Source organism: Phycisphaerae bacterium (assembly GCA_041652575.1).
Classification (GTDB): domain Bacteria; phylum Planctomycetota; class Phycisphaerae; order Sedimentisphaerales; family UBA12454; genus UBA12454.
Genome location: JBAZHC010000002.1, coordinates 1 through 115,343, shown reverse-complemented (window position 1 = coordinate 115,343; position 115,343 = coordinate 1). Strand labels below are relative to the sequence as shown.

At 43.5% G+C, this 115,343-nt stretch carries 97 protein-coding genes (1 of these 97 running past the window's edge); 45 read left to right on the top strand and 52 right to left on the bottom strand.

The features are described 5' to 3' along the window. The 5 genes from fabD to rpmF form a co-directional block, all read right to left on the bottom strand. Positions 1 to 41, bottom strand: partial view of an ACP S-malonyltransferase gene (fabD, locus tag WC496_02100; GenBank protein ID MFA5291810.1) — the 5' end (the start) only. The gene continues 901 nt to the left of window position 1, outside the view; the window shows 41 of its 942 coding nt (coding positions 1-41); the start codon lies at positions 39 to 41; the stop codon falls past the left edge of the window. A gap of 114 nt (positions 42 to 155) precedes the next feature. Next, positions 156 to 560 (bottom strand): four helix bundle protein, encoded by a 405-nt coding sequence (locus WC496_02095; protein ID MFA5291809.1) that lies wholly within the window; start codon positions 558 to 560, stop codon positions 156 to 158. A gap of 110 nt (positions 561 to 670) precedes the next feature. Continuing rightward, the gene (locus WC496_02090; protein ID MFA5291808.1) at positions 671 to 1,687 is read right to left on the bottom strand and encodes a beta-ketoacyl-ACP synthase III; all 1,017 of its coding nucleotides are present in this window, start codon (positions 1,685 to 1,687) and stop codon (positions 671 to 673) included. Next, positions 1,680 to 2,699, bottom strand: coding sequence for a phosphate acyltransferase PlsX (gene plsX, locus WC496_02085; protein MFA5291807.1), 1,020 nt, complete (start codon positions 2,697 to 2,699; stop codon positions 1,680 to 1,682). Before plsX ends, WC496_02090 begins: the two co-directional genes overlap by 8 nt. A gap of 6 nt (positions 2,700 to 2,705) precedes the next feature. Then, a complete protein-coding gene (rpmF, locus tag WC496_02080) occupies positions 2,706 to 2,894 on the bottom strand; it encodes a 50S ribosomal protein L32 (protein MFA5291806.1) in 189 nt (62 codons plus the stop codon). 355 nt (positions 2,895 to 3,249) lie between these two features. Between rpmF and WC496_02075 the strand changes: the two genes are divergently transcribed. From WC496_02075 to WC496_02045, 7 genes are read left to right on the top strand one after another with little or no spacing between them, the layout of a single operon-like run. Next, positions 3,250 to 4,062, top strand: coding sequence for a hypothetical protein (locus tag WC496_02075; GenBank protein MFA5291805.1), 813 nt, complete (start codon positions 3,250 to 3,252; stop codon positions 4,060 to 4,062). A gap of 19 nt (positions 4,063 to 4,081) precedes the next feature. Beyond that, positions 4,082 to 4,405: a small basic protein gene (locus WC496_02070; GenBank protein MFA5291804.1), complete on the top strand. Its 324-nt coding sequence runs from the start codon at positions 4,082 to 4,084 to the stop codon at positions 4,403 to 4,405. A gap of 6 nt (positions 4,406 to 4,411) precedes the next feature. After that, entirely contained in the window at positions 4,412 to 5,518 is a 1,107-nt protein-coding gene (locus WC496_02065; GenBank protein ID MFA5291803.1) for an aminotransferase class I/II-fold pyridoxal phosphate-dependent enzyme, read from the top strand. A gap of 45 nt (positions 5,519 to 5,563) precedes the next feature. Next, a complete protein-coding gene (locus WC496_02060; protein ID MFA5291802.1) occupies positions 5,564 to 7,123 on the top strand; it encodes an NfeD family protein in 1,560 nt (519 codons plus the stop codon). Positions 7,124 to 7,126: 3 nt separating this feature from the next. Continuing rightward, positions 7,127 to 7,621 (top strand): NfeD family protein, encoded by a 495-nt coding sequence (locus tag WC496_02055; GenBank protein MFA5291801.1) that lies wholly within the window; start codon positions 7,127 to 7,129, stop codon positions 7,619 to 7,621. Between the two features lie 15 nt (positions 7,622 to 7,636). After that, on the top strand, positions 7,637 to 8,668 hold the full coding sequence (gene floA / locus WC496_02050) for a flotillin-like protein FloA (protein MFA5291800.1): 1,032 nt from the start codon (positions 7,637 to 7,639) through the stop codon (positions 8,666 to 8,668). A gap of 19 nt (positions 8,669 to 8,687) precedes the next feature. Further along, entirely contained in the window at positions 8,688 to 9,341 is a 654-nt protein-coding gene (locus WC496_02045) for a hypothetical protein (protein ID MFA5291799.1), read from the top strand. A 51-nt stretch (positions 9,342 to 9,392) separates the two neighbouring features. Here WC496_02045 and WC496_02040 read toward each other — a convergent pair whose 3' ends face one another. After that, the gene (locus WC496_02040; GenBank protein MFA5291798.1) at positions 9,393 to 10,874 is read right to left on the bottom strand and encodes a Do family serine endopeptidase; all 1,482 of its coding nucleotides are present in this window, start codon (positions 10,872 to 10,874) and stop codon (positions 9,393 to 9,395) included. 162 nt (positions 10,875 to 11,036) lie between these two features. Between WC496_02040 and WC496_02035 the strand changes: the two genes are divergently transcribed. From WC496_02035 to WC496_02005, 7 genes are all read left to right on the top strand, one after another. Continuing rightward, on the top strand, positions 11,037 to 11,825 hold the full coding sequence (locus WC496_02035) for an RluA family pseudouridine synthase (protein ID MFA5291797.1): 789 nt from the start codon (positions 11,037 to 11,039) through the stop codon (positions 11,823 to 11,825). Positions 11,826 to 11,895: 70 nt separating this feature from the next. Next, complete coding sequence (locus WC496_02030) at positions 11,896 to 13,218, top strand: homoserine dehydrogenase (protein ID MFA5291796.1); 1,323 nt, start codon at positions 11,896 to 11,898, stop codon at positions 13,216 to 13,218. Then, complete coding sequence (locus WC496_02025; protein ID MFA5291795.1) at positions 13,215 to 14,402, top strand: cofactor-independent phosphoglycerate mutase; 1,188 nt, start codon at positions 13,215 to 13,217, stop codon at positions 14,400 to 14,402. The genes WC496_02030 and WC496_02025 overlap by 4 nt, the downstream gene beginning before the upstream one ends. 15 nt (positions 14,403 to 14,417) lie before the next feature. Further along, a complete protein-coding gene (locus WC496_02020; GenBank protein MFA5291794.1) occupies positions 14,418 to 15,671 on the top strand; it encodes an aspartate kinase in 1,254 nt (417 codons plus the stop codon). An 82-nt stretch (positions 15,672 to 15,753) separates the two neighbouring features. Beyond that, the gene (locus WC496_02015) at positions 15,754 to 16,407 is read left to right on the top strand and encodes a thermonuclease family protein (protein MFA5291793.1); all 654 of its coding nucleotides are present in this window, start codon (positions 15,754 to 15,756) and stop codon (positions 16,405 to 16,407) included. Between the two features lie 91 nt (positions 16,408 to 16,498). Further along, complete coding sequence (locus WC496_02010; protein ID MFA5291792.1) at positions 16,499 to 18,154, top strand: HEAT repeat domain-containing protein; 1,656 nt, start codon at positions 16,499 to 16,501, stop codon at positions 18,152 to 18,154. Between the two features lie 79 nt (positions 18,155 to 18,233). Continuing rightward, the gene (locus WC496_02005) at positions 18,234 to 18,932 is read left to right on the top strand and encodes a hypothetical protein (protein MFA5291791.1); all 699 of its coding nucleotides are present in this window, start codon (positions 18,234 to 18,236) and stop codon (positions 18,930 to 18,932) included. Positions 18,933 to 19,034: 102 nt separating this feature from the next. Here the strand turns inward: WC496_02005 and WC496_02000 are convergent, their stop codons facing one another. The 6 genes from WC496_02000 to queC all read right to left on the bottom strand — a co-directional run bounded on the left by WC496_02000 (position 19,035) and on the right by queC (position 24,748). Next, the gene (locus tag WC496_02000; GenBank protein ID MFA5291790.1) at positions 19,035 to 19,961 is read right to left on the bottom strand and encodes a hypothetical protein; all 927 of its coding nucleotides are present in this window, start codon (positions 19,959 to 19,961) and stop codon (positions 19,035 to 19,037) included. Next, positions 19,962 to 20,903, bottom strand: coding sequence for a D-alanine--D-alanine ligase (locus tag WC496_01995; protein ID MFA5291789.1), 942 nt, complete (start codon positions 20,901 to 20,903; stop codon positions 19,962 to 19,964). It lies immediately after the preceding gene. 21 nt (positions 20,904 to 20,924) lie between these two features. Next, positions 20,925 to 21,803, bottom strand: coding sequence for a UDP-N-acetylmuramate dehydrogenase (murB, locus tag WC496_01990; protein MFA5291788.1), 879 nt, complete (start codon positions 21,801 to 21,803; stop codon positions 20,925 to 20,927). Continuing rightward, positions 21,769 to 23,238 carry a UDP-N-acetylmuramate--L-alanine ligase gene (gene murC, locus WC496_01985; GenBank protein MFA5291787.1) on the bottom strand — a complete coding sequence of 490 codons (1,470 nt, stop codon included), beginning with the start codon at positions 23,236 to 23,238 and terminating at the stop codon, positions 21,769 to 21,771. The genes murB and murC overlap by 35 nt, the downstream gene beginning before the upstream one ends. 93 nt (positions 23,239 to 23,331) lie before the next feature. Next, complete coding sequence (locus WC496_01980) at positions 23,332 to 24,003, bottom strand: 7-carboxy-7-deazaguanine synthase QueE (protein MFA5291786.1); 672 nt, start codon at positions 24,001 to 24,003, stop codon at positions 23,332 to 23,334. A gap of 46 nt (positions 24,004 to 24,049) precedes the next feature. Beyond that, positions 24,050 to 24,748 carry a 7-cyano-7-deazaguanine synthase QueC gene (gene queC, locus WC496_01975; protein MFA5291785.1) on the bottom strand — a complete coding sequence of 233 codons (699 nt, stop codon included), beginning with the start codon at positions 24,746 to 24,748 and terminating at the stop codon, positions 24,050 to 24,052. 80 nt (positions 24,749 to 24,828) lie between these two features. On the opposite strand from queC, the gene queF reads away from it, so the two are divergent. From queF to WC496_01960, 3 genes are all read left to right on the top strand, one after another. Then, the gene (gene queF / locus WC496_01970; GenBank protein MFA5291784.1) at positions 24,829 to 25,173 is read left to right on the top strand and encodes a preQ(1) synthase; all 345 of its coding nucleotides are present in this window, start codon (positions 24,829 to 24,831) and stop codon (positions 25,171 to 25,173) included. Positions 25,174 to 25,188: 15 nt separating this feature from the next. Continuing rightward, a complete protein-coding gene (locus tag WC496_01965; protein ID MFA5291783.1) occupies positions 25,189 to 25,686 on the top strand; it encodes a hypothetical protein in 498 nt (165 codons plus the stop codon). Positions 25,687 to 25,836: 150 nt separating this feature from the next. Then, the gene (locus WC496_01960; protein ID MFA5291782.1) at positions 25,837 to 26,136 is read left to right on the top strand and encodes a carboxymuconolactone decarboxylase family protein; all 300 of its coding nucleotides are present in this window, start codon (positions 25,837 to 25,839) and stop codon (positions 26,134 to 26,136) included. Between the two features lies 1 nt (position 26,137). On the opposite strand, the gene queG is transcribed toward WC496_01960, so the two are convergent. From queG to WC496_01930, 6 genes are all read right to left on the bottom strand, one after another. Then, positions 26,138 to 27,079 (bottom strand): tRNA epoxyqueuosine(34) reductase QueG, encoded by a 942-nt coding sequence (queG, locus tag WC496_01955; GenBank protein MFA5291781.1) that lies wholly within the window; start codon positions 27,077 to 27,079, stop codon positions 26,138 to 26,140. Beyond that, positions 27,064 to 27,909: a diaminopimelate epimerase gene (gene dapF, locus WC496_01950; protein ID MFA5291780.1), complete on the bottom strand. Its 846-nt coding sequence runs from the start codon at positions 27,907 to 27,909 to the stop codon at positions 27,064 to 27,066. The genes queG and dapF overlap by 16 nt, the downstream gene beginning before the upstream one ends. Before the next feature lie 81 nt (positions 27,910 to 27,990). Then, on the bottom strand, positions 27,991 to 28,749 hold the full coding sequence (locus WC496_01945) for a FliA/WhiG family RNA polymerase sigma factor (GenBank protein ID MFA5291779.1): 759 nt from the start codon (positions 28,747 to 28,749) through the stop codon (positions 27,991 to 27,993). 185 nt (positions 28,750 to 28,934) lie between these two features. Then, complete coding sequence (locus WC496_01940; protein MFA5291778.1) at positions 28,935 to 29,783, bottom strand: MinD/ParA family protein; 849 nt, start codon at positions 29,781 to 29,783, stop codon at positions 28,935 to 28,937. 52 nt (positions 29,784 to 29,835) lie between these two features. Continuing rightward, positions 29,836 to 30,300, bottom strand: a complete 465-nt coding sequence (locus WC496_01935; GenBank protein MFA5291777.1) for a hypothetical protein — start codon at positions 30,298 to 30,300, stop codon at positions 29,836 to 29,838. Positions 30,301 to 30,333: 33 nt separating this feature from the next. Next, the gene (locus tag WC496_01930) at positions 30,334 to 30,618 is read right to left on the bottom strand and encodes a MerR family transcriptional regulator (protein ID MFA5291776.1); all 285 of its coding nucleotides are present in this window, start codon (positions 30,616 to 30,618) and stop codon (positions 30,334 to 30,336) included. Positions 30,619 to 30,979: 361 nt separating this feature from the next. Here WC496_01930 and WC496_01925 point away from each other — a divergent pair, with 361 nt between their 5' ends. The 10 genes from WC496_01925 to WC496_01880 all read left to right on the top strand — a co-directional run bounded on the left by WC496_01925 (position 30,980) and on the right by WC496_01880 (position 42,189). Further along, positions 30,980 to 32,050, top strand: a complete 1,071-nt coding sequence (locus WC496_01925) for a sensor domain-containing diguanylate cyclase (protein ID MFA5291775.1) — start codon at positions 30,980 to 30,982, stop codon at positions 32,048 to 32,050. An 84-nt stretch (positions 32,051 to 32,134) separates the two neighbouring features. After that, the gene (locus WC496_01920) at positions 32,135 to 33,493 is read left to right on the top strand and encodes a replication-associated recombination protein A (GenBank protein MFA5291774.1); all 1,359 of its coding nucleotides are present in this window, start codon (positions 32,135 to 32,137) and stop codon (positions 33,491 to 33,493) included. A 23-nt stretch (positions 33,494 to 33,516) separates the two neighbouring features. After that, complete coding sequence (locus tag WC496_01915; protein MFA5291773.1) at positions 33,517 to 34,089, top strand: 5-formyltetrahydrofolate cyclo-ligase; 573 nt, start codon at positions 33,517 to 33,519, stop codon at positions 34,087 to 34,089. A gap of 26 nt (positions 34,090 to 34,115) precedes the next feature. Then, positions 34,116 to 35,099, top strand: a complete 984-nt coding sequence (locus tag WC496_01910; protein MFA5291772.1) for a L,D-transpeptidase family protein — start codon at positions 34,116 to 34,118, stop codon at positions 35,097 to 35,099. Positions 35,100 to 35,539: 440 nt separating this feature from the next. Next, positions 35,540 to 36,778 carry a transcription termination factor NusA gene (gene nusA / locus WC496_01905; GenBank protein MFA5291771.1) on the top strand — a complete coding sequence of 413 codons (1,239 nt, stop codon included), beginning with the start codon at positions 35,540 to 35,542 and terminating at the stop codon, positions 36,776 to 36,778. 39 nt (positions 36,779 to 36,817) lie between these two features. After that, positions 36,818 to 39,469 (top strand): translation initiation factor IF-2, encoded by a 2,652-nt coding sequence (gene infB, locus WC496_01900; GenBank protein MFA5291770.1) that lies wholly within the window; start codon positions 36,818 to 36,820, stop codon positions 39,467 to 39,469. Between the two features lie 12 nt (positions 39,470 to 39,481). Then, entirely contained in the window at positions 39,482 to 39,850 is a 369-nt protein-coding gene (gene rbfA / locus WC496_01895; GenBank protein ID MFA5291769.1) for a 30S ribosome-binding factor RbfA, read from the top strand. Positions 39,851 to 39,852: 2 nt separating this feature from the next. Next, the gene (locus tag WC496_01890; protein ID MFA5291768.1) at positions 39,853 to 40,530 is read left to right on the top strand and encodes a hypothetical protein; all 678 of its coding nucleotides are present in this window, start codon (positions 39,853 to 39,855) and stop codon (positions 40,528 to 40,530) included. A gap of 9 nt (positions 40,531 to 40,539) precedes the next feature. Then, entirely contained in the window at positions 40,540 to 41,415 is an 876-nt protein-coding gene (hisG, locus tag WC496_01885; GenBank protein MFA5291767.1) for an ATP phosphoribosyltransferase, read from the top strand. Positions 41,416 to 41,439: 24 nt separating this feature from the next. After that, on the top strand, positions 41,440 to 42,189 hold the full coding sequence (locus WC496_01880) for a YebC/PmpR family DNA-binding transcriptional regulator (GenBank protein ID MFA5291766.1): 750 nt from the start codon (positions 41,440 to 41,442) through the stop codon (positions 42,187 to 42,189). 15 nt (positions 42,190 to 42,204) lie between these two features. Here WC496_01880 and ruvX read toward each other — a convergent pair whose 3' ends face one another. From ruvX to WC496_01825, 11 genes are read right to left on the bottom strand one after another with little or no spacing between them, the layout of a single operon-like run. Continuing rightward, entirely contained in the window at positions 42,205 to 42,612 is a 408-nt protein-coding gene (gene ruvX, locus WC496_01875) for a Holliday junction resolvase RuvX (protein MFA5291765.1), read from the bottom strand. Between the two features lies 1 nt (position 42,613). Beyond that, complete coding sequence (locus tag WC496_01870; protein ID MFA5291764.1) at positions 42,614 to 43,702, bottom strand: sugar phosphate nucleotidyltransferase; 1,089 nt, start codon at positions 43,700 to 43,702, stop codon at positions 42,614 to 42,616. Positions 43,703 to 43,720: 18 nt separating this feature from the next. Beyond that, complete coding sequence (locus WC496_01865; protein MFA5291763.1) at positions 43,721 to 45,127, bottom strand: glucose-6-phosphate isomerase; 1,407 nt, start codon at positions 45,125 to 45,127, stop codon at positions 43,721 to 43,723. Positions 45,128 to 45,129: 2 nt separating this feature from the next. Continuing rightward, positions 45,130 to 47,328, bottom strand: a complete 2,199-nt coding sequence (locus WC496_01860) for a UvrD-helicase domain-containing protein (GenBank protein ID MFA5291762.1) — start codon at positions 47,326 to 47,328, stop codon at positions 45,130 to 45,132. Next, on the bottom strand, positions 47,325 to 49,097 hold the full coding sequence (locus WC496_01855; protein MFA5291761.1) for a hypothetical protein: 1,773 nt from the start codon (positions 49,095 to 49,097) through the stop codon (positions 47,325 to 47,327). The genes WC496_01860 and WC496_01855 overlap by 4 nt, the downstream gene beginning before the upstream one ends. A 26-nt stretch (positions 49,098 to 49,123) precedes the next feature. After that, positions 49,124 to 50,497: a hypothetical protein gene (locus tag WC496_01850; GenBank protein MFA5291760.1), complete on the bottom strand. Its 1,374-nt coding sequence runs from the start codon at positions 50,495 to 50,497 to the stop codon at positions 49,124 to 49,126. Beyond that, a complete protein-coding gene (locus tag WC496_01845; protein MFA5291759.1) occupies positions 50,490 to 51,719 on the bottom strand; it encodes an ABC transporter ATP-binding protein in 1,230 nt (409 codons plus the stop codon). The genes WC496_01850 and WC496_01845 overlap by 8 nt, the downstream gene beginning before the upstream one ends. Positions 51,720 to 51,768: 49 nt before the next feature. Further along, complete coding sequence (locus tag WC496_01840; protein MFA5291758.1) at positions 51,769 to 53,718, bottom strand: cation-translocating P-type ATPase; 1,950 nt, start codon at positions 53,716 to 53,718, stop codon at positions 51,769 to 51,771. 17 nt (positions 53,719 to 53,735) lie between these two features. Continuing rightward, positions 53,736 to 54,989, bottom strand: coding sequence for a protease modulator HflK (locus WC496_01835; protein ID MFA5291757.1), 1,254 nt, complete (start codon positions 54,987 to 54,989; stop codon positions 53,736 to 53,738). 3 nt (positions 54,990 to 54,992) lie between these two features. After that, positions 54,993 to 55,898: a protease modulator HflC gene (locus tag WC496_01830; GenBank protein ID MFA5291756.1), complete on the bottom strand. Its 906-nt coding sequence runs from the start codon at positions 55,896 to 55,898 to the stop codon at positions 54,993 to 54,995. 41 nt (positions 55,899 to 55,939) lie between these two features. Then, entirely contained in the window at positions 55,940 to 57,982 is a 2,043-nt protein-coding gene (locus WC496_01825; GenBank protein ID MFA5291755.1) for an SPFH domain-containing protein, read from the bottom strand. Positions 57,983 to 58,128: 146 nt separating this feature from the next. On the opposite strand from WC496_01825, the gene WC496_01820 reads away from it, so the two are divergent. Continuing rightward, positions 58,129 to 59,097 (top strand): hypothetical protein, encoded by a 969-nt coding sequence (locus WC496_01820; protein MFA5291754.1) that lies wholly within the window; start codon positions 58,129 to 58,131, stop codon positions 59,095 to 59,097. Positions 59,098 to 59,197: 100 nt separating this feature from the next. Here WC496_01820 and WC496_01815 read toward each other — a convergent pair whose 3' ends face one another. Next, a complete protein-coding gene (locus tag WC496_01815; GenBank protein MFA5291753.1) occupies positions 59,198 to 59,656 on the bottom strand; it encodes an N-acetyltransferase in 459 nt (152 codons plus the stop codon). Positions 59,657 to 59,939: 283 nt separating this feature from the next. After that, positions 59,940 to 60,641 carry an endonuclease NucS domain-containing protein gene (locus WC496_01810; protein ID MFA5291752.1) on the bottom strand — a complete coding sequence of 234 codons (702 nt, stop codon included), beginning with the start codon at positions 60,639 to 60,641 and terminating at the stop codon, positions 59,940 to 59,942. Positions 60,642 to 61,113: 472 nt separating this feature from the next. Between WC496_01810 and WC496_01805 the strand changes: the two genes are divergently transcribed. The 9 genes from WC496_01805 (at position 61,114) to WC496_01765 (ending at position 70,737) form a co-directional block, all read left to right on the top strand. After that, entirely contained in the window at positions 61,114 to 61,584 is a 471-nt protein-coding gene (locus tag WC496_01805) for a beta-hydroxyacyl-ACP dehydratase (protein ID MFA5291751.1), read from the top strand. Positions 61,585 to 61,611: 27 nt separating this feature from the next. Then, positions 61,612 to 62,010: an acyl carrier protein gene (locus tag WC496_01800; GenBank protein MFA5291750.1), complete on the top strand. Its 399-nt coding sequence runs from the start codon at positions 61,612 to 61,614 to the stop codon at positions 62,008 to 62,010. Positions 62,011 to 62,063: 53 nt separating this feature from the next. Continuing rightward, positions 62,064 to 62,591, top strand: coding sequence for a 3-hydroxyacyl-ACP dehydratase FabZ family protein (locus tag WC496_01795; GenBank protein ID MFA5291749.1), 528 nt, complete (start codon positions 62,064 to 62,066; stop codon positions 62,589 to 62,591). Further along, complete coding sequence (locus WC496_01790; GenBank protein ID MFA5291748.1) at positions 62,588 to 63,901, top strand: beta-ketoacyl-[acyl-carrier-protein] synthase family protein; 1,314 nt, start codon at positions 62,588 to 62,590, stop codon at positions 63,899 to 63,901. Before WC496_01795 ends, WC496_01790 begins: the two co-directional genes overlap by 4 nt. Further along, the gene (locus WC496_01785) at positions 63,894 to 65,213 is read left to right on the top strand and encodes a beta-ketoacyl-[acyl-carrier-protein] synthase family protein (GenBank protein ID MFA5291747.1); all 1,320 of its coding nucleotides are present in this window, start codon (positions 63,894 to 63,896) and stop codon (positions 65,211 to 65,213) included. Before WC496_01790 ends, WC496_01785 begins: the two co-directional genes overlap by 8 nt. Continuing rightward, positions 65,210 to 66,481 carry a serine--tRNA ligase gene (serS, locus tag WC496_01780; protein ID MFA5291746.1) on the top strand — a complete coding sequence of 424 codons (1,272 nt, stop codon included), beginning with the start codon at positions 65,210 to 65,212 and terminating at the stop codon, positions 66,479 to 66,481. The genes WC496_01785 and serS overlap by 4 nt, the downstream gene beginning before the upstream one ends. Before the next feature lie 16 nt (positions 66,482 to 66,497). Beyond that, positions 66,498 to 68,987 (top strand): DNA internalization-related competence protein ComEC/Rec2, encoded by a 2,490-nt coding sequence (locus WC496_01775; protein ID MFA5291745.1) that lies wholly within the window; start codon positions 66,498 to 66,500, stop codon positions 68,985 to 68,987. A gap of 90 nt (positions 68,988 to 69,077) precedes the next feature. After that, on the top strand, positions 69,078 to 70,283 hold the full coding sequence (pelA, locus tag WC496_01770; GenBank protein MFA5291744.1) for a pectate lyase: 1,206 nt from the start codon (positions 69,078 to 69,080) through the stop codon (positions 70,281 to 70,283). Between the two features lie 127 nt (positions 70,284 to 70,410). Beyond that, positions 70,411 to 70,737, top strand: coding sequence for a hypothetical protein (locus WC496_01765; protein MFA5291743.1), 327 nt, complete (start codon positions 70,411 to 70,413; stop codon positions 70,735 to 70,737). 421 nt (positions 70,738 to 71,158) lie between these two features. On the opposite strand, the gene recJ is transcribed toward WC496_01765, so the two are convergent. Then, positions 71,159 to 72,907, bottom strand: a complete 1,749-nt coding sequence (gene recJ, locus WC496_01760; GenBank protein MFA5291742.1) for a single-stranded-DNA-specific exonuclease RecJ — start codon at positions 72,905 to 72,907, stop codon at positions 71,159 to 71,161. Positions 72,908 to 73,026: 119 nt separating this feature from the next. After that, complete coding sequence (locus tag WC496_01755; protein ID MFA5291741.1) at positions 73,027 to 74,220, bottom strand: DNA-binding transcriptional regulator; 1,194 nt, start codon at positions 74,218 to 74,220, stop codon at positions 73,027 to 73,029. A gap of 354 nt (positions 74,221 to 74,574) precedes the next feature. Between WC496_01755 and WC496_01750 the strand changes: the two genes are divergently transcribed. Next, a complete protein-coding gene (locus tag WC496_01750; protein MFA5291740.1) occupies positions 74,575 to 75,750 on the top strand; it encodes a LamG domain-containing protein in 1,176 nt (391 codons plus the stop codon). Continuing rightward, the gene (locus tag WC496_01745) at positions 75,732 to 78,962 is read left to right on the top strand and encodes a hypothetical protein (protein MFA5291739.1); all 3,231 of its coding nucleotides are present in this window, start codon (positions 75,732 to 75,734) and stop codon (positions 78,960 to 78,962) included. The genes WC496_01750 and WC496_01745 overlap by 19 nt, the downstream gene beginning before the upstream one ends. A gap of 559 nt (positions 78,963 to 79,521) precedes the next feature. Here the strand turns inward: WC496_01745 and WC496_01740 are convergent. The 19 genes from WC496_01740 to WC496_01650 all read right to left on the bottom strand — a co-directional run bounded on the left by WC496_01740 (position 79,522) and on the right by WC496_01650 (position 107,207). Continuing rightward, positions 79,522 to 80,427, bottom strand: a complete 906-nt coding sequence (locus WC496_01740) for an HAD hydrolase-like protein (GenBank protein ID MFA5291738.1) — start codon at positions 80,425 to 80,427, stop codon at positions 79,522 to 79,524. Between the two features lie 100 nt (positions 80,428 to 80,527). Further along, positions 80,528 to 81,748 carry a hypothetical protein gene (locus tag WC496_01735; protein ID MFA5291737.1) on the bottom strand — a complete coding sequence of 407 codons (1,221 nt, stop codon included), beginning with the start codon at positions 81,746 to 81,748 and terminating at the stop codon, positions 80,528 to 80,530. Positions 81,749 to 81,752: 4 nt separating this feature from the next. After that, entirely contained in the window at positions 81,753 to 81,983 is a 231-nt protein-coding gene (locus WC496_01730) for a hypothetical protein (GenBank protein MFA5291736.1), read from the bottom strand. A 530-nt stretch (positions 81,984 to 82,513) separates the two neighbouring features. Next, on the bottom strand, positions 82,514 to 83,395 hold the full coding sequence (locus tag WC496_01725; protein ID MFA5291735.1) for a sugar phosphate isomerase/epimerase family protein: 882 nt from the start codon (positions 83,393 to 83,395) through the stop codon (positions 82,514 to 82,516). 89 nt (positions 83,396 to 83,484) lie between these two features. Next, positions 83,485 to 84,750, bottom strand: coding sequence for a Glu/Leu/Phe/Val dehydrogenase (locus WC496_01720; GenBank protein MFA5291734.1), 1,266 nt, complete (start codon positions 84,748 to 84,750; stop codon positions 83,485 to 83,487). A 17-nt stretch (positions 84,751 to 84,767) separates the two neighbouring features. Beyond that, positions 84,768 to 85,979 carry a hypothetical protein gene (locus tag WC496_01715; GenBank protein ID MFA5291733.1) on the bottom strand — a complete coding sequence of 404 codons (1,212 nt, stop codon included), beginning with the start codon at positions 85,977 to 85,979 and terminating at the stop codon, positions 84,768 to 84,770. Between the two features lie 3 nt (positions 85,980 to 85,982). Then, complete coding sequence (locus WC496_01710) at positions 85,983 to 86,348, bottom strand: DUF4432 family protein (GenBank protein MFA5291732.1); 366 nt, start codon at positions 86,346 to 86,348, stop codon at positions 85,983 to 85,985. A gap of 71 nt (positions 86,349 to 86,419) precedes the next feature. Further along, on the bottom strand, positions 86,420 to 87,616 hold the full coding sequence (locus tag WC496_01705) for a Gfo/Idh/MocA family oxidoreductase (protein ID MFA5291731.1): 1,197 nt from the start codon (positions 87,614 to 87,616) through the stop codon (positions 86,420 to 86,422). Positions 87,617 to 87,898: 282 nt separating this feature from the next. After that, positions 87,899 to 88,723, bottom strand: coding sequence for a carbohydrate ABC transporter permease (locus WC496_01700; GenBank protein ID MFA5291730.1), 825 nt, complete (start codon positions 88,721 to 88,723; stop codon positions 87,899 to 87,901). A gap of 16 nt (positions 88,724 to 88,739) precedes the next feature. Next, the gene (locus WC496_01695) at positions 88,740 to 89,639 is read right to left on the bottom strand and encodes a sugar ABC transporter permease (GenBank protein MFA5291729.1); all 900 of its coding nucleotides are present in this window, start codon (positions 89,637 to 89,639) and stop codon (positions 88,740 to 88,742) included. A gap of 15 nt (positions 89,640 to 89,654) precedes the next feature. Next, a complete protein-coding gene (locus WC496_01690; protein ID MFA5291728.1) occupies positions 89,655 to 91,727 on the bottom strand; it encodes an extracellular solute-binding protein in 2,073 nt (690 codons plus the stop codon). Then, the gene (locus tag WC496_01685; protein ID MFA5291727.1) at positions 91,720 to 92,589 is read right to left on the bottom strand and encodes a hypothetical protein; all 870 of its coding nucleotides are present in this window, start codon (positions 92,587 to 92,589) and stop codon (positions 91,720 to 91,722) included. The genes WC496_01690 and WC496_01685 overlap by 8 nt, the downstream gene beginning before the upstream one ends. A gap of 239 nt (positions 92,590 to 92,828) precedes the next feature. Continuing rightward, positions 92,829 to 97,247 (bottom strand): beta-galactosidase, encoded by a 4,419-nt coding sequence (locus WC496_01680; protein ID MFA5291726.1) that lies wholly within the window; start codon positions 97,245 to 97,247, stop codon positions 92,829 to 92,831. Between the two features lie 107 nt (positions 97,248 to 97,354). Then, positions 97,355 to 99,733, bottom strand: coding sequence for a hypothetical protein (locus tag WC496_01675; protein MFA5291725.1), 2,379 nt, complete (start codon positions 99,731 to 99,733; stop codon positions 97,355 to 97,357). A gap of 56 nt (positions 99,734 to 99,789) precedes the next feature. Further along, positions 99,790 to 101,379, bottom strand: a complete 1,590-nt coding sequence (locus WC496_01670) for a hypothetical protein (GenBank protein ID MFA5291724.1) — start codon at positions 101,377 to 101,379, stop codon at positions 99,790 to 99,792. 133 nt (positions 101,380 to 101,512) lie between these two features. Next, entirely contained in the window at positions 101,513 to 102,544 is a 1,032-nt protein-coding gene (locus WC496_01665) for a hypothetical protein (protein MFA5291723.1), read from the bottom strand. Positions 102,545 to 103,025: 481 nt separating this feature from the next. Next, positions 103,026 to 104,672 carry a hypothetical protein gene (locus WC496_01660; protein ID MFA5291722.1) on the bottom strand — a complete coding sequence of 549 codons (1,647 nt, stop codon included), beginning with the start codon at positions 104,670 to 104,672 and terminating at the stop codon, positions 103,026 to 103,028. Positions 104,673 to 104,725: 53 nt separating this feature from the next. Further along, positions 104,726 to 106,336, bottom strand: coding sequence for a hypothetical protein (locus tag WC496_01655; protein MFA5291721.1), 1,611 nt, complete (start codon positions 106,334 to 106,336; stop codon positions 104,726 to 104,728). A gap of 187 nt (positions 106,337 to 106,523) precedes the next feature. Further along, positions 106,524 to 107,207, bottom strand: coding sequence for a PEP-CTERM sorting domain-containing protein (locus tag WC496_01650; protein ID MFA5291720.1), 684 nt, complete (start codon positions 107,205 to 107,207; stop codon positions 106,524 to 106,526). A 374-nt stretch (positions 107,208 to 107,581) separates the two neighbouring features. On the opposite strand from WC496_01650, the gene WC496_01645 reads away from it, so the two are divergent. The 6 genes from WC496_01645 to WC496_01620 form a co-directional block, all read left to right on the top strand. Continuing rightward, positions 107,582 to 108,667 carry a LacI family DNA-binding transcriptional regulator gene (locus WC496_01645; GenBank protein MFA5291719.1) on the top strand — a complete coding sequence of 362 codons (1,086 nt, stop codon included), beginning with the start codon at positions 107,582 to 107,584 and terminating at the stop codon, positions 108,665 to 108,667. A gap of 48 nt (positions 108,668 to 108,715) precedes the next feature. Next, complete coding sequence (locus tag WC496_01640) at positions 108,716 to 109,549, top strand: prepilin-type N-terminal cleavage/methylation domain-containing protein (protein MFA5291718.1); 834 nt, start codon at positions 108,716 to 108,718, stop codon at positions 109,547 to 109,549. Between the two features lie 126 nt (positions 109,550 to 109,675). After that, positions 109,676 to 110,470, top strand: a complete 795-nt coding sequence (locus tag WC496_01635) for a sugar isomerase domain-containing protein (protein ID MFA5291717.1) — start codon at positions 109,676 to 109,678, stop codon at positions 110,468 to 110,470. A gap of 329 nt (positions 110,471 to 110,799) precedes the next feature. Beyond that, complete coding sequence (locus tag WC496_01630) at positions 110,800 to 112,521, top strand: alginate lyase family protein (protein ID MFA5291716.1); 1,722 nt, start codon at positions 110,800 to 110,802, stop codon at positions 112,519 to 112,521. 8 nt (positions 112,522 to 112,529) lie between these two features. After that, positions 112,530 to 114,695, top strand: a complete 2,166-nt coding sequence (locus tag WC496_01625) for an alpha-amylase family protein (protein ID MFA5291715.1) — start codon at positions 112,530 to 112,532, stop codon at positions 114,693 to 114,695. 92 nt (positions 114,696 to 114,787) lie between these two features. Then, a partial coding sequence (locus WC496_01620; GenBank protein ID MFA5291714.1) for a Gfo/Idh/MocA family oxidoreductase occupies positions 114,788 to 115,343 on the top strand: 556 nt, incomplete at its 3' end.

Sequence of the window (115,343 nt, the reverse complement as noted above, 5' to 3'; positions counted from 1 at the left end):
GCGCCCTGACCGGGGAAGATATACGCTGTTTTATCTGTCATATTTTTTATTATCCATTAATTTTTCGTTATCGTTATAGGTCTCGGTATCGGTAATGTCGCGTTAATGGGTGTTGTTTTCGGTAATGTTACCAACACCTAAACCAAAATCGAAATTTAATTATCATCTTTAGTTTTTCTTGGCACAAACTTAGACCATGCTAAACCAAGCTTTTGTAACTGGCGAGAAGATTTATCGTAAAGGTCAATTAATTGACTATAAATATCTTTCTCGATACCATAAATATCTTTCACCTGACTTAGAGATACCATACTTTCGTTACTTTCTTCAGTAGCTGTATCTAACAAACTTTGATAACCCTTTTTTTGAAATCTTTTGGAATAGGCTTCTGCAATAAGCCGAGGAACAGCCTTTGCGGAACGTCGCAACTGGCTATCCAAATCAAATTTTTCTTCCTTTGGCAGTTTAGGAAGTATTTTTTGTATAACTGTAATAGCAACCTGAGAGGTGTTACGATAAACCTCCAAGTCATTAAAACTGCTATATTTTTTCTGTTCCACCGCCTGAACCTGCAAACTCCAAAAATTTGCGCCGGTTACCAACACCAATTACCGTTTCACGTGACGTTACCGATACCCATACCGACAACGAAACCAATTTAATTTTTATATCAGAATTCAATTACGTTAGCGCCCCATGTTAACCCGCCGCCGAAAGCGACAAACAGAACAATATCACCCTTTTTAATTCTGCCCTGCTGCATGCACTCGTCAAGAGCGATGGGTATAGAGGCTGCCGAGGTGTTGCCGTATTTATCGATATTTATGAATACCTTTTCGTCGGCAAGAGCGAGCCTTTTCGCGACAGACTCAATTATTCTTGCGTTCATCTGGTGAGGAATAAACAAATCCACATCGCTTGTAGATATGCCGCAATTTGTCATGCAGTCGTCAACGGTTTCAATAATTTTCCTGACCGCAAGCTGATAAACTTCTCTGCCGTTAATATGCATATAGACAGAATCTGGATTCTCCAGCGGCTTTCCAACAGGATGTCTGCTTCCATAAGCGGGGCAATTTAACGAAGTCCAGCCTGAACCGTCCGAGCCTGAAGTACTGTAGAAGATTCCCTTTGGACCATTTTTATCGCCTCTTTTTATAACAGCGGCGCCGGCTCCATCACCGAAAAGGATACAGCTTGCCCTGTCCTTGTAGTTGGTGATTTTGCTCAGCGTTTCAACGCCTATGACAAGGACATTGTCGTATCTTCCGTTTATCACGAAATTCTGCGCGATACTAAGTGCATAAACAAACCCGCTGCAGGCGGCTGAAATATCGAAAGCCCATGCTTTTTTCGCACCGAGCATATTCTGTACGAAACAGGCCGTCGATGGAAATACCATTTCGGGAGTTATCGTCGCCACGATAATCATCTCAATATCTTCAGCAGCAATATCGGCCTTTTGAATTGCTTTCTTAGCGGCCTCAAAGGCCAGGGTAGCCGTTGTTTCATTTTCAGCGGCAATATGACGAACCTTTATTCCGGTCCTGGTTGTAATCCATTCATCGTTGGTATCGACCATTTTTGTAAGGTCTTCGTTTGTAAGCTGCTTTTGGGGTATGCAGGAACCTGTCCCCGCAATAACAGCCCGAAAGGCGGAATCTAAACTCGTTTTTGTGCTACTCATCGGCGCCCTTAACAGTTGTAGTTGCCAGATATTCCTTAATTTTCGCGTTTATTCCCATATTGTGAAATTTTCGAGATGCTATAACAGCATTTTTTATGGTTCTGGCCTTGCTTGAGCCGTGGCATATAACCGATGTACCATTCACGCCTAACAGCAGCGCTCCGCCGTACTCGTGGTAATCGTATTTCTGGTACATCTTCATCATTACAGATTTGAACTTCAGTGCAAGTAGAAATGACTGCTGCTTAATTTCGTGCTTTATAACCTTGAAAAGGCCGTCAACCAGACCTTCGGTAAGCTTAAGTACTACATTTCCGACAAATCCGTCGCATATCGCGACATCGCATTTGCCTTTGAATATATCGCGGCCCTCAATATTGCCGATAAAATTGATTTTCGGGTCGCTCCTGATAAGCTCCCTGGCTTTTTTTACAATTTCATTTCCCTTGGCCTCTTCCTCGCCGATACTCATAATTCCGACTCGCGGGCTCTCGATGCCGAGGAGATTTCTCGAATACATAGATGCCATTACAGCGTATTGATAAAAGTTAATCGGCTTGCAGGCGATATTTGCGCCGACATCGCACATAGTAACAGGCCCCTCGAAAGTCGGGAAAACGACAGCGATTCCGGGTCTGTGCACTCCTTCGATGTTTCGCATTCTCATTTGACAGGCCGCGACGCAGGCGCCGGTGTTGCCGGCAGAGATAACCGCGTCAGCCTCGCCGTCGGCAGCAAGTTTAGTCATAATGGATATGGAGCTGTTGCGTTTTTTCCTGAGGGCGTCAACAGGCGATTCATCCATTCCTATAATTTCAGGCGCATTGACGATTTTTATGACATCAGCGTATTTACTGATGGTCTTTGCTCCAAGTTTGGATTCGATAACTTCGGCGGGACCGAGAAGAATTATAGTATCGCCTTTGTCGAGTATCTCTATCGACTCAAGAGCACCGTTGAGGATTTCATCAGGTGCATAATCGCCACCCATGGCGTCAATAGCTATCCTCATTGTTAGCTATGCCTCCTCTTTTTTGGCAAGCTTGAGAGTGATTTTCGGATTAACATATCCGCAGTTGGCGCAGGCGGCATGGGGCAATTTCGGACTGCTGCATTTTTTGCATACCGAAAGATTCACGGCTTTTAACGCGTGATGACTTCTTTTAGACCCTGTTCTCGTTTTACTTTTCTTTTTTACCGGTAACATCTGATTTACTCCAGTTAAGGATAGGAAAAAACAACAAAGACCAATCCCCCTGATTACCAGCTTTTGGCACTGATAACTGCGGCAAAATCGCTCTTTGTTTCAATAATCGGGCGAGTAAAATCGCCTTTTGCGGCAAAAAATCGCCAGTTAATTCAAAATTCTTGAGAGGTTTTAATAGTTCAGATTACCGCTATTGTCAAGAAAATTTCAAAATTTCCCATTTACAGGCCTGAATTAGCTGCGGAACTCGAATTTTTCCTGTTGAAAGATGCCTGAAAATAGGTTATCCTCTTGCTCTCTATTGTTTTGGCAAAATAATTATTAAGCCGGTAATCCCGATAAATCGGGAGGAAATATGGCCCGAAATCTTAAACATGTTGCTCTTTATGAGCTTATAAATAAAACGCGGTTTAAAAACGCGCAGCAAAAAGCTCTGGAAAGAATAGGCGTAGTAAACGCACCTATTCAAAAGCAGCAGGAAGAAAAACCGGAAGCTGTTTCACAGGTAGAAAAACCTGTTCCGGCTTCTGTATCTGTTCCAGTGCAGGCAGAGGCCGTTAAGACAGATACTGTTAAAAACAAGCCCGAATTCGTCTGGACCGGCAAGCCAAAACCGGTAAGAGTTTATCCCGACCGGATAGAGTTGTGTTTTTCGTGGCAGGTCGCAGGAATAGCTGTTCTGGCTTTTTTTGCGATACTGATGGTGTTCTTCAGACTGGGCCAGATTTATTCGCCAGGAAAGTCGCCGGAAACAAATGTTTCCAAACCGGTAACGACAGTATCCAGACCTGTCGAAATTGTGCCTGACTCAGTAAAGCCGGCAGCAGCCGAAAGAAATGTAACGGCGCAAAATCCGCCCAAAATGGTTGAGCCGATGGGCGATAATGTTATTGTAATAACCAGCTATCCATTGAGTTCTCATCTGGAGCCGGTAAAACAGTATTTCGCTCAGTTTGGTATAGCGACAGAAATAATAAAAAGAGGTTCCCGTTACCTGCTGGTAACGCAGAACCGTTTTGATGGTATCGATAAATCCGGTACAGACGGATATGAAATGAAAAGAAAGATTATGTCCGTCGGGGCCAATTATAAGCCTCCTGCCGGTTCGGGATTCGAATCCTTTGGAACAAAGCCGTTCCAGGATGTTTACGCTATGAAGATGAATTAAATTTTCAGGAGTTTTTTCTATGTCAATTGATCGTTCACTTAAACTTAAAGGTGCTCTTGTAAGGCACCGTAACGTACTTACGCGTACAGAGAGACTTAAACGGCTCAAAGACGAAGAAAAGTGGGAAGAAGGCAACAGCCTCTTCGGTCTGGCCAAGGTAGCCAACAGGAAAGTTGCCGCGGTTAAGAAAGAGCCCAAGAAGGCAGCAGCAGCCGTAGAAGGCGCAGCGGCACCGGCAGCCGGTGCACCAGCCGCAGCAGGCAAAGGCGCCGCACCAGCCGGTAAAGCAGCTCCGGCGGGCAAAGCCGCCCCTGCAGCCAAACCAGCAGGCGGAAAGAAATAGTTTTCCGTGAAGTATCTTGCAGACAGAACGGCTCTTATAGACGCGAGCGGCATAAGAAAAATTTTCAATCTTGCCGCTTCTATGAAGGACCCGGTTAATTTTTCAATCGGCCAGCCGGATTTCGACGTTCCCGAGCCGCTAAGGCAGGTCGCTATTGATGCAATAAAACACGGCAAAAATAAATACACCCAAACGGGCGGTGACCCGGCGCTTTGTGCAAAAATAGCCGGACAGATTACCGCACAGTTCAAATGGCAAAATCCATCCGTTCTTTTCGCCAGCGGCGTCAGCGGCGGATTGCTGCTTGCTTTTATGAGCCTGATTAATCCCGGCGACGAGGTGATAATCCCTGACCCCTATTTCGTGATGTATAAACATCTCGTAAATCTGCTCGGCGGAAAATGCGTATTTATAGATACGTATCCTGACTTCAGACTACATCCGGAAAAAATCACCGACAAAATCACGAGCAAAACAAAATTGATTGTCATAAATTCACCATGCAATCCTACCGGCTCGGTCTATTCGCAAAACGAACTTAAACAGCTTGCTGAAATCGCCGCTAAAAACGAAACGCTGATTCTCTCTGACGAGATTTATGATAAATTCTGCTACGACTCGGAATATCCGAGCATAGCTTCAATCTATCCAAACACAATTCTTATGAAAGGTTTCAGCAAGTCTTACGCTATGACCGGCTGGCGGCTGGCGTATGTAGCCGCACCGCAGCATCTGAAACCGATAATCGAGGAAATGACGAAAATTCAGCAATATACTTTTGTCTGTGCCCCTGCCCCATTCCAGCAAGCAGCACTTGCGGCCCTTGATTATGACATAAGCGACCTTATCGCAGGCTACAAAGCCAAACGCGACATTATGTACGAAGGCCTGAAGGACAAATTCGAAATGATAAAGCCTGCCGGCGCTTTTTATACCTTTATAAAGTCTCCTAAAGGCACAGGAACCGAATTTGTCGAAAAGGCGATTAAAAATAATCTGCTGATTATTCCCGGCTGTGTTTTCAGCGAAAAAAACACGCATTTCCGTCTTTGCTATACCACGACCAATGACAAAATTAAGCAAGGCATCGATATTTTAAGAAAACTCGTCTGATAAATTCCTCTTGCCTGCCTGCCTTTGCGCGGATAAAATCATAGTATGCAGACAAAATTCTTCATTTTTCTGTTATGTGTGGTTTGTTTCCTGTCCACCGAAGTTTTAGCGAAGGCGGAGCCGGCTATTGCCGCCGAGTCTAACATTATCATTCCTGTTGACCTGCCCGAAGCAACCGCTGCGGTGATTACCTGCAACGGCCTGATTGACGATGGTCTGTACGCTTCCATAAAACGGCGGGCAAATACAGCTCTTGAAATGGGCGCAAACTATATCATTCTTGAAATAGAAACTTACGGCGGTCTTGTCAAAAGCGCAGACGATATATCAAAATATCTCATTCTTGAACTATCGCAAAAAGCAAAGACAGTCGCCTATATTAACACCGAGGCAATAAGCGCCGGAGCGATGATAAGCGTTTCCTGCCAAGACATAATAATGAGGGAAAATACCACAATCGGCGACTGCGCTCCAATCCAGATGGGCGGCGAGCCTTTGGGAGATGTAGAACGAGAAAAAACGGAAAGCTTCGTACGAGCAACGTTCCAGCGAGCGGCACAGGCTAACAATTATCCTGTCGCCCTGCTCGAGGCGATGGTAAGCAGACATAAAAAAGTATGGCGGGTAGAAAACACAAAAACAGGACTCTGTGAATTCTATGAGGATGAAAAACTGCCCAAAGACAACCGTCTTTATGACCTGAAAGCAAAAGAACTCATAGACAATGAAAATGAAATCCTGACGCTTACGGCGGCAAAAGCGCAGGAATACGGCATCGCAAGAATGGTGGCAACCGATATAAATGAAGCGATGACTTTTCTCGGGATTCGCGATAACGTAAAATTTTCACCGAATATTATCCGGCTGGAACCGAACTGGTCCGAACAGCTTGTCAGACTGCTTAATCATCCCACCCTTACGGGTATTCTTTTTATGGTCGGGCTTCTCGGCATTTATATCGAATTGAAAACGCCCGGCATTGGTCTGCCTGGGTTCGTAGCGGTGATTTGTTTCGCGATAATTTTCGGCAGCAGGTATCTGACCGGCCTTGCGACGTGGTGGGAAATCGCGGTTTTCGCAATCGGCATTATCCTGCTGGCAACTGAAATTTTTATTATTCCCGGCTTCGGCATAACAGGCGTACTGGGAATTTTATTTATCATAATAGGTCTTTTCGCAGTCCTGATTCCAAACAGACCGGATGAACTGCCCTGGCCAAAAAGCGATTTCAATGACGTTCAATGGCAGATTTTATCAAACGGTGCATGGGGCTTTTCGATTGGTTTTATTGGTTTTATTGTCATAGCTTATATATTGGCCAAATTTCTGCCGAAGACCGGCCCGTTTAAAGGCCTTATCCTTGCTCCTGCCATGGCCGGGCCTAAAATGGAAGCGGATATAACCGCCCCGCCGCAAAAGAGCGGCGAACTGAAAGCCGGCAATATGGGAATCGCAATTACAAAATTAAGGCCGGCAGGTCAGGCACGATTTGAAGATGCTGTCGTCGATGTCGTCGCCGAGGGTGAATTCATCGAAAAAGGTCAGAAAATAAAAATCATACAAATTCAAGGCAATAAAGTTGTAGTCAGGAAGATTGAGGAATAAAAAATGTTCTGGTGGATATTTTTAGCGATTTTTTTGTTTTTGCTCTGTGCCGTTTTGCTCGTAGCGGAAGTTTTTGTGCCCAGTTTCGGCCTGATTACTCTCTGTGCCATTACTTCGCTCATCGGCGGCATCGTAATTTTCTTCAAGCTCAATCCCACAGCCGGCTGGTGCGGCATAATAGTCGCTGTGATTATGATACCGGCCACGCTGGTCTTTGCTTATAAAATATTTCCGAAAACCCGGTTCGGCAAATCAGTTTCACTGGACGGCCCCAAAAGACAAAAAGGCGACGCAATATCCGACACCGACCAGCTCGAAGCCCTTTTGGGCCAAAAAGCCAAAGCGATAACCATGCTCAGGCCGGTAGGAATGTGCGATTTTGCGGGAACAAGACTTGAATGTGTCGCAGAAACCGGTTATGTTGAGAAAGGAAAAACCGTTGAGGTTATAAAAGTAGAAGGTACACAATTAACAGTCAGGGAAATAGAAAATTCTTAATGAAAGGATTTTAAAATGACAATCTCGAATCTCTTTATTCTTGCTGAAATGCCAAAGGCAGTATCGGGTATAGGCCTGATAATTATTCTGGTACTTATATTTATTTTCGGTTTGCTGGTACTGGCTTACGGCCGGCTGTGGCTGCAGGCAAGATTGTCCGGCGCACCAGTCGCAATCGGCGAACTTATCGGAATGACACTGCGGAAGGTTAACGCCAGCAGAATCGTCAGCGCACGAATTATGGCGATTCAGGCAGGTCTTGATTTGACCCGCCGCGACCTCGAAAGCCATTATCTTGCAGGCGGCCGAGTTGAAAACGTCGTTCGTGCATTAATTGCCGCCGACAGGGCAAATTTGAATTTGACCTTCAAGGTCGCCACAGCAATCGACCTTGCAGGCAGAGATATTCTCGATGCCGTTCAGACTTCGGTTAACCCAAAGGTTATCGACTGCCCTGATCCCGGAAAAGGCAGGGAAACCATTGACGCTGTTTCTCAGGACGGTATCCAGCTAAGGGCAAAGGCACGCGTAACGGTTCGTACAAACCTTCAGCGTCTTATCGGCGGTGCGACAGAACCAACCATTATCGCACGCGTCGGCGAGGGTATCGTAACAACAATAGGCAGCGCGATATCTCACAAAAGCGTTCTTGAAAATCCCGATAACATTTCCAAGCAGGTTCTTGCCAAGAGCCTTGATGCCGGTACGGCATTTGAAATTCTCTCGATTGATATCGCAGATATCGACGTAGGCGATAACATCGGCGCAAAGCTTCAGGCCGACCAGGCCAAGGCAGACCTTGCCAGGGCACAGGCTGAGGCTGAAAAACGCCGTGCAATGGCCGTTGCCCGCGAACAGGAAATGAAAGCGCTGGTTCAGGAAAATCACGCGAAGGTAGTTCTTGCCGAAGCGGAGGTGCCGCTTGCAATGGCCGAGGCTTTTAGAAAAGGCAATATGGGCATAATGGACTATTATAAAATGAAAAATATTATGGCTGATACGACTATGAGAGATTCAATCTCAAAGCCGCCGAAAAAAGAACAATAAAATTTTAAGCTGAGAATAAATGTATTCCTTATTTGAAAATATACTCGCCCCGTTAGAGGCTGGACATCTTTGGTGGTCGTCAGGCGACCTTAGCGCCTTGCCTCTAACGGGGCTCGCAGCCGGAAAACCAGGCAACGAAGTCTGGATACAGTTTGTTGTCATAGCGGCAATAGTCGGCTTCAGCATCTTAAAGGCTATAGTCCGCGGCATAAGCGGTGCAAAAACAATGGCGGAACAAAAGCCCCGGCAGAATGAGGAAAAACATCAAAGGCCTGTTTCTCTGACCGGCGGACGTGGGAAATACGTTCCTGCACGCGGGGATTATAAAACTATTGAACAATTAAGAGCGGAAAAAATCACACAAATCAGGGCGGCTTTCGGCATACCCGAACCGCCGCCTATTATGGCAGAAAAAGTTGAAAGCGAGCCCGTTCCGGTGCAAAGGCTTGTTCGCCGGGCAGAGGTCAAAAGACCGAAACCTGTACCGCAGCAAAATATGACTGCTGCCGAAACACCTTCTGCAAGTCATATCAGCCATGCGAAACAGCCTGTAAAATCCGGCAAACAAACAAGTGAGACTGGAAATATTCTGATACATTTAAATTCTCCACAGGACCTGCGTTCTGCGATTTTGTATCAGGAAATTCTCGGTCCGCCGGTTTCGATGAGATAAAATTATCAGGCCGGACGTTTCTAAAATAAACATCCGGCCTGATGTTAGAGATTATTTTCCGCTGAGTTTTATTACTATATATCTCGAGTATTCCTCTTGCTGAACATAAAGCAGAACAGTATTTCCGGCTTTTTTAATCAGTTCCCAGAAATTATCCGCATCCTGTACTTTTTGGCGATTAACCTCAAGTATTAGTGTTCCGACAGTAATCTGAGCCTCTTCAGCAGGCGAACCGACCTGTACCCCGGCTACAATAACGCCTGACTGCTCATCTTTATAACCAAACTGCTGAGCAATTTCCGGCGTCAAATCCTGCACTGTTATGCCGAGTTTGTCTGCTGATTCTTCCTGCGATTCGGCAGAAGCGGTTTCTGTCTTTCTGGCCTCAAGCTCAACTGTAAAATCCTTTTCTTTGCCGTCCCTGATAACAGTAAGTATTATTTTCGTGCCAGGCTGTATCTTTGCAACTTCATTCCTGAAATTGTCCCAGTCGTCAATTTTCTTTCCATCTTTCTTTATAATAATGTCGCCCTGCTGAAGCTGTGCCTTTTCGGCGGGACTATCCTTTACGACATTATCAACCACTACGCCTTTATGACCTTTTGCGCCAAGCAGTTCGGCCATTTCAGGAGTGACATTTTTACCATAAATGCCTATATAGCCGCGAGTGACCTTTCCTCCCTCTTTAAGCTGTTCATAGACATATTTAGCCATATTGATTGGGATGGCAAAACCAATACCTGAATAACCTCCGCTCTGGCTGTATATCGCTGAATTGATTCCTATGACTTGTCCATCGATATTAATCAAAGGTCCGCCGGAGTTGCCGAAATTAATGGCGGCATCTGTTTGTATAAAATTCTGATACGCCAGTTCCGAATCGGCAAACCTCAGGCCGCTTCTGCCCTTGGCCGAAACTATACCTGATGTTACCGTATGACTCAGGCCGAACGGATTGCCGATTGCAAGCACCCACTCGCCTACCTTAAGCTTATCCGAATCACCCATTTCGACTGTCGGCAAATCGTTAGCGTCAATTTTAATTACAGCGACATCGGTTTCGGGGTCTGTACCGATTACCTTTGCCGGTAATTCCCTGTCATCGGAAAGTTTTACCATTATTTCGTTGGCGTCCTTGACAACGTGATTATTGGTAAGAATATAACCATCGGCTGTGATTATAAAACCTGAGCCCTGACCACGACGGATTTGTTTTCTTTCCCGAGGCTGCTGCTGTTGCTGACGCCGCTGCTGAAACTGCCGGCCGAAAAACCTTTGGAAAAATTCATCATTCTGAAACTGCTCGAACGGGTCACCAAAAAACATATCCGGCCTCCGCTGGGTATATTCCTGCTTAACACTTACGAAAACCACCGCGGGGCCAACCTTTGCGGCAATATCAGCAAAAACTTCGCCGGTATTCCGCAGGGTTTCAATATCTGATTTTTTATCAGGTTCGGCCGGACAAATCGCAGCCGAGGCAAAAATAATTGCAAGGGTTAAAATAAGTGCGAGGGCTTTCCTGTGCTTCATAACTCTTTTCCTTTCAAAAACTTACAGACACAAAATTTGCAAATCTGTTAAAAGTAGAACCGAATTGCTATGAAAAGTTTATTTAATTATTTACGGATATAACCAAAAATTTGTTCAGTTATTGTAGATAAATCAGCATAAATAGTATATTTTATTCATACTATGGCATCAAATAAAATAGAAATTATCTATCAGGACAAGGATATTATCGCCGTCAACAAACCGGCCGGTCTGAGCGTTACGCACGACCGGAGCGGTCTGGACGACCTTATCAAAGTATTACACAAAGAAATCGACGAAGATGATTTAAGGATTATTCATCGGCTGGACAAGGATACAAGCGGCATAATGATACTGGCCAAAAACAAAGAGGCACAGACTCATTATTGCGGCCTGTTCGAGAAATCAAAGGTCAAAAAAACATATCTCGCTCTGGCGGCAGGGGCGCCTGAAGGTTTAACAGGCGAAATAGACGCCCCTATCGCGGAAAGCAAAAAAGACCCGCGAAAGATGGAAGTTGACGCTAAAAACGGAAAAGACTCCAAAACCGTATGGGAACTTTTGGCCGATTTCGGGAGCGTAAGCCTGCTTGCCGTCCGGCCGCAAACAGGCAGAACTCACCAGATAAGGGTACATTTTCAGCACGCCGGCTTCCCGCTCACCATCGACCCGCTTTATGGGTCAAATGAGCCGCTGATGCTTTCGAGTTTCAAACATGGCTACAGACTTTCCAGAAACGCTGAAAAGGAAATTCCACTGATAGAAAGGCTTACCCTCTGCGCGTACCAGCTGGAAACGGAGAACCTGAATCTTATCGCTCCGCTCGAAAGAAAGTTCAAGGCGGCAATTAAAATGCTTACCAAATACAACTCAAAAGGCCCTGCGGCATTTGTAAATGACCAGAATTTTCAGAAACTTTTGAACGCTGAGCCTCTGCTGCTGAATATCTGAACAACAACTTGATTTTTCTTGCCTATTCGGCCTTTTTACGATAATTTGCTGTTTTCACAGGGATTGAACAATGTCTGAAAAAACTATAAAAATAGGAATAGTCGGCTTCGGCACAGTGGGCAGCGGAGTTGCGAAGATTCTGCTTGAGGATTCAGACTACATCGAGGCAAGAACCGGCATAAGACTCGAGCTTACCAGGGTTGTGGACGTTGACACGAAAAAAGAGCGGCCCGTAAAACTGCCTGCAGGAATTCTTACCAGCGATTTAAACAGCCTGCTTAACGACAAGGACATTCAAATCGCAATCGAACTTGTCGGCGGGACAAAGATTGCCAAAGAAATCCAGATGAAAATGCTCGCCGCCGGCAAAGATGTCGTTACCGCCAATAAGGCACTGCTGGCCGAGCACGGCAACGAACTTTATGCCGCTGCGCACAAAGCCGATAGGTGTATCGCTTTCGAAGCGAGCTGCGCCGGCGGAATACCGATTATCTCAGCCATCAGAACAGGACTGGCGGCCAACAGGATAAAGGCAATTTACGGAATAGTAAACGGAACCTGCAATTATATTCTCTCGAATATGACAAAGAAGAACGAGAGCTTTAAGGCGGCACTGAAACAGGCCCAGGATAAGGGCTACGCCGAGGCGGACCCCACGCTTGACATCAGCGGCGGCGACAGCGCACATAAGCTTGCGATTCTGGCGTCAATAAGTTTCGGCTGCGAAATTCTGCCCAGCGACATTTTCGTCGAAGGCATTGAAAACATCGATATAGTCGATATCCGTTACGGCAGAGAGATGGGCTATACCCTGAAACTTCTCGCAATCGGCCAAAAGACCGGCGACGGCAAAGTTTTCCTGCGTGTTCATCCGTCCTTTATATCCAGCGAGAACGCACTTGCGAGAGTCGACGGCCCCTTCAATGCCGTGAGCGTATTCGGCCACGCAGTGGGTCAGGTAATGTTCTACGGCCGCGGAGCAGGTATGATGCCTACCGCTTCGGCTGTCGCAGCCGATATTATCGAAGTGGCGATGGGCAATTCCAAAAAACTTTTCAAACACCTGACACTTGAGCCGAGAAATAAAATTAATTCTTCTTTCGGCAAAATAGACGACCTCATCAGCAGGTTTTATATAAAACTCAAGGTTTCAGACAAGCCCGGCGTGTTCGCTCAAATCTGCACGATACTGGCTAATCACGAGATAAGTCTTTCAGGTGTTCTTCAGCACGAAGAGCATAATCACAATAATATGGTACCTGCTATTGTGATAACTCATCAAACGCAGCAGAAAAGAATAACAGCGGCACTTGCAGATTTGGCAAAACTTGAAATAGTAAAAGATAAGCCGGTCTGCATAAGAATAGTCGATATACCGGAGGACAGCGATTGACCAAGTACGCGATAATAATCCCTGACGGAGCGGCCGATGAGTCTATCGAGCAGTTTGGCGGCAAGACAATATTCGAAGCTGCCGAGATTCCAAACATCGACAAGATATGCCAGACCGGCAGAGAAGGATTAGCTCGTACAATACCGGAAAAAATGTCTCCGGGCAGCGATGTCGCGATAATGGGACTGCTGGGCTATGACGCACAAAGATATTATACCGGCAGAGCGCCGATAGAAGCCGTCGCAATGAATATCCCGCTCGAGCCGACAGACTGGGTATTCAGATGCAACCTCGTAACAATCGCAGATGAAAAAATGGCCGACCACAGCGCCGGGCATATATCCAGCGCCGAAGGCGCAAAGATAATCGAAGATTTAAACAAAGCGCTCGGCAGTAAAAACATCAAATTTTACCCGGGCGTCAGCTACAGACATATTTGCGTAATAAAAGATATGGACTTCGACGTTTATACCGAACCGCCGCACGACATAATAGGTCAGCAGGTAGCCAAGAATTTGCCCCGCGGCAAAAACGCCGAGCTGATTGTTACCCTTATGGCAAAATCCAAACAGCTTCTTGCCGACCACGAAATCAATAAAATTCGGCGCGATTTGGGCGAAAATCCAGTAAGTTCCATCTGGCTTTGGGGTCAGGGCAAAAAGGCCGCGATGGACAGTTTCGAGAGCAGGTTCGGTATTAAAGGCGCAGCGATAACGGCCGTTGACCTTGTCAGAGGACTTGCAAAACTGATAGGCTTTGACCTTATCAAGGTAGAAGGAGCAACGGGTTTTGCGGATACGAATTACAAAGGCAAGGCAGAGGCCGCGATAAAAGCTTTCGATAAATACGATATAGTTCTTGTACATATCGAAGGCCCTGACGAAGCGGGCCACGCGGGAAATGCTGAATTGAAGAAAAAAGCTGTGGAACGTATTGACAGATATATAGTCGGTCCAGTATATCAGGCCCTGCAAAAATACGAAAGCTGGCGGATACTTGTAATGCCCGACCACCTGACGCCGTGTAAATCGCAGGCGCATTCAGGTCAGCCTGTACCTTTTGCGATGGCAGGAACAGGAATTACTCCCATATTGGACAATCCCTTCAGCGAAGCGTACGCGGCTATGTCGGGACTGAAGATTGAAAAAGGTTATGAACTGATGGAATATTTTTTAAAGAGTTAACATTCAGAGACGTTTATGAGCAAAAAACACGAAATCGTTGTACAGAAATTCGGCGGAACATCGGTAGCAAACGCGGAAAAAATCAAAAAAGCCGCTCAAAGAGCTATCAATGAGTTCAAGCAGGGAAAACAGGTTGTTATGGTCGCTTCGGCACGCGGCAAGCAGACTGACGTACTGATTGCCGACGCTCTCGAGGTCAATCCAAACCCGCCAAAACGCGAGATGGACCAGCTTTTGAGCACAGGTGAACAGCAAACTGTTTCGCTTGTGGCGATGGCAATCGAAGGAATGGGCTATAAGGCGATAAGCTTTACCGGCGCACAAATCCGAATGATTACCGACAGCGTCCATACAAAGGCAAGAATCAAGAGTATCGACACAAAGAGAATGAAAAAATATCTGGACCAGGGCAATATCGTCATCGTCGCGGGATTCCAGGGAGTCGATGAAAACGAGGATATCACAACGCTCGGAAGAGGCGGCTCGGATACGAGCGCCGTTGCACTGGCCGCGGCACTGAAAGCCGACACCTGCGACATCTACACCGACGTTGACGGCGTTTACACGACCGACCCGCGGATTTTCAAGGAGGCCGTCAAGCTCGAACAAATCAGCTATGACGAAGTTCTCGAAATGGCAAGTCTCGGTGCGGGAGTTATGCACGGCCGGTCAATCGAGTTCGGCAAAAAATATAATGTAACCATACATGTCAGAAGCAGTATGTCAGATAAAAAAGGAACTTTAATTACTCATGAGGTCCCACAAATGGAAGGTATACTTGTATCAGGCGCGACAATTGAAAAAAATCTTGCTAAAGTAAGCATGATTGGTGTTAATAACAAACCCGGCAACGCGGCAAAAGTTTTCGCACATCTCGCCTCGGCCAGGGTCAGCGTCAATGACATCATTCAGACCGAAGTCAGCAAGCAAAAGGCTAATATCTCTTTCACCGTAAGCAAGAACGATTTTAACGACGCCAAAAAAGCCGTTCAGGAAATCAAAGATAAAGTCGGCTGCGAGAATGTTTTCTACCGTGACGACATTGCCGAGGTTTCCATAATAGGTGTTGGAATGAGAACTCATTACGGCGTCGCGAATATGATGTTCAGCACACTGGCAAAGGAAAAAATCAATATCGACTCGATAACAACAAGCGAAATCCGCATTAGCTGCATCGTTGACAAGGACCAGGGCGATAAGGCCCTGATTAGTATATGCAAAACTTTCGAGCTCGATAAACCGGTAAACAAACGCAGTTATGTAAAATAAAAATAGCCACAAAGGCACAAAGACACTAAGTTTTTAATATATAATTATTTTTTCTTCGTGCCTTCGTGTCTTAGTGGCTAATATGAAGAACAAAAAAATAAAATACGCACAAAGCCGATTGCGAAAGAACATACTGACGCTGTCGGCTTTTTTATTGCTTTCGACAGTCGTATTGCTCGACCGCACTTTTCACCCCTTTGTCAAAACTTCCGTACCGACCCAAACAGCAGATGCGAACGACTGGGATAAATACGATGGAAAAAGTTTTATCGTGGTAAAGGTCGTTGACGGCGACACTATCGATATCAATATTCCAGACGCGAATTTTCCGCACACAAGAATTCGTCTGCTTGGCGTCGATACCCCTGAAACAAAAAGTCCATATACGCCTGTAATGTACTTCGGCCCCGAGGCTTCTCAATTTACAAAAGATATGGTTCTCGGTAAAAATGTTACTGTTATTATGGACAAACTTTCAAAGCCTCGTGATAAATATCACAGACTTCTTGGCCATATACGGCTTCCTGACGGAAGAATTTTAAATGAGGAGCTGGTTTTAAACGGTTTTGCTTATGCCGATACACGATTCCCGCATAGTTATTACAAAAAATATATAGAACTTGAAAAACAGGCAAAAGAGACAAAAGCCGGATTATGGAAAAAGATTACAATTGACCAGATGCCGAAATGGCGAAAAGCAGAGAACCACGTCCTTGGGACTCCTAACGGAGAATGAACACAAATAAACACGAATTCTATATTATTTCTTGTATTTGCCTTGCTTTTATGTTACGTCAAAGGTCGAGATATACGATGGAGGTACAATTATGCGGAAGTTTATAGTAATATCTTTTCTCACAGTAGCTTTTATTGTTTCAACATCGGCACTGGCATCTGATATTTCATCCTTGATTAAAGACCTCGGCAATAAGGAGAAAGCAAAAGACGCATCAAATGCCCTTGCAAAAATTGGCAAACCTGCTGTGCCAGAATTGATTGATGCCATGAAAGGGAACAATAACTATCAGAAACGGTATGCGACCAGAGCAATTCGAGAAATGGGACAAACAGGTTCAGATGCCATTCCCGTATTAGAAAAGCTTCTTAAAGAATGGGACACACAAACACGGGAATATGCGGTTGAAGCTCTTGGCAACATGATAGAGCAGTCTAATGAAGTATTGCCGATTTTAGAAAAAGTAGTTCATAAAGACGTTGATGAAAACGTCCGGAAAAAAGCGAAGGTCGCAATCGAAAAAATTAAAACGCTACTTGCCGAACGTGCCGCTTTAAAAAATCAGCAGAATGGCCCAGTGCAGGAACAATCTCTTAACGAGAAAAATCCAAAACCACAAGAAGAGATTGTTCAAACTGCCGCCGAATGCAATAATATAACAGTGTTTGGTGTTCCCATGAAAGGAACGCTACAGGAAATTGCGACCGCCTTAGAAAAAAATGGAATTGAAATCTCCCAAGGTTATCTACAGGTCGATTCAAATGCATTCAAGAAAAACCTGCAATCCGAGATAAATGTACTATATGATGCTTGGAAAATTCCCCTTTCAAGAAAGGAAAAGGCTTTAAGATTGTTAGAAGAAGGTAAACTAAAAGGTTTTTGTTACGAATATAAAGGGGAAAAATATTTTGTTGAACCCGCATCTTTCGAAATATTTTTTGGGCACGAGCCTATGCCTGGAATTTATCCAATCATTGAGGATTTTCCAGACACTTATAACTCCCAGTTTCTATTGAAATGTGATAATTTCCCTGCCGAAATGGATTATCAAGGAATAAGAAGCATTTCTATCCACCTTAAAAGCATTGAACAAAAAGAACCAACTTGCTTCTTAATCAGGTTATTCTTTGTTGGCAATCCAAAAGAAGGTTTAAGCAAACTTCTCACAGACAAATACGGGGCACCGACACTTCGTTATACGTATGATGAACAAGATGAGAAATCTAACGAACATGTATATGGAGAACGTTTTATAAAAACTCCATGGCCTTCATTACTAACAAAGCATACCAATTGGGGTCATCCTTTCAAAGAGACAGAAGAATTTTACCCGTTAAAAAAAGATTCTTTATATGTCAAAGTTGAAACGGTATTAGCTGCCTCCCGTAACGGTGGAAAACGTTGGTATATCCCATTAACTTCTAATGAAAGACCAATTGTTGAAGAATATGTATTAAATTCCAGCAAAAGGCAAGGTGAAGAATATGCAGATTTTTTGATGGAATGGCGTTGCGGCAATGAGCTTATAGTTCTTAGTGGAACAGCTTTCATTATAAAACCGATGAGGGATGAATATGGGACGATTGTAGATCGGTCAAATGCTGGAAAAGTTGGTTGGAGATTTGAAAGCTTAGATTATATTGACTTATCCTCTATTGAGGAACTAAGTAGTATGTATGAGAAATTATACTCGGCTTCTAACGAAGCTAAAGCCAGGGTCGTTGAAGCTGGGAAAAGTGGCTTTTGATTCTAATTGTTAGGTATATGGAGACAGTAACACAAACAAAAACCTAAGTAATGTTGAGAAAAATTAAGGAGAACAAACTATGAGAGTCGGTGAATTGGCGTTTACATCATATATATTCAGCAAAATGGATGACGGTTCCTATGAGGAGTTTTTGAGGAATACAGGCGACCATTTTAATATTGAAAAACCAGGACATTCACAATATCTTCTTAATTGGTTAAGAAAATGGCGCATGCGAAACGCAAGAAATGCCGATGAAGCGGCAACTGAAAAACTAATACAATGGCATAAACAGTATGGCGATAGATTGCCAGATGAAAACACAAACATTTGGGAATTAAACGATAACCATTTGAAGGGGGTAAGATTGGCCTATGAAGAACTTTTGAAACCTATAAGTAATGCTCCGAATAAACGCTCATTTGGTATGACTGGAGCAACAAAGATTTTATTTGCTTTAAGACCTAAATCTCTTCCTCTCTGGGACGGAGCAATTCGGGAAAAATTACAAGAAGAAGAAAAACCGATTAGCGGAAATGCAGGTCAATTGTATATAAACTTCATTAAGTATTTAAGAGACCACATTATTCCAGACCTTTTAGAACAGTGTCAAGCTGCTAATGTGCAATTGTCCGATTTACCAAATATCTTTGGATTGAACAATTCAAACAGAATTACTACGCTTAAGTTAATAGATGAGTATTACTGGGTCACTATAACAAAAGGGATAGAACCTCCCAACAGAGATACCTTACAGAAATGGTTGAACTGGATATAAAAATATAATCCTGATTACTGTTCGTTAACTACTGAATACTGTATTCTTTTATTTTTCAGTAGAGTGTTCTTTCGCCGATGCCAAGAAGGTTTGTGGCTCTTTTCAATACCTGTCAATCGGCAGTGAAAGGTTTTGCGGCCGGGTCAGGTCTATAAAACTGCCCTTCTGTGCGGCTCGTACCTGAATTGTTCCGAGTTCCTTATATGTGTTATAAAGAATCGCCAGTTTCTCCTCATCTCTTGCCTCAAGATTTTTGTGCCACTGGCCCTTTTGTGCGCCCCATCTTATTTCTGTGCCGTCCTTTGCGTAAAACACAATGTGCGCCTGAGAAGTGCTTCGCCTGCCGTTAAAATTGCTCATATCGATTGACTTCAGCTCAGCGAGCAAAGGCTTGTTCGGCTCAACCTGTTTATCCATCTTGTCTAAAAGCTCAATTAATTCGACTGCAGCGGCCACATCGTCACTCTGCCATTTTGTGCCGACAGAACGAGATGTAAGCAGATGAGATGAAACGCCTGTTATCTCCACAATTGTAAGTTTATTGAGCGGAATGTAATCGAGAACCATCAATTGAGAATCTATGTAATACTGTTTGTCTTCCGCTCTTACCATAGCTACCGGTACTCTGTAGTTGGCCTTTACAACTATGGATTCGGCGCCAATGCTTACCTGGGTATTATACAGCCAGGCAAAAGTTTGGAGATTATCGCCGACCTGTCTTGCTATTGTTTCATTGAGACTGAATTTAACTCCGCCTTTGCCCGCAGTCGCGAGTATTTCCTGCTGAAGCGCCGGGCTTACCCAGTCCGGCACATTAACCAGTTCGAGCCTGAGCGGCTGTTTGCCGAAATTCAAACCCTTCTTTACGAATCTATCGAGAAAAATAAATCCTGCCGTTAAAGCCACGCATACGGCGATAACCACAAAAATAATTATCGTATTGCGAACGGCTTTTGACCGTTCCTTTTTCTCGGTTTTGGTAAGTTTCTTTTTGAAACCGAACCATGACTTTTTATTTTTTTCTGCCAATCAGGCCTTCCTTTGCAGTGCAGCTTGTATTATTCTCGAACATAACCGGCTCATATCCATTCCGGCCTTTGCCGCGGCCTTGGGTAAAAGCGAATGCGTTGTAAAGCCGGGAATCGTATTTATCTCTATAACATAAGGAGTCCCGTCATCGCTGACAATCATATCGACCCTGCTGAAATCCCTGCATCCGAGAGCCTTGAAACTCCTCATGGCGGTATCATTTATCCTGTTCAATGTCTGCACATCCTGTATGGTATCGAACAAATACTGCGTATCGTTATCGTCATATTTGGCGGTATAATTATAAAACGGCCGCGAGGTTTTGATTTCAATAACAGGTAAAGTTTTATCTTCGAGAATTCCTACGGTTATTTCCCTCCCCTTTATAAACTGCTCTATCATACAATCGCCGAATTCATCGAAGCATTCTTCGGCGGCAACTTTTGCTTTCTTAAAACTTTCGACAATTTGAACGCCGACGCTGCTGCCCTGTCTTATGGGTTTAATTACAAATTTTGCGCCCATAACTTTCAGCTTTGATTCGATATCGGCAAAATCCGAGGCTTTCCTGATTTCTATCGCCTGCGGAGTGGGCAGTTTGGCCTTTTCGAAGGCTTTTTTGCAGGCTATTTTGTCAAACGCCAGTCTGCTCGATTTCGAATCACAGCCGGTAAAAAGCAGATGTTTTCGTTCGCAGATTTCCTGCATATCGCCGCCTTCGCCGAACTCGCCGTGAAATACGAGAAAGAAAACGTCTATGCTTTTGTCGTCGAGAATCCAGGGTTTGTCCGGCAGGAAATCGTGCTCGACTATTTCGAGCATTCCGGTCTTTTTCAGGGCGTCAGATACACACTTTCCGCTCTGGAGACTGACCTGGCGTTCCGCGCCAACCGCCCCCATCAAAACCGCAACTTTTAAACCGCCCGTATTTTCCGAATCCATTTATATTATGCCAAAAATGCTTTACCAGATTTCAATCTCAAGTTCGAGTTCAACGTCAAATTTTTCTTTTACCTTTTTCTTAACGGTTTCAATCAGCGAAGTAACATCGCTGCTTTTGCAGCCTTTTTCAGCAATAATAAAATTAGCGTGTTTTTCACTGACAACCGCGCCGCCGACTTTCGTGCCTTTCAGTCCTGCACGGTCAATCATCGCCCCTGCGCCCATACCTCTGGGATTCTTGAAAACGCAGCCGGCGTTTCTCGTATTCAATGGCTGAGTGTTTTTCTTGTAAATCCATACTTCTTTTACTGTCCGCAGAAGCTGCTGAGGGTCCGCTTCATACAATTTTACTTTCGCGTCAAGTATGAATTTGGCCGTGATATTTGTCTGCCTGTAATCGAAAGACAGCTCCGGCTTGGACTTTTCAAAGACATTGCCCTGATTATCCATCAGCGTGACTGATTCGATAGCCGAGCCGAAGTCGCCGAAGTTTCCGCCGGCATTCATCCTAACCGCTCCGCCTACAGAACCCGGTATGCCCGCAAGTATCTCGATTCCGCCCAGGCCCTTTCGGACACAATCAAGCACCAGTTTACTCAAATCCGCTCCGGCGCCGACACGAAGATAAAATTCATCATATCCTGTTTTACAGAAAGCTTCGCTGTCGAGTTTCAGTACGACACCTTTTACGCCCTGGTCACGGACAAGAAGATTCGAGCCGAATCCCAAAATCCGCACCGGCATATTGTTCTCGGCGCAGCGTTTGACGACATCCGCAAGCTGGTCAACGTTTTGGGGGCGAATAAAATATTCCGCCTTGCCGCCAAGACCAAACCAGGTGCTTTCACCCAGCGGATAGTCTTTTTCAATTATTTTTTCTAAGCCATTGAATATATTCATCTGCAACTTTCCAGACATTACCGGCTCCCATAGTCATTAAAATATCGCCGGATTTTACGTTATTTTTGAGAAATTCGCAAATTTTTTCGAAAGAATCGATAAAAACAGCTTCACTGCCCTTCTGTTTTATCGCATTTACGAGCATTTCGGAATTAACTTCATTCCTTGCTTTTTCCGTATCCCTGACAAAATAGATGTCCGGCACAATAGTTATATCGGCAAGTTTGAAACTCTCGGCAAAATCCTTAAGCAAAAACCGCGTCCTGCTGTACTGATGCGGCTGGAAAACACAGAAAATCTTCCTGCCGTCATACTTCTGCCTCATAGCCGCTAAACTCGCTTTTATCTCAGTCGGATGATGAGCGTAATCATCGTAAATGGTAACACCATTTATCTCGGCCTTTTTCATCAGCCGTCTGTCCATACCCTCAAAACCACCCATAACATCCAGTACCGCACCAATATCGAGACCCAGCGAATCAGCAGCGGCAATTACAGCAAGAGCATTCCTTACATTGTGCTCGCCGGGAAGATTTAAAACCGCTCTGCCGACTTCTCTGCCCCTGATTAAACAGGTAAACTCCGTCCTGTCTGGAAATTGTGCAATCTGCGCCGCTGAATAATCAAAGCTGTCCTTCAAACCAAATGTCAAAATACGCCTGTCCCTCAGGGCAGGAAGCAACCTGGCAATGTTTTTGTCCTCACCGCCGGCTATCAACACACCGTCAGTCCTGATACCATTGGCAAAATCACCGAAGGCAGAAACAATCTCGTTAATGTCTGAATAATAATCCAGATGGTCCGGCTCAATATTTAAGATAACCCCAACCTGAGGACGAAGATTCAAAAAACTCCTGTCATACTCACAGGCTTCAGCGACAAAAATTTCACTGCTGCCTATACCCGACGATGAGCCAAGCTGTGTAATGTCGGCACCAACGACAAAATTGGGCTCGATACCAAGCTTTTTCAATACATAAACCAGCCAGCCGGTCGTTGTGCTTTTGCCGTGAGTGCCGGAAATTGCAACCCCTTTATACCGGTCCATAACCAAACCGAGCATCTGGGCGTATTTATAAACCATTATCTTTCTGCGGCGAGCTTCCAAAAGCTCCGGATTGTCGTCTTTTACGGCCGCTGAAATAACTACCCCATCCACCTCTTTTGGCAAATTAGTAGCGGTGTGGCCTATTTTTACGGCGGCTCCATCGACTGACAGCCGGTCGGTCAGGACAGATTCCTGCATATCCGAACCGCTGACAATCGCTTTTTCCTTCATTAAAACGGCGGCAAGAGCGCTTGTTCCAACACCCCCGATTCCGATAAAATGATATTTTTTACCTTCCGATGGCGACTTTTTTCCCATATTTTTGTTACCTATCGGCACAAAATACTGATGTGCACTCTTAACAGGTCTTAAATCCGTTATCTTCAATCGAAAACTCCATTTTCATACAAAATCTTACCTAATTTATAGGCATAAAACCGACAGGTTTCAATAAGAATCTGTATTAAAAACGGATGAAAATTATTTTCCCTTTTCGCCTTGCCATAGCATAATTTGCAGTCTTTGCGAAAATGCGAAATGATGTTTTTTGCACAGCCGAGCGATGAGAAAACTTCTCTTCAAATATTCGGGCAGATTTTTCGCCTGCGGCATAAGCATAACATCCGACCGATCGATTCTTATACTCCTCAGTGTTTTTTCGACCTCGTCGACATCGCCTGCCTTTTCAATCACGAACTTGAACTGGCAAGCGTAATTATCCATAAGTTTTTTCAACTGATCGGTTTTGAGGTATTGTTTTTTATTGGCATTTTTCGGATAAGCATTGGAAAGTTTCGGACTGATACTCATAAGGTCGCATTCGAGGCCGGGGACGAATTTAATGCCTGCCGTTTCAATTGTGATATGGTATTTTTTCAACGCATTGCAAAGCACTGGTAAATGCGGACAAATTATCGGCTCGCCGCCGGTGATTACGATATAATCCGTTTTGTATTTTTTAACCTGCTTTACTATTTTCTCAATCGTCCTTAACTTCCCCGCTTTCGAATCGATCGCGTATTTCGTATCGCAGAATCTGCATCGCAGCGGACAGCCTGCGAGCCTTATAAATACAGACGGTCTGCCTGCAAGGATACCTTCACCCTGAATCGAATAAAAGATTTCAGAAATGTTTATTTTATCGTTTTGCATATTAGCTACAGAGTTCACAGAGAACACAGAGATAAAAAAAATAAAACTATAACGTAATATTATATTTAACCGGGTCTTTAAGGCCTGCCTGTTCAAAGCCATTGAGACGGAGCCGGCACGAATCGCATTTGCCGCAGGGCCTGCCTTCTTTGTCCGGGTTATAACAACTATGAGTTTTTGAATAATCCACGCCAAGACGGATTCCGGTTTTAATGATTTGGCATTTTGACATTTTTATAATCGGAGTATGAATTTTATATTTGCCTTTTTTCTGAACGGCGGCAGCGGTGGCAAGATTGGCCATTTTTTCAAAAGCATCGATGTATTCAGGTCTGCAATCTGGATAGCCGCTGTAATCAGTCGCGTTTACGCCGATGAAAATATCGAACGCACCAATCGACTCCGCCAACGCCAGTGCATAACTTAAAAATATTGTGTTCCTTGCAGGCACATAAGTAACCGGTATTTTCGATGTGTCGATTCTTCTGTTTATCGGCACTTTTATCGATTTGTCGGTAAGTGCCGAATTGAGAAACACCGCAGGATTGACATCGACAATTAAATGTTGAACCTTAAAAAACTTGGCGTTTTTTTGGGCCGCTTTTAGTTCGATACCATGCCGCTGACCATAACGAAAGGTCATGGCATAACATTTAAAGCCTTTGGATTTAGCAATCACCAGCGTTGTCGCGGAATCCAGCCCTCCGCTGAGCAGAACAACGGCTTTTTTAATCTTTTTTGCCATAAATCAGAAATTACTCCACTTGCCAAAATTATGATATTATATTATAGTATTACGGCCTGATTATATATAAAGGTAAACCAATGAACCAGTCGAAAATCGAGCTTTTTGACAATCCGCGGCCGGGCCGTGAATACACCATTACTATCCGGTGCCCGGAATTTACCAGCCTGTGCCCAAAAACAGGCCAGCCCGATTTCGGCGAAATTGTCATCGATTACTGCCCGGACAAAAAATGCATCGAGCTGAAAAGTCTTAAATTTTATATGCAAAGCTTCAGAAATAAGGGGATATTTTACGAGGCACTGACGAACGAGATACTCGACGAACTCGTTTCCGTATGCAGCCCCGCAAAAATGAAAGTGACCGCAAAATTTACTCCCAGGGGCGGCATCACTACTGAAGTTACAGCCCAGTATCCCCATTAAGGAAGGAGGCTGAAAATGCCAATCACTTTACATTGTGAGAGCTGCAAAAAAAAGATTGTCGCACCCGATAACGCGGGCGGCAAATGGGGCAAATGTCCTTTCTGCAATCATCGCTGTTATATACCTTTGCCTCCGGACGAAAATGAAGAAGAACTGACGCTGTCGCCGGTAGATGAGACCGAAGAAGTGAGATACCGGCGGATGATGCAGGAAACATACAATATCACCGAATCACTTCTGCACGAGACGGAGGAACCATCCGATGCTGAAACATTCAAAAATATGAATGAAAAAGAGTTCACGGCCCAAATAATCAAATATCTCCGGCTAATGGCCGACGGCTCACTCGATGAGGCCCACAATCTGGCGGAAAGAATTGTGCCGTATAAATCACAGGCCAAAGCCATTTTCGAAAAGCTTTTAAAAGCCAAAAAACCTGAACCGGAGCTGCAGGATGTGCCGAAAAAAGTACTCGACGGCTTCATCAAAAATATGCTGACAAGAATAGGATAAAGGTTAAGGCAACCTCTAAAAATTGCCATTGCGAGGAAAGCCTGCCCCCGCGCAGGCGGGGAAAGCAATCTCAATTTTCCGAATTATTAGAGGTTCCTTTAAAAATTTACGTCAAACATAAAAGATTTTTACGCGCAAATCGGCAAAGCCATGAAAAAGATGCAAAAAGACGCCCCCGCAATGACAGCAGGTTTCGGCACACTTTTCAGCAAGGTTATGACTGACGGAGCTATCAGCCTTCGTGAAAAAGAGCTTATTGCTCTCAGCATTGCCGTTGGGATTCAATGTTCCCCCTGCATCAGGGCACATGTTAAAAAATGTCTTGAAACCGGCTCAAGTAAAGAGCAGATTCCCGAAACTGCGGCGGTTGCGGTCGTTATGGGCGTCGGGCCGGCTTATATGCACGCCGCGGTGGAAGTTATGGACGCCCTCGAAGCTCTCGGCAAATAATTTACTCGGCGTTTTTCCTGCAGATAAGTACGTTACGTTTCATCCTGCGAAAACCGGTGCGTTTCATCGCGGAATCTGCAGCGAAGTTTTCAAAATCGGTCTTTGACCAGCCGATAATAATGTCCGGCTCAAGTTTAATCTCTCGAGCTGTAAAACCATACTTTTGTTTTTCACATAAAGGCGATTTCTCATTATAGGGACACGCAAGCAGGCATTGTTCACAGCCGAAAAGGTGCGAATCCATTTTATCTTTCAATTCGGGACTTATCCTGCCCTTGTGCTCAATTGTAAGATAGCTTATGCACCTTCGAGCATCAAACTGTTCTTCTGACAGTGCATCAGTCGGGCAGGCGTCAATACATTTTCGGCAGTCTCCGCAGGAAGAAAGTTTCGGTTCATTCGTTTCCAACGGCAGATTGGTTATAAGTTCACCGAGTAATAAAAACGAGCCAAGTTTGGGATTGATAAGTAATCGATTCTTTCCTATGAAGCCCAACCCCGCCCGCGCAGCAAGGGCTTTTTCTGCAATCGGCAAAGAATCGACACAGATTTTAAATTTAAAATTTTTAATTTTTAATTTCAGGAAATTCGCAAGGATAGTAAGTTTTTCCCTGATGAATTTATGATAGTCGGGATACAGTGCATAAGAAGCAATTTGAAGCAAACCATCGGCGGCAGATTGCGGCAATTTATAATTAAGGCCCACACATATTACGGATTTTGCATCCGGCAGGATTGAAACAGGGCTGAAACGCTGTTCGACATTTTTCGCTAAATAGGCCATCCGGCCGTTAGAGCCGGCATTTAGCCAGTTTTTGTATTCTTCGATTTGTTTCGAGTCAATATTTTCAGCGGAAGTTATGCCGACAATATCGAATCCGAGAGAAAGTGCTTTTTGCTTTATTTCTTCTTCAATTCGCATTGCTCTCAGCTTATCAGCCAATCGCCGGTGAAAACTTCCGTCGCGGGACCTGTCATATAAACGCAATTATCCTCCTGCGACCAGTTAATCTGAAGGTCTCCGCCCGGCAGATGCGCCGTAACAATTCTGCCGCATCTGTCCGTAAGCACGGCCGCCACACAGCAGGCACAGGCGCCTGTACCGCAGGCCAGAGTAACGCCGCTGCCTCTTTCCCACGTCATCATCGTAAATTCGCTCGTGGAATTAACCCTGACAAAATGCGCGTTGATTCTCTGCGGAAACAGTTCGTGATGTTCGATTACCGGCCCGACTTTTTCAAGTTCGATCGAAGCCAGGTCGTCCGTGAAAAAGACCGCATGCGGATTTCCCATCGAAACGCACGTCATCAGCATCCGCTGATTGCGGACATCTATGGCGGCTTCAATTATACTATCTCCGTCAAGCGAAACCGGGATTTTGACAGGGTCGATAATCGGCCGGCCCATATTTACACAGACTTTTTCGACTTTATCTTTTCCGTTAATTTCAAGACCGAGCGCAAGTACGCCTCTGCCGGTCTCGATTTTCATAGACGGTTTTCTGTTTTTGACAAGTCCATGTTCGTAAGCATATTTGGCGACGCACCGTATGCCGTTACCGCACATCTGTGCTTCGGAACCATCGGCGTTGAAAATTCTCATTTTTACATCCGCGATGTCCGACGGACAGATAAGAATCAGGCCGTCAGCGCCGATGCCGCGATGACGGTCGCTTACGGCCGGAGCAAGTCCGGCCGGGTCGTTGACCCGTTCTTCAAAACAATTGACATAGACATAATCATTGCCCAGTCCGTGCATTTTCGTAAAACGCATATATACCTCAAAATATAGACAGAGTTTCAGTATATTAAAATACTAAAACTGCCGTAAAAATAAAGCTAATTTTTAGATGTGTTATTTAGGTGAAAATTCCTTCTTTCGCGTTCCCATCTGGGCCTTGAGCCGTGCGATTATGGATGAATGCATCTGGGAAACTCTCGATTCGGACAAATCAAGGGTTGCGCCGATTTCCTTCATAGTCATTTCTTCGTAATAATAAAGAACAAGAATAAGGCGTTCGGCCCTGCTTAACCCTTTTGTCAGAAGACCTTTCAGGTCGCGTTTCTGCGCTTCAGTCATCGGGTCTTCGCTTTTTTTATCCTCAATTATATCAATTTCGCAGATATCGTTGTCGCCGTCAACATCAAGATTGTTGCTAAGCGAAACAAGACCAACGGCACTCGCGTCCCGCTGGAGACGATAAAAATTATCCATATCCATTTCAAGTTCGCCGGCGATTTCCTGTTCCGTAGGAACCCTGCCGAGATGCGATTCAAGCGTTCTTGTGGCATTTCCAAGCTGATGCGCCCTTGCCCTGACAAGACGCGGAACCCAGTCCATACTTCGCAGTTCATCGAGAATAGCGCCTCTTATACGCGGCGTACAGTAAGTGGCAAATTTGACGCCCCGTTTTGGGTCAAAAGCGTCTATCGCATCCATCAGGCCGAATATACCGGCGCTGATAAGGTCATCGACTTCCACCTTGTCCGGCAATTTGACATATATACGTTCCGCCGTATACTTGACCAGCGGCAGATAATGTTCCATCAGCTTGTTACGGAATTCTTCAGATTTTTCCTTGAAGAATTTCTTCCACAGTGTATCGATATCCATTTCCACTGCTGCTGCTGCTTTTTTTGCTGCCGCCATTGTATGACCTCCAAAAATTTCTAATGGCCACAAAGTCCTATAAGCCACTAAAACTACGAATCAGATTATTAAAAATGTATCGTTTAAACAGAATTTAACGCTTTTAACGCCGCTTTCTATATATCGGTCCTTTAAAAACAGCGATTTAGTTAGAAAAACCAGTTAACAACTTTTCTGAAAAACCCTTCTTCCGTCGAACACGACAGCGGCACCCTGCTGAGCCTTGCGGCAACAGCCATAAGAGATTTCGTCGCGGCGCTTTTCGGATAGGCCAGTACAACAGGCTCCCTTTTCCGGACGGCCGATACTACATGCTCATCTTTCAACATCACTCCGGCCATGTTCAGTTTTACATTAAGGAATTGCGCCGCCGCCGAAGCGATTTGCCTGTAAATATTTTTGCCCTGATTGACATCGTGCGCCATATTGACAAGAAGACTCGTCCTGCCGTCATATTTATTGATTATCATCGCTTTCAAAAGCGTATAAACATCCGTTATCGCCGCGGGGTCGGGCGTTCCAACAAGCACCGTATGGTCAGAAGCCATACAGAACGCCATCACCGTTTTGCCGATACCGGCCGCTGTATCCACTACAACAATATCATAGTTGTCCGCCAGACTATCCAGTGCCGTTACAATTCTCTCCCTCGTGAAATCCGTCATCTGCGTCAGATGCTCGACTCCCGATAGCCCGCAGTAAATATCGACGCCTTCGCAGACCGGCTGAGATATCTCATCCAGCCTTTTTACGCCTTTTATAAAATGAGACAGGTTATATTTACTGCTTATACCGAGAACGATATCGAGATTTGCCAGACCGAAGTCCGCATCAAGAATTGCTACTCTTTTTCCCGAAGCCGCAAGACATATCGCAAGATTTGCCGCTATATTTGTCTTGCCAACTCCTCCTTTTCCACTGGCTACCGTCAGAATCTGCGCCTTCCGTACGCTATCTGCGGCAAGCACTGCCAACTGCTGAACGCTTCCCTGGCCCATCGGTTCCTCCATGAGTAAATAAGCCTGGTTGATAGATATATAAGTATTTACTTTACAAGTAGTTAAGTTTTGTTTTTACCTGCGCCGATGTTTCCGCTTTTCGCAATTTATGCTCCAGCAGCGCACAGGCAGTTTTATTATTTATGGCGTTTTCTTTTAACCTGTTTTTTTGAAGTTCGACATACGCCTCAAAATCACTGTCAACCAGCCGGATAGCTTCGATATCAATTTGAGGTTTCAGTCTGAAATTTCCTCCCGGCAGAAAGCTGACAGTTCCACTGTCGCGCAGCGCCAGGCGTTTATTATTCTGATGTTCAGCCAGTGCCGCAGAAATTACTTTTGCGAAATCTTCCACATCTATATATTGAGGAACAAAATCCGCGGCTTTGCAGTTTCTGATATTATCTGAAATGAGATTGTGGTGTATGTGGGTAAACTGAATAATCCTGACAAGGACCTCGTCTATATTGTCCCGTATCAGGGATGACAAGTCCATTTGTCTGGTATTGTTTGTCAATTCAGCCTTCCTGTAATTTTTCGTCTTATAAATTCAATTACTGTTAGTTTCCAGCAGTTCTCTTATCTGACCCAATGTTTTTGTTTTTCTCATTTCCGCTATCTGCGAAAGTTTTTCGAAAACACTCGCGTCATATAATCGATGACCGCCATCGGTCCATGATGTTTCTTTTATAAGACCCATAATTGTGTAGTTGTGAATAGTCTGTCGTGAATAAGGTGTGTAACGAACTATTTCACCGATTCGATATAATTTTTCCGGAGCAGTAAAACCTTTCTTTTCGTTCTTTCCCAAGTCCGATTGATGAACTTCAAACATTGTCAAAACCTTTCAGATGCAGGGCCGAGTTCTTAAGTCCTTTAACATCAGTGCCTGCCCGGAAAAAAATAGCTTTTACGTTTTATAAAATGTAAATCAGATTCATGAAATCGTCAATAACTTTTTTGGAAATTTCTTATTTTTTTTCGTCCTAATTTGGAATCAGCAGAAAGGTTTCTTATCTTTTAAACAGTTCTGAGAGCATTAGTCCGGAAAAAGGTGCCTTAGCCGTTTTTTCTCGGACTTTTGCAATTAGACGCCGAATATATGATTTTTTATCGAACCTACTGGCGTTATTCACCGATATAAGAATCTCGGCAGATGACGGTTTTTAACGTAAGATATTTTGTATAAGGAACTTATGAACAGCAACCTTGACAATAACAACTTTGAGCCTCACGGCCGGAAGCAAACAAAAATCAGAACCGGCCTGCTGGACACTATTACTCCCCTCGTGCAGCAGATAAATTGTCTTGATTTGCAGCAGATTGGCAAAATCTGCGTGGAAGAGATACCGAAACTTATCGACGCCTGCTTTGCCTCTTTGTATATACTCGACGATGTTAGTGATATGCTGCATCTGGAGAATCACAACCATCCATACCTTATTAATAACATAGTTTCCTTAAATCAGGCCAACCTGTCGCCGATGATAAAGGCTGTTCAATGCAAAGAACTTATCATCGTCGAGAATATAGACATGCACAAATTCCCTGTTATGGAAAAACCCAGCCGCAAATTCACCAAAAACTATTACTCCTCGACATGTATTATCGCCCCGCTTGTTTGTCATAACAGAGTTGTCGGCGTACTCAACCTGGCAGATAAAATCGGCGCGGAAAAATTTAACGATGAAGATATTGCCGTAATCGAGTTGTTCAGGCATCTTGTCGGAGCATCCATCGGCAATATAAAACTTTTCGAAAAGTCTCAAGTCCAGGCCAAAACCGACGGCTTAACCGGGCTGGCCAACTATCGGACCTTTTATGAAATTCTCGAACAGGAGCTTCGCAGGTGCCAGCGTTATGGCGGACAGATTTCTGTAACAATGGTCGACATAGACAACCTCAAGCCCATCAATGACAATTACGGTCATCGCGCAGGCGATATGGCCATAAAAAGAGTCAGCAGAAAAATATCGGCCTGTATTCGCAAAATTGATATTGCCGCCCGCTACGGCGGCGATGAGTTCGCAATCATATTGCCGAACACTCCCATCCAGGAGGCTATCGTTGTCGCTGAAAGAATAGTTAAGGAAGTTTCAGAAACACCAATAGTATGGGAAAGACAAAAAATTCAGCTTTCAGTAAGTATCGGCGCAGGTGAATATAACGGCGATATGTGCCCGGAGGAAGTAACCAGCCATAGCGATGAGGCCCTTTACGCGGCAAAAGAGGCAGGCAAAAATACCGTAAAGGTATTTGATACGTAAAAAACACATCTAAATACGCCCATTTAGCCTTATTTCAACATTCCTATCGACAAATCTCTCGGCCAGACTGTATAATAAATACTTATGTCACAAACAGGAAAAGAAAATGGACTTTTTTCAGATATTGAAAAGGCGCAACTACAGTCAAACGCTCCACTTGCGGCTCGAATGCGCCCAAACAATCTCGATGAATTCGCCGGCCAGAAGGACTTCATAGGTCAGGGCAAGCTTTTACGCCGGATGCTCGATGCAGGGTCGATGAGCAGTCTGATTTTTTTCGGCCCGCCCGGCACCGGCAAAACATCGCTGGCGACAATAATCGCTAATATTGTCAACGCGAAATTCCATTACCTCAGCGCCCCTGCCGCGACCGTAGCGGACATTCGGGAAGTTATTCTAAAGGCAAGGGACAGACTTATAACCAGCAGCGGAAAAACCGTACTGTTCATAGATGAAATTCATCGCTTCAACCGTGCCCAGCAGGATGTGCTTTTAAACGATGTCGAAACGGGCGTGATTATCCTTATCGGCGCGACCACCGAGAATCCATATTTCGCGATTAATTCGCCTTTGATTTCGCGCAGTACAATTTTCGAATTCAAACCTCTGGAAAAATCAGATATTCTCGAACTGCTTAAAAGAGCCTTAAAAGACAGTCAAAGAGGCCTTGGCAGTTTCAACGTCGGCGCTACTGAAGAGGCTTTGGAATATATCGCGATAATGAGCGACGGCGACGGACGAAAGGCTCTTACCTCACTTGAAATAGGTGTGATGTCACAAAAAAATTCAGGAGCAAAGTCAATCAAATTCGATATTGAGGTCGCCAAAGAATCCATTCAGCAAAAGGCAATCGTATTCGACCCGACAGGAGATTCGCATTACGACCTGGCCAGCGCATTACAGAAGAGTATGCGAGGCTCCGACCCGGACGCTACGGTTTACTGGCTGGCAAGGCTCATCGCAGGCGGTCAGGACCCGCGTTTCATCGCCCGGCGAATAGCCGTTTGCGCAGCCGAAGATGTCGGCAATGCCGACCCGACAGCTACCATTTTGGCCGCGGCTGCGGTTCAAATATCGGAATTTGTGGGATTTCCGGAAGCCCAGCTCCCATTGGCCCAGGCCGCTATTTATATCGCCTGTGCCCCGAAATCGAACGCCTCGGCAAAGGCAATCTGGTCGGCCTTAAGCGATGTCAAAAACAAACGTACCGTCCCTGTACCCAAACATTTGAAGGATTCCCATTACTCAGGGGCCAAAAAGCAGGGTTACGGTGCCGAATACAAATATCCCCACGACAGTCCGGATGGTTTTGTCGCTCAGGAATACCTTCCGGGGAAAACCTCCGCTTATTACAGCCCTACCGGCCGGGGAAGAGAAAAAAATATGAAGGATTATTTGCAAAAACTTGAAAATTTGATAAAAGAGGCAAAGTCGCAATTGTGAGTAATCCAACGGAGGGATATTGAATGGACAAACAGCAGCTTCGCCAGCAGATTAGGTCGCAGCTTTGCAGGATGACCGGCCAGCAGCGGGTTGATAAAAGTCAGATGGCTTGCAAGAATCTGGTGGAAACACCTGAATTTCGCAATGCCAACACGATAATGACATTTCTTTCTCTGCCGCATGAGATTGATACGGCGTCTTTTATTCTTTATGCCTGGCAGCACTCGAAGGTTGTCGCAGTTCCGAAGATTTCCTGGCAGCAGAGACATATGATAGCTGTTATCATAAATTCTCTCGAAACAGGCATCGCCACCGAAGCCGGCGGTCTGCGGAACCCGGTTACAGGAATACCCGTACCGCTGGAGGATATAGACCTTATCGTAACGCCCGGCCTTGCTTTCGACAGCAAAGGCAATCGTCTCGGACGCGGCGGCTCTTACTACGACAGATTTTTTGTGCATCCGAGATTGCAGGCCGTAAAGTGCGGTCTTGCTTTTTCCGAACAGCTTTTGGAAAACGTACCGACTGTAGAGCATGACCAGCCGATTGATATGCTCGTTACAGACGAGGGCGTAACATATTTCAATAAAAAATAAATTCAGAATATAAGGAATAACATAATATGGCTCTTTCCGGTTACAATCCCAACAGGCAAAAAGTTGTAATTTATTATTTTGCAGTCGCTCTTATCATCATCGCGGCGATAGCAATACTTTATTTCTATTCGCCCGGCAAAAATAAAAAAACAAACGAAAACATTTTGTCCGATGCCGGAACAACTCAGCAGACTTCACAGGCTCAAAACACAGGTACCGGCAAAACCATCGCTGATGTCAACCTAAACGCAAATCCCCGTATTGCGGCAATGCTCAGAGATGCGCAAAACTGCATCGCCGGCGGAAAAATTATCGTCGCCAGGAACACTCTTAATGACATTCTCAATATGTCTCTGGATGCTACGACCAGAGATGTTGTAAAAAAACAATTGTCCGACCTCGCCCAGGAATGGCTTTTCAGCAGAACGATACAACTCGGCGACGACCTGTGCTCGAGCTATAAAGTCCAGTCCGGCGATTCGCTTGCCCAGATAGGAGCAAGGTATAAGGTTCCATACAAATTACTGATGAAACTAAACAATATCGCCAGCGACAAAAGTCTCCGCGCAGACCAGGTAATAAAGGTGGTCCATGGCCCCTTCCATGCGATAGTGTACAGTTCTGCATTTACGATGGACCTTTATCTCCAGAATGTTTATGTAAAGAGTTATAAAATCGGCATCGGCAAAGAAGGTCACGAAACTCCTGTCGGCCTGTGGAAGGCGGAAGTCGGCGGAAAAATGGTTAAGCCGACATGGACAGACCCGGATACCGGAAAAACATATCACGCTGACGACGCCGATTATCCACTCGGCTCCGGCTGGATTGCCCTTGAAGGAATAGACAACAGAACTCGCGGCATAGAAGGTATCGCAATCCACGGCACAAATGACGAAACGACGATTGGCACAAAAAGTTCACGTGGCTGCATCCGCCTTTATAACGGCGAACTGATTGAAGTTTATGATATGTTAGAGGCCGGTTATTCCGAACTTCGTGTTGTGGAGTAAAGCAGTTTTAATCCCGATTATATCTGTATCCCCCCTATTTTAACAGGCCTTAGTGAAGCCCGGTAATTTGGAGACATTTTGCCTCTGCAAAGATATTTTACTACTTTCCGGCTTTTAAATATTTGACAAACCCCACTACTCAAGTATAATCATTTTTTATTACCTGTTTAGAGTAAGATCAAAAAGAAGGTCAGACTATGATATTTACAGGATTTAACAGTCGTGCGTAGCCGGGCGGCTACATCTGGTTTGCTGCATTGTGGTTATGCGTGGCTGATGAACGCTTTCGCTTGGAAAGTAACTTTGGCTAAGTCTGTCGCGGAGGAAGTCTTAATGTAAAACGACAGAAGACAGAAAAAACGGCTTTTGAAGTGGAAACGTTCTTTTTGTGGATGTTTCCACTTTTTTTTACTTAGAATTGTTGCAGTTGAAGGTGCAAAATGAATCAGGAATTAGTTAGAATAGTTGACAATATCGCTCGTGATAAGAATATCGATCGAGAGTCCATTTTCCAGGACCTCGAATCTGCGATGGTATCTGCAGCAAGAAAATACTTCGGCAAAACAGATGTTGAATCCGATATTCAGGTTCGTATCGACCGTCAAACCGGCGATATGGTCGCGTTTAAGGATGGCCAGCAGATAGATATTAAGCGGCTCGGCCGAATACCCGCCCAGACAGCCAAACAGGTTATGATTCAAAAGATTAAGGCTGACGAACGGCAAAGCGTATATGACGAGTTTGTGGAGCGAAAAGGCGAAATCGTCAGCGGCGCCGCTGTTCGATATGAAGGCGGTTCTTTAATTATAAATCTTAATAATCGAACCGAGGCTGTCTTGCCGAAAAGCGAACAGATTAGCGGCCAGAGCCATCATGTCGGCGAAAGAATCCGCTGCCTGATTCTTGATGTACGAGAAAGTTCCAGCCAGGTGAAAATAGTTCTTTCCCGTACTCATCCTGACTTTATCCGCCGTCTTTTTGAGCTTGAAGTGCCTGAGGTGGCCGAAGGTATAATCGCAATTAAGGCTCTTGCCCGTGAAGCGGGTTATAGAACCAAAATAGCGGTATTGTCCAACGATTCAAAGGTTGATGCTGTTGGCGCCTGTGTCGGCGTTCGCGGCAGCAGGATTAAAAACATCGTCGATGAACTCGGCGGCGAAAAAATAGATATCGTCCGGTGGAACGAATCCTCACATGAACTGATTGCCAACGCTCTTATGCCTGCAAAATGCAGTCAGGTGGCGTTATGCTTCGAGCTTGGCGGCGCTACAGTTGTCGTTCCGGAAGACCAGTTAAGTCTGGCCATAGGCAAACATGGACAGAATGTCAGACTTGCCGCAAGACTCACCGACTGGGACATCGACATACTCACGCCGGAGGAATACAATCAGGAAGTCGAAAGACTTACCGCCGGCTTTAAGGATGTTGAAGGTCTGGACGATACTTTCATCGACAAGCTTATCGCCCTGGGCATAATTTCCGTACTTGACCTGGCGGAAATCGGCAAAGAGCCGTTAATTAGCGAAATAGGTCTTCAGCCCGATATGGCTGAAAAGGTAATACATCTTGCTGAAGAATTGGCCAAAAAGCAGACAGCGGAATCCGCTCCGACCATTGCAGAAGTCCTGCTGGTCGAACAGGTCAAAGCAGTAGAACCTCAACAGGATAGCGACCAGTAATTCGAAATTCGTTTTTAATATTTTTGGAGTCCGGTCAGATTGGCAACCACAAGAGTACATCTTTTAGCCAAAGACCTCGGTGTCAACAGTAAGGCCATTATAGAAAAGTGCCAGGCTGAAGGTCTTGACGTAAAAAATCACATGTCAACAATTTCTGCCGGTCTGGCGGCAACAATTCGCGAATGGTTCAGCGAAGGTACGCATACTACTACGGTAGAGACGGCTGCCCCGGTTGACCTTGCCAAAGTCCGCGTCAAGAAAAAGAAAAAAACCGTAAAGAAACCAACAGCCGAGGAGGCAGCCGCCGTCGCAGCAGCCGAACAGAAACCGGTTGAAGCTCAGGAATCCGGAACTACACCGACAGCCGTTTTAGAAACCGTTAAATCGGAAACGGATTCTCAAACCGCTCAATTGCAGGAGTCCTCCGGCTCGACCGTTATAGAACCTGCACCTGTCATTGTACCGGAAATTATAACCACACCGCCTAAACCACCTGAACCTGTTATGCCTGCAGGCCCTAAACTTGAGAAGCCCAAACCTGCCAAGTTATCCGGCCCAAGGGTTATACGTGTTGAAAAACCTGAGGTAATGGAACGGCCCAGAACAAGGCCGAGGCCGTCAAAACCATCTTACAAGCAGCAGGCCACCGAGCCCCTTTTGGCAAGTGCACCTGAAATTGCCGAGACATCAGCAAAATCCGGCAAAGGCAAGAAGAAAACTCACGGCCGAAAGCATGATGAAACATTGCTGGTTGAAGAACCTTTGCGTCAGCAGAAGACGGCCCGCAAACTTCTTACAAGAGATATCGAGGAAAGACGCGCCCGGCTGGAAGCTGCCGGCGGCGAAGGTATGCGTTTGCGGCCGACACGAAAAATTGAAACTAAAAAATCAAAAGCCGAAGAGGCTTTGAAAATAAAACCGGAGAAGGCTTACGTTTACGAACCAATCACAGTAAAAGATTTGGCCGCAGCGCTCGTCGTAAAAACCGCTGAAATCGCGGAAAAACTTATAGCTCACGGTGTTATGGCCGTTGCGAATCAGGTCATACCGGCTGAGACCGCCGAACTTGTCGCTCTTGATTTCGGCATAGAGCTTATCGTTCAGCAAAGATTGTCCATCGAGCAGCAGATAGCGGAAGAGTTTGCCAATAGGCCGAAGAATAATCTTCAGAAGCGTTCCGCTGTTGTTACAATGCTCGGCCATGTCGACCACGGCAAGACGAGTTTGCTCGACAGAATCCGCTCGGCACAGGTCGCAGCGGGCGAAGCGGGCGGTATAACCCAGCACATCGGCGCCTACCAGGTAACATGGGGCGACAAAAATAATCTCAAGAAAGTTACATTCCTCGATACGCCCGGCCACGAAGCTTTTACAGAGATGCGTGCCCGTGGCGCAAATATGACCGATATCGTCGTACTTGTCGTTGCCGCTGATGACGGTGTAATGCCTCAGACAGTCGAGGCCATTCACCATGCCAAGGCCGCAGGCGTACATATAATAGTAGCTTTAAACAAAATAGATTTGCCGGGCGTAGATATAAACCGGATTTACGGTCAGCTTGCCGAACACGACCTGGCGCCTTCTGAATGGGGCGGCAAAACAGATGTTGTCAAAACAAGCGCCACCAAGGGAACCGGTATTGAAGAACTTTTAGAGCATCTCGATTTCGCGACTGAAATTCTCGAACTCAAGGCCGACCCAACGATACCTGCTGTCGGCTGGGTTGTCGAAGCAAAATTGAATCCGAGCAAAGGCCCCATGGCCACACTGCTCATACAGGAAGGCAAACTTAAGAAAGGCGATATTATCCTCGCCGGTGCGGGTTACGGCAGAATAAGAACTTTAAGAGACAGCACAGGCAGGTCAATCAGCTCAGCGATAAGCGCAATGCCGGTTGAAGTATCAGGTCTTAATAATGTACCTCAGGCAGGCGACAAATTTTATTGTCTGGAAGATATAAATCGTGCCAAAGCGGCGGCGGAAGACAAAAAATCCCTCGCTCGCAAGGCAGCGCTTTCTACCCGTTCGCTTGTAACAATGGAAAATCTATTCAGCCAAATCGAGGCAGGCAGGACAAAGGAAGTCAATATAATCATACGAGCCGATGTTCAGGGTTCTGTAGATGTTTTGATGAAATATCTTTCGGACCTCAGCACCGGCGAAGTACAGATTAAGATTCTGCACGCCGCCGTCGGCGGTATTACGGAAGGCGATATAGTGCTGGCGGAAGCTTCGGGCGCTATTGTTATAGGTTTTAACGTCGTACCAGAAGACAAGGCCGCGAAAATTGCCGAGTCGAAAGGCGTCGACGTCAGGCTGTACAGCATTATATACAAGATAACAGACGACCTTAAAAAGGCCATGTCCGGAATGCTCGAACCTGAAGACAGAATCAACAGCCTTGGAAAAGCCGTGGTACGCGATACCTTTAAGATTACCGGCGTAGGTACCATCGCCGGCTGTTATGTCGAACAGGGTGAAGTCAACCGTAATGCCCGAATCAGGCTTATCCGTGATAATATTATTCTAAGAGACAACTGTCCGATAGAATCTCTCAAGCATTTTAAAGACGATGCAAAACAGGTTCGCACCGGATTCGAGTGCGGTATAAAGATTGCCGGCTTCGACGATATAAAAACGGGCGACATTTTCGAGGTCTACGAAATAGTCAAAGTTCAGAGGACCATTTAAACCGGAACAGCCATGCCCAGTCGAAGACAAGAAAAAATGTCGCGTGTTCTAAAAGAAGCAATCAGTGATATAATAAATAATCACATGCAGGATCCGCGAATAGAAGGGCTTATCAGCGTAACTGAGGTAACCACAGAGCCTGACCTCAAAAGAGCGGAGGTTTTTTTGAGCATTATGGCGGAAAATGAGGCAAAACAGCGACGGGCCTTTACGGCTATCGAGCATGCCGCAGGGCATATACAGACCCTTTTAGGCAGTTATGTAAAGTCAAAGTTTTGTCCTCACCTGTACTTTCACCATGACGACAGGCTGAAAAAGACACTGGAAACACTGAGGCTTATCGATGAAGTCTCAAAGGAATTTAAATCTGATAGCGAATAGAAATGAAAAATACGACCCAATATTCCCAGAAGATAAAGAAATTGTTCAACGCCCTTAAGAAAGGCGCTGAGAAACCCAAAAAACCTGCCTATCAGGACATTGTCGAGGCGATTGTTTTCGCTGTGCTCTGCCAGAATTCTACTGAATCAGCCGCAAAAGCAGCGATTAGAAAATTTCAGTCTCACTTTGTGGATATCAACGATTTACGCGTCGCCAGGATCGAAGAAATAGTAGAAGTCGTCGGCTCCGACATAACAAATATTGAGAAAACCGCCGGGGTGCTTACTTCTCTGCTTAACGCCATATTCCAGAAATATGACTGTCTGGCTCCGGAAGACTTCGCCGCGATAGGCAAAAAGAATTCGAGGGAAATTCTCGAAAAATTCAACGGTATTACGGCTTTTATATGCGATTATGTAATGCTTACGGCCTTAAACGCTCATGCGGTACCGCTTACCGAAAAAATGATTGAATACCTCAAGACTTATGATCTTATCGACCCGCAATGGGACAATACTCAGATAACATCATTTATTGAAAAACAGATTTCGGCCTCTGATGCTTATGCTTTTTATGCAATTATCCGTCATGACAGTGAACTGGCCAGTTCCAAAGCTGCCTCAATACTTTCGGAAAGCAAAAAAGATACTGCCAAAAAGAAGCCGAAATCCGTAAAGTAAGGAGTTATTATGTCAGAACAGATTCTTAAACTCGGTATTCCAAAGGGCAGCCTCGAAAGGGCCACTTTCGACCTTTTCGAAAAGGCAGGTTTTAGTATAACAGGCTACGAAAGAAGCTATTTCCCGCGAATCAACGACGAGCAGATTCAGCTTATAATGCTGCGGGCGCAGGAGATGAGCAGATACGTCGAAGACGGCGTGCTTGACGCGGGTTTCACCGGCCACGACTGGATACTCGAAAACAAATCATCTGTTCACGAAGTGTGTGAACTATTTTACAGCAAAGCAACATCGAATCCGGCAAAATGGGTTCTCGCTGTGCCGAACGAATCGAAAGTCAAAAAGTCCGAGGACCTCGACGGCGGCATTATCGCAACAGAACTGGTCGGAGTAACAAAAGAATACTTCAAGAAAAGAAAAATCAACGTAAAGGTGGAATTCAGCTGGGGCGCAACTGAAGTAAAAGCCCGGCTGGTTAATGCGATAGTCGAACTCACCGAAACCGGGTCAAGCCTTAAGGCGAATAACCTGAGAGTCATCGACACCCTGCTCACATCCACCACAAGATTTATCGCTAATAAAAACGCATGGAAAGATAAATTCAAACACGAAAAAATTGAAAATATTTCCATTTTGTTAAACGCCGCAATCGACGCAAAGACAACCGTTGGTTTGAAAATGAACGTCAATAAAAATCGCCTGAGCGATATAATAAAGATTCTGCCTGCTGAAAAAAGCCCTACAATTTCGTCACTTGCCAACAGTGATTTTGTGGCGGTTGAGGTAGTCGTAGATACAGCGGTGGAACGAGTCATTGTGCCGAAACTCAAACGGGCAGGTGCTTCAGGAATTATTACCTATCCGCTGAATAAAGTTATACATTAACATCTTTTTGATAAGGTCAACAATATGTCAGGTCATTCACACTGGGCTGGAATAAAACACAAAAAAGCGGCTAATGACGCCAAGCGCGGCAAAGTCTGGAGCAAAATAGCGCGTACTATTATAGTTGCGGCTAAAAGCGGTGGAGGCGACCCTTCACAAAATCTCGCTTTGAGATACGCAATCGATAAAGCCAAACAAGCCAATATGCCCAAAGACACCATCGAAAAGGCTGTTAAGAAAGGTGCCGGCGAAGGCGATACCATCGCATTCGTTACCGTGCTTTATGAAGGTTACGCTCACGGCGGCGTGGCGATAATGGCTGAGGCGCTGACAGACAATCGCAACAGAACAGCTCCTGAAATAAGAAAAATTTTCGAACATCACGGCGGTTCACTCGGCACAACAGGATGCGTAAACTATCTGTTCAGCAAAAAAGGTCTGATTACCGTTCCGACCAACTCAACTGATGAAAACAATCTGATGGAAATCGCTCTGTCAGCCGGCGCCGATGATATGCAAAATACAGGAGAGGTTTACGAAATAACATGCGACCCATCAGCTTATGAAGGCCTGAAAAAGGCCCTTGAGGAAAAACAGATTACGCTTCAGGTCGCTGAACAGTCGATGGTCCCGCAGAATTCTATCCCGATATCGGATTCTGAATCCGCCAGGAAGATACTTTCTCTTATGGAAGAACTGGAAGACCACGACGATATACAGAACGTATATGCCAATTTTGATATTCCTGATGACATTATCGCAAAGCTGCAATAAAAGGTGATTTAACTTTTATTGTTTTCTTTTTTCGAGAAAGTTTTTCAGTATTTCCGCGGCTGCTATCGCATCAATTCTGTTCTTTTTCTTTTTGTGCGTAAGGCCTGTTCGAGAGAGTTTCTCGCCCGCGGTGAAGCTTGAAAGTCTTTCATCCTGAAAAAACATCGGCAGAGTTGTTTTGTTTTTGATTTTCTCGGCAAAGTTTTTCGTGTGAACCGCTCTTTCGCCTTCGCTGCCGTCCATATTTATGGGTAATCCAAAAACCAGAGCCTCCACCTGTTGCTCTTCGGCAATTCTCACAATCTCGTCGGGCAAATTTCTTTGTACCTCTAAAACGGCTAAAGGGCTTGCCAGAATTTCATCGCCGTCGCAGATGGCAAGTCCCGTCCTTTTATCGCCGAGATCTATGCAGAGAAACCGCATATTACAGATATTTCTCTTTTTTTTGCTGCCTGAGAATGTCCAGAAGCTCCTTGAGTTTTTCTGTTTCACCAATGGGACAAACCAGTGTCGCGTCGGGGCTATGCACAACAACCATATTCTCAAGCCCGATTGCAGCTATCAGGTGATTTTTGTCTTCAGTAACGAGTATGTTGTTTTTACAATTAAGAAATTCGGTTTGTTCGGCGACAACAATGTTGCCGTTTTTGTCAGACTGTATGATATCAGCAAGAGCCGAAAACGACCCCATATCGAGCCATTGACAATTAAGCCTGATTGCATGAACCTTTGGAGCTTTTTCCATAACGGCAAAATCAATGCTTATTTTCGGCAGTTTTATAAAATTCTCCGCCAGCGTCTCTTCCTGATTCGGCCCACCCCAATTGGCCTGTATGCTCTGGAGCGGCTGTTTGACCTGCGGAATATTTTCGAAAAGCAATTCAAGTACTCTTTTTGCCTTCCAGACAAAAAGTCCGGAATTCCAGCAGTATTTGCCCGTAGAAAGATATTCCTTTGCAGTCAGCAGGTCTGGCTTTTCCTTAAAGGCCTCAACCTTATAAATCTCATTGTCGCAATGCGAATATTTCCGCCCATCGCCAAGTTTTATATAACCAAGCTGTGTATTCGGAAACGAAGGCTGAATGCCGAAGGTCACCAGAGCATCAGGAGTTTCTTCGACAAAATTCATACCGTCTTCCAGTGCCTGATGAAATACATTTGTCGGCTTTATCACCTGGTCGGCGGTAACAACCGCCATTGTCGCGTCAGGGTCGAATCCTGCCAATACAGACGCGGCCAGCCCGATTGCCCCGGCGGTATCCCGTACTGCAGGCTCAGCGATGACGTTATCATACGGAATCTCAGGAAGATTATCGCGCACAATGTCCGAATAGCCTTTATTGGTGAGCACAATTATATGCCGATAGTCGAACATCGCGTTCACTCTCTGGTAGCATCTTCGCAGAAGAGTATCACCGTCAATAAGCTTGAGAACTTGTTTCGGCCTGTCTTCCCTGCTCAGGGGCCATAGTCTTTTACCGGTGCCACCTGCCATTATTACCGCAAACCGCATAAGCTTCCCTTTTCAGATTTATATAATAAAACTACTGTCCATTTTCTCGAACGGTTTTATTTTTTCCGCCAATTCAGCATAATCACTGCTGCCCATTAATGCAAGCGTGGCGTCTTTGCCAAGTTCAACCGCAGGCTGGTCATATGTATTAATCCCAAACAGCATTCCGGCTATCGAGGTCGTCGTTTCAAACAGATAAATAAACTGCCCTACAGTATAAGGACAAATCCTGTCAAACGCAACCGTCAGACAGGGCCTTTTGCTCGCCAGGAGTGCGTATTCGGTCCCTGTTTTTTCGCTGTTGATAAGCCTGCTCATTTTCTGCCCTGAAAGATACGCCAGTTCCGGTGCGATATCGGGCGATTTGCCGATTTGGACATCTTTTTCAAAGTCCTTCACGGCAAGGAATGTAAACAGTTTGTCATTCGGCCCTTCACGGTAAAGCTGTACCTGGCTGTGCTGGTCGGTCGCTCCGAGTGCTTTAACGGGTGTGGGCCCGACAAAGGCTTCTTTGCCGGTAAGGTCTTTGGCTTTGCCGAGACTTTCCGCCCACAACTGTCTGTACCAATCGGCGAAATCCTTTAACGCAAAACTGTATGGCATCATTACGGATATTTTCTTGCCCCTGTTATAATAATGCCAGTTTATCGCGGCGTTGACAGCGGCCGGATTTTTATAAAAATCCTTCAGGCTGACTTTTTTATCCATTTCCGCAGCGCCGGCAAGGAGATGTTCGATATCGATACCGCATATGGCGGCGCTTAAAAGTCCCACAGCACTGAGAACACTGAATCTGCCCCCGACGCCATCCGGCACTTCAAGATTTCTGAATCCGAATTTTTCGGTAATATTGCGAAGCGTTCCCTGTTTGGCGTCTGTCGTAGCAATAATCTGCTCTTTCAGCTTGTCTTTGCCGATTCTTTTTTCAATCAAATCGCAGATAGTTAAAAATTGTGAAGCCGTCTCCGCTGTTCTGCCCGATTTGCTTATAACGTTAAATACAGTTTTATCCAGCCTGTCTCCGGCCCAATCGAGGAACGAACGTATCTGCTGCGGGTCAACATTATCAAGCACGAATAGCCGGGGACCTTTTCGCTGTTTTTCATCGAGATTATATAAATAAGGATTTAACGCTGTCTGCAGGGCGATATTACCGAGGGCAGAGCCGCCTATGCCGAGGACTACGAAATTTTCACATCCTTTGATTCCATCGGCGATCTTTTTTACATCTTTAACCATATCGGTCTTATAAGGCAAATCACGATATTTAGTTTTTCCGGCTTTCCTTTCGGCATTAAGCTGTTCAATCAACGGTTCAGTCTTTTTAACAAGCTCATCGAACTGCTGTTTCGTTATGCCGTGCTCTTTCCCAAGAACTTCCGCTGTAACATTTTTGTAATAAAATTTTACCTGTGGCGTTTCCATAATCAATGCTCCTGGCTTTGTCCAATAATACTCAAATTAGCATATTTTAACATTAAAGGTTTTACCTGACCGCTTTTAAATTGTACGACAACAATGCTTTCTGTTCCTAAATCATGAAATTCCTTTACTCTGCCCATCCCAAACTTTTTATGCGAAACGAGCTGACCGGCGGCAAAAGCATTATCTGTCTTTTTTTTGCCGGCTACCTGCGAAACAGGTTCCTGATAAGAATCCTGCTGGTCGTCATCATCATAATCCAAATCGTCTGTCCGGTCACCATATTCCTGTAATTCAAGGCCGGCTTCAAAAAGAAACGGCGATATAATTGTTCTTGTCAATTGTCCGTGTATCGTTCTATACCTGCACAGGGTTACACAAAGCCGTCTTTTTGCCCGCGTAATACCCACGAAAAACAGCCTTCTTTCCTCTTCGAGCTGCGAAGGAGTATCTGCGCTTCTTTCGTGCGGCAAAAGTCCCTGCTCAAGTCCGGCAATAATAACATTTTCAAACTCAAGGCCTTTTGCGCAATGCAGCGTCATCAGCGAAACCTTGCCGCTTTTGCCGTCATAAGTATCCGTATCGCTGAACAGCGCAATATGCTGCAGAAAATCAACCAGGCTTCCGCCCTGCTGCTCGTCGAATCGTCTTGCGGAATTTATAAGTTCAAAAACATTATCAAGCGGCGAGGCCTTACTGTAAGATTCTTCCGCGACTTCGGCTTTGAGAGATTCATACAACCCGCTTGCCCTGAACACATTTTCTATAACAACCGCAGAGGGCTGGTCCATATTTTTTTTAAAATTCTCTATCATCTCCGCGAAAGCTTTAAGTTTAATCTTTACCGCGGCCGAGAGTAAGTTTACTTTATCGCAGTCTTTAACGACATGGTAAATATTTGTGCTTTGCAGTGCCGCATATTCAGCAAGCCGCGAAACTGTCGTTTGTCCTATTCCCCTTACAGGCGCATTGATTATCCGCACAAGAGCCTGGTCGTCCGACGGATTTACAATCAGCCTCAGATACGCCAGGATATCTCTGATTTCCTTTCGGCTGTAGAATTCCACGCCGCGTATTATCTGGTATGGAATCCGATTTACCACAAACGCCTCTTCAATCGCTCTGCTCATCGAGTTAACCCGGTAAAACACCGCTATCTGGTTTGCTTCGGTACCGGCATTAAGGAGTTGTTTGGTATATTGGGCTATAAATTCCGCTTCGGCCTGTTCATCTTCAAGACAGCGGGCGGCAATTTCACCGCCGGCTTTTTTAATCGGCAGAAGTTTTTTCTGCTTTCGGCTCTTATTGGCAAGGATAAGTCTGTCGGCAACAGCAAGAATTTCCGGCATACTTCTGAAGTTTTCTTCCAGCCTTACAATTGTAGCATCCGGCCAATCATGTTCAAAGGCAAGGATATTGCCTATATCCGCCCCCCGCCAGCCGTATATCGACTGGTCCGGGTCGCCGGTCACGCAAATATTACCGTGTTCTGCGGACAATCCCCTGGCAATCTGGTACTGGGCGTGGTTGGTATCCTGATATTCATCAACCATCAGATATTTGAATCGTTCATTTAATTGTTTTCTGATATCCGGAAAATCTCTAAGCAGAAATGCCGTCTTCAGAAGCAAATCGTCAAAATCAAGCGCACTGTTTTTTTCAAGAATCTTCTGGTATGTCCTGTAAATTTTCAACACACATTGTGAAAAATAATCGCCGCTGCTTTTCGCCTCAAATGTTCCTACGTCTTCAAGGTTATTTTTCAGCCGCGATACTGTTTCGAGCATAGCGGCAGGCGGAAAATTTTTCGAATCAAGCTGGGCCGATTTAATCGCTTCTCTCATACAGCTTTTCTGTTCAGAAGCAGCGAAGATACTGAATGCCGGAGCAATACGCGCGGCTTCATTGAACTTTCGCAGAATTCTGACACAAAGCGAATGAAAAGTGCTTAAATTCACCCCCTGCGGAACATCCATCGCCAGAACTCTCTGACGCATTTCGTCGGCTGCTTTATTGGTAAAGGTTACTGCGCAGATATTAAAAGGCAAAACGCCCTGTTTAACCAGCGCTGCAATCCGGTGTGTAATTACGCGAGTTTTTCCGCTTCCCGGCCCTGCTATAATCAGCAAAGGCCCATCCTTATGGAAGACGGCCTGTTTCTGCGCCCCTGTAAGATTTTCCACAGCTTCCTGCTGTCGGCTCATTGCTGCGTGCCTTCCTGCTTCTGCATCTCCTGCATAATAGACTCCTGCTGCTGCTTCAATTTTTCGTAAAGTTCCGGCCTTTCTATTTGTATTCGCCCAAGCAGGTTTTGCTTTAAATCTTCCGGGTATCGAGCATCATTCAGAAAACCGCTCAATCCTATATATCGCAGTATGTTGAAATCCGGCAGCGTTACCCTGTCGACACCCTCATCGCCAAACTCTTTCTGGTAAGAGTCATAAACTTCTTTCGCCATCTTCTCTCTGCCGAATGCCTCATCGTCATCATGCACAGCATAACGATAATTTGCTTCCTGCAGCATAAGGGTTATAATTTCTGTGGCGTCATTTAAGCCGATAGAGGATAGCTCGTTAATCAGCCTGTTTCTCGCATATTCCGTCAGAGAAACCTGTATTTCCTTATCTGTCGGATATTCTTTCCGCAGGGTATTGTATATTTCCAGAGCCTTGTCAATATGACCGGCCTGATAAAACAGCAAAACCGCTCGTTTGAGCATATTCCTGTGCGGAACTTCAAGAATCTCCGGATCAGCACCAAGCTCGACATATTTCTTTTTTAACTCCCGCAGTGCCGTGTCATATCTACTGAACATTCTCAGGTCCGGGAATAAAAATACGCTCTCCTGTTCGCTGATGTCACATGGGTCGTCTTTTGCAGGTACACGCGAGGTATAAATAATCATTTTCCCGCGAGTGTAAAGACTCTGAAGGCTGTGAAAAACAATTCTATCCGTACTAAGCATTTCAAATGAATATTTTTTTTCTGTTCTTTTCAGTCCCAGCGCCGCCCAGTACATCGCATGAACATCAGCCTGAGTCCAGTCCAGCGGCAGTACTTTGTTAGGGTCTTTATAATCGACAGGCCCGTATTTTTCATTTAACTGACCCATCAGTTCCGGCTCCATTTCCCAGGTATGCCTCAAATAATACGCCTTGGCAAAAACATCAAAGCCGTTGAGCGTTTCCGTTCCCCTGTACTTATCGATGACTTTAAAATCTTTTTCCGGAAATTTTACCGGCTGCTGCCGAAGTGAAAGATAATTGTCCACAAGTTCCTGCTGATTGGCAAAAACGGCATCCGCCGCGGAAAGCTCATTTAAAAACTTTACTGTCTCAGGGTTTGTGAGCATTTCCTGAAGCGTTTTCGGCGCCTTTGCCAGTTTAATATAATATTCCTGCGTTCCCGGTCCTATCAACGGTTTCATCGCATTATAAAGCTGTAATTTATAGTATTTATGGCAATCATCCATAACGTTGCCGATTTTGTGCTGAAATATCCAGGCAAGTGAACGATAAAGGTCGATGTTTCCCGGATTTATTTCTATGCCTTTGTCCCGAAGAAGTTCATATCCGTTCCTGACCCACTGCCATCGTTCCTGCGGCCTGCTTGCGGGGATGGCCACAGAAATATTATAAGCCATATTCCATGCGTGAAAGTCCCATACTGCCGCGAATCTCGGCTGAAGGAGCGTTATCCATTCGGCAAGCTGTTTCGCATCGAAGAATTTACCTTCTTCCTTCAACTGGTCGGCTCGAATCCACAGCACGTCAACAATAAGTCCGCGGAAAGCTCCCAGTGCAACGGTAGCAAAGGCCAGCGAAGGCGGAGCGTTTTGGAGAGGCTCATTCATAACCAGCTTCATCTCGCTTCGCTGAACGTTTATTTTATCGAGTTTCTGCGAGCCCAAAAACAGCAGCCCTGCCGCCGCAAGTACGCATAAAACACAGATAACAATTTCCCGTAACCGCATAAAAATAAATCTTCTTATAAAAAAAATTAAACTATGACTTTAGCTATTTCCCGCCGCGCGAATATCAGAAATCCGGCAACCAGAATAATGGCTGACTTGACCGCAAGCGCCGTGACAGTCATTACAAAAAAGCCTGTCCCTATCAGTCTGGCGTCGATTATATATTTGTTGATATTGTAATTCTGGTCGAATTTCGGCAGAAGCCAGATAATAGGCTCTAACACATATTTGTAAAAAAGTATGACGTTTTGTCCCAGATAGCCGAAAGAGCCGACGATAAAACCATTTATCACGCCTGTAACAAAAACCGCAAGGCAGCACAGTACCGCTACAGGAAACCCCAGCCAGGTGGAAAGCGAAACTCCAAGTGCGGCAAGAAAAACAAGCCTTGCGAAAATAATAAATACTACTCGCAAAAAATTATCGCCGAAACTGCCGGCCTTATAAAGAACTTCGAAGCCGTCTTCCTGCGGAAATATCACTGTTGTGTTATTCATCGGCTCATTGTAAAAAGCAACTGCCAAATAACCATCCTCAGCCACAACGTCGGCCGGCACATGGAACTCATGAATTGCCCCTACTATCTCTTTACGCGGAATAATTCGAATCGGGGTCTTAAGATTTTCCTGTCCATATTTTATCTGCCGATAATCTCCGACATACCATACGCCATAAATATTTTTATCCGGCGGAACCTGCGAGGCATTGAATTTTAAACGAATAAAAAGACTATCGTTGGAATCGAACGGTTTTACATTTTCAAACTCCCACAAAACCATCCCGCCCGGCTCTGCCGAGTACATACTGTACTTCGCCGCATCCCTAAGTTCCTGCAAAACAGCTTGTTTACTTCTCGACTCATCCAACTGGCCGGACTTTTTAAGCTCCTCATAGACGTCGTTAACACGTTTTTCTACCACCAGCCTGTCAAAGTTTGCCTTCAAAGCCGTTCTTGCCGTAAAAAACTCATTATTCAGCTTGACAAGCTCATCACTTTTAGTTTTTGAAATCCGTGGTATCTGAAGCGTCAGCGCATAAATTATCGACGAGAACACAAACAAAAGCAGCAAATCCAGCACTACAACGCCGAGCACTTTACCCAATACCACTTCGAATCGTCTTATCGGCTTGGTAATAACCGTGTAAATCTGTTTATGTTTTATATCGGTGCTTAAAGTGAAACAGGACACTATAACAGTAAGAATCGACAACAGGAAACCTGTAAGGCCGAGCCCATAACTGATAAAACTCTGAATGCGTCCTTTGGTTGTGCCGTCGCCGGTACTTGTAATACACAAAATCGGCAGCAGTATAATCAGCAGCAGCATAAAGACTATCGCCGTCTTCATTCGCATCGCAGAGACAAAGCTGTTTTTGGCAACAGCCCAGACCCTACCCATTGTTCTTCTCCTCTGTTTTTTTACGCCTGTTATTCTGTGGTTCTGTAAACCCCTTCGGTTTTGTAAGCTCATCGAGGATATCTTTTTTTATACCGTCCTGCTGCGATGGTTGTGTGATTTGTGCAGGTTCATTTTTCCTGTCCTGTACAACAGGTTCGGTCATCTGTCCGGATTCCTGCGTCAATTTGCTTAAAGCATCGTAATCAGGAGTAATTTTTAACGTTTCAACTTCAGCCATTTCTATCTTTTTCTGTGGCTCTATTTTCGCCGAAACAAGCTTATCGAGCACATCCGATATAGCAGCGGCCCTTTCGGCATCGGAGACCTCCAGACGGTTTACCGCTCCGCTTGTAGGTCTTTTCTGCTGCTGCGCCTGCCTGACTATATCTATGAAAAACGATTCAAGTTTCTGCATCGGCGGTTTTATCTCGAAGTCGCCGCCGTCTTTTTCGACAATCCGTCTTATCTGCTCTACCGCCCTGTCGGTCAGAATATTTGTAGTAATCTGTGTTTTGTCTTTTCTTGCAAGCAGTTCTTCTACGCTTCCTTCTTTTTGTATAAGTCCTCCGTAAAGTATGGCGACACGGTCGCAGACTTCCTCGGCATCGGCCAGCAGATGGCTGCTCAGCAGGACTGTTTTGCCGCGTTTTGCAAGTTCGACAATAAGGTCCTTAATTTGCCTTGTTCCGATAGGGTCCAGTCCGCTTGTCGGCTCATCGAGAATAAGAAGTTTGGGGTCATTTATAAGCGCCTGGGCAAGTCCTATTCTCCTCGCCATACCTTTTGAAAAAGTTCCGATAGGTCTGTTTGCCATTCCGGCCAATCCAACCATATCGAGCAGCGCGTCGATTCGCGATTTTCTGACTCTGCTGTTTAAGCCAAACAGTCTGCCGTAAAAATCCAGCGTTTCTCTGGCGTTTAGATATGAATACAAATATGACTCTTCCGGCAGAAATCCGATTTGAGCGCTTATTTTAGGGTCCCTGCTGTCCCCGCCCAGCATAACCGCTCTTCCTTTTGTAGGATGCAGCAGTCCGAGCAGCATTTTCAGAATCGTCGTTTTACCCGACCCGTTAGGCCCTAAAAGCCCAAACACCTGATTGTTCCTGATTTTGATATTGAGATTATCAACCGCCACAACTCTGCTTCGTCCCCACCAGTCGGCGAAGATTTTGGTCAGTGAAAACGTCTCTATCGCAAATTGTCCGTTATTCGCAGTCAAAATACCCTCTCAAAATCAGAAAGATTAAATTTTGGCGTGAAAAATTTTATTAAATATTCACTGCCGGAGCATAACTATGCGGTTCCAGTTCTTCGCCGTATCGCACTAATCTTGCGCTGTTGAAGACTACAACCAGTGAACCGGCAAAATGCAGCAGCGCCGCATAAATCAACGGCAGCCATCCTACAGCGGAAGCCGAAACACCAAGAATTATAAACAGGATTCCAAACAGAAGATTCTGATTGATAATCGACGTGGTTTTCCTTGAAAGTTTTACGAGGAACGGCAGCCGTTTAAGGTCGTTGCTCATAAGCGCTATCGACGCTGAATTTATTGCGACATCGCTGCCTGCGGCTCCCATCGCTATTCCGAGGTTTCCGCTTGCAAGGGCCGGTGCGTCATTTATTCCATCGCCGACAACTGCTACGACAAAGCCGTCCTTTTTCATTTTTTCGACAATGGCAAGTTTATCCTGCGGCAGACATTTGGCCTTTACATCCGTACATCCGAGTTCTGCGGCAACTCTTTTAGCAACTTCTTCCCTGTCGCCGGTCAGCATCGTCAGCCGTTTTATACCGGTTTCAAGCAACTGCTCAACTGCAAATCTGGCTTCGGGTCTGGTCTTGTCCTGCATGCCGATCCATCCCATACATTTTTTGTCTCTGCCGACATATAAAGTGCTGAACCCCTGTTCTTCATGCAGTGCCGGGTCTGGCACATCAGAAGTATCTATACCGTTTTCTTTCAGAAAAGTATCTCGTCCGACAAATATCTTTGTCCCCTGTACAACAGCCGTTACACCTTTTCCCGGCGTCTCGGCAAAATCTACCGGCGTATCCAGCGACAGATTCGCATCCTTTGCAACTATCTGCAGCGCCCTTGCGGCAGGATGTTTACTCATCTGTTCGGCTGAAGCGGCAAATTTTAAAAGTTCGGCAGGCTCAATGCCCTGTGCGGGCGTAAGTTTGGTAACGTAAAGCTGGCCTGTAGTCAGGGTTCCGGTCTTGTCGAATACTATCGCTGTAACTCTGCCGGCAAGTTCGAGGTCCGCGACTTTCTTAATGAGAATGCCAAGTCTTGCCGAAGCAGACAACGCTGCAACCATCGCCGTAGGCGTCGCAAGTATCAATGCGCACGGACAGGAAACAACAAGAGCGCCTATCGCCCTGTTAACGTCCTTTGTAAAGAACCATATTATCGCCGCAATCATCAATATTACGGGTATATACCATTTTACATACCTGTCGATTATACGCATAATCGGTATCTGCGTATGTTCAGCCTGCAGAATAAGCGATTGCACTTTCCCGAGCGTCGTATCTTTTCCAGCCCTTGTTACCCTGATATCGAGAACGCCGGTAAGATTGCTCGTTCCCGCAAAAACCTGCATTCCCGGCACCTTATCGGCGGGAAGTGATTCACCCGTGATTGTCGCTTCATTAACAGAGCTTAATCCTTTTACAACTTCGCCGTCAGCGGCAATATTATCGCCGGGCCTTACCCGGATAACATCGTCGCACTTCAACTGGCTGGCGTTGACCTGTTTCTCATTTCCGCCGGCATCGAGCCGTGACGCTTTTGTCGGTGTAAGTTTAATAAGCGATTCAATCGCAGCTCTTGCTCCAAGCGCCGTTCTTGTCTCAACAAGCTCGCTAAGCAGCAGAAAGAACGCTACGACACTTGCCGCGATATAATTTCCGGTTGCGAATGCCGCTATTATGGCCAGCGATACCAGCTCATCCATATGCATTTCGCTTCTGATAACGCCTTTAATCGAGTGAATAATAACAGGCGTAGCAAGAAGTATTGCCGCCAGCATTGCGAGCAATTCCTTTATCTGCGACCCTTTACCATAGAAAAGCGGGCTGATAAGGCTGTTCAAAAGCAGCGTTCCGCCCAGCAGTGTCCCCGCCAAAGCGAGACTAACCCGAACCTGTTTCTGATGTGTCCTGGCCACATCAACTTCGTGTTCCGTTAAATGCAATGCTCTATGTGTCATTTTCTCAGTTCTTTACCTTATTTTTTCTTTTCTTTTCCAATCGCCGGGTCTCTATTTATCATAACTCTGAATTCACGATTTTTACTGCCGCTGCTCGACTGTGCTATTATCGTTTCCTGAGTATTGCTTAAGACCTCTTCGATTGCGTCCTGATAAATTCTCTGTATCACCAGTTTCGGTCTCTTCTGATATTCCGGCAGAAGTATCTTAAGATAATCGGCATTGGCTTTTGCCGATTCAACAGTTTTTGTCCTGTACGCTTTCGCCTCTGCGATTGTCTTCTGCGCAGAGCCTGAAGCATTATTCCAGAAATATTCCTTCTGCTTATCGTTGACATCCGGCGAAAGAACAGCACTAATCAACTCTCCGCCGCCTGCTTCGTTGATTCTGCTTTCAGAATATCCTTTCGCCTCGCGAATCATTCTGTCAGCCTCGTTGCTGGCCTTAATAGACGCAACAAAGGCATCGTTTACCTGCCTCGGCCAGGCAACAGCGGTAAGCTGCATTGAATCTACTTCTATACCGCAGTTCATATCGTCAAGTTTTTTCTGCAGGAGTTTTTCCGCCTCTTTGGCTATCTGGGAATCGCTCTTTATAGCCTCGTCAATACTGAAATTCACCATCGCAACGACAACCGCCTCGGAAGCGACCGCCTTTAAAAACGGCTCAACACTTTGCGGTATTACATCTATCAGACTTTGTCCGGCATCGGGGGTTTTCAAATAAACCTTTTTGAAGAACATTTCGCAATCGGAAATTCTGTACGTAAGCTGCCATTTGGTGTGTACAATATTATAGTCGCTGCCGCCCTTCAAATCAGCGATGGTATCGTTCCTCGTTATGCAGTATCCGTCCGTAACAGGATTGAGCGTACCTGCCGACTGGTTGTTTGTTGTATCGTACCAGAAAGAATCTATTTCGGTTCGCAAAACGGTATTTCTCGCGGGTAATTTTACCACCTCTTCAACCGGATACGGTATCGCCCAGTGCAGTCCCGGCCCCAGTATCCTCTTGTCCGTTGTATCGCCGCAGATTCGTCCGAACCTTAGTATCATTGCCCGTTCGTCCGGCGCTACTGTAAACACGCCGGAACTGAAAAACAGGATAATCAGAACAAGCATTATAAATTTCAGAACAGCAAAACTGATTCTCAGTGCATCGGCAAGACTCTTACTACCGGCGTCAAACTCTCCGCCGAAGTTCTGCAGCTCATCGGCCTGATGTTCACTGGTTTCGTGATGATGATGGTGATGATGATGTTCGTGACTCATTTTTTATCTCGACACATTCTGTTTCGGCTCGATTTTCGGCATTTCCCTGAGCAGCTTAAACGGCTCGGCATCGGCAGGCAAAACCACGGTTGTTCTTTCCTTGAGGGTTTTTTTCAGGGTTTCAATTTCACGCAGGAACATCGCGAATTCCGGGTCTGCCTCAAGCATCTTGTAATACTGAGCCGCCTCAGCATCGCCGGCACCGCGTATAGACTTTGCCCTGGCTTCAGTGGCGGCCATAAGCTCGGTAATTTTCGCATCGGCATCGCTTTTTATCTTGGTCGCCTCGGCATTTCCCTGTGCCAGGGTCGCTTCGGTCTTTCGTTTTCTGTCGGCCTTCATCCGGGCAAATACATCTTCCGTAACCTTTTCGCTCACTTTAAGCATCTTTATTCCGACAGCTTCGACTTTCATGCCGTACGCCGCTTTTACCGGCTCGTCGAGCAGTTGAGTCATCTCATTCTCAATGTCGCCGAATTTTATCTGCTGCCGGTCGCTATTTACAAATTCGCTGAAATAATGTTTGCCGACAACCTTATTCTGCACATCGCGAAGTCTGCTTTTAAGCAGTTTTTCCGCGCCCGGCACATCTCGTATGGCTTCACGAAATTTTATCGGTTCCGCGATTTGCCATATAATATAGGTTTGAACAATTACCGGCTCTCCGCCTTTGGTAACCGTTTCTTCCTCAACGCCCCCGAAAAGCATTTGCCTTGCGTCGTATTTGACCAGAGTCTGTATCGGTGCGGGCCATTTCCAGTTCCAGCCCGGCTCAGTTATCTGGCGAGTAGGCTTGCCGAAGGTAAGAACCAGCGCCGTTTCCGTCTGACGCACCTGAAACGAGACAAGGTAGAGCATCATCACAGCTACAATCAGTACCACCAGAATTATTACCGCAAAATTTTTCATTTCGACTTACCCTTAAATATTCTCAACATCTATATTCTATTTTATTGCCCCTTGATCGGCTCGATATCATAAAGACTCGGCACGAGTTTTTCCTGCAGGTCCACAATTGTTACTTCCGTGTCGCTGTCTGAAACAACGATATATTTTCTTATCTTCTCCAGCGATTCTTCGAGCATATTCATTTTAAGTTCATGCGTATAAATTCTTTTCGATGCCCGGTATGCCTGTAACTGCTGACTGAATCGTTCGCCTGCGGCTTTTGCCAGCGTTGATTTTTCGTAAGCATAGCTCTGTGCCCCTCTGAGTTTGGCAAAAAGTTCGCCGCTTGCTTCTGTAAACGCCTTATCAAGCTGAAGTTTAATCTGTTCGTATTCAGTACCCTTTTGCGGCGACTGCAGGTATTTTTCAGCAAGCTGGTGCAGCGTTATCGCCTGTTTGACGGAGCCGACGTTTCCGGTAAAAATCCTGTCTCTTTGCGCGATTGCTTCGAGTATCGAAGCCTGTTTCTTCTGAACAGCGCCTATCACAGCCTGAAAATCCTGTGCTACCTGCGGCGGCGGATGAAAACCTTCGAATCCCATAAATACTATTTCAACGCCCAGACTGAGATTGTCGGCCTGCTGCTGAATATTTCTGGCAACCACTATCGCGGCCTTTGCCCTGCCCGCTCCGAGGAGACTCTCTTCGCTGCTGCCGCCTTCTACTTCCGGCTCAATGTGGGCCCCTGCCGCGAATTTTATCACCTCGCGATAACATATCGCCTTTAAGACTTCCTTGCTGTCGGCATGGTTATACAGATATTTATAAAGGTCAATGACACGATACTGAACAGGAATCGAACCCCTTATGATACTTACAGGTACCGCACCTTTTTCCTGTGAATTTATGGTCTCTGTCGCAACCAGAAGATTGTATTCTTCCTTATAATGCTCCGATCCCCACAAAAGCGGCTGCTTCTGGCCCGCCTGATCTTCAAGCGGAACATAACCTATATATATCTCCTGTATTTCCTTTGTTGGAAATTCTCTTGTTATTCCAAACGGCCAAGGCAGCTTGAAACTAATGCCCGAACCCACGAGCCTTACCTTATTATGTGAATCCACCGGCGAACCTAATTTTTCGATTATCGCCTGTGAGCCGGGATCGATAATTACAATACAGCTTAAAAGATAAAGTATAACTGCCGAGACGAGTATCAGCGGTATTATTGCCTGCTCGACTATCTGATAGAACCACGTTTGTGAAACTTTAAAGCCGAACTGGTAATCGATAACGCTTGCGACCGTTCGAAGAATATGATGGGGCGATGCGATTATTCCGAGCAGCCTGCTGTCGAAAGCGCTGCTGCTGTACTGCCCTTTTATCCTCGGCCTGTATATATCGAATATAAAGTTTAACGCTGTTTCACATCCGACCAGTATAAGTACACTCGGCACAATCCAGTTAAGAGCGACAAGAACTATCTGTACTTTGAACTGTGCCAGCGCCATCGCCGCGGCACAAATAAAAGACAGAATTGTGGTCGCCAGAAAATAACTGCCGCCGGCTTTGAGCGGACGCCATTTTTCCTGGCTCGCCAGGCCTGTGGCATAAAGCGAAAACAAAAAGCTTACAAACGCTATCGCCGAGGCCAGTACCGCTCCAAGCAGAAGGAATTTTGTTTCCTCGCCGATTCGGCCTTTAATGGTCATTCTCAGCAGGAGCGATCCGATAGCAATTTGATATATGGCTATTAGAATTGAAAATATCGGAAGGAACCATTTTTCAAATATTCTTAACCTGTTCTGGGCGACCGCGAAAAATTCTGAATTGTTTTTTTGTGCCTCGAATATAGTATCGCCGGCGCCACCCTGGGCAAGTTGTGCGATATCGAGTTTTTCCTGCTCGGCAAGCGACTTTTGATAGAACTGTACCGCCAGAACCGCCCATATCAAAGCGGCGGCCAGTATCTGCCAGCTTAAGGCAAATAACGGATATACCCCTGTTACCCTGCTCAGAACAAAACAGGCCGGAAAGAAAATCGCACTTAGTATAAGTGCAACCAGACAAACAAACGCCGCTCTTCTGTATTCTGTCTGCATCATGTCCTTTTGCTTAGTCTTAAATCAAAATTTTTCTCTGAACTCATTATCAGTGCCAGAGTATACAATAAAGTTTCTTTACTACAAGCATAAAACACTGTAATATAATTGATAAGCCTTGTGCCGTAAACTGTTAATGGAAAAATAATATGTTTTATAAACTTTTTTCAATCGCTAAAAACACCTTCGTAGAAATAATCAGACAGCCGGTTTTCGCGGTTATTATCGCCGCTGCTGTGTTTCTGTTCATTATAAGTCCGTCGTTAACCATGTACTCTATGGACGACGACAATAAGTTCTTACGAGAGATAGGCCTATCTACGCTTTTTATCGCCGGATTGTTCATTGCAATTTTTGCCGCCGCGGCAGCTATTACAGAGGAAATTGAAACAAAAACCATTATTACCACCCTTTCCAAGCCTGTTCCAAGGTTTCTTTTCATTTTGGGCAAGTTTATAGGCGTTATCGCAGCCGTAATCCTTGCCCATTACATCCTTACAATCGCCCTTCTTATGTCCATAAGGCATGGCGTAATGTCAACCGCCTCCGACACCCACGATATGACAGTGCTGACCTGTGCAGGGGTCACAATAGGCCTCGCTTTAATCATAACTACTTTCCTTAACTACTCTTACGATTTTAAATTTACATCAACCGCCATCATATTAACTTCTATTTTAGCGACCATTTCTATAGTTTTTTTGTTCTTTATAGACAAAGAATGGCAATTTTTCCCGGCTCGGAATGGGTTTAATTCGTTTGATATTTACGCGTCAATTTTGCTTTTGATGGCTCTTTTTGTTATTACAGCCGCTGCGATAATGTTTTCGACCCGCTTCAACATTCTTGTTACATTAAGCAGTTGCGTGGGCCTGTTTTTGCTGGGCCTTGTAAGCGATTACGTTTTTGGCCGGCTTGCTGATGCTCATTTATGGGCTAAAATAGGTAAAATAATTATACCAAGTCTTCAGGTATTCTGGATAAGTGATGCTATATACGAGGAAGGCGTTCGTGTTACCGCCGGCTATATTTTATCCTGCGGTATTTACAGCCTGATTTATACTGCCGCTTTCATATTCCTCTCAATCGCTATGTTCCAGCGCCGCCAGGTCGGGTAAGATTGAAAGGAAGTAAGGATGTAAAGAAACAAGAGATAAGGATTATTGCTCCAGGATGTTTCCTTATATCTTTGTTTCCTCCATAAGGAGTCCATAGAACTTAATTCTTTATCTCCTTCTCCACTGCTATTTCGTCACAGTTATCCTGTTTGGTACATTTAGCGCAATCGCTCCAGACCTTCATAGGAAGCGTCTTTTTATCTACAACCGCAAAGCCGTATTTTTCGAAGAACTTCGGCACAAGAGTCAATGCAAAGACCTTTTTGACCCCGAGATTTTTGGCCTGTTCGACAGCCTTTTCGACCAGTGCCCTGCCGATTCCCTTATTCTGGTATTCTTCAGCAACGGCCAATGATTTTATTTCAGCAAGGTCGGACCATATAACCGCAAGGGCGCAGCAGCCGATAACCTGGTTGTGAACTTCGGCTACGCTGAACAACTGCAGATTATCGAAGATATAAGCCCGTGACCGGAACAGCATCTTATCGAACTGCGCGTTATGGCTTATCAGCGAATAAATTGCTTCAACATCGTTAACTGTAGCGTTTCTAACTTTCATGTTTTGGAATATAACTCCGCTGCATAATTTTGCAACAAATAATTAGGGTTTAATTAGCCACGAATTAACACGAATATACACTTTTTTTCAGACACGAAGTTCCACAGGATTAACACGGATTTTATATTTCACCACCGAGACCGCAGAGATATTTTTATTCATCGCCCACCTGTCCTGAGCGAAGTCGAATGGATCAAGGGTTTCTTAAATAGATTTCACCGGAACGTCTGAACTAAGCGGCACTACTATGTCATATCCGCTGGAGTGATTACTGACCGGATATCTATGTTTCTTCTCTATGTTCGCGATGCACAGTCTTAAGATGGAACTCTACTTCATATTCAAACAAAGAAATATTGGGTACAACCAAAACAGCATACCTAAGATTTTCGCTAATCGTTTTAGAGACAATTACTCCCCGAACGTCTTTGCCTTTTCCAATTGTTTGTTTAATCCATCCCATGTAACGTGTTAATTGACCTATGGCATGATCCGCACTCCGAGCACGCTTTAATTCAAACACGACGAAAGCATCAGAATCATCAACAGCCAAAATATCTATGGAACCTACTGCCGTAGAATATTCAATACCGTCCCGACCAGTTGGATCAACGTACAGCCGAAGGCGGCGCCCTTCAATAGTTATCGTATTGAGGTTTTGCGCGATAAAATCACGAAGTTGGTACTCCAGAGCAAAACATGCCTCCGGAGACTCATCCTCCTCTTCTGGATTCTCATCGCCAAGCACTGCATCTAATTCGCCTTGGGAGGTGGTTGTCCCAGGCTGCAAGAGACGTACTTCACTTGCCGTCTCTTTAACTGACCATCCAAGCTTCTTCAGCATATCCCGTAGCTTATGCGACGTACAGTAAGTTGGATCTACGCCCGTGGGAATGTGGCCGGGATGCTGCCGTAACCACTCCTTCATGCGATAAATTTCTACTCCTCCATCTTCTTTAGGTAAAACCACATTAAATCTTTTCATATCTTCACCTTGTGCGTACAATAATGATCATACAGTCTGTATAAGACGCCAAACACAGACTGTTTCTGCCGGTATAAAAATTCTCCCGTTGCTCCTTCAAGAATACATTACATCTTACTCGAAAATCAAGATGAATATTGTTCTATTTTGTGGGCGAAATCTGCAATTAAATAAAAACTCGCCATGAATCGGCCAGATAAAATAGCCACAAAAACTCAAAGACACGAAGTAATCTTATTATTTAACTTTTTTGTGTCTTTGCCTGTCCCGACATAGCCTTGGGCGACGGCGGATGCCTTGGTGGCTAATTAACAGAAAAAAAGCTGGAAAACGCAGATTTAATCACTACAATACGATTCACCCCCACACCTATTTGTATTGTGGTTGGGTAGGTGAAGGTTTAATATGGATAGCCTATATAGGTAAATAGTTTATTTCACCCGCCTTATGCAAATAGGTGTGGGGGCAAGTTATGAAATTTATCCTGATTGATAACGTAGTTAAGATAGTGCCGGGTAAAGAGATACAAACTGTCAAGAATGTATCCCTTTCCGAGGAGTATTTGGCCGACCATTTTCCGGCTTTTCCGGTGCTTCCGGGGGTATTTCTGTTGCAGGGACTAATCGAATCGGCCTGCTGGCTGGTCAGGGAAACTGAAAACTTTGCCCATAGTATGGTGTTGCTTGCTCAGGCAAAGAATGTAAAATACAAAAGCTTTGCCGCTCCCGGTATGAATATTCAATATACCGTTACCGCAAAGACGATAGAAGAAAACATAAGCTCTTTCGCAGGGGCAGGCTCCTGCAACGGCGAACCGATTGTCGAAGCGAAGTTCAGCTTAAGGCATTTTAACCTCGTCGAAAAGGATTCTAAATTCGCCGCTGAAGACGCTTATATAATTGAAAAATTGAAGGAACGCTGGAAATTGTTAAACGGAATGTAATTTTTTTAATAACCGGAGGTTTTATTTATGGCTATGACTCGTGAAGAGATTTTAGTGGAAGTTCAGAACGTACTTGTCGATGCTCTCGGAGTTGACGAAGATGAAGTTACGCCGGACGCGACTTTGATGGGCGACCTCGGCGCTGAAAGCATTGATTTTCTCGATATCGTTTTCCGTATGGAAAAAGCTTTCGGAATAAAAATCCCGCGTGAGGAACTATTCCCCGCTGAAAGCCTTTTAAGCACCGCAGAATACGTCAGCAACGGGAAACTTACTCCAAAGGGCTTTGAAGAATTGAAAAAACGTATGCCGCACAGCGACCTTTCAGCGTTTGCCGCAGACCCCAGCGTTAATAAAATCGGCGATTTATTTACCGTCGATGTTCTGGTCAACTTTGTCGATGCAAGACTTAACGCGGCAGGCTGAAGCACGGATTAACACTGTATAAAATTTATATCTCTGTGTCCTCTGTGTTCTCTGTGGCAAAATTAAAATTTTTATTCCCGGTGGCAAAATTGCGTTGGATATGGATTGACAAATTTATCGAGTTCAACAGCGGCTCTAACGCCGTCGCCGTGAAAAATGTAACTATGGCCGAGGAGCATCTGCACGATAATTTCCCCGGCTTTCCGATTATGCCCGAATGCCTGATGATTGAGTCGATGGCTCAGACGGCAGGTCTTCTTGTGGGACAGGCAAGAGGCTATAAGGAAAAGGTAATCCTGGCTAAAATCAACAAGGCAGTTTTTTTCCACTACGTCCGCCCCGGCGACACACTCAAAATACACGCAAAAATCGAATCGATAACTGACGAGGCGGCATCCACGACAGGCAAAATCACCTGTAACGATGAAATGATAGCTGAGATTGATTTGATGTTCAGCCATATCGACAATAATTTGGCGGGCAAACAATTTCCGGAAGAAAATTTTGTATTTACCGATTTGTTCGGCGTCGTGTTAAGGGCATCAGGTCTTGACACACCTTATCTGGAGTCGTCCAAATGACCGCACAAATGCCGGTAATTACAGGATTGGGAGCAATCACTCCTCTCGGATTAAGCTATAAAGATTTATGGTCCGGCCTTTGTCAGGGCAAATGCGGCATCGCCAGAATCACGGCCTTTGACCCGGCCGGCTTTACCTGTCAGATTGCAGGTCAGGCGCCCGACTTCAGCATTCGCGACCACGTTCCCAAGGCAATTCGCAAAACAACAAAACTTATGTCCCGCGATATCGAGCTTGCCGTTGTTGCCGCCAATGAAGCGTTCAAAGACGCAGGCCTGAAAACAAAAGCCTTCGACGAACAGAATATTACAATCGAGCCCCGGCGAACGGCAATAATTCTTGGCGCCGGTTTAATAAGCTGCGACCTTGTCGAGCTTGCCCCTGCCGTCGCCAAAGGCATCACGGACGGAAAATTCGATATAAAAAAATGGGGCACACATAGCATAGAAGCGGTTACACCTCTTTGGCTTCTTAAGTATCTGCCCAATATGCTCGCCTGCCACGTCGGCATAATCCACGACATTCAGGGCCCCAGCAATACAATCACCTGCGCTGAGGCGGCGGGACATCTGGCCATTATCGAAGCGGCACAGATTATTTCACGAGGCGATGCGGAACTTGCTCTCGCCGGCGGCGGAGAAGCAAAGGTAAATCCAATTGTCCACCTAAGACAATGCCTGAATAAACGGGCAACAGCAAGTAATAACGATAATCCGCAAGGCGCCTGTCGTCCTTTTGACGCGGACGCTAAAGGTTCGGTCTTCGGAGAAGCGGCCGGATGTGTAATACTCGAAAATCCTGAAAACGCCAAAAAACGCGGCGCAAAAATTTACGCTCAAATTGCAGGCATGGGTCAAAGCTGTAGTATAAACGCCAAATACGAATCTCTCGAGCCGGACGGCAAAGGCGTTCAGTTTGCAATCGAAGCGTCCCTTGCCAACGCAGGGATAAAACCGGAGCAACTGGATTTGATTATCCCGCACGGCACAGGCATTTTCGCCGACGATATCGCAGAAGCGGCGGGAATCCGCAAGGCACTGGGCGATACAGCCGATAAGATACCGATACTGCCGACAAAGAGTATGACAAGCAACACCGGCGCAGCGGCAGGTGCGGTTGATATTATCGCCGCCTGCTGTATGATGAATGATGGAATTATCCCGGCAGCGAAAAACTGCGAACATATCAACAAAGACTGCAAACTGAATATTGTGAAAGAACAGATTAAGAAAAAAATTAATTATGTTCTCTGCACAAGTTATACTTATGGCGGCCAGACCGCAGCGATTGTGCTGAAAAAATATGAATGAGAAAAATAAAAATCGTGTTGTCATAACAGGAATGGGAATAGTTTGCCCGCTCGGCAACGATGTCCCGACAATGTGGGATAACATTCTCAATTGCCGCAGCGGCATAAATACAACTACGATTTTTGACGCATCGACATATCCGACAAAATTCTGCGCGGAAGTCAAAAATTACGATGTTGCAAAATACACAAAAAATCCCCGGCTTCATAAAGAAGGCAATCGCCACAGCAAATTTGTAGTCGGCGCAGTTGCCCAGGCCGCCAAGCAGGCGAAAATCAATATCGAAACAGAGAATCCCGGTGACGGCATCGACCGCAGGAGAATCGGCGTATATCTCGGCGCAGGCGAAGGCTCTGTCGATAATGAAAATTTCTTTAACGCTATCGTTCAGGGCTGGGACGACGCTGCCGCAAAGATGGACTGGTCCAAATGGGCCGCTGTCGCTTTCGGTAAAATGCAGGCTTATCGTGAGCTTGAACAGGAACCGAATATGCCCGCTGCTCACGTTTCTATGCTGACCGGTGCCCGTGGACCAATCAGAAGCTGTCTTACAGCCTGTGCGGCGAGTACGCAGGCAGTCGGCGAAGCGTTCAGAATACTTCAGTCCGGCCAGGCCGATGTAATGATTGCCGGCGGCGCACATTCGATGATACATCCGCTGGGCATTATGGGCTTTAATCGTCTTACCGCCCTTTCGACGAGAAACGATAGCATCGAAACCGCGTCGCGTCCGTTCAGCGCAAGCAGAGACGGCTTCGTTATCGGCGAAGGCGCCGCGATTGTTATTCTTGAAACGCTCGAATCGGCAAAGAAACGCGGCGTTGAAATCCTCGCCGAAGTCATCGGCTACGGCAGCAGCAGCGACGCTTTCCGTGTAACCGATATGCACGAAGAAGCCCGCGGAGCAGTTCTGGCAATGGAAGCCGCTTTGAAAGACGCGAAATTATCTTATAAAGATATAGACTATATAAGTACTCACGGCACGAGTACTTCTGAAAACGATTCCATTGAGACCCTTGCGATAAAAACTGTCTTTAAGGAAGAGGCGAAAAATACTCCCGTCAGCAGTATCAAGAGTATGATGGGACATTTAATTGGAGCAGCCGGTGCAGCGGAACTGATTACCTGTATCCTTGCGATTCGGAATGGTATTTTGCCGCCGACGACAAATCTCAACGACCCTGACCCGAATCTCGATTTGGATTATGTGCCGAATAAGCCGCGGAAAGCGGATGTCGATATCGTATTAAAGGAATCTTTTGGCTTTGGCGGCCAAAACAACGTAGTCATAGTGAAAAGATTTAACCAATGATAGATATAAAAACAATCCGTGAGAACACCGAACCGTTTAAAAATGCCTGCCGTGCGAAAAATTTTTACGTCGATATCGACCGCCTGCTTCAGATTGACGGCGACCTGCGAAAAGTAAAGACACGCCTGCAGGAAATAACCACCGAAAAAAATACGCTGGGCAAATCCATCCCAAAACTTTCCGGCGATGAAAAGCAAAAACTGATAAATAAACTTGCCGAATTTAAAAATGAGGAAGCTGCGATCAACGAGCAGATTAAAAATTTCCAGCCCGAATTCGACGAACTGATGCTGCAGGTTCCTCAGCCTGCCGACGATGATGTACCGTTCGGCAAAGACGATACGGAAAATGTAGAGATCGCCAAATGGGGTCAGATTCGCCAATTCGATTTTGAGCCTAAGGACCATATTCAGCTCGGTATGGCTCTTGATATAATTGATGTCGAAAGAGCCGTAAGACTCGCCGGAACGAGGAATTATTTTTTAAAGGGCGCCGGCGCGATGCTGCACTGGGCAATTCTTCGTTTCGTGATGGATTATATGGTCAATAAGGGTTATGTGCCGTTTTCTGTGCCGATGCTGATGAAAAACGAAGCGATGGCAGGCACAGGCTACTATCCCGGCGCAGAAGAGCAGACTTATCGAATGGAACGCGATGAATTAAATCTCGCCGGCACCGCAGAAGTGCCGCTGACCGCTTATTATATGGGCGAAATTCTGCCGCATGAAAAACTCCCGCAGAAATTTGTCGGCATGAGCACCTGTTACCGCAGAGAAGCCGGCGCCGCAGGCAAAGATACTTACGGCCTATATAGAATCCACCAGTTCGATAAAGTCGAGCAGGTTGTTATCTGCGAAAACGACGCCGCCGAGAGCGCAAAGTATCACGAAGAAATTAGAGCCAACTCCGAAGCGGTTATGCAGGCGATGGGAATTCCATATCGCGTCGTAAAGGTCTGCACGGGCGACCTTGGCAGAGGTCAGGCCAAAAAATACGATATCGAAGCGTGGATGCCGTCGCGGAAAAATTACGGCGAAACGCACAGCGCAAGCAAATTCTACGACTTTCAGGCAAGAAGATTAAATCTTCGCTACAAAGACAACAAAACGAAAAAGAATCTCTTCTGCCATACATTGAATAACACTGTTATCGCTTCGCCGAGAATTTTGATACCGGTTCTCGAACTGAATCAGAATGCCGATGGCTCGGTTAATGTACCGAAGGTACTGCAGCCATATATGAACGGCATGGAAAAAATTACGAAGTAAATTCTTTATATTTTTAATGGATGAAATTCAGCAAAAAATCGAGGAGTTTAAGCGAAGTCTTGCGCCGCAATCGCCATTAAAAGAGATTTTATTTACCTGCCCCGCTGTTTTGCCAGCCGTTGGTTTGCTCATAGGTCTTATTGTACAATTCTATTTTAATCTGCCATTATTCGCATCTTTTGGCATTTTAACTTTCTGTATTGTTTTGTTTTTGGCACATAAATTTTCCCCGGGAAGAAGTGCCCTGATTTTTATTTCTGTATTTCTATGTTTTACCTGTCTCGGTTCAATCAGGCTGATAAGTTTCAACAAGCCAGCTTCAAACGATATTCGCAACATTCCATGCGAGGATTTTACTTTCGCTCGTATCAGGACTCAAATTATCTCCGCCCCAAAACTTGTCGAAAATAATGACTGGTATTTCGCCGAATATTTCCCTTCTTTGCCCTATACAACCTTCTACGCAAAAGTTACCGGCATAAAAACAACTACCGGCTGGGCAAATGCAGCCGGCACAATAAAGTTTTATATATCTGAAGACGCGAACAATTTGAAACTCGGCGACCAAATCCAGACTTTCTGCAGACTGGAAAAATTTTCTGCCGCCGATAATCCCGGCCAGTTCGATACCAAACGCTATATGAACCGCAACGGCGTTTTCCTGTCAGCATCCGTCAAATCCGCAAATATCATAACTGTTTTGAACACTGAAAAACTGAAATCACCTTTTAATATAAAAACAAAGCTGCGTCAGTATGCTATTGCCGCCCTGCTCAAAGATGCCGAATCTGATGATTATATTTCTCTTGCCGAAGCTCTCGTATTAGGCAGCCGGTCAAAAATTGACAGGAAACTTTATAATGATTTCATAAAGACTGGTTTGGTTCATCTGGTTTGCCTTTCAGGTCTGCACGTTGGAATTTTCGCAGGTGCCGCATGGTGGTTTTCCAAAAAGGCAGGTCTATTACACACGGGCCGTTCCATCGCCTGTATTATCGCAACGATTATTTTCCTTATTGTCGTCCCTGCAACATCACCGACCCTTCGTGCCGGAATAATGGTTATTATCTTCTGCCTGGGGCGAATGTTCAATCGCCGTTCAATGGCGATAAACAGTCTGGCTGCATCAGCAATTTTACTTTTACTTATAAGGCCGATGGATTTTCTCAGCCCGGGCTTTCAGCTATCCTTTGCGGCAACCATCGGCATACTATTGTTTAATGAACCAATAAAACAATTTCTTCCATTATCAAAAGACCCTTTGCAGCAGAATCTTTTATATTCACCTTTACGATTACCTCTTAATATTTTTTCCGTAGGTCTTGCCGCGTGGATAACAGTAGCACCGATAATTGTCTGGCACTTTTATCAGTTCCAGTTACTTACCGCCATTTGGACAATACCCGCATCTTTTCCTGTAACAGCCATTGTAATCCTCGGCCCTGTCAAAATTATTTTATCTGCTCTGCTGCCGAGCTTAGCTTATTGCTTGGGCTTTATCATCAACTTTTCAGCAATGATACTTTCATATCTTGTTACACTCTTTGCCAAAGTCCCGTTTTCGAGTGTAATAATCGGCAAACCTTCTATTTATATTGTTTTACTCTTTTATCTGCCGCTTTTTTTATGGAAATTTTTCCCGTTCCGCAAAAGACCGGTCCTGAATTTTATTTATCCTGCGGCGATTGTCCTTCTGTTGATTTCTGCCGTGATTTCAGACAATTTTGAAAAATATAATAAGCTGCGACTGACTGTTTTATCCATCGGCCACGGCCAGGCAATTTATCTTAAAACGCCGGACAATAAGAACTTTATTATTGATGCAGGCTCTATAACAAATAAAAACATTGGCGACAATACGGTTAACCCTTTTCTGAATTATATCGCCGCCGATGAAATTGATTCTGTCTTTATAAGTCACGATGACATCGACCATTATAACGGCCTGCCTGAAATACTGAATAAGCACAAATGCAAAAATGTTTACACGACGCCACAATTTATACAAAACGCCGAAACTTCAGCAACCGACGCAAAGTTAAGCGAGTTTATCAGGTCCGGGAATATTCCCATTTATGCTGCGCCTGAAAAAATTTTACTCGGCAAAACTGTAATTACTCGCTTATGGCCAAAGGAACTCCCGGATGAAAATTCCTTAACGGATAACGAATCGTCTCTTGTTTCGCTGGTTGAGTATGCAGGCAGGAAAATTTTATTTTGTTCCGACATAACCGCCGGTATTCAAAAGCATCTAATGGATTTATATCCGCAACTGGACGTCGATTTGATTATTACTCCGCATCACGGCTCGGCAAGAACTCTTGAGCCGTTATTTTTAAGTGCCTTCAAGCCTGAATTTCTCATTACAAGCTGCTCCCGGTCCCGGCTTTCATCAACCAGCTCCCAAATTATGGAACATTCTCAAAGTTATTATACGGGTAAAGACGGTGCCGTAACTGCCGTAATTGATTCTGCCGGCCGAATCAAAATCTCAACATTTAAATAACCTTTTCAGATGAAAGCTTGTCAAACTTTATTATTCCATTTCCTGTCAGAATAAGCTAAAATATCCACCGATTTATTTAAGGAGGAAAAAATGTTCGGTATTACCGGGAAAGCTTCACGCATAAGAATTCTACTCTCATTGGTTGTATTATTTATCTCTGCCTATTCTTATGCCGGTAATAAGCCGGACAATAAAGAATGCCGGATAGACACCTCCGGTTTTTCTGACAGCAAACACCACTGGTACAATGTCTATGAGGAAAAAAATGTAATTAATCCGGAGCCGAATCAGCCCCGCTATAAACCGACGCAGATAAAAGAAATTGCCGACAACATTCTTCTCTACCAGAAAAACAACGGCGGCTGGCCTAAAAATTATGATATGCTGGCCATACTAACCAAACAGCAAAAAGCCAAAGTTCTCAAGGCAAAGAGCAGCCTTCACACGACATTCGATAACCACACGACATATTCACAAATAGAATACCTGGCCAAAGTTTATGAAATTACCAAAATTAAAAAATATAAAAACGCCTCCCTGCGGGGAATAGATTTTACCCTTTCGGCACAATATCCCAACGGCGGCTGGCCGCAGTTTTTCCCTTTGGAAGCGAACTACAGCACTCATATCACTTTTAACGACGATGTCTTCGTCGGCGTAATGAATATGCTTAAGGATATAATGGATAATAAGCCGTATTATTCTTTTGTCGATTCAGCCCGCCGTCAAAAAGTCAAAATCGCTTTCGATAAAGGATTAGATTGCATACTCAAATGCCAGATAATCGATAATGAAAAACTGACAGTATGGTGTCAGCAGCACGATGAAACCGATCTTCGTCCCGCCAAGGCAAGGGCTTATGAATTGCCGAGCATCTGTAATGACGAAAGTGCAGGTATCGTTCTTCTTTTAATGAGTCTGGATAACCCTTCCAAAGAAGTTATCAATTCGGTGCAGGCGGCGGTCAAATGGTTCGAAGATTCCAAACTCTTCGGTATCAGGGTACAGGAAATCAGCGCTCCCGAAGTCAAATTTCCATTAGGAGTCTCAAAAATCGACAGAGTAGTAATTAAGGACCCGACTGCCCCGCCGATATGGGCACGTTTTTACGAACTCAAAACACACAGGCCCTTATTCTCCAATAGAAAAAGTGAACTGCTTTATTCTATGGCCGAGGTGTACCGGGAAAGACGCAGCGGTTATTCATGGTACACTTATAATCCGCAGACTGTTTTGGACAAATACCCCGCCTGGCAGCAGAAATGGTCGCCGGACCAAAACGTCCTAAAAAAATGATTTAAATATAGCCAACTTTAAAATCTCACTGCGATTTGCTTTCCGCCGGTTTATTTCGTATATGTTTAATGTAGCCAAAAGCAGCAGGGTTTGAGGGGGCCTATAAGTTTACATTTTTGGGGGCTTTATGGGCTGGAAAAGTAGATTTTTGTTTCTTTTAATCATTTATTTCTCGGGTTTTGCTACTGCGATTTACTATCTTGCTCCGTCCGGCAGGACTGATTCCAATGGAAATGCTTATGTTTCCCATAGTTCCGGCGGTTCTGACAGCCAAAGCCGGGCCACGGCGGTTTTAACTAACCTTCGCGACAACGCTTATGGCAAGGTCGCTGCCAAAATGTCTGGTATGAACCAGCAGGACTTTAAAGCTGCTTTTGACCGTGGGATGCAGGCCATTATGAGAATGTCCAAAAATGGTCAAAATACGGTGCCTGAAGGAGGCGAAGATAAATAGAAATCCGCTTTCTATAGTGAAAAAGGCCTAATCTCGACGAATCGGGATTAGGCCTTTTTAGTTAGTTTTAAAAGCCGTTTCCAGTTAATTTTGAGGGATTTAGTAAGAAATAGCGAAAAATAGGACTTGACAGCATTGTAAATATAAAGATATAATCACAAGCTGGAAATTACTGAAAGGCCGGTAAAAGGAACTTTTAGCGTATGCCTTTGCAAAAATGGTAGATGCGCATAAGCGAACACGTGTTTGGTGCCTGAGGGCGAGTAGGCCTGCCTGACAGACCCGAGGATTTCGGTGCTGTGCTTGTGTGCTTATAGAAAAAGGTGGGCAGGAAGTATCCAGGAAAATATAAAATAATTTTCACAGCGGCTGACCGTTAACGGTCAGCCTTTTTTTGTATCAAAATCAAACTAAAAAGCAGTTATTCAAATTGAATATCACTGAGAACGAGTTGGACGGAAGGATCGCCGTAGAAATTATCAACCTGTGCTTCAAAGGCAATATTAAAAAATTCGTTCTCTAAAAGTTTCTTTTCCAGATGGGCCATCTTAAAGCCGATGCAGCGGACATTAGCGGCATTGTCGCAGATCGCCAACTGCAGATGTTCGCCATTGACCCCAACTCTTCTCGGCGAAGCGGTAAGCCTTACTCCCCTTACGACAAAAACCGGAGTTGGATTTCCCCTGCCGAACGGACCAAGCGTCGTAAGCAATCTTACCGTTGGAACGGATATATCCTTTAATGAGCAGACCGCATCGATTTCGAGTCTGCTGGTAAACTCGACGTCGTTCCAGTTTGCGGCGGCGTAATTTTCAAAGGCCTGCGAGAAATCGTCAATTTTCGCAGCGTCAATCGTCAGGCCCGCTGCCATCGCGTGGCCGCCAAAAGTGTTTAAATATTCGCCGCAGGCGGTAATCGCAGCCAAAATGTCAAAGCCTTCGATTGAGCGGGCAGAGCCCTGCGCTTTGTCGTTTGTAATATTGAACATAATCGTCGGTTTATAGAATTTGTCGATTAACCTTGAGGCGACAATGCCGATTACGCCGGTATGCCATTCGCCGCTGGCCAGAACAATTGTCTTTCTATCCGGATGGTCAAGGCCCTGCTCTGTCATCATGGAACAGGCGTGCTTGAAAATTTTCTTTTCAAGCTGCTGACGCTGTTTGTTCTGTTCCTTGAGATATTCGGCGATTCGAATCGCCTTTAATTTGTTGTCGCTCGTGAGAAGCTCGACCGCGAGCCTGGCATGTCCCATTCTGCCGGCGGCGTTAAGAACCGGAGCAAGGCAAAAACCCATATGAAAACTGTCAATGGTCTGACCTTTTATGCCGGCGACACCGACCAGTGCCTCTATGCCGGGCAGGTCGGACTCAGATATCGCACGCAGGCCGAAGCTGCTGATTATCCTGTTCTCCTCGCGAAGGTCAACGACATCGGCGATTGTGCCCATTGCTGCGAAGACCGTCGCGTTAATAAGAAACTGACGCAAATGCTGCGGAGTCGTATCGGAGCCTTTGATGCGATTGACAACCGCCCAGGCAAGTTTGAAAGCGACTGTAGCGCCGGAGCTTGACTGAGATGGATAATCTTTGTCGAGGTTGGGATGAACTATCGCAACGGAATGGGGAAGTCTGCCGTCAGGCGATGGCCGATGATGGTCGGTAATTATCAGGTCGATGCCTTTTTCTTTGGCGGCCAGAGCCGAATCGAATGCGGTTATGCCGCAATCGACGCTTATGAGCAGTTTCGCACCTGAACGGACAATCTGGTCGATTGCTTCGACGTTCAGGCCGTAACCTTCGTCAACCCTGTGCGGGATGTAATAATCTATTTCTGCGCCGAGCAGTCTGAAAAGGCCGTGCAGAATCGACACCGCAGTTATACCATCGACATCATAATCGCCGTAAATGGTAATCTTTTGTTTTTCTTTGACGGCTTTTTCAATTCTGTCAACGGCGGCTTTTATGCCGGGCAGACGTTCGGGCTCGATAAGGTCGTTGAGCTTTGGATTGAGAAAGATTTTTGCCGCTTCGGCTGTTTTTATCTGCCGATTGACAAGCACCTGGGCAAGTATGGGCGGAATTTTTAGAGATTCAACAAGCTGACCGGCTATCGGGTCGGCAGGTAAAATATGCCATTCTTTTTTTTGCATCCTTGCGGCAAGACGCATTTGTATACCTTAAATTCACTTAAAACGTGTTTTTATCAGTCCAGAGCGGATTATAGCAGAAAATGAAGAATTGTCAAAATAAGAAACATAAGTTCCCGGCAGAGCCCTTTGGCTGCGACTCAAATAACGCCATGCATCTTTCTAAAAGTGCGAGGAGGCATACCTTTGTATTTTTTGAATGCGCGAATCAGATGGCTGGTAGAATCGAAGGTTGAAGAAGCAGCAATCTGGTCAATCGACATACCTGATTTAAGGAGCAGATTGGAAATGTGTTCAATCCGTATTCGCATTATCTCGTCCAGTATAGAGCATTTAAGAATCGTCCTGAACTTCTTTTCCAGACCTCGCCTCGAAAGAGAGGTTGCATTGACGACATCCGAAACCTGAATGGGCGAGTTAAATCGCGTTCGAATGAAGTGGACTGCGGCGGCGACCTGCGGGTCATTAATCGCCAGAATATCGGATGACTGCCTGGTCACTACGCACGTCGCACGGGCAAGTATAGGCCGAAGCGACATTTCCTCTTTGCCGATCATTATCGCGTTAAGCAGTTCAGCCGCCTCGTAACCGGCCTGTTCGGAATTTGCTTCAACGCTCGAAAGCGGCGGCTTTATGGAATTGCACAAAGCCTCATCATTATCCATCCCGACAATAGCGACATCTTCCGGAATTTTAATGCCGGCTTCGCCGGCGGCCTCAATCAGGTCATAGCCGACACCATCATCACAGGCCATAAGGCCAACCGGTTTGGGCAGAGACCGCAGCCAGTTTAAAGGCCCTTCAAGCCCCTTTGTCCATGTTCTTCCGATCTGCCAGTCATGATTTGATTTGCCCGTTGCGTTCACATTATAGATACCGGCTGAATATCCGGCTTCTTTCAATCTCTGACAGAACCCTTCCATTCGCTGTTTTGACCAGATGACATTGCTCATGCTATAGTACGCAAAATTGCGAAATCCACGTTCAAGAAAATGCTCGGCAACAATTCTGCCGGCCTGAAATGAGTCGGCAGTAAGATAAGGAAAATGCCGCGGAATTTTAAGGCACTGCAGAGCGATACACGGCAGTTTCATAGAAAGCAAATCAGAGACGAGCTTATCCGACTGAATAGAGATGAACGCTCCGTCTATCCCTGTCTTCCTTAGAATTGGAAGGATACTGCGGGAATCGCCACAGGCAATGCGAAGATGCCAGGCCGGATTAAACATCGCATAACGAGAAACACCCTTGAGAACACGGCGAGTGTTGAGTCCAATAGTAGGAACAACAAATGCTACTCGTAGATCGAGTTTCTGTGGATGACTCGTTGGCATACCTGAATTATAGCCCAAAATAACACAGAAATCAATGGCATAGTGCGCAATTATGCAATTTTTTGACGCAAAATGCACTATTATATATGTGGGTTAAAATAGTATACTCATATCGATAGTCTTAAATAACGATATATAGGAGTGTGCCCTGGTTTGAGTGTTTTTTGTTTTTATAGCCGTTTTTTGGAAAATATATGCAGTAATTCAGGATTTCGGTTTAACTCCCTCGAAACGTGGAAGACGGATTAGCTCGGTATTTTAGGTTTATAATTTTTATGTATGTTTTACAGTTAGCAGAGGGCTTATATAAATCAGAAATTTATCCATCAATATTTTTTTAAGGAGGACATTGTTATGAAAAATAACATAAGAGGAATGATGCTGATTGTAGTAGCGCTGGTTTCAACCAGTGCATGGGCCGTATGGAATCCTGATACAGACCTTGGTCTAACATTCAATCTTAATTTCGAGAGTACCCCAACAACAACCACAACCGTCGATGTAGTTGCTGCGATTACTGGAACACTGGTGGATTATAACACTGCCGGCCAGAGCGTGTGGAGAGCTACAGATGCCATACGCGGCAGTAAATGTGCTGATTTTAACAATTTTTATGATGCCGCAGATGGCGCAGGCGACAATAACGATTGCAGCGTTAGCATCCCGCCGAATGGCCCTTTATTCGAGTTTGGCGATGGTTGGCCGGGAACAGATAAAACCACATTTACCTTCTGGTTCAAAACGCCGAATACATCTTCGAGTACCTTTTTCAGACATACCTATATATATGACACAACGTACTATTGGGAAGTACGCGCATATAACGGCAAATTGGATTTCCGCCACAGTAAGAATTGCGTAAGGTTTGAGACCGCAGATACACTCAATGTTCTGGGAGTCACGAATAATACATGGCATCATGCCGTTGTTGTTATTGACAGAACTACGCGAGACAGCAGCAAGATGTATATTGACAGCCTCGAAGCACCTGTGACCGTTACTAATTTTAATACTGATAATATGAATATGGATACATATCCTTATTATGATTCTCCATTGAAGGTAGGAGCCGGTGAGCGGGAGTTTGACGGTTTACTGGACGAATTACGTATTTACAACCGTATTTTAAATCCTTTGGAGATCAGCCTTCTTTATCAGAACAATCCCGCTGTCGCGCATACGACAGCAATTCTTCCTATTCCGCGCTCTTCGAATGCCAGTATTACTGCTGACGTAAACTGGGTTCCTGCTTCCGGTGCTACGGCACAATATATATATTTTGGCACGGACTCCAATACGCTTAATCTGCCGCTTGTGAAAACTATTTTGCATGGCGGCGATGTAAATGAGTTAATAATACCGACCTCGACGGCCCGCTTGGCTTTGAGACTACCTATTACTGGCAGGTTGTTTCAACTATCGGCGGCAATCCCGTTACAAGTCCGGTCTGGTCGTTTACTACCGGTTCACAAAAGGCAACTGAACCGTATCCTGCTGACGGAGCAGAAGACGTGGTTGACGAAAATATAGATTTACAGTGGTCGGCACCGGATGCCGCAAGCTTCGATGTTTATTTCTCGATACACAAAGATTTGGTCGAAGCAGGTAACACATCGGTACGCATAGCGGCAGGCATCACAGATTCCAACTACCTGATTGCTGATACAAATAAAGGCGAAACATATTATTGGAAAATAAACAGCAATTATCCGCCATCAACGGTTTCCGAAGGAGATGTATGGCAGTTCCGTACAGAAGCAAGACTGATTATAGTCAATACTTCTGACGTTAATGCCTTATATGACGGTATAGATTATCCCGCTCTTAGTCTGACAAAAGACGCAAACTTATCAGGCACTATTACAGGCTACCTCGGTGATGACGATGTTGCTATATTCGACTTCGCTGCCGACCCAAACTTCAGCAGACTTTATGATATGGTTATTATTCCGCAGATTAACAGCGTACTGGAAGCCCAGTATGATGCCGCCGGTCACAGAAGAACATCCAGGCCAATGGCATTGCACGTTGACGGCGACTTGAACCTGAAATGCCATATCATCGCATCTGGCCCTGCAGCGGAAGCAAAACAATACGATTCATCCTCGGCTCGCGCAGGCGGCCATAGAGGTTCGTTCAGAATGTTAAGAGAAGGCGGCACCGAACGTGACAATATGACACAGGAAGATATGCTTGAAATATTCGGTCCCGGCTTCGGTGCAACTGGAGCAACATTAGCGTCTCCTACTTTATTCTGCGGAGCCGGCGGCGGTTACGGCGGCCTCGGCGGAGATAACGGCCGAGCAGGCGGCGGAAGCGGCGGAGATATTTACGGTTATGAGTCGATTCCTGTCCCGCTGGGAGGCAGTGCCGGCGGCTGGAGCAATAACGCTAACGGCGGTCCCGGCGGCGGCGCTATCGAAATAGCCGCAACAGGTGATGTAAATATCGCTTCTACAGCAAAGATTCTCGTAACAGGCGGCAGTTGTCCTTCAGTGGATTACGGCTCAGGCGGCGGTGCAGGTGGTTCTGTGAAGATTATCGCCGGCGGCAGCGTTACAACTATGGCTGTAATCAATGCAAATGGCGGCAAAGGCAGTGATACTTTAAGAGCAGATAAACAAACCGATGCCGGCGGCGGCGGCGGCGGCGGACGCATAGCTATATATTACGGTTCAACTTTGGCCGCTAACAATAATCTTATTACAGTCGCAGGCGGTGCTGTCGGAAACACTAATGGTCTTCCGAGCACCAGCAGCAAACCGGGTTCAGACGGCACAATTCTTACCGCCAATACCAACCCGCTCAAGCCGGAAATTCCAACACCTCAAACAGGCAGCGATGCCATAGTTGTAAATAACAAGGTAACATTAAATTGGTACCCGGGTTTCGGCGCCACCCAAAACGAAGTTTATTTCGGCACCAGCAGTAATCCGGACGACCTGGCACTGGTTACGACAATTAGCGGCGTCCCGGCAAAAGGCGGCGTTTTACGTGCCGAACAAAGTTATCAGGCCGACGTTACCGCAGGTCAGACCTATTACTGGTACGTCAAGGCCACAAACGGCACTGTAGATGCAAACAGCGACGTATGGTCGTTTAATGCGGTAAATGATTTCAAGCTCATCTTCAATACCAGTGATGTCAATACTGTTACCTACGATGGCCAAAGCATTGCTCCATTGACCTGCAAACTAAAGAATGAAACCGGCTGGGTAACAACTCCTGTCGCAACAGGCAGCGTTGCAGCAGATGGCGTAGCTGTCTTTAATTTCCCAAGTGGTTTTAATTATAATCTGAATTACACAATTACGGTATTGCCGGAATATGCAGTATCCTTCGATGCACGGCCGCGCAGACCATTGGCAATTCATACAACCGGAGATTTCTATTTCGACGGCAAGATGGATATTTCAGGCGATGATGTTGTATATTCAACAGACCAGCCCAAGGCTCGCAGCGGCGGTTATCGCGGTATGCGTGGAACAGACAGTGCCGAAGTAACACCGGGATATCTTGAATCCGGTCATAAAACACAGTATAACCGCTTTAGCGACAATATTGACAACACCAGAGATTATTACCTGACAACAAGTACAGCACCAGCCGTATTCGGTCCGGGCGTAAGTAAAATAGTCGGCTTGTTCAATGTCAGCGGCGGCGGCGGTTACGGCGGCATCGGCGGAACCAGCGGCAGAGGCTACTTCTATGGTTTATTTGACGGAGGCTCAACATACGGAGATAAGTATGTGCCGGTTCCATTTGGCGGAAGTGCAGGCGGACGCGGCAGAGACCTGCCGAGCGGTGCAGGCGGCGGCGGTGTCGAAATTGCCGCTACAGGCAGTGTAAGCTTTGGTTCCAACGCACAGATATATGCAGAAGGCGGCAGTGTTATACCTGTCTCAAAATATGTCAGTGGCGGCGGCGCAGGCGGTTCGGTAAGAATTATTGCCGGCACAACCTTCAGTAACGCCGGTATTATCAGCGTTAATGGCGGCAACGGCGGCTCTAATAACGACAAAGGCAACGGAAACGGCGGCGGCGGTGCAGGCGGTCGAGTTTCGATATATTACGCCAGCGGTACACCTATTACAGGAACGATTACCGCAAATGGCGGAGCAAAAGGCCATACTACTGATTCAACGACCGACCCGAGCCATAACGGTTTGAGTCTTGCCGGCGACGGTCAGGATGGAACTATCTATGTTTCCAATGGTTTCCCACAAAGGGCTTCAGCACCAACACCGCGCAACGGCGATAAGAAAGTCTATGTCGGCACAGGTTCCATTCCATTGAAATGGTACTCCGGTTTTGGCGGAACTACTGATGTAGTCTACTTTGGCACAAATCCCAATCCGACTACGCAGCTCGGAGCATCTATACCTGCCACTCGCGGCGAACACAGCAGTACGATAAATGCCACTATCAGCGCAGGAAATACTTACTACTTTAAAGTGGTAACCGATGGTTCTGCCAGCAGCGATGTATGGTCGTTTAGAGTTGTCGGCTGGGAATGCCCGAGACCAGATTATAGTATCGGAGTTCTTGGCTGGCCGGCATGGGATTTCACCCATGATTGCGTTGTAAATGAAGAAGACTTCTGGCAATTCGCTAAAGATTGGCGAAAACTGGAAGATTTCGGAACGGCTTATATGCTGGACATAACCGATTTACGAAGATTTGCAGACAAATGGATGAACTGCCAGGAAAGAACCAACAACGGCTGCAATACTCCCTGGTAAACTATTTGATGTAACCAAATTCTCATATAATTTAGCATTGCGGCCCCGAGAAATCTGGGCCGCAATGAATAGGTTGCTCAATTAAATAATCTTCCAATAAATTCTATTTGTAAATTTTTTAGCTTGTGTATTTTACCGCCCTGCGCAATGAATCATAATTTGCGCAAACCTGTGATTAGAATTTGCCATTCTAAAAAACCTTTAGTAAAATGAGCCGTCTGGAAATGAAAAGCCGGATTAAAAACCGGATTTACATATTCCATAAGCACTTGCCTGCAAAGGCGTTAGCGCTCGTAGCTCAGTTGGATAGAGCGTTGGTTTGCTAAAACTTTTCAAAATCTTGGTTTCTATGTAACTATCGCGGATTTCGTAAGTTAGCAAGTGGTAAGATTCGTATCTTTTAGTAGATAACGTATCTTGTGGTTGTAGGACGGTTGTAGTTTTAAAAATTTAATTTTCTTCCTGAGATAGACCATTAAAAGACCAATTTGTGTTCAGATGCTTCTGGATCTGGCATGTGAATGGTAAAATATGTGAAACTTATTCAAACTCCACTTCACTATTTTTTCCATGGCGGATTCTCAGGCAGGCAGCTATCAAATTCTTCTATGAGTTTATTCTCATAAGAGCCTGCATATTGGCCGCTGATAAATTTATCAAAAACTTCATCGTGGAATCTCTTCCAGCTGGCAACTTCATTTCCTGGATTTATCGGATAATATAAAACATTATTTTGCTTCGCGGTATTCATATCACCAATAGCATCCCCCACCATCAAGACTTTATCCTTATCATATTTGCCGCTGCTGACGATTTCAAGATGCTCGGTCTTGGACCCCATTTCCTGCCCTGTTATCACTTTTACATATTTATCTATTCCGTGTTCAGCCCATTCTCTTTCAAGAGCCTCTGTCGGCGTGGCTGAACAGATAATAATATCTGCCTTTGCGGACGCTTTTTCCAGACTTTCGCGAACGTATTTGAATGGTGCAATATTTTTTACGATATCTGCAATAGCCTGATTAACTCTTATGCTCCAATTAAACGCGATTTCAAGCTCAGTCTTTTCCTGCGGATTGCTGGATTTCATGATTGCCTGTTTAAGACCATCATTACTCAAAAGACTATCTGGATTATTGACCCATTTGCAATAATATTCAAATTTAGGCACTTCAAAACCGCTTTCTTTTACTTTCGGATGTGAAGGCAGGAGTTCTGTTAAAATTCTGACGATGGTTTTATGCCTGTTTGCACCGCGGGTCTTACTGAACAGGTCGGCAAATTCCTTACACTGTCTGGCAGCTTCGGCAACCGGCTGCAATCCAAAACAGCTTATCATCCACGGACAGAAACACTCTTTCTGTTTTATACCCATAGCATCAAATGCACAGCCGTCAGAGTCTATCGCAACAAGATATTTCTTTGTCGGTTTTAAATCTTTTAGAGGTCTTGAAAAATCAGTCATATCCTTCTAAATCCTTAAATGCATAGAATTACTATATCAAACCAAATTATAGCCACAATACACTAACAGAAGCAACTTTTTTGACACTGCTAATAATAATTTAATTGACTAAACAAGCTAATTCTTTTTCCACCGTCCTAAATATTTCCGATTTGAATCTGTAATTGTCATCATGCAATAACCAAGAAAGAATAGTTTTCAATTCTTTTTGGCCATTTATTTTTTCATGCTTTGCCAAATACATTACCCCCGCAGCCGCACCTTTGGCCATATTGATAGGTTCAATGCCCTGCTCAAGAACTAATCGCATTGTGCCAAATATCCTGTCATTTAAAGCAAGTTTACGCTCAGGATCTCTGGCGGCACGTTCAATCGTATCATCAAGATATGGATTGGTCATCCTTTCGAGAAGGTCTTCGGCATAAGCTTTGTAACCTCTCTCTGTAAATAACTCCTCATTACGATGAGCATATTTCTTTACCAAAGTAGCGCCAGATTCATTTATAAACGCATCTCTGGCTATCTGCATGATTTCTTTATCATCCTTAAGTTCTGCCATTTTCTTATAACCTTTACAAGCTCCTAAATAGGCTAAAATGGCATGAATGGCATTATGGCCATAAAGCTTGGCCTCTTCAAACGGCAGCAAATCTTCTTTCTCTATAAAAACCTCTATCCCGGGTTTGAAATCCAGAATATGGCATTTTGTAACAAGAATTTTATTAAACTCCTCAACTAAAAACGCCCTGTCGATACCAGGAGCTATGGGTGTTAGCTTCTTTTGAATAATTTCATCTTTATCTGTTACAATCTGGCTCATCTTGCCTATAACTGTATTAAGGAATTGAACATTATCGGGTAAGTGTTTTTTGAGTCTACTTTTTACAGTTTCAGATAGCAATTCCGCTGCGTTATTGTTATTTTCGGCAGTGTAAATTATTGCAGGTTCATCGCCGTTCCTATTTATGCCGGCAGTAATCAGTTGAGCAACACTGTTTTCTCCCGCATTATAAAATTTCACCGATGGCAGAGATGTTACAATTTCCGTAGAGGCAGACAAAGCATCTACAATGTGCAATCGTTCCTCGCTATTTGATGGATTATAAATCTCCACGCCTTTGATTTCAGTTGTTCTTATGCCGTCAAAACCTGCAATATTGACATAATATGTTCCACCATTTGCACGAACTGCATCGACAAGCTTTTGGTCTATCTCAGCTATAACGATGCGATTGAAGTTTTTGCTTTTAAATGCTTCTGCGACAAACAGACCTGCCTGTATGGGCCCAAAACCAAAACCTGTAAAGATGTGCCTATTCATAAAGTTAACTTATAGATACTACAGTATTTTTCTTTTGGGATTCTAACGCTGCCGTAAAAAGTTTATGACTTAAGGCGGCTTCATCAGGAGTTACACAACCTGCAAATTTACTTATGGGTTTGCCGTGATAAAGCTCATATAAAAAGGCAGCCCACATTTGAAGTATCGAGTCTGAAAAACCAGCCTGAAATATTCCGCCGGTAATAGATTTACAAAGCAACAGCATTTTTAACATTATCCGCTATAGTAAGTCTAGGAACAGGGCAACAGCTACATTTGCATAATCCATAAGAACAAATGGAAATTTTTAAGCATTTAAGCATAATTAAAACCCTTATATTCAATATATACGATGTCAGCAAAAGTAAACTACTATGGGTTTCACCCATAGCATTATGGTTTCAGGCTTCTGTCTGTCGGCCTTCGGCGGATAACTTCATCTACGAATTACACCCGTAGTAGTATGGCAGAGGAATAATAAAAATCTCCCTTTGATAAAGGAGACTTTCAGTTCCTTTAATAACTATCTTACAGTTGATTTCCTTTCTTTCAAGAACTGTTTGGCTCTCAATTCAACGATGCATTCAGTATTTTTTCACACACATCATTAGGAGCAACATTACAATCGCTTCATGATACTGCTGCTGTTATACCACTTTACGAACCAGCCACTCTTTACCAATTCGTCAAGTTACTGCCAAATATTTAAAACCATATGTCCCTAACGATTCCGAAATTCCAGTATTTCATCGATTTCCCTCAAAATTAAGTTTTTACACGTTTAGCTTTTTCGACAAGTTTTTCAAATCTATGCCCATACTCTATATAATTTGTATACTTATTTTCTTCAGAAGCAACTATGGAATTATCATGCAAAACTACTGACATGTGAGGCTCAATTGAAAATCCACCATTATACCCGGTATCAAGCAGGTCCTTGACAATTTTGAATACATCGCCATCGCCTTCGCCGGGGAATGTAAATTTGCTCTTTTTCTCTTTTTCGTCCCAAACACCATCCTTGATATGAATGTAACTTATGTAATCTTTAACATTTTTGTAAAACTCAAAACTCGATTGTTTATGCCAGGGTTTAGGCTTGCTACGGTCATAATTAAATACAGGGTTGCCAGTATCAAAAACAAGTCTTAAACCGGGCACATTTTCTATAAGCCGAATAGTATATCTCCAGCCCATGCCTCCATAATTCATACAATTTTCATGAACAGCTGTAATACCAGCATCGCTGAACGTTTTAACAAAAAGGCGTAATTGTTCGAATCTCTTCTTTTCCATCTGGTCGTCAGGCTCACGATCTTCCAGGACAGCGTAACTCATAATTCGAATCAGTTTTGTACCAAGTCGCTGCATACGGGGAATAGCTCGCTTAACTTCTTCAAAAGAAGTCTCATCGGAGTCTATAATCTGCTTGGCCCAGTTTGCAATGGTGGAACCAAAACAGTTGATTTTAATACCGGCATTCTCAAGTTTTTTAACAACAATATCAAATTCAGCATTGGGAATATCAATTATATTTTTATCGTTGATATTGCGTGCCTCAATATATTTCCAACCGAGTTCTTTCGTAGCTCTTATCTGGCCATCAATACCTTTGGCCGCTTCATCTGCAAATCCTGTCAGGTACATTAAACCTCCTTCTAATCAATTTTAAAATTTGTTACCTATTCTTATAAAGCCATTTTTATCTGACGAGTAAATTGAGTCTTTTTAACAACCTATGGAAGAGTTCCCATAGCACTGGTTGCTTCAACTACTCTGCTTACAGCCATATTCATTGCAGCCTGACGCATAGTTAGACCATTTTGTATCGAATAATCATATACTTCATTGAATTTACCGACAATTCGATTTTTAAGCCTATTATTGACTTCCTCCAGGGTCATCTGTTCACGCTGGGTCTCCTGTGTATATTCAAGATATGACACAAAAACACCACCAGCATTGCATAAAATATCCGGAATAACAAACACTTTCCTGTTATCAAGAATTTCATCCGCATCAGGTATTGTCGGCGAATTCGCACCCTCTGCTATTATTTTCGCCTTTATTTCTTTTGCTATGTCTGCTGTTATTACAGATTGTGTAGCGGCAGGAACAAGAATATCGCACTGACAGGTAAGAACATCCTCATTTGTACATTCCTTAGCCAAAGGATAACCGCAAATTTGTCCACATGCCTTTACATATCCTAACAAATGTTTTATATCAATGCCTTGTTCATTTATGACACCTCCCGTAACATCAGAGACTGCAACAATTTTTGCACCAAGTTCCGAAAGGGCTAACGCAGCTATCGAGCCAACATTGCCAAATCCCTGTACAGCGACACGTGCTTTCTTTATATCAAACCCCAGCTTTTCACATGCAGCTATTACTGTAAATGCAACGCCTCTGCCGGTCGCTTCTTTTCTGCCCAATATACCTCCAAGTATTACAGGCTTGCCTGTTACATAACAGCCGCTGGTTATGGATTTGCCCGCTGAATAAGCCAGGCAATCCCTGATATGGCCCATGTCAATTTCATTGGTTCCCATATCAGGAGCAGGTATATACACCTCCGGGCCAATATGCCTCATCGCGCCTCGTGTAAATGAACGAATAATTATTTCCTTGTCTTCTGCCGTAATATTAGATGGGTCAAAACATATACCCGATTTGCCTCCGCCAAATGGCACTCCTATCAAGGCAGTCTTCCATGTCATTTCCATAGATAATCCCTGAATATCATCCATCGTAACATTTGGGGACATTCTAATGCCGCCTTTTGCAGGGCCAAGCGCATCCCTGTGTCTGATAATAAATGTTTTGACCTGTATATGTTTACCGCTGCTTAAAGTAGGATTTAATGTTATTTCTATTTTTTCCTTGGGTTCAAGAAGCCTGTTAAACATTCCATCTTCAAGTTTCAATCTATTTGCTGTCTGTTCCAGATTTAATCTTGCGGTTTTAAGAATCCCGAACATCTCTTTCCCTGCTGTCATATATTTTCCTTTCTGAGTCATGCTTTTAATAAACTTTTTTCTGCATTATCTATAAGTTCAATCAATAAATCTTTATCTTTGATGCTGTCATTGTCTTTCCACAACCAACTTGTGGCGTTTTTCACACTGCCATCAGAACTTTTTAAATATACCAATCCTGCCACTGCGCCTTTGGCCATATTGACAGGTTCAATGCCCTGCTCAAGAGCCAATCGCATCGTGCCAAATATCCTGTCATTCAATCCCAACTTTCGCTGCGGGTCTCTGGCGGCACGTTCTATCGTATCATCCAAATATGGATTGGTCATCCTCTCAAGCAAATCTTCAGCAAAAGCTCTATAACCTTTTTCTGTAAACAATTCTTCATTGAGATGAGCATGTTTTTTTATCAATGCAGCGCCAGACTCATTTATAAAAGCATCTCTGGCTATCTTCATAATCTCTTTATCATTCTTTAGTTCGGCCATCTTCTTGTAACCTTTATAAGCTCCAAGATAAGCTAAAAGTGCATGAATGGCATTATGGCCATAAAGCTTGGCTTCCTCAAACGGCAGTAAATCCTCTTTTTCAATAAAACCACTTATGCCGGGTGTAAAATTTGCAAGTTTGCATTTCGTTACAAGTATTTTATTAAATTCCTCAACCAAAAACGCTCTGTCTATGCCAGGAGCTATCGGCATTAAATTCTCACGTAATATTTCATCTTTATCTGTTACAACTTGACTCATCTTGCCTATAACAGTATTGAGAAATTGAACATTATCCGGTAAGTGTTTTTTAAGTTTACCTTCTACAGCCTCAGCCAGTATTTCCGCAGCATGATTGTTATTTTCAGCAGTGTAAATCAAAGCAGGCTTACTCCTGGTCTTATTCAGGCCGGCAGCAATCAATTGGGCAACACTGTTTTCCCCTGTATAATAGGAATTAACTGATGGCAGCGATGTTACAATTTCAGTGGAAGCTGATAAAACATCTAAAAGTTTTAATCTATCCTCACTATTTGCCGGATTATAAATTTCAATACCTTTTATCTCCGCAGTTCTTATGCCATCAAAACCGGCAATATTTACATAATAGGTTCCGTTATTTGCACGAACAGCATCGACAAGCTTTTGGTCTATCTCTGCTATCACTATTCGTTTGAAATTGCCACTCTTAAATGCCTCGGCAACAAAAAGACCTGCCTGTATAGGGCCAAAACCAAAACCAGTAAATATATGCTTTGTCATAAATTATCCAATTATTGATGAAAATTCTCTGATTTTTTCTTTCTGCGTAAGAACTGCTATCCGTAATTCATAAGACCTGCTTTCATCCGGTTCAGGAGGGATAAGCTGGTTCTGCTCCCTTGCCTTGCATTGGCCTACAGGTGGATTAGTTCCGGGTTCAAGCGCAGTAATATATTCGCTAAGCCCCCAGTGTTGCCAATTAGTCGGCCAGGTCAATTGCTTTTTGCTGTATTCCTTTGTTACAGTCAAATTAAACCTGCATTGTAAGACCTGTTTTGCATATACCACTTTCATCAGCATCAACAAAAACGCATACTTTGCTGAAACCCTATGACCATGAAATCCTTGTCTATAATGCCAAGATGACATCCTTGACTGCTATAAAATCATTACTTATCATAAGATTTATGTCCCTTTAGCATTTTCTTAAAGTACATTTATTATACTAACGGCAACTCAATTACTTTACCTGTATCACAGGATTCTCTGGCTGCCAAGCCTACCTCAAGAGCAAGTCTACCCTCAAGCCAACCCGTTTTAGGTTTGTTGTTATTATGACAGCAATTAAAGAAATCCTTTAATATCTGGTCGTCAGCACCACCATGGCCTGAATTCATCTTGTCTTTCAAATCAAAAAGCTCTTTTGTATCTGTATGTCTCTTCCAGTATACTACTTTACCTTCGGACATGTCACCTTCCACTGAACCTTCTGTTCCGGTCAGCCGCATCTGGCGAGTATTCTGAGCACTAACAACATTTACAGTATAAGTTGCTCTGGTATCATTATCATATTCAACTACGGCTATCCCATTATCAAAAGTATCTTTATCAGAATTATATAGACATAAATCTCTTGGCCGGCCTGTCGTTTCTTCGGTGATTCTGTCTAATTCGTCCCATTTACTGGACCATTTGTATTTTTCTGGTTCATCAACACCATAATAATCCGGACAGTTATTCTTTATTTTACATTCTCTACAGTTGGGCCCAGCCCCTTCTTTAGTCTTGTAATAACTAAGACTACTTACAGCAAAGACTTTTCTTGGATTTCCACCGGCAAACCAGTTTAATAAGTCAAAATCATGGCATGCCTTGGTAATCCACAAACCTCCACTGTATTTTCTTAGGCGATTCCAACGCCTGAAATATGTTCGTCCGGCATAATAATATTCATTAGCTTCAATCGTCAATAGCTTCCCGATCTTTCCACTTTCCAAAATTTCATGAAGTTTTTCATGAACGGGGCTGTGTCGAAGGTTTTTGCCAACATAAAAAACTGTTTTAGCGTTTTTTGCACCATCAATTATCATATCACAGTCCCGCAAAGTCGTTGCCAATGGTTTTTCACAATAAATATGTTTACCAGCCTTTAATGATTCGACTGCCGGCTCAACATGGGCATAATCTGGAGTGCCTATAAAAACAGCCTTTACCTGCTTATCGTCAAGAGCTTGCTGGAGAGTATTATATATTACAGCTTGTTTAAGTTCGTATCTGTTAATAAAATACTCTCCTCTTTGAGGGATAATATCATATAAACCTTTTACAAAACCATAATCTGGATTATGTTTTAAAAAATTAAACATTGTATCACTTCGCCTGCTCGCCCCAATGATTGCAATACCAAAATCGTTCATAAATATCCTTAATAAGAGATAACCGCTTTCAGTTTTTATACAACAGTGTTTTTCTTCTAACAGTCATAATTTTTATGTTTGCTTCACTTTGCGCCACCGGCTGCATAGGGCGATATTTATGTATTTACCACATGCTATGAATACCCAATCTTGTCATCGATAGAAACCCTTTATAAAAAACCAAGAATTTACAAAAACTTTTTTATAATTTCCTGCAACGTCTTGAAAATACCATCTTTGCAGAAACAAACAATATTTTAAAACATACCAGCCAAAATCTCTTTATCCTTTTATTGCACCCTCAGAAAGACCTTGAACAAACAATTTCATACAGAAAATAAATATTATGATAAGAGGGATAGAGGCTATGGTATAACCAGCCATAAGCTGTCCCCATTGTTTGGTGTATTCACCTTCCAAGTGTAAAAGCGCCACGGATATAAGTTGTCTGTTGCTGTCTCGAAGAAAAATAAGTGGACCTACAAAAGAATTCCATTCTCCTATAATACGAAGAATACCAAGTGTGCCGATAATGGGTAAACTCATAGGAACAACAATATTCCATATTTGTCCGAGTATTGAACAACCGTCTACTTCTGCCGCATCAAAAAGGTCATGCGGAATATCCTCAATAAAATTACGAAAAATATATATTACCATTGCCTGCGCCCCGGCAACACCTGGAATAATCAATGCCCAAAATGTATTATAAAGTCCCAATGCGGAAATAAGTTTAAACTCAGGAACCATATTGGCAACACCGGGGTACATCATAAGAATAATGAAAACATAAAATAAAAATTCTGAGCCAAAGGTTTTAAATCTAGCGAAGAAAAAGGCTCCTATAATCGCAAGAACGATAGAAAATATCGTGGTCGTGAAGGCAACAAATACAGTATTAAAGATATTAGGCGCAATGTATTGCCAGGCATAGATAAAGTTTTCCCAGTGAAAGGGAGCTTCAAGAAGCCAGGGACTTCTGGAGAATTGAGCATTATCTTTAAGCGAAACATTTATCATTAAATAAATGCCAAGGAACGCAAAAATAAGTATTATGATTATGAAAATATTTTTAACAATTTCAGCTGTATAATTTATTTGTTTCATAACAGGATACTTCCTTTTATTTTTTGACTCTTACATAACGGTTATTAACCCATGTAAGCAGTAAAGTAAGTAAAAACAGCAAAAAACCTATTGCACAGCCATATCCAAAAAATCCTTTGGCAAAGGCCTCTCGGAAAATCAAAAGTCCTGGAACAGTAGCTATGCCACCCGGGCCGCCGCTTTCTCCAAGATACAAATAAACATTTTGCCAACTTTGTATGGTGCCTATAATCATGAGAATAAGATTTATTCTGATTTGAGTCATAATCAGAGGTACTTCTATACACCAGAAGACTCTGATGGGGCCTGCACCGTCTATATCAGCGGCCTCATAGATTTCTTTACTGATATTTGATAATCCTGACAGATAAATTAGCACGCCAAATGCCCCTACCCATGGAAAACCGGCAAAAATAAGGCTTGGAATTACAAGTTTTATATTTGTGAGCCACTGTATTGTTTCAGCAGGCCCTAAAATTCCAATAGTGCGGAGAAATGCATTTATAAAACCAGTATTTGGTTCATAATAATACTTCCATATCAAAATTCCCACGATAGCCGGTACAATCATAGGTATTACAAAAAGAACACGATAAAAATATTGTATGCGAGAACTAATGATATGATGTAGAACAACAGCAGTTATTATGGGAGGAATCATTTTGATGAGATTTGATACAATAAAAATACCCACAACCACAAAAGATCGCCAAAGCTCTGTATCATGAAACATTTTTACAAAATTACCCATCCCGATAAATTCCTCGATATTATCTCCATTCCATCGGTAAAAGATGTGAATAAAACCATTGAAAATCGGATAGTAATTAAAAATAAGCACCAGTATAAGCGGTGCAATAATTAGCAGGTAGCAATGCCAATAATTTTTAAGTTTGTTTTTTGTTATGACTATCATTATTTCTCTATTCGATCACTCTAAAAATTCTTTTAACAACTTAGTGCTTTTCATTAAATTGCGGTTATTATGAATGTTGATCGCAAGATTCTCTTCCGCCATTTGTTGACGTAATATCAGTGCTTGTCGTTTTGGTTCAGACAATCCCGACAACATGGCTGTCAAAGACATCTGACTTCTTTGCATTTCCATATATGTCTCATCTCTATTAACGCCATGCCTAATTTCTTCATTATCTCCTATCATACGTGGCACAGAATATTTTTTGAAATTATCATAAAAATAATGACCTGGGTCCATGACATTTTTGAGTATTATCTCCTCAAGCCATTCCATACTTTTTCTAAATGAAGAACTTGATGTATATAAATAGAACGGCAGTAAAATTTGAAGATTTCCTTCTTTTTGTGGCTCAAATTTTTTGAGTAATTCGTAATATTGTGCCTTTTTAACAGCTGCAGGCCATTTTGCACGCATCATCGCCATCTGATTGATCTGGTAACTTGTAATAAACTGAAGAAAATCAAGGGCTGTTTCAAAATTTTTTGTTGCCTTTGGGATACCAAAATTGCAGCCGACTTTGGTATTTGACTCAGCTATTGGTCCTGAATAATATTTAGAAAACTTATGTTTGAAACCTACCACTGGGATTTTTAGAATACCGACTTCAAATTGTGAATTTCGTAAAAAAGAATATCCATTCCAGCTTCCTGCAGGCAAAAACGCAGTGTTGCCGGAGAAGAACTGGAATTTAGTTTGTTCAAGATCCATTGCTGTAAAACCATCGCCAAAAAACTGTCCTATATCACGAATAATTTCACAGGCCGCAAGCATCCTTTCTCTTTCTTCAGGGTCATCATGTAATATTTCCCGCATAGAGTCTGGTTCTGCAAGTGCATCGGAATTTGCCACATAATATCTCATCGCTATATCATTGAGATTGCCATTTAATTGGCTGAAATAATACGTCCACAGCCCGTACAAAGTTGCTCGATCGAGCCCGCGAACACCAATAGGTATTACGGGTTTGCCAATTCTCTGCCCATATTCCTTCACCTTATTACAAATATCGAGCCATTCTGTAAGGTCCTGTGGCATTTCTTTTGAACCTGTTGCTTTTTCAAGCAGATCAAGATTAATGAATAGACGAACCGTATGAAAAGTCATACCCACCCCAAAGTATTCCGAAAAACTATAATCAAGAGCGCTTTCCATACCATCTATGTAGGTATCCTTCCACGGCATACCCTGCAAAACAGTTCCATAGTTATACTTGTTTGGTTTTCCAACATAGCTGGAAAGAGGATTAAAATACTGCTGATAAACGTTGCTTGTACTTCTAAGTTCAATTATATCCGCAGGTTTACCGCCAATAAGTTGTGTTATAAACCATTGGCTATATGCACGAGCTGGCACAGCAGACTGAATAATTTTTACTTTTTGTGGTTTTGTGTTATTTTTGGCATATTCAATTGCTTTTTGTACCCAGTCGCAACCTCTTTTTGTAGCTTCATTAAAACCTCTTACATAATCATAGAACTCATCGCTGTATTCCTGGGTTTTAATACGGTTGACAAAATTCATAGTCCATTCATATTCTTTTTGCTGAGCTTGAGGCATAGAAGCAAAGTCAACCTTTCGCACATCCTTTTCTTCAGCAAGAATCTGATCAATTATCTGCTGTGCTACCGTATAAGTGGGTTTTAGCTCCCTCTTGAAAATTCTGAGATTGCGCCTAAAATCAGAATCGTTTTTAGAAGGATCCCTTTGCATAAACTCTATAATAAGAAGCTTAAAACCTTCCGCCCTTTGTTGTTCATAGTTCTCTATAAGTTTATCAAATTGATGTGCTTTTAATAATTCAAAAAGAGCAATTGCATCATTAAAACCTTCACGAAAACCATCTTCAAGTTGCCAGTGTGCAATTGTAATTACCTTTGTGTCCGACTCAAAGGCTGTTTTATCTGCACCAAGGAAATATACGTAAAATATTGATACCCCATAAAAAAACAGAGCAATATAAACACCAAATGCCCTAAAAGAACTTTCTTTAATAAATGCCTTTTTGTCAATACTTCTTTCAACCATTTATATCTTTCTCCTTTTCCTGGAGATCTTTAAGATAACGTTTCACAACAGGTGTCGTTAATGCATCTGGATAAAGTCTTAAAAATTCTTCATAATACTTTTTGCCAGTTTCCAAATCATCAAGGTTATATTCGGAAATCCTGGCGATTCGAAACAAAACATCTCTTTTTAGAAGATCCCTTTCAATCCCGAGTTCATAGGCTTTTTTAAGATGCTCTACGGCTGAAACATAATTATTTTTAAATACAAGATAATAATTGCTGATTGCCATATGCACCGGCACAAGATATTTTTTTTCACCATTAAAATTATTAACGAAATTATCTGTAAATTTGATTATTTTTTCGTCCCCTTGTTTCTCCTTTGAATTAATGTACAATTCCATTAGATAAACTGCTGTCGTACAGGCTCTGCGATCATTATTGTCAAGATTAAGTATGTCCTTGTAGACTTTTTCGACAGCCACTTCCTTATATTCTGCATATATTCCTCTTGTCTGAAAAACCTGAATTACACGGGCATAGCTAATCGCCGCTTCAACTCTGATATCTGTGGGAATATTTGTATCCTCATAAAGCTCTTTAAGACCCGCCAGACCGGAATTGTAATTGAGATTTTTTATGTCAAAAATTTGACAGCTACAAAAAATCAATTTGCCAAGGGGCTCTTCCAGATGTTTAGAGGCAATTGATTTGGCTTTGGGGAACTGAGTATTTGCATAGGCCTGTACAGCATCTTCAATAGTACCTTCAACTGAAACAAAATAATACAAGAAGATGTTACGAGCCATTAATGCGATAAAGATTGCGCCAATGGCAATAATTAGCACCACAACAATAATGTTAAGATTCTTTTTAATCATTCAACTCTCTTAAAAACAGAAATTACTCAATTATAGACATCATTATATCAAAACAATCATACAACTTTGTTCGATTTTCCATTTATAATTTCACGATACCACTCGTGTTTTTGCCGTAAGATAACTAAACAAAATAATAATCCTACCAAGCCATAATGTCTTTTTATCATTCTCTATGATTTCTAAGTTATCATAATCTTGTACAATTTACCATGGACAGAAATAAAACCATTTTGAATTTACTTATCATATATTTTAAAAACTCGACATTCACCGGGACCAAGTCTCAAAGGCACTGAATCAGTAACTATACTTATGCCGGCCCGTATATCATCTATCTTTTTTGTCCCATTGAGCTTCATCTGACGTTCAATCGGATATATTTGCTTATTTACTGCAAATACAAGAAGTACTCCCTCTTTACGAAGCAAGAACAAGTTAACCGGTGGAGATGATTTAACAGGAAAATTAACAAAAGGCTCGACAAGCTGATGGAGTTGTTCAGCAATATTCTCGGTTTGCGATAAAGCATACGCAGTAAGTATCATACGCCCCTTGCCATATTCAGTCTCAACCACAGCTGGTGTCCCATCTGAAAAATAAGCAAGAACTTTTAAATCTTTGCTTAAGTTATATTTCCAGCACAAACTTTTGTGAGAAACAGGTTTGATACTTAACCCTGATTTTAAATTAATATCAGATGGAAAAGTTACTCGTTTAACCTCGGTTATTCCAAATATATTTTTAAGTATACGCTGATTTGCAAAACCATGTTCAGTATATAAGCCTAATGGGCCTGTTGCAATAAAAATGCCCCCTTTTTTTACAAAATCCATAACTTTTGCCTCACTCTCATTTGAGAGAAACAGAGGCTGAGATGCTATTACAACTTTGTACCCGTTATAATTTGAATCCGGGGCTATAGGGTCGCTCTGAATATCCAATGGATCGTGAAGCGCATCAAAGATATAATTTTGTTCAACTTGAGTGCAAATAGTATCTTCTTCAATTGCAGTACCAAAACTTTGCGTAGTACTTTCCGGCACTTCCAGCAACGCCACTTGCGATATCACTTCAGCTCCGTCAATTTCGCCTCGAATTCGTGAGAATTCCTTTCCAGCATATTTCAATGCGTAAAGCGTGCGATTCCAATGTAAATTATCAGGCTGTATCATATTGTATACACCTATACCGGCCTTGAGCGTGTGAATATTAAATGACCTGACACCACGCGATAATGCTATCCAGAAATTACGCTCAGCCGCTGCACAATTTACATTTTCACTCTCAACAACCGGAATAGCCCAATAGCCACTTGTGCCATCATTAAGCTGTAACCTGCTGTTATATGGACCATCAAGCGGTGTCATATAATATTCACCAAGCCCGAGTTGTGCATTGTTGGCCTGAGCTCTCATGAAATCCAACGAATATAAGACCCACATATGCATGCCTGTCATATCGACATATTTGGTAATACGATGATACGGCAGTCTCCCCGCGCCATCATTTCTATAGGGCCGCCCTGTCGCAGATACTTCTGAAAAACGTTCACGAACTATCTTATCAGGCGATATGCGTTTTATTGTTTCATAATCCTCACGGAAGTGATTTACAATTACATCATCCTGAAATAGCCACCACTCATACCATACAGGACGTTTTGCTATTTCAGTAACCCCCTCTTTGCGCACATCATACAGTGTAGGAGGTTTAATAACATTAAAGTCTGTATAATTTTTTTTAAGAGCCGCATTGAACCTTTTTATAGAGCCAAATTTAACTTTAAGCCATTCCTGAAAATGCTTGACAATATCGTCACTATAACCCAGATACGCAGATGGCTCATTATCCATATCATAACCGATAATCTCAGCTTTATCCTTGTAGTAAAGGGTTACCTTCTCGAGAACTTGCCTGCGACGGTCAAGAAATGTCCTGTTCCAGATACTTGGAGGGTATATTTTACGCCCTGAGTATATATAAGGCTCTTCTCCTAAAGGCATATCCTTGTGGAAGAATTTATAATTACCTTCTCCAAAATTAAGCAAATCAGATGAATCTATACTCATAAAGTATCGCCAACCTGTCTGTTTTAGCGCTCGGAGCATGTCATTATAAATCCATAGATTCAAATCATTATCATCCACAACTGTAGGATCAGAGTCCTTTTTTGTAAAACAAACAAGGCCGGCATGCTCTACCGCGGTATTAAATCCCAGTTCACTCTGGCGTTGGAACGACCGTATAATAGAATATTCACGCACCTTGCTATCCGATGATCTTGAACTGCCATATGAAGTCAGCGAACAATGAGAGCCAATAAGCAAAGGTGGTCCTGGCTTAATATTAATCAAATCTAATTTTTTTTCTTTTAATGCCGAAGATTTGATACCGCTTGTAGCATCCAGAATATGAGTTAGAAGCGTGTTACCCCTGCTATATGCATTTCTATATCCTTTTATAGCTTCATCAAGCTTGAGTGTAACAAGAAAATGATCAGAAGAATCCATTTCGCTAAAAATATCCTGGAGTTCAGAATTAAATTTTTTAGCAATATTTTCCTGTCCTATGTATGTTTCAACTGCTCTGAGATTTTCCAATTCAGAGTTACATGAGGCCACTATATCAGAAAGCTCTGCCCTTAGTCTGCCGCAAATCGTCCGTTTCCCAAGATAGCGGGCAAAATCTTCATTTCCTTTGAGCCAATAAAGAACTTTATAGAAGAATTCACACCTTGACCAGGGGTGACGCCCGCTCGTAGTACCAATATAGTTTCCATATTCGAGCGGAAATGCTGAATATAAGACTTTACCTTTTCCGACCTTCCAGTAAACCAATGCAGGTATACCGTTTGAAAATCTGGCAATGACTTCCGAACCCAGTTTGATTTTCACAGGGTAATAATACGGCTGTGGCAAATAATCCGCCCAATTAATATCGGAAAAAATTGGATGATTGTAATCTGTCGGCAATATCATCAATACCTGGTCTTTTGGAACAAAAGTAATAGCTTCCCCTGCCTGTTCAACAGGAAGAATCTGCAATAAATCCCTGATAGTCTCATCAACCGGCCAGGAGATATATAGCGAACCACCTGCTTTTACATAATCAACTATATTTTTTGATTGCTGCTCATTAGGCTCGATTTCCGTCCGAGGCGTGCTATGATTGGCTCCCATCATCAAAACGTCATCAGAATCAAAAGTGACATCATAGCCCTGACGAGAGACAGGACCAGATACATTTAACTCATTTGGGTCAAGCCAAGCGGCTATCCTTTCAGCATCACCAACAAATTTATACCTCAAAGGAGGCATGCTAACAGGCCCATTTGGTAACTTGGTTAAACCAACCTGCACAGGCTGGTCGGATAATGTAAGGCCGATAAGCCCTATCATACAATTGCTTTGACCACGCTTTTCAAGCCTTATAGATTGCACAACCTTGTCCTTAAGCGGAAAAGAGCTTGCGCCGATTGCAATGTTGCCAACTGAATTACGTCCAGTCCATGCTTGAATATAATTCGGCTTGTTCGATAAATCCTGCCAATCCGTAATATCTCTGCCATAAACAATTTCATGTTCATCTTCCTGACCATCAGCATATTTTACAATATATGCAGCAACAACTTTCCCATCATCTGTTCCGGATTTTGCCCAGCCGCTTGTATACAAAGCATAAAATGAACTTCCACTCCTGCCAATAGGTATATCAAATTGTTCTGGGAAATTCTGACCATGGTTGGGCCCACCCTTCAGGATAATTGCACTCATACCCTTGTTATTATTTGGTTCAATGACATCAAAAACAATGCCGCTATAGAGGTTCTTTCCAGAAACGAATTGACTCATATCCCTTCCTGCTCCCTCGTCCATCCATCCGCCGACTCCATCATTGGCAAGACTGTCTCTAAATCCCATATTGCAGACTGGCTTGAGGTCAACTGTAACGAAATTTGCATCCTGACAGCTGCCATATAAAAGAACCAATTTGCCTCGAGTATCAGGGACTGCTATAGATGAATTTATCCTGCGTTTTGGGTTACTGATATCTCTGGTGTCTATGAATTCAAAAGGTGGCAATTGCTCACAGATTACATTCAGCTTACCTGTGTCACATTTTGAAAGGACAAGTTCTCTTATGTTTTTTATAGTGGCATTTTTAAATAGCGGATCTTTTTGCAGTTCACCTGTAACTTCTTTTCCATCAGCAAGAAATGCTCTGAATGGAGAACCTGTACAAAAAGAGTCAGATGTCACAAAACCAATATCCGTAGACATAACATTATCTATAAAAGCCAAATCATATTTTATCGAAACCGAATTGCTTCTGATTTCAAAAATAATACTGTTGTGTTCAGTATTGACTGTATCAGCTTTGAAAAGCACAACTAAATTAATACCATTATCAACGATTATTTCTTTTGTATGGTATGGGATATTGCAATCATGGTGAACCGCCTTTGAGTTGTCCGACTGATTTTGACGTATTTTGAAAAATGCTTCAGCTACAGGCCGGTTTTGAAAATTGATTGCAAGGTTTGAATAGTTCAAAATTTCGACAGATGTATAGCCGACATTCAGAACCTGTCCTTGAGTTGCCAAAGAAAACCGACATAACAAAAGAAGTAACAGGAAACCAAAAATATTTTTCATAATACCATCCTAAACAGCATCTCACCTTTAAAGATAGACCATATTTGTCCTGAGAACAGGTCAAATATAACCTTTATAAAACTATTATACTCAATTGTATCAATTAATTAATTGCAATTATCAGTGCACTGGAACCATGTCGTAGCAATCAATGCTAAATCTTTAAAATTTACATAGCAATCGTGATTTAAATCAGCTTCATAGTATATAGTGCTGGGATCACCGCATTCAGTTGGTTTAGGCACAATCACCAATGCTGTGATTTCAGCAGCCTTGTATGTCAGGTCGAAATTGGACAGGTTAATAGTATTCGTTTTGTCCACAGATGTCCATTGTACATTATCCAAACCACTGCTATCGTCGTTTATGGAGAAAAGCGAAGTAGTCTGGTAAACATCCTGCAATCGCCAGAGAGTAATGCTTTGAACTTCAAACCCCTGGGGTAGGTTGGTCAAAGCCAGATTTGCTTCAACAACGTCAGTATCTTTGTCAAAATTTAGACCCCATATAACAATTTCATTTGTTCCACTGTCCCGGGTAACATAGCGGCGAAACCGTGCATTGCTGTATGAGCTTACCAAATCATCTCCCATATGCTCAGCAAGTATTTTATGAGCGAGAAACTGTGGCCATTTTGTGGATGCAAAATATTTAGGACTAGGGAGGAAATGAGCGGCAAGCACACCTTCTTCTGCGAAAGTGAATATTTCCTCAGCAACAGCCAGCGCCTGGCACATACGTGCGCCTACAATCGTTTCTGAAGAACCACCACAACTCGGATTCCATTCAGTAAAGGCTATCTTTATCTGGTTGACATCACGACCACTATCGTTGATGTGGCTACGTATGGGAGCTAAAATAGTATTGACTGCCCAGTCTTTGATGCTGCAAAGCCCATATTGCCACTGGTCATCATCATAATACTCACATGGCATATAGCATATCGGGCCATACGGATGAAATACTACAAAATCAACTTTGAGCGAATTGTCGTTGAGCACTGCATCCATTATACCAAGATTGAGAGTGTCTATGTTGCCAAGCGAGGGACCAACATTTATGCTGGGATCTACCACCAGCATCGCCTCAGTGATTCCCTCATATCTGTCATGATAATCATCAACCAAGCTCTCCACCTCATTGCCTATTTCCCAGTATATGTCGGTCGAGATATTCGGTTCGCCCGGATTAGGTAATTCATCATAGTATCTGTAATTGTCCGACCACGTAATTTCATCCAGAATACGATTGGCATCAGTGTCTTCGGGAGGAATCATATCTCCCTGGCGATATAACTGGAGCATATAATTAGTGTAATACAACCAATCTGCTGCCAGCTGGGCAAGTGGTGGTATGTTTGTATCTGTATACACCCAGTTGCCATCGATTATCGTTCCCGTTCCAAATGAATTAACATTAATAAACGCCAAAGCGTTAGCTTGCTGCGCATCACGAAGAAACTGAAGCGTTGAACGACCACGGCCATCATATACACAACAGTTTGCTGTCCGGTCTTTCCAGTTATAAGTATTTGAGGGACAACCATTGGCTACGCCGCGCAGGCTGGTACCATCTACAGCAACAAGCGTCTCGTCAAGCATTTCACCATCAAAAAGGGCTGGGTCATAAACCATTCCTGCCACAGCCCTATTGAATGGGTTGCTGCTCGACATATCTATAGGTATTGAACAACCAGTCATAGTCAGTGTAACACTGTCGCCGGGGCCATTATAATCATAAACAAGCTGCCTTCCATAACACGTCGGATACCCTCCGCCATTATCCGCATCATATCTTTCAACAAAGCAAAGTTTCTCACCTTTCTGAAGCACGATATCTTGAAGTTCGGACTTTGTCGATAAATCGGCAAGCACTTCAACCTGACTAATGTCGTGTATCAGAGTAGAGCCTGTCCAAAGAGTTGAAATAGTCGAATTAACATCGATTTTGCCGACAAGATAATTAACATACCTGTCGCCCCCGCTCCACACATATCCATAGACCTTGCCTGATATGTCATATTCTCCCGGCTCATCCCAGTTATGAGTATAGACTGCCCAAATGCTATTCCATTTATCTGATAACGCGCCTCCGCCTCCGGTTACCACTTTTTGCCAAAATACATCTCCGGATACAAAATATTGTGAATACTTTAAAGTCGGCATCTCCCAAAAAAAAGTGTTGTCATAACTTGAGCCGGAAGGATTGTCGAAATACCAGGGCAGAGGGTCAAGTTCACTTAAATCCAGTTCCATAACATTACTGTCATACAAAGGATTTATTACATCACCTTCATTTAACTGCCGATAGTATTGCCATATAACCTGATCAGGAAAGCTTACACTGCCGTGGAAGTTGTTTCCATCGGTTACGTTTATTGCAGCGGTATAGTCACCGTAACGCGACATTGTTACATCACCGAGGCATGGCAATACAGAAAAACTTATCAAACATAAAACCAAAATTATCATTATGAGCTTATTCATTCTTATTACTCCTTAATTTAAACTTAGTGTTCAAATAATCATTTAAACACATTAAATCATTCCAACGAATTGCAGTACCATTGTTCCGCCATCTCCGCAACATCTCCATAATCTACCTTACAATCGTGATTCACATCGCCTTGAGGATAGGTATGGTCGCGTCCGCCACAAAAAACACTATGAGAGCCGGTTACATAGTCCAAATATACTGTTATATCAGAACTCATTGCCACATTATAAATGTTGACATAATACGCACTGGAATTAAGCCACCTACCGGCGGAACTGGCATAATTATTCACGGGTGTCTCCCATATCAAATCGTTGTTGTCGTCATACACATAGCCTCTTATAGTATGGGCTATTGTATTCAGCACCAGTTTAACTTTATTCCAGTTGAATGACTCAAAGGTGCCATTGGGAGGTTGATTTGAATCCTCCCATGCCGTATTGCCATTGTAATAACCCTTGAAAGACATCGTCTCGTCGTCGTATAACTCGATTTTAAACCCCATATATATCGGCGGATGACCACTATATTCGCCGCGAACAGGGGCGGGACTGACCTCAATATAGAAATAACTGTAGCTATTCTCAGTAGAAAAGCGGCATTCAATCACACAGTTGCCGTCACTGTCAGGGATAATAGGCTGCTGCCCATATATACCTACCGGCTTGTCGCCACCACCGGTCATACCATGTATAATAAGCCGCGAGAAACCATCGGTCTCGACCACATCATTTATGTCGCTTTTATACACATACCATAAATTGGGATCTGGTGTCTGGCCTTCTAATGTATTGAAATGCTCATAAATGTCATATCCCTCATGCAAAACCGGATCAAGCGGTGTCATAGTTAATGTAACACTGTCGCCAGGGCCATTGTAATCATAAGTGCCATGCTTTCCATAGCACGTCGGATGCCCTCCGCCATTATCCGCATCATATCTTGCAGCAAAGAACAAGTTTTCGCCTTTCTGAAGCACGATATTTTGAAGTTCGGACTTTGTCGACAAATCGGCAAGCACTTCAAACTGTCCATTGTATATCAGGGTAGAGCCTGTCCAGAGAGTTGAAATAGTCGAATTAACATCTATTTTGCCGACAAGATAATTAAGATACCTGTCACCTCCGGTTTGTACGTATCCATAGACCTTGCCTGATATGTCATATTCACCCGGCGTTTCCCAGTTATGAGTATAGACAGCCCAGACACTATTCCATTTATCCGATAGCTGGCCACCACCGGTAGACATTGATTGCCAAAGATAGTCTCCGCCTGCATAAAATTTTGAATATCGTAAAGTCGGCAGCTCCCAAAAAAATTTGTCGTTATAATTTGGGTCATAATAATCTGTAATCCACGGCAGAGCCGAAAGTTCACTTAAATCCGGTTCCATAATATTACTGTCGTACAAAGGATCTATTACGTCACCTTCATTTAGCTGTCTATAGTACCGCCAGATAACATCGTTAGGAAAGCTTACGCTGCCATGGAAATTGTTTCCATCACTAAAATTCGTTGCAGCAACATAATCATCGTAACGCAACATTGTTATGTCACCGCTTGCTGATTTTACGGCTGCATTGACAAATATCGCAACTATAACAATTATTATTAAAGTTTTTATTTTATTTTGCATTATTTACTCCTTATTTCTTATTTAATTCAAGTAACGGATTAAATAAAACTTAAAAGTATCACTATAATTTTCAGGTTCCGAAACATATTTTTTCACTACTCTTTACCACACCGATTAAGTTACAGCATAATATCTAATACCGTACAACTACCGATACATCATCAATCCAGAGGTCTTCGCCTGCATCAATGTAACTGCCTTTGAATCTAATGTTGAAAGTTGGGTGAAAATACTGTGTATCACTGCCTGAATTATAAATGGTCGTTTCATATTGATGCCAGGTGTCTTCAGGCGAGGTGTTCCCAATCTCAAATATAGTCTCATTGTAATACCCATTATTATCAAGAAACTCTAAATAAACATTATCGTTATCATCTATGCCATGGTCCATATACCAGAAGCTTACAGTGATACTGTAACACTCCGAAGTATCGATGTAGTCCGAATATAAACTCATTTGTCCAACGCTACAGTGAGCCGAGTAACTGCCGGACTTTTTCTGGGCCGTTGTCCTGTCCCAAAGCGTGGTACCGAAGTCATCCCATTTGTCAAAATTGCTCTCGAAACCATCCGAAAACACTGTTGCGGGAGCACATGAATAAACCAATGTCTGAAAATTAACATCCTCTGCCGAGTTGCTGTCTTCGAGAACGATTCCGCCACGATAAATGTCTTCTTGAGTTGCTATAATGCTAATGTCGCCAGCTGCACCATTACAGTCAATACCAAGTGTGCAAAGTGTGCCGCTTGCACCAGGAGCATTAACTTCAGAATCAACAGGCCAGTAAAGTGAACTCATCCCAAGAATAATATGGTTGCTCGGTAAAACCTGGTCAACTGTTCCCGGAGACCCTGAAGAATCCAGCGGAGTACTATAATCCTGCACAATGCCATTGCCATCGATAACAATTCCGCCCATGAAAATACCGTAGCCGGGACTTGTGGCTGTGCTTTCGCCATCTATCTTAAAGCCGGTAACAGAAGTAATCATAGCTCCGCCGCTAACCTGGATATTCAGAGCAAATGCTCTTGGTAATTCGTCATCCCCTGTAGCGTCATAATTTAGATTCACGGTATGATTACCATTATCGCTAAAACTTACCGTTAAAGCAAATACTGGAAATGCAACCAATGAAACCATTACTAATGCTAACAAATTTTTCATTATAAGACCTCCTAAAAAATAAATTTTACCTCCAAACAATATAGAAGATGAGGCACTAAACGAACAGCAGGCACTTGGTCTTGCCAATTATGCCACCTGTTCCTGTTTCATTTCACACATCTCTTTCCTATGCGGTGAAGAATACATGAAAAAATTAAAAAACTTCTTGTTATTCCCTTTTTTAATTAAGAAAAATGACGTGTTATTCAAGAGGTGCTTTAAAGGTTTTTAAATTTTAATCCATATGAAATCATAAAATACTAAACGCTAAAATTCTGCTAAATGTACAACTGCCATTCATATCTTTCTCTGAGTTACGAGAGAAATCCGATATAATAAAAATAAAAAAATTTTATTAAGCTTACCGAACGATATATCTATATATAAACACAGACCCTATCTCTCCTTATTCAAGACAAATAGGGCCTTTACAAAAGCAATATAGATGTATCCATACATTTGATTTGTTTGGATTCTCTAATTAATCACAGTTATCGGTGCACTGGAACCATGTTGAACCAACTAATACAAAATCATCAAAATTTACTATGCAATCATGATTTAAATCAGCAGCAATGTAGGTGGTAATATAATCATCGCATACAGTGGGCTTAGGTATTATCACCAATGCCGTAATTTCAGCAGCTTTATATGTCAGGTTAAAATTAGACAAATTAATAGTACTCGTCTTGTCCATAGACGTCCATTGTACGTTGTCCCAGCCATTGGGGTCATCATTTATGGAGAAAAGCGAAGTAGCCTGATGAACATCCTGTAATCGCCAAAGTGTTATGCTTTGAGCTTCAAATCCCTGGGGCAGATTGGTCAAAGAAAGACCTGTTTCAGTAACATCGGTATCATTGTCAAAGTTTAGACCCCAGATAACAATTTTGCCGCTTTGGCTGTCACGAGTAACATAACGGCGAAACATCCCATTTCTATATGTGCTTACCAAATCATTTCCCATATTCTCAGCGAGCATTTCATACGTCAGAAAGTATGGATATTTTGTTTGGAACATATTTCTGGGACCTGGAAGGAAATGAGCTGCAAAAACACCTTGGTCCGCAAAATTGAATATTACCTCAGCAACCGCCAGCGCCTGGGTCATACGTGCTCCCGCAACCGTAGAAGCAGAAGCACCACAGCTGGGATTCCACTCAGTAAAGGCAATTTTCATCTGGTTAACATTGCGTCCACTTGCAGTGATATGGCTGCGTATAGGCGTTAAAATATCATTGACTACCCAGTTACTGATACTGGCAAGGCCAGACTCATACAATCCAATGTTGTTATACTCACTTTCATTGTAGCATATCGGGCCATACGGATGAAACACGACAAAATCAACCTGGAGAGAACTATCGTTGAGCACTGCATCCATTATACCAAGATTGAGAGTGTCTATGTTGCCAAGCGAGGGACCAACATTTATGCTGGGATCTACCGCCAGCATCGCCTCAGTGATTCCCTCATATCTGTCATGATAATCATCAACCAAACTCTCTACCTCATTGCCGACTTCCCAGTATATATCGGTTGAGATATTCGGCTCGCCCTGAGCTGGTAATTCATCACAGTATCTATAGATGTCCGACCATGTAATTTCGTCCAGAATGCGAATCGCATTGGTATCTGCAGATGGGATAGTATCACCCTGACGATACAGCTGAAGCATATAATTAGTGTAATACACCCAGTCGGCTGCCAATTGGGCAAGTGCTGGTATGTTCGCATCTGTTTCTACCCAGTTGCCGTTGATTCCCGTTCCAATTGTAAACGCATTTAGATTAATAAAAGCCAGGGCATTAGCAAACTGCGCATCACGAAGAAACTGAAGTGTTGAACGACCACGGCCATCATAGACACAACAGGCGGATGCTCGGTCTTTCCAGTTATAAGTATTTGAGGGACTACCGTTGGATACGCCTCGCAAACTCGCATTATTTACAACACTAAGTGTCTTATTGAGCATTGGACCGTCAAAAACATCCGGACTGTAAACCAACCCTCGTACAGCCTCATTGAACGGCTTGCTGTCTGCCATATTTATGGTGACGGCAAAAGAAGATGATGCTGAAAAACTTATCAGACATACAACCAAAATTATCATTGTGAGCTTATTCATTCTTTAAACTCCTTCATTCAAGTAGTTTCCATATTTTTTCAACGCAGAACAAATTATTCCAGTAAATTATCAAGCCAATGTTCTGCCATATCAGCAACATCCAGATGATTTACCTTACAATCGTGATTCACATCACCTGCAGGATAAGGACGGTCTCTTCCGCCGCAAAAAACACTGTGAGAAGCAGTTACATAGTCCACATACACTGTCGATCCATGGCTATATGTCACATTATAAATATTGACGTAATAACTATCGGAAACAAGATAATTCCTCAGGTCGCCATAATTTTGCTCAGACGTTTCCCATATCAGATTGTCGCTGTCATCATATACATAGCCTTTTATTGTATAAGCCTTTGTATTCAGCACCAGCTTAGCCTTATACCAGACGCCCTGTTCAAATGAACCGGCAGGAACTACTACATTCGGGTCCTCCCATTCCATATTGCTGTTGAAATACCCCCTAAAAAACATCTTTCCTAAATTGAATTTGAACACTAATCCCATATATATTGGCGGATGGCCGCTATATTCGCCGCGAACCGGTGCAGGACTGACATTAATATTGAAAAAAGTGTAACTACGTCCAATAGTACTGCCATTACTGAAGCGACATTCAATTACGCAATTGCCATCACTGTCAGCTACGATGGGCTGCTGCCCATATACACCTACAGGTTTGTCTGGTAAAGACGGCGTATAAGGGTCTCTTATCATAATAAGCCGTGAGAAACCATCATTCTCTACTGTATCAGCAGTTTCATCACTTTTGTACACATGCCACAAATTGGAGTCTGGTACCCCACCGCCCACATTAAAATGTTCATAAACATCATATCCCTCTCGCAATGGCGGCTCAAGCAGCTTCATAGTCAGCATAACGCCATCATTAACATCATCATATGGGTCACATGGGTCACCAATATCTATATGGTGATCAATAAGGTATTGGTAGGCATAATCCCCAGGGTAGCCCCCACCATTATCTGCATCATACCTCGAAACAAAAAACAGGCTTTCACCTTTCTGAAGCACAATGTCTTTAAGTGCGGCCTCTTGTGACAGATCAGCAAGTACTTCCTCCACACTGTTGTGCACCAGGGTTGATTTTGTCCAGATGGTCGAAATACTCGAGTCAATATTGACCCTGCCAATCAGACAATTGACATACCTTTCAGGTGCACCATTATAGTAATATTCATAGAGTTTACCTGTTATGTCATATTCCCCCGGCTCATCCCAGTTGTGAGTGTAAACCATCCAGGCACTATTCCATTTATCTGTTATGCTGCCGCCACTTCCGGTCACCATTTTCTGATAAATGTCTCCTCTCTCTGCAAAAATTTTTGAATATCTTACAGTAGGCATCTCCCAAAAAAACTGGCTTTTTGCCGGAATCCAAGGCAGGGGAACAAGTTCATTTAAATTAGGCTCCATAATAGGACTGTAATATTCAGGGTCTATATAGTCATAATACTCGTCAACATTTAACTGTCGATAGTATCGCCAGATAATATCGTTAGGAAAGCTTACGCTGCCATGGGCATTGTTTGGGTCACTTGAGGCACTAATATTTGTCGCAGCGTCATAGTCATCATAACGTGACATTGTAATATCGCCATTTGCGGATTTTATAGTTATATTAACAAATATTGCTGCCATAATTATCATTATTGACGCTTTTATTTTGATTTGCATTATTCGCTCCTTAGTTTATATTACAGGTTTACCCGCAAAAACTTTACAACAGCACACAAAAACCAAGTGCCAATCTACATCATTCAATAGGAGCGGAGCATAAATACTCCGCTCCTCTTTGCTGACTAATCCACAGAAACAATACTCCCGCTTATTTTTTCCGTCGCAAAAATGCTAACATACTTCCAATGCTCAAGAGGCAAATTGTGGCCGGCTCTGGCACCTCTCCAAATATCTGGAACTCATCGCACCGAAAGTACCTGTTGTAGGAGCCGTAGTCCAGCTCCATAGTAATTTTAACGTGCTGGCCTTCCACAGCGGTTTCCACCCCTGCACCCTTTTGAATATAATATACATTAGCGGCTCCTCCATTAGTAGTCTCTAATCCTTTCGAAAAACTGTAGAAATTCGTCCATGTCTCACCATCGACCGAATAATCAATGCTGATACGATTGGGAGTTACGTGACGATAGTAGGGACCTTTAAACACATCTACATAAATCGAGGTAATATCGCAAAGTTCTCCCAAGTCCATTCCTATCGTCAATACACCCGGGGTTACGCCACTGGTCCTTCTCCATATCGCCTCATCAACCGTTGGAATCAGGTCAACCGGAGTCGCAAACACACCATCCGTCAACAGCGTGTTAGCATTGGCTGGCCCTTCGCCAGGATATTGTTCAGCATGGAACCAAAGAACATCCGTATTCCAACTAACCGTATAAGCACGTCCTTGCGACAAATTGATCGGCGTAGCTTGTGTCACTCCACTCAATACCATCACCAAAAAACATCCAACAATAATACTCGCAATTCTTACATTACACTTCTTCATTTCTCATGCCTCCTTTAAAATAATATTATTCGCCTTGAACATGCAGTTAACATCTTTCTGCACAGCTGTGTATAAGTTTATTCTATTACCCTTATATATGTCAAGAAAATTCCGAACAAATCTAATTAAAATTCCCCAACACACAAAGAAAATTTTTTATACCTTTTTTTAACACAAATATTTTTGCTCATAAGTGCCTATTTAATATAAAGTTATAATACTTTTAAATCTTAAATCCATGCGTAACATGGACACGCATAACAAAAAATATCTAATAATTTTGTTTTTTATTTTTACTTTAAAAAATCGCTTGACATTTTTTTGAAATATGCTAACATTACTCTTATGCAACAGGTGTTCATATAGAGTCTATAATGAAAAACAATGAGTCAAATGTAGTTGAAATGTTTCCACTGCAACATACAACCTCTTTTGAAGTTGCAAAGTTGGCAGGTGTAAATAGGTCTACAGTATCCCGTGTAATCAACCAACCAAATCAAGTCAATAGAGAAACGAGACGGAAAGTAGAAGCGGCTATGAAACGTCTCAATTACCATCCATGGTCAGGTGCGAAATTTTTAGCCAAACGCCGCAGCGGGATTGTTGGATTTATTACTGACACGCCTAAGGACTCCGATGTGTTTGCAACAACCAATGGTATCCTTGAAAAACTCACAAATTTGGATTACATGTACACAATGAGTACAATACTACCTGATGCGACTCTGGAACAATTAAAAGAATTGCCGATGATTCGGCAACATAGTTGTGATGGTCTTATCTTTGAATTAACCTTCAATCACGGAAATATGACCGAGTTTTGTGCTAAATTGCCAATTCCTTACGTCCTAATTAATGCTGAGAATCCACTGCTGGAAAACTGCATAATCTACAACGACAGAAATGCCGCCAAAATGGCTGTCGATTATCTGATTTCAAAGGGGCATAGACGCATAGCTTATATGACTGGCGGCAGAGGTGGAAACCCTCATATAAGCATCGTCCAGAGGGAGCAAGGCTATGAAATAGCAATGTTAAGGGCAGGTCTCAAACCTGTCCCAGACTTTAATGTTCACCTGCCTGCAAAGACTGAATCTGACGAGATATACGATAGGCCTTTTATAGAGAGAACCGAGCGGTGGCTCAGTGGTCCTGAACCAGTAACCGCTATTCTAACATATAGCTCTTTACTCGCCGTGAGGCTTGCAAGAATGGCCTATGACAAAAAAATGTTTATACCAGAGCAATTCTCGTTAATGTCCTGCGATGATAACAGCAACTATAAGGAAATGTTACCTCTGACTTCAATGGCATTTGACCGTAAACGAATTGGCTGCATAGCTGCCGAAATGCTGCTTGGCAAAAACACTGCTGATCCACAAGCAAAATGGCCTTCGATTTACATCGAACCAGAATTGATTGAAAGAGGAACCGTCAAAGACATTCGGAGTTCTTTCTGACGTGCAAATATGAGATTCCAAAATATCAAGATTGAAGGAATAGGTAAAATGAGATCAAAGCATTCTTATCAAAACCAGAGAAAAGCATTTACTTTAGTCGAGTTATTGGTAGTTATTTCTATTATTGCCCTGTTACTGGCCTTGCTGCTCCCGGCTCTTAATAAGGCCCGCGCTCAAGCCAGAAGAACTGTCTGTGCGTCTCAACTTAGTTCTTCTGGAACAGCTTTTATAACGTACGCTACCGACTACACTTTTTTTCCATGGCCTGGAACTGTTGCTAATACCCCAGAAGGCATATCTGCGTGTTCCCTGTATAAAATACCGCCCGGGCAGGCATTTGCCTTGGCAAAGTATGGCATTTCTGACACGATAGACGATTCATGGAGGTGTCCTTCATATCGCAGCAGTATGGGCGACCCTTTCAGTAAGGCCGGTTATAGAAAGAATATAAGCGGAGACAATGTGGAATGTCCCAGGGAAGAAGCTGATTATTTTTATATTGACTGCTACAGGATTCAAACACACCTAAATACAGCTGCACGAAAAACATCTACAACACAAATAAAATACCTTTTTTATGGCAATCGGATGGGGCCTTTTAAGCCTGGAAGGTCACCGGGTAAACTGACAGATCGTTCCGGCCCTTTATTAGCAGACAGACTTCAACGATGGGGACACTTCACATCCAATCATTGTAAATTAAGTGGTGGCTTATCTCCTATAGGTTATAATCAGCTATACTCAGATGGCAGTGTTATATGGTGGCCTATCAGTAAAGTTGTACCCGGTCTTGTAATAGGCGATGTACCCAACTTCAGTGCTGCAACATGTGCTCCTGCCGATCTTACCTCAAATAACCCCTACTATTACTGGGTGGAGTAAGGATTCCTGCAGCAGTCCCGTTACAACCTGACCGACCTAAGAAAAACTATTTTGCCAGATTAATTGCAATCATATTGCAGCCTTTGTGATTATCAATAAAAGCAAAGAAGATAGGAGTAAAAAAACGTGAAAAAACAGCAAAAATCTTCGGATATTAAAAAAAAGAAACAATCGGTTCGGCCTGATTATGTTCGAAACTATTTAGACACAATTGTCAGTGGACTTGAAAAAATTTACAGTAATCAGCAGGAAATGATAAACAAGTGCGCCGCTATTATCGCAGATCGTATAGCTGAAGATGGTCTTATTTATGTTTTTGGGAGCGGAGGTCATTCCAATATGATGGCTGAAGAGATGTTTCATAGAGCCGGCGGGCTTGCCTGTGTTTCGCCAGTTTTTGTGGACAGCATTCGTATACCTCACGTTCCATTAGGCGAACGAAGTTATGGTATTGTTCCGTATATTTTTGATTTTTATGAAATTGAAAAAAATGATGTCTTACTGCTTGTAAATGGCTATGGCATAAATCCGGTTACCATAGAGACCGCCCTTGAAGCAAAAAAACGTGGAGTCAAGGTAATTGCTGTAACATCAACCGACTATGCCGAACGGCTGCCTAAAGATTTTGTAGGCCGTCATCCTTCTGGCTCCAATCTCCACGAAATGTTTGAACACGTTTTGCTGACTTATATGCCTTATGGCGATGCTATAGTCAATATTGACGAAATCGAAAGCGGAGTTGGTTCTTATTCAACTTTTGCCAATGCGTTTATTTGTAACAGCCTTGTAATTGAAGCGGCAAATATTCTCGCACAACGAGGAATAGACCCTCCTATAATAAATAGCATAAATGTAATAGATGGCTTTGAAAAAAATCGTAAACTATATAAAAAATATCGTAACCGTATACGGTGGCTATAATAATATAGGAAGAATTATCCAAAATGAATTCAAATTTGCCCAAAGAGGAAGGTTTTGATTCTCTGAAATTTATGTCATTTCCTCCACTGTCGAAGTGTCCCGGAAATTATGACATGCAGGAATTATTGGAAATTTCTGACCATTATCTCAAACATGAGTTTAACGTTCTCGGTAGCGGCTGGATTAAATCGTATTATGGAATGCAGTGCCAGGGTTTTGAAGAATGTAATTATAGCGATACCAGCGTAACACTTGAATCTGTAATTTCCCAGCTTCCTGAAACAATTCAAAATCGAAGCAGAGAACGAACAAAACTTGCCTGTTATTATGTGCCTGCTTATGAGCCAATCGATTGGCATATCGATTTGAAGTCCGGGTATCGCTATATGCCGCTCCATCACAGTCAGTTAAAATATGGTACGGTTGAGGGCGCAGATGCTAAAGTATCTGCTGATCTTTCAAGAGGTTACCATTTAGTGACACTTGCTATTGCCTGGCAAAAAACAGGTAACGACTTATATCGCAAAGAGGTTATTGCGCAAATGCTGGATTGGCTGACAGTCAACCCATATCTATATGGCGCGGGCTGGCGAGCGGCCATGAATGTAGCTATCCGTACTGTAAACTGGATAACAGCTTTTTCGCTTATCAAAGACAAGTTTGATCTCGCCAATGAGAATGACCAAAAATTTGTGGAAATTTTTATAAATAGTATTATCGATCACAGGCGTTTTATTTCGGCAAATCTTGAGTTCTCAGAAAATGATTATCACCCTAATCATTATATTGCCAACCTGGCTGGTCTGATTGCTGCCTGTACATTTCTGCAATCGGTTGATATGGAATCGTTTGGCTGGCAAAGGATAGCTTTGCGGGAATTATCCCGAGAAATCAATTATCAGGTACTTCCGGATGGCTTTGATTTTGAAAATGCAACAGCATATCATGCATTGGTTCTGGAAATCACGGCATACGCCTTGATACTCTCGGCAAATATGGAAAAACATTTTGCAATTACTGATATAAAAAAGTGGATAAATTGCAAAATGGGGGATAACTTTCTCGGAAAGTTATATAAAATGTTTATAGTTTTACGCGATATTACTCAGCCTAATGGACTTATTCCTCTTATTGGGGACTGTGACAGCGGAAGATTTCTCTATGTGGAACGGCCCGGAAATGATACAAGAGATTGGAGATTTTTAAACTGCGTGGGCGCAGCTCTTTTTGAAGATGCTTCCCTGCTTCCAAACACTGTGGAACAAAAGCATTGGACGGCAGCACAAAATCTTTTCGACGCTAAAAGTGTTATGCCCAATAGAGATGAACAAAGCTGTGCATATACCGATGCCGGTTTCTATATTTTTAAAAACAGTAATTTTTTCTGTATGACAAGTTGTGGCCCCATAGGCACTGCAGGCAGGGGCGGACATTGCCACAACGATAAACTTGCCGTTGTTTTATGTATAGAAGATAAAGAGATTCTTATCGACCCAGGCATCTATGTTTACACTGCCAGCAGGAAATATCGCGATTATTATCGCTCAGTTTTTTCACATAATACAGTAGCCATTGGAGATCAGGAGCAAAATCGTTTTTCGGATAAATCACAATGGTGGGGTTGTTATGAAGAAACACAATGCCGATGTACAGACTGGAATATCAATGAAGAAGAAGTTTTTGCTGGGGAGCATTATGGATATACAAAACTGGATAAGCCGGTAGTACACCGCAGAAGTGCTAGATGGATCAAAACACAGCAAAAACTGATTATTGATGATTATATAATAAAAAAATATAAAAGTGAAGATTTGCCGAGAATGAAATGGAGCTTCATTTTGCACCCAAAATGTAAGGTTATAGCCATGGAAGGCAATCTGGCTGTTGTTCAGCAAGGCTCACTTGAAGTTAAATTTTGCATTTCTACAGGAAAATGGGAAAAACAGCAGCACATTTACTCCCCTGCTTATGGGGTTAAAACTGACTGTGAAAAGCTGATTGTTGAGCTTCCTGATGGAGCCGAAAAGAATGAAACTATCATATCCTGGTAACTACTTACATGACAAAAAATATTGATTCCAATCCATGTAATAAGACAATACCTTTTTGGCAATGGCTTAAAGAAACTCCCGTCGCAATTTTAGAAGAAAATGAACTTCCTGTCTGGTCCGACCCATCTGAAGTTGTTGAAGCTGTCAAAGCAATGGGGGCTGAATTTATTCGATACCCAGCAATTGGCTGGGGGGCTCATTTTTACGATAAATCCGACTGGCTTCCCAAATACCCACTTATCGAAGATAACAATGACCTTTATGGCAAGATAAGTCAGGCTGTAAAAAGTCACGGCATAAAGATAATGGCATATTGCCATTATGGCGTACTTTATCCTGAACTGGAAAAAAGTCATCTGCATTGGCTGGCAAGGGATGCGGAAGGAAATTTGCTCAGATGGAATGGCGGTACTCATTATATGTCCTGTATGTGCAATGAGAGTTTTATCGAAGCTATGCGCAATGCGATTACAGAGGTGGTCAGTAAATATAACCCAGATGCCGTCTATCTTGATGGCCCGACGTGGTACGGAATCTGTTATTGTGAACATTGCAGGAAATTATACCGCAATAAATATGGCCAGGATTTACCTATACCAGTTTCTTATACCGATGGAAGCCTGCAAAGAATGAACATTATCCGTGACGAAGTTGTTGCAAATATAGTCAGAGGTGTTCAACGAGCCATTAATAAAATATCGAAATGTCCTTTGTGTTTTAACGGCACACTGCATACCAAGCCCCATCACCGGACAGGACAACCGGAATTAACATCTGCTTTTGCAGAGGGTATGAATACAACAGAAGTTCACCGGCCCGGTTCATTATGGGAAATGCTGGAGGCCGTTAAGTTAGGAGAAAGTTTAGAAAAAACATCACTTTGTTATTTACCCCCAGGACCGTATGATACATTAAGAACTTATGACTTGCCCGAAATGGATGTTTTAGGGGCGGCTTATCTTATGCATGGAGCCACGCCTATGCTTGGAACAGTCTCTAGTTATATCAAGGACAAAACTGGAGCAAAGAGAATGTATAATTTTGTGAAATTTATCAAGGCAAATGCCTCTATTTATTATCAAAGTACCTCAATTCATGAACTCGGGTTGGTATATTCAAGAGCTACCAGTAATTATGATCATGAAGTAGACGTTTCACAAACAGGCCTCGCTTTTTCCGGAGCATTCAGGGCATTGCTGCAAGGGCATCGTCAATTCGACTGCATCTTTGATACTCAATTTACTCCAGAGAGACTTTTGAGATACAAAGCAATATATATGCCCTGTGTATCGGTATTGAGCCGAAGCCAGGAAGATATGTTACGCAATTTTGTGCAGGCTGGCGGATCACTTATTGCAAGTGGTGATTTTTCCTTAAAGGATGAAGAAGGAAAGCCTGAAAAAAACTTCAGCCTTTCAGATTTGTTAGGCGTGGATTTTGCAGGTTATCAACCCGCTGTCCAATATCATCCTAGAGAATACCGTGAGACATCACCACATCATGGTTTTTCACAGATTCCGGAGGTATATTTAAAACTTGGAGATAATAATATTTGGCCGATAGATAAAAAAGGCAGACTAATGCCTGTTTCCGATGCCGTTGTAGGTATACCTGAGCTGAAACGCTATATAGAATATTATATCGTCCATCCTCACAAAGAAACTCAAACCTTAGCCGATTTATTTCTTCCTGCAGGAGGAGCGTTCGGCCGGCCTTTGGATTTCCCATTGGGCACTCCCCCTGGTATAACAATTAAAAAATACGGTAAAGGCAAAGTAATATATATCTCTGTGCCATTGGAAAAAATTTATTTAAGGCGAGGTAATCCTGAAATACGTCAGATTCTAGTCAGATTAGCAGATATTGCACTTGACGAATGCCCGGTCGTAAAGTTGGATGCCCCAGCAGCAGTTATATGTAATGTCACACAAAACCAGGATGGTACAATTTTCATTCATCTGCTCAACTATACCGGAAACATGTTCGAATGTTCTAATCCTGTGGAATATATCTCCCCAGTTAATAATGTCACAGTAAATATCAAGCTTGAAAAAAAACCATCAAAAGTGAAAACTATTTGTGATAACACACAGGTCAAATGTGATTATAAAGAAAATTACCTGAGAATCATACTCAGCCAATTAAATATTTTCCAGACAATTATAATTATGTAGGATAAAGTAAACGATTATATATATAAATCCAGATATGAATCATAAAAACTACTGGTTTAAATTCTTATTAGTCTATATTGGAGAACAAAAAAGTGAAACGGTTAAAAGTTGCAATCATTGGTCAAGGCAGAAGTGGCAGGGATATTCACGGCAATTATCTTATAAAAGACAAGGCAAGATACAAAATCGTTGCTGTCAGTGATATACTTAAAGAACGTTGTGAGCGTGCAGTACAGGAATACGGATGCCAGGTTTACAGCGACTATCGACAGCTTTTCAGACACAAAGACCTTGATTTAATTATTAACACCTCACCAAGCAATATGCATGTGCCTGTATCGCTTGAGATTTTAAATGCAGGCTTTAACTGTCTATGTGAAAAACCTTTTGCGCAAAGAATAAAAGATGTCGATAAGCTCATAGCAGCGGCAAAGAAGAATAAAAAGATACTGACAATATTTCAACAGTCACGCTTTGCTCCATATTTTCAGCACATAAAAAAGGTTATCGAATCAGGTGTACTGGGCAGAATTGTACAAATCAACGTTGCGTTCAGCGGTTTCGCTCGCAGGTATGATTGGCAGACTCTGCAAAAATTTATGGGCGGCAATCTGCTCAATACAGGTCCACATCCGCTCGATCAGGCAC

Bases quoted from the DNA above. Each gene is read 5' to 3' on its own strand.
- WC496_02090 (MFA5291808.1), bottom strand. From the start codon at position 1,687: ATGAGTAGCACAAAAACGAGTTTAGATTCCGCCTTTCGGGCTGTTATT.
- plsX (MFA5291807.1), bottom strand. From the start codon at position 2,699: ATGAGGATAGCTATTGACGCCATGGGTGGCGATTATGCACCTGATGAA.
- rpmF (MFA5291806.1), bottom strand. From the start codon at position 2,894: ATGTTACCGGTAAAAAAGAAAAGTAAAACGAGAACAGGGTCTAAAAGA.
- WC496_02075 (MFA5291805.1), top strand. From the start codon at position 3,250: ATGGCCCGAAATCTTAAACATGTTGCTCTTTATGAGCTTATAAATAAA.
- WC496_02070 (MFA5291804.1), top strand. From the start codon at position 4,082: ATGTCAATTGATCGTTCACTTAAACTTAAAGGTGCTCTTGTAAGGCAC.
- WC496_02060 (MFA5291802.1), top strand. From the start codon at position 5,564: ATGCAGACAAAATTCTTCATTTTTCTGTTATGTGTGGTTTGTTTCCTG.
- WC496_02055 (MFA5291801.1), top strand. From the start codon at position 7,127: ATGTTCTGGTGGATATTTTTAGCGATTTTTTTGTTTTTGCTCTGTGCC.
- floA (MFA5291800.1), top strand. From the start codon at position 7,637: ATGACAATCTCGAATCTCTTTATTCTTGCTGAAATGCCAAAGGCAGTA.
- WC496_02045 (MFA5291799.1), top strand. From the start codon at position 8,688: ATGTATTCCTTATTTGAAAATATACTCGCCCCGTTAGAGGCTGGACAT.
- WC496_02040 (MFA5291798.1), bottom strand. From the start codon at position 10,874: ATGAAGCACAGGAAAGCCCTCGCACTTATTTTAACCCTTGCAATTATT.
- WC496_02035 (MFA5291797.1), top strand. From the start codon at position 11,037: ATGGCATCAAATAAAATAGAAATTATCTATCAGGACAAGGATATTATC.
- WC496_02030 (MFA5291796.1), top strand. From the start codon at position 11,896: ATGTCTGAAAAAACTATAAAAATAGGAATAGTCGGCTTCGGCACAGTG.
- WC496_02020 (MFA5291794.1), top strand. From the start codon at position 14,418: ATGAGCAAAAAACACGAAATCGTTGTACAGAAATTCGGCGGAACATCG.
- WC496_02015 (MFA5291793.1), top strand. From the start codon at position 15,754: ATGAAGAACAAAAAAATAAAATACGCACAAAGCCGATTGCGAAAGAAC.
- WC496_02010 (MFA5291792.1), top strand. From the start codon at position 16,499: ATGCGGAAGTTTATAGTAATATCTTTTCTCACAGTAGCTTTTATTGTT.
- WC496_02005 (MFA5291791.1), top strand. From the start codon at position 18,234: ATGAGAGTCGGTGAATTGGCGTTTACATCATATATATTCAGCAAAATG.
- WC496_01995 (MFA5291789.1), bottom strand. From the start codon at position 20,903: ATGGATTCGGAAAATACGGGCGGTTTAAAAGTTGCGGTTTTGATGGGG.
- murB (MFA5291788.1), bottom strand. From the start codon at position 21,803: ATGAATATATTCAATGGCTTAGAAAAAATAATTGAAAAAGACTATCCG.
- WC496_01980 (MFA5291786.1), bottom strand. From the start codon at position 24,003: ATGCAAAACGATAAAATAAACATTTCTGAAATCTTTTATTCGATTCAG.
- queC (MFA5291785.1), bottom strand. From the start codon at position 24,748: ATGGCAAAAAAGATTAAAAAAGCCGTTGTTCTGCTCAGCGGAGGGCTG.
- queF (MFA5291784.1), top strand. From the start codon at position 24,829: ATGAACCAGTCGAAAATCGAGCTTTTTGACAATCCGCGGCCGGGCCGT.
- WC496_01965 (MFA5291783.1), top strand. From the start codon at position 25,189: ATGCCAATCACTTTACATTGTGAGAGCTGCAAAAAAAAGATTGTCGCA.
- WC496_01960 (MFA5291782.1), top strand. From the start codon at position 25,837: ATGAAAAAGATGCAAAAAGACGCCCCCGCAATGACAGCAGGTTTCGGC.
- dapF (MFA5291780.1), bottom strand. From the start codon at position 27,909: ATGCGTTTTACGAAAATGCACGGACTGGGCAATGATTATGTCTATGTC.
- WC496_01945 (MFA5291779.1), bottom strand. From the start codon at position 28,749: ATGGATATCGATACACTGTGGAAGAAATTCTTCAAGGAAAAATCTGAA.
- WC496_01940 (MFA5291778.1), bottom strand. From the start codon at position 29,783: ATGGGCCAGGGAAGCGTTCAGCAGTTGGCAGTGCTTGCCGCAGATAGC.
- WC496_01930 (MFA5291776.1), bottom strand. From the start codon at position 30,618: ATGTTTGAAGTTCATCAATCGGACTTGGGAAAGAACGAAAAGAAAGGT.
- WC496_01925 (MFA5291775.1), top strand. From the start codon at position 30,980: ATGAACAGCAACCTTGACAATAACAACTTTGAGCCTCACGGCCGGAAG.
- WC496_01920 (MFA5291774.1), top strand. From the start codon at position 32,135: ATGTCACAAACAGGAAAAGAAAATGGACTTTTTTCAGATATTGAAAAG.
- WC496_01915 (MFA5291773.1), top strand. From the start codon at position 33,517: ATGGACAAACAGCAGCTTCGCCAGCAGATTAGGTCGCAGCTTTGCAGG.
- WC496_01910 (MFA5291772.1), top strand. From the start codon at position 34,116: ATGGCTCTTTCCGGTTACAATCCCAACAGGCAAAAAGTTGTAATTTAT.
- nusA (MFA5291771.1), top strand. From the start codon at position 35,540: ATGAATCAGGAATTAGTTAGAATAGTTGACAATATCGCTCGTGATAAG.
- rbfA (MFA5291769.1), top strand. From the start codon at position 39,482: ATGCCCAGTCGAAGACAAGAAAAAATGTCGCGTGTTCTAAAAGAAGCA.
- WC496_01890 (MFA5291768.1), top strand. From the start codon at position 39,853: ATGAAAAATACGACCCAATATTCCCAGAAGATAAAGAAATTGTTCAAC.
- hisG (MFA5291767.1), top strand. From the start codon at position 40,540: ATGTCAGAACAGATTCTTAAACTCGGTATTCCAAAGGGCAGCCTCGAA.
- WC496_01880 (MFA5291766.1), top strand. From the start codon at position 41,440: ATGTCAGGTCATTCACACTGGGCTGGAATAAAACACAAAAAAGCGGCT.
- ruvX (MFA5291765.1), bottom strand. From the start codon at position 42,612: ATGCGGTTTCTCTGCATAGATCTCGGCGATAAAAGGACGGGACTTGCC.
- WC496_01870 (MFA5291764.1), bottom strand. From the start codon at position 43,702: ATGCGGTTTGCGGTAATAATGGCAGGTGGCACCGGTAAAAGACTATGG.
- WC496_01865 (MFA5291763.1), bottom strand. From the start codon at position 45,127: ATGGAAACGCCACAGGTAAAATTTTATTACAAAAATGTTACAGCGGAA.
- WC496_01860 (MFA5291762.1), bottom strand. From the start codon at position 47,328: ATGAGCCGACAGCAGGAAGCTGTGGAAAATCTTACAGGGGCGCAGAAA.
- WC496_01855 (MFA5291761.1), bottom strand. From the start codon at position 49,097: ATGCGGTTACGGGAAATTGTTATCTGTGTTTTATGCGTACTTGCGGCG.
- WC496_01850 (MFA5291760.1), bottom strand. From the start codon at position 50,497: ATGGGTAGGGTCTGGGCTGTTGCCAAAAACAGCTTTGTCTCTGCGATG.
- WC496_01840 (MFA5291758.1), bottom strand. From the start codon at position 53,718: ATGACACATAGAGCATTGCATTTAACGGAACACGAAGTTGATGTGGCC.
- WC496_01835 (MFA5291757.1), bottom strand. From the start codon at position 54,989: ATGAGTCACGAACATCATCATCACCATCATCATCACGAAACCAGTGAA.
- WC496_01830 (MFA5291756.1), bottom strand. From the start codon at position 55,898: ATGAAAAATTTTGCGGTAATAATTCTGGTGGTACTGATTGTAGCTGTG.
- WC496_01825 (MFA5291755.1), bottom strand. From the start codon at position 57,982: ATGATGCAGACAGAATACAGAAGAGCGGCGTTTGTTTGTCTGGTTGCA.
- WC496_01820 (MFA5291754.1), top strand. From the start codon at position 58,129: ATGTTTTATAAACTTTTTTCAATCGCTAAAAACACCTTCGTAGAAATA.
- WC496_01815 (MFA5291753.1), bottom strand. From the start codon at position 59,656: ATGAAAGTTAGAAACGCTACAGTTAACGATGTTGAAGCAATTTATTCG.
- WC496_01810 (MFA5291752.1), bottom strand. From the start codon at position 60,641: ATGAAAAGATTTAATGTGGTTTTACCTAAAGAAGATGGAGGAGTAGAA.
- WC496_01805 (MFA5291751.1), top strand. From the start codon at position 61,114: ATGAAATTTATCCTGATTGATAACGTAGTTAAGATAGTGCCGGGTAAA.
- WC496_01800 (MFA5291750.1), top strand. From the start codon at position 61,612: ATGGCTATGACTCGTGAAGAGATTTTAGTGGAAGTTCAGAACGTACTT.
- WC496_01790 (MFA5291748.1), top strand. From the start codon at position 62,588: ATGACCGCACAAATGCCGGTAATTACAGGATTGGGAGCAATCACTCCT.
- WC496_01785 (MFA5291747.1), top strand. From the start codon at position 63,894: ATGAATGAGAAAAATAAAAATCGTGTTGTCATAACAGGAATGGGAATA.
- serS (MFA5291746.1), top strand. From the start codon at position 65,210: ATGATAGATATAAAAACAATCCGTGAGAACACCGAACCGTTTAAAAAT.
- WC496_01775 (MFA5291745.1), top strand. From the start codon at position 66,498: ATGGATGAAATTCAGCAAAAAATCGAGGAGTTTAAGCGAAGTCTTGCG.
- pelA (MFA5291744.1), top strand. From the start codon at position 69,078: ATGTTCGGTATTACCGGGAAAGCTTCACGCATAAGAATTCTACTCTCA.
- WC496_01765 (MFA5291743.1), top strand. From the start codon at position 70,411: ATGGGCTGGAAAAGTAGATTTTTGTTTCTTTTAATCATTTATTTCTCG.
- recJ (MFA5291742.1), bottom strand. From the start codon at position 72,907: ATGCGTCTTGCCGCAAGGATGCAAAAAAAAGAATGGCATATTTTACCT.
- WC496_01755 (MFA5291741.1), bottom strand. From the start codon at position 74,220: ATGCCAACGAGTCATCCACAGAAACTCGATCTACGAGTAGCATTTGTT.
- WC496_01750 (MFA5291740.1), top strand. From the start codon at position 74,575: ATGAAAAATAACATAAGAGGAATGATGCTGATTGTAGTAGCGCTGGTT.
- WC496_01740 (MFA5291738.1), bottom strand. From the start codon at position 80,427: ATGACTGATTTTTCAAGACCTCTAAAAGATTTAAAACCGACAAAGAAA.
- WC496_01735 (MFA5291737.1), bottom strand. From the start codon at position 81,748: ATGAATAGGCACATCTTTACAGGTTTTGGTTTTGGGCCCATACAGGCA.
- WC496_01730 (MFA5291736.1), bottom strand. From the start codon at position 81,983: ATGTTAAAAATGCTGTTGCTTTGTAAATCTATTACCGGCGGAATATTT.
- WC496_01725 (MFA5291735.1), bottom strand. From the start codon at position 83,395: ATGTACCTGACAGGATTTGCAGATGAAGCGGCCAAAGGTATTGATGGC.
- WC496_01720 (MFA5291734.1), bottom strand. From the start codon at position 84,750: ATGACAGCAGGGAAAGAGATGTTCGGGATTCTTAAAACCGCAAGATTA.
- WC496_01715 (MFA5291733.1), bottom strand. From the start codon at position 85,979: ATGACAAAGCATATATTTACTGGTTTTGGTTTTGGCCCTATACAGGCA.
- WC496_01710 (MFA5291732.1), bottom strand. From the start codon at position 86,348: ATGTCATCTTGGCATTATAGACAAGGATTTCATGGTCATAGGGTTTCA.
- WC496_01705 (MFA5291731.1), bottom strand. From the start codon at position 87,616: ATGAACGATTTTGGTATTGCAATCATTGGGGCGAGCAGGCGAAGTGAT.
- WC496_01700 (MFA5291730.1), bottom strand. From the start codon at position 88,723: ATGAAACAAATAAATTATACAGCTGAAATTGTTAAAAATATTTTCATA.
- WC496_01695 (MFA5291729.1), bottom strand. From the start codon at position 89,639: ATGATAGTCATAACAAAAAACAAACTTAAAAATTATTGGCATTGCTAC.
- WC496_01690 (MFA5291728.1), bottom strand. From the start codon at position 91,727: ATGGTTGAAAGAAGTATTGACAAAAAGGCATTTATTAAAGAAAGTTCT.
- WC496_01685 (MFA5291727.1), bottom strand. From the start codon at position 92,589: ATGATTAAAAAGAATCTTAACATTATTGTTGTGGTGCTAATTATTGCC.
- WC496_01680 (MFA5291726.1), bottom strand. From the start codon at position 97,247: ATGAAAAATATTTTTGGTTTCCTGTTACTTCTTTTGTTATGTCGGTTT.
- WC496_01675 (MFA5291725.1), bottom strand. From the start codon at position 99,733: ATGAATAAGCTCATAATGATAATTTTGGTTTTATGTTTGATAAGTTTT.
- WC496_01670 (MFA5291724.1), bottom strand. From the start codon at position 101,379: ATGCAAAATAAAATAAAAACTTTAATAATAATTGTTATAGTTGCGATA.
- WC496_01665 (MFA5291723.1), bottom strand. From the start codon at position 102,544: ATGAAAAATTTGTTAGCATTAGTAATGGTTTCATTGGTTGCATTTCCA.
- WC496_01660 (MFA5291722.1), bottom strand. From the start codon at position 104,672: ATGAATAAGCTCACAATGATAATTTTGGTTGTATGTCTGATAAGTTTT.
- WC496_01655 (MFA5291721.1), bottom strand. From the start codon at position 106,336: ATGGCAGCAATATTTGTTAATATAACTATAAAATCCGCAAATGGCGAT.
- WC496_01650 (MFA5291720.1), bottom strand. From the start codon at position 107,207: ATGAAGAAGTGTAATGTAAGAATTGCGAGTATTATTGTTGGATGTTTT.
- WC496_01645 (MFA5291719.1), top strand. From the start codon at position 107,582: ATGAAAAACAATGAGTCAAATGTAGTTGAAATGTTTCCACTGCAACAT.
- WC496_01640 (MFA5291718.1), top strand. From the start codon at position 108,716: ATGAGATCAAAGCATTCTTATCAAAACCAGAGAAAAGCATTTACTTTA.
- WC496_01625 (MFA5291715.1), top strand. From the start codon at position 112,530: ATGACAAAAAATATTGATTCCAATCCATGTAATAAGACAATACCTTTT.